Here is a 107905-nt window from a genome sequence, read left to right as displayed (position 1 = left end):
CGTTGACGACCTCACGCAGGTCGGTGGTGGGTTCCCGGCCCTCGGCGCGGGCTGCCCGCCACTCCAGCAGTAACGGCTCGATCAACTCCCACTGGTCATCCTTCAAGTCCGAGGGATACGCGCGTCGTTCAGCCACGACATAGTCAATACAACCCCGCCGCGACGCCCGCTACGAGATCATGAAGAAGCGTTCGTCTGGCCTCAAAACAGATCGGATGGATAGGGGGATACCACTACCGAACACCCCCTTAGGCGGTGGACCTGTCGTGGGCGGTGGAGGACTCCTCCAGCACGACCGCAGTGTGCTCCGCGGAAGCCTGGGCCCACTTACCGGTCGCCAGCACGCCAAGCAGCAGCACCCCGAGTCCGCAGCACGCCACGGTCCACCAGCCTGCGCGGGCCGCGTCGATGAAGACGGGTATGGGCTCCGTGGTGTGCCATCCCCCCGCGGCCAGGAGAGTTCCCATGACCGCCACTCCGAGGGTGAAGCCCACACGGCGGAATGTGAGCAGTAGAGCGGAGGCGACTCCTGCCCGGTCGCGCGGCATCCCCGCCACCACGGTCATCGTCGTGGGGGTGTTGGACAGCCCGATATTCGCGCCGAACAAGGCGTAACCGACCAGAAGCAGAACGTCGTGATTCTCGGCGTCGGCGAGAGCGAAGAGCAAGCCACCTGTCGCGGTCGCCGCCCCGGCAAGCAGGAACGACGGCCGTGTCCCGTAGCGGCCCGTGAGGCGGCCGGACAAGGGCCCGCACACACCGGCCATGACCGCCAGAGGCAGCATCCATATCCCGGCGGTCAGAGCCGAGAATCCCCGCGCGTACTGGAGATAGAGGGTGCTGAGGAACAGTACGCCGGAGAACGCGGCGAAGCAGACGAAGCCAATGGACACGGCGCAGCTGAACGGGACACTCCGGAAGTAGCGCAGGTCGATCAGCGGCTCACGGCACCGACGCTCATAGACAAGGAAGGCGACGAATGCGGCTATGGCCGCCCCGACACAAATCTGGACCGGTACCGAGGTCCATCCCAACTGGGGTGCCTCGATGATCGCGTAGACCAACGGACCGAGGAAGACAATCACCAGCAGCTGCCCCACGAGGTCCAGATGACGGAAACGGGTGGAACGGAACTCGGGCGTGTAGCGCGCGGTGAGAGCCAGAACAACGATCCCGATGGGAACATTGATCAAAAAGATGGAGCGCCAGCCGACGCTGTCCACCAGGGCGCCCCCCGCCACCGGACCTAGGGCCATCCCGAGCGCGTACGCGGCAGTGAACATGCCCATCGCATGCGGTCGTTCATCCCTTCCGGGAAAGACATGCGCTATCACCGACATGCCCATGGGGACGATCAGGGAGGCCCCGACTGCCTGCAGCACCCGGAAGACGATCAGTAGCTGATGGGTGGACGCGGTGGCGCACAGGGCCGACGCGACGATGAACACCCCGACCCCGACACAGAGCGCCCGTCGATACCCCAACCGGTCACCGATGGTCCCAGCGGCCAACAAGAGGGCGGCCCCCACAAGGGTGTAGGAGGCGACAACCCATTGCATCCCGTTTATCGCGACATGCAATTCCTTCGCCATACTGGGAAGGGCCAGATTCACCGCGGTGACGTCCAAACCAACCAGCAGGACGCTGATACAGCATGCCGTGAGGATGGTGCGCTTCCGCATGAGGAAACCCCTAAACGGTCCCATCAACTATGCCATGACCCGCCCCATTCGGCGCGCTAAGGAGAGGCTTCACCGAGGTCCGAAGTCTGAGGGCGCAGCGGCCAGACGCCCATGCCATCCGTGCTGATCGGCGTCGGACGCGGTCGAAGCACGCCCCCTCGTCAGGCTCGATGGCCAGGTACGCAGGTCGATCGCACGGGAGCCGGGTGTCGAGGCCGCCGGCGATGGCATCGAAGACGCCCTGGCGGGCGTCCGCCGCACCCTTCCGAGAGGGGACCGCCGAGACAATCGCCTGTGCTCCCGAGGCTGGCCGCCCGGAATACCGGCCTCCTCGGTCGGCCAGGGGGCACCTCCCAGGGCCCGGTCCCACGGCGATGCCCGCCAACCACCGATCGGGCCGCACGACCCACCCGTGCGCCATCGCGGGCCCGCTCGCATACCGTTGAACAGGGCAGACGTGTAGCCACGCGCCCCACAGGTCAGCCGGAAGCGCTCCTCCCAGACCCTTCTCAGCGATGGCCACGCAGCCGGATCAGATGCCCATGAGCGGCGTGGGGTCCGTCACCGTCCGGCATGCCGGGACGCACCCGATCGTGTCCTCTCGACCGCGAAGGACGCCTCCGCGACCGGTGCGAGCAGCGTGAGCGCATCGCGGATCGGAAGGTCCGACGCGGTCGGCCTCCCGGTGGCTGAGGCGTCGACCTCGTAGAGCCCGTCCCCAGAAGCCGGGCGCCGAGCAGACGCCAGGGATGGCCCGGCGCCTGACAAGCCCGCCCCAGATGAGGCGGCAGGTGTACGTCAACCTGCTTGCCATAGCGAGAGCGGTGGCGCTGATGCCGCCGGACCGCACCGGGGTGTCGCCCGCTGCGGTGTCGCGGCCTGGGCGCCCGCACCGGCGCGGAGGCCTTCGGCCTCCCTCATCTGGCAGGCTGATTGGGGGATGAGATTTGGGGAGGGCACTGGCAGCGTGAAGACCGTGAGCTGCTGGCAACCTTCCCCGGATCCTGTTGGCGCTCCAACTGGCCACCCCGGACAGGTCACGACTTCGGGGTGGCCGGTGCTTCCGGGGACCGGTTGTCATTGGCCCGCGTGCGTGATCTTGCCTGCGGAATCGTCGAACTGGCATTGCGCGGAGTGGTAAACCGGTGGGGCGGTTGGGAGCGGAATCGGTGTTCTACCACGTGTTGAAGTACGTCGTCCTGGGACCGCTGCTGCGGCTGCTGTTCCGGCCCAGGATCGAGGGCCTCGAGCACGTCCCGGCGGACGGCGCGGCGATCGTCGCCGGCAATCATCTGTCGTTCTCCGACCACTTCCTGATGCCGGCCATCCTGAAGCAGCGCATCACGTTCCTCGCCAAGGCCGAGTACTTCACCGGGCCGGGTCTCAAAGGCCGGCTGACGGCCGCCTTCTTCCGCAGCGCCGGACAGATCCCGGTGGACCGCTCCGGCAAGGAAGCGGGCCAGGCGGCGATCCGCGAGGGCCTCGGCATGCTGAGCAAGGGCGAGTTGCTCGGCATCTACCCGGAGGGCACGCGGTCGCACGACGGCCGGCTGTACAAGGGCAAGGTCGGCGTCGCGGTCATGGCGCTGACCGCGCGGGTGCCCGTCGTGCCCTGCGCGATGGTCGGGACCTTCGAGATCCAGCCGCCGGGGGCAGGTCCTGCCGAAGATCAAATGGGTGACGATCCGCTTCGGCGAGCCTCTGGACTTCTCCCGCTACGAAGGGATGGAGCACGAGAAGGCGGTACTGCGTGCCGTGACGGACGAGATCATGTACGAGATCCTCGCCCTGTCCGGACAGCAGTACGTCGACGAGTACGCGGTCAAGGTGAAAGCCGCCCAGGGTGGTCAGGACCGCACACCTTGACGCGAAGGTACGGGTCAAGCGGACGCCCGGAGGGCGTGGTCGCCGCCCGGGCGGCGAACCGGGGCGCGGCCCGGTCCTGGCCCGGCAGCAGTCCAGGTACACCCGCGTCGGTCCAGGAACGGGCCGCGGTGTCCACGACTTGACCCGCTGGGGCGCCTGCCGAGGCAGGGTGGTGAACGCCTCATCCTGAAGGCCTCACGGGGCCAGTCGCCGAATGGTAGGGGGATTGGCGTGCATGCGCGTCGCGTCGTTAGTGGATGAGTGCTGCCGATGGTCAAGCCAGGAGAACGGTTCCACCACAGGAAGTTGGGACGCTGCCGCACGGCACGGTGCCGTCTTGGCCTCGCCCAAAGACGTGGACACGAAGCCACACCGCGGCCAGCGCGTCCACACGGACCGCGTCACGGACCCGCAGTGCCACCCGGCGTGACTACCCGGTCAGCACGGCCGTGCGTCCGGGCCGGAGGGCGACGACCGAGACCAGCGCACCGAGCAGGAGCAGGCCGGCCATGACCAGCAGGGTTGTTCCAAAGCCGACAACGAAGGCGCGGTTGACGCTGTCCGCGACCAACCCTTCGACGTCCGCCGGAAGCGAGTTCAGGAAGTCCTGCCCCTCGCTACTGTCCGTCAGAACCGCGTCCATTTTATCCTGGGGAGCAGTCACACCCTGACTACCCAGGCGCGCGTTTCGCTCGCTGTTCTGCGTGGCCGTGAACAGCGCGTACGTCAATGAGAAGCCAATCGTGGCTCCGACCTGACGCGCTTCCACCGTGAGTCCAGCGGCAACCCCGCGTTCTTCGCCGCTGATCGCGGAGAGAGTCATCACACTGGACGTGGTGTAGACGAACCCCGGCGCGAATCCGAAGACGAGGAGCCCCGGGATCATCCAGAGATCCTCATTTCGCGACACTGCAAGGAACAGGGAGAGAAGCCCGAGCGCGCCGGCGACCATCCCACCAGTCACTGCCCAGTGACCCCTGCCGCGGTCGACGATCCGACCACTGTAGGGAGCGCCAACAATGGGCCCGGCACTCGCCGCGAGCAGAATCAAGGCGGCGATGAAGGCTTCGTTGCCCACGACATGCTGCAGGAATAGTTGAGCATTGACCGAAACGGATAGGGAGCAGCACTGCACCAGCGCGAGGGCGGCGAGCGCGGCCATGACTCGTCTGTTCTTCAAGGCCCTGAGATCCAGAAGCGGATCAGGATGCCGGTTCTCCACGTACACGAAAAGGCAGAGCGCGGCAATCGCCACACCAATGGGCAGCGCTGTCGAGTAGCTCGCGATACCCCAGTCGGACCAGCGCTCAAATGCGAAAGCGAGAAGAAAGAGAGCGGAGCCGAGCAGGGCGCACCCCCAGATATCAAGTCGTTTGTTCTCGCGAGGCGCGTCCGGCACCACACGCCTCACTGCGACCGTCACCAAGAGTGCAAGCGGCACATTGATGAAGAACACCAAACGCCAGCCGAAGTGATCGACCATCAAAGCGGTCAACAAGGGGAACACGGTTGTGCCGATCGTCGTGGCCGTGGTCACCAAACCGACCGCCCAGCCCAGGGCTGTCTTGGGGAACGCCTGCGCGAGGTTGCTCAGTGTCAAGGGCACGGCCAACGCGCAGCCGATCCCTTGGAACGCCCGTCCCGCGATCAGCACGACTCCATCCGGAGCCAGTCCGCACACCGCTGAAGCGACACCGAACAGCAGCATGCCGAATATGAGAACCCGTCGACCGCCGATAACGTCGCCGAGTCTGCCGCTGATAATGGACAGCGCGGCCATGGGCAGAAGAGCGGCGGTAACAACCCAATGCAGTTCTGAGTTGCCTATCGCGAGACTCCGCCCAATGGCGGGCAAAGCCACAGTGATGCTGGTGAGGCCGGAAAATAGCAACACGTTGGCCGTTGCGATGGCGACGATGATGGTCCGCCTGTCGACGCCAGAGATACTCATTACTCCGCCGATCCAATCTTCATGGGCTCCCGCGTCATTTTTCCGATGATCCTCCCGATTGGGGACACGGACAACCGGATTGGTAACCGAAAGAATTTTTGCGGGTGCTCTGAGTCAACAAGGGGAGGGGGATCGAAGGACTGCTCCGCGGTGCCGGGACCGTCTGAACCGCTCGCTTGCCAGCCGGACATGCTGAGCAGGGCGTAAGCCAGGCAGAAAAGGTGACCGCCGGCGGCCAAGGCCGGCAGCGGCGCGCGCCCATCGCCCGAACCGACAGCGGGGCGGACATCGCGCGTAGGCCGGCCGCGCCCGGCAGCGCGCCTTGGCACTGCGGCAAGGACCGCGAAGGAAGCCCTGCTAGAGATCCGTCCCCTTCAGGTGCCCGTTCAGGATGGCGTCGTCAGACCGGCCGGCGACAGGCTGAAAGGCCCGTCCTCTCACCGGAAGCCAGGGATTCCATGACCTTCAGAACCGCTCCCCGCCGCACACGGCTCCGCACCACGGCACTGGCCACCGCGCTGATCTCCCTGCCCATGGCTCCGGCCATGTCGGCAGCCAACGCGTACGCCGCCGAAGTCCCGGCCCCGGCGTTCACGCAAAAACTCGACACGGCGCCAAGCGGCAAGGCCCGGTTCACCTTCATCCCCTCAGACCGGGACGGGGTCACCCTCGTCGACGTGCACTACACGGTCAAGGGCGCGCCGGAAGGTCGGCAGAGTCTGCGCATGCAGCGCCAGCCCGATGGCAGCTGGGTCCTGGAAGGGCCTCCGGCAGGCTCCGACTTCGTCTACCACTACACGTTCGGCGACAACCGCCTCGTCAAAGACACCGGCGAGTTCGACCGGGCCGGCAAACCGAAGGACGGCACCCCCACCGACCCCGGCACCCCCACTGACCCGCCCGCCGGCGCCACCTTCCCGCTGAACCTGGTCAACCACTCCGGCAGGCCGGACTCCGAGGTCTATGTCACCGTCGTCGGACAGGCCAGCCCCGGCCACTACTCCTACCTCAGGCCGGACGGGAAGCTCACCCCCGTGGACAAGGCGGACGGCGTGTACCGCAAGGGGGACCGGACCTTCCCCAAGCTGTCCTTCCCTCTGTCCGAGACCACCGAGCAGCGACTGACCGTGCCCGCGCATCTTCAAGGCGCGCGTGTCTATGTCTCGTTCGGCAACCCCATGTACATGGGCGTACCTAACGGCGATAGCGGCTACCAGCAGCCGGACCTCAACAATCCGAGCGACCCGAACAAGGGGACTCGATTCGACTTCTATGAGTTCACCTACGAGCACGGCAAGGTCGCCTTCGGAGGAAACACCACCCAGGTCGACGGGTTCTCCATCCCGCTGACCGCGGAACTCAAGCAGGACCAGCGGAAATACAACCGGACAGTGGGCATCACGCAGCCTGCCGCTCAGGTGATCAACGGATACCAAAAGCAGGTCGGCGCCGCTTTCAAGGGGCTCGCTGCGAACGACCGCATCACCGCACCTCGCTCCTCGGCGGACTTCCGGGCCGGCGGCAAGTACAGCACGTACTTCAACAAGGTAGTCGACGAAGCCTGGAACCAGTGGAAGAAGGGATTCCACATCAAGCCCGCCGCGGGCATCGAGTTCAAGGGAAAGGTCCAAAGCGACGGTAAGCTCCACTTCTCCAAGAACAACGGTGCCCCGTCTGTCCTGAACAAGCCCTCCACCGCCGACATCGTGGCATGCGACGGCGCACTCGCGAACTCGGCAATGACCCAGGACGCGAAGGATCTCGGGGCCCACATCTGCGCCGCCTTCAACCGTGGAGTAGCTCTTCGCACCATCGACGGCGGCAAGACCTACAACTGGTCCGAACCCGCCACGTACTACCCCAAGGGCGGAACCTTCAACGATTACGCCGCCTACTTCCACAAGGTCAACCATGATCACCTGGCCTACGGCTTCGCGTACGACGACGTCCACGACCAGAGCTCGGTAACGATCCTTCCCAACTTCGACGCACCCACCAGCCTGACCCTCACCATCGGCAAATAGCAGCCCGAACACACCGGTGACACGTCGTGACGACCTCACCCCGGGGGCGAGGGCTCCTCGCCCGCAGGGCCCTCACCTCGGGGGGTGAAGCCGCCCGACAGGGCCGCGCCGAGTCCAGGCCAAGCGCCGAGACAGCCCCGCATGACAGCCGCATCCGCCGACCGGCACACGATGCCGGATGGCCGGGTCACGGAGAGCCCGCGTCGCCGGGCCGGCATGGGCAGCGGGCCTCGACCATGCATCGGATGGACCCACCCCCGGCGTACGCCAAAAACATGAACTTGCGAGGCCCCACTGCTCAGTCAATACTGAAAGACGGCCGAATACCCACCAGGTAGATCCTCCTGGACGGAAATCATGACAGCCCATACAGATCCGACGGGAATTCTGGCGCGCCTCGACCGTATTCCGGTATGGCCGTACCGCGGGTGGCTGCTATGGGCCGTAGGGGGCGGTACTTTTTTTCCTTCTACGACGCAGTAGCGATCGGTGTCACACTACCCACCATCAAAGAGCAATTCGGGGTGTCGACGAACGCGGTCTCCTGGGCGGTTACGAGCGGACTGATCGGTTACGCTTTCGGTGCCATTGCCGGCAGCCTCTACGGCGACCGGTACGGAAGACGCAGAGCTCTGCTCGCATCTTCTCTCGCATTCTCGACAGGAACCCTTCTCTCGGCAGCCAGCCCGGATCTTACCTGGCTTATCATATCAAGATTCATCGCCGGACTTGGACTTGGGGCCGAGATAGCGGGTGTCGCAACATACATTGCCGAGATATCACCCGCCCCTCTCCGGGGCCGTTACTCGGCACGCGCGACTGTACTGGCGTTCGCCGGTTTTTCGGTGGTTCCTGTCATGGCCCGCCTTCTCGTCCCTGAATCGCCCTATGGATGGCGTCTGCTCTTCTTGATAGGTGCGACTGGCGGTCTCATCGTGTGCTATGTCCGGAGAAAACTCCCAGAATCCGCTCGATGGCTCCTCGCGCATCATCGATTGGAAGCGGCGAGAGCGGAGGTTTCAGCCGCGGAAAGCGAAGCCCTCAGAAGGACTGGAATCCCCCTTCCGAACGTAACGACCTCTCGCCCGGAATGGTTGCCGGAGCAGCATTTTGCAATGGCGTCGATCACCAAACGACACCTTCGCCGCCGACTCGCGCTCTTCACCACCATGTGGTTCGTCTACTACATAGGCAACTACAGCTGGCTGACCCTCGCTCCCACCCTTTTCGTCGAACGCGGATTCAGTGTCGAATCCAGTCTGGAATTTTCGGCGATCACGGGACCAGGGTTCCTTGTCGGAGCTATAATCGCTGTAGCTTTGTCCGATCGATTCGAGCGGCGTACTCTATCGATCATCATTGCCGCAATTTGGTCCTGTAGCCTCGGGCTGATAGGCTATATAGGTTCGCCTGGCGTTATTCTCGTATTCGGGTTTGTGGCCTCGGTAACGGTAGGCTGCCTGGTTTCCATTCTGTACGCCTACACGGCAGAGCAATTTCCCACAGTCGTGCGGGCCACGTGCGTGGCAGTATCCGACGGATTGGGGCACACCGGCGGTGCAGTCGCTCCCCTCATTCTGCTCCCGGTCAATTCAGCCTTGCTATTCAGCGGTCCATTTTACGTGATGGCAGCAACCGGATTGGGAACAGCGATTCTTCTGTCCTGTGGAAGGAAAACCAAGCACACCACTCTCCATTGAGCCTCTTTCATCCCGAATAGTCATAGGTCAGGAGGGTGTGGACGGCTTGGACGACGGTACCGATCCGGCGGGTGGAGCATCTGGCTCGCCGAAGCAGTCGCCAGGACTTCAGCTGCGCGAAGGCGCGTTCCCCTGGCGCTCTCAGCCTGGCGTGGTCGCAGTTGAACTGCTGGCAGTGCTCGGGCTGTTCGCTGTGGTGGTAGCAGGGGGTGCGGAAGGTGGCGCCGGCGCCCTGGTAGGCATGGTCCGCGAGGACGAGGATCTGCCGGGTGAGGCAGGGTTGGACGATGCCGTGGGCGCGGGCGGCGGTCAGGTCGTGGGTGCGGCCCGGTATGGCGCGGGAGAACCAGAGCGGTGTGCGCGCAGATGGACCAGCGTGAGCAGTGCCTGCTTGAAGCAACCGAGCTTGCGCCATCGGGTGTTGCGGTTCCGGCGGTGCTCGTACAGCTGCCGGGCAACATGCTCGAAGAGCTCGTGCGGGACTTCGAGCATGGCAGTATACGGAACCAACAGGGCCCCTTCGGTCGCCGGTGTGTTGAGTGGAATCACCATGCCAACGACGAGGGGCCCTGCCTCGTCACCATGCCCACTGACCAGCCTGCTTCACCCTCCAGCACAGGATGAAAGAGGCTCACTAAACCCTTTTCATCCCTCATGGCTGCAAGCTAGGGGTGCAGGGGGTGAGGGCGGTTTGCATGAGGCTGGTGTTGCGGGGTGGTGGAGCGTCGTAGCCTGCGCAGGAGCCGTCAGGATTCGAGGGTGGCCATGGTCCACTCAACGAGCGCGTGAATCTTCGAGAGTGGGCGGCTGGCAGCCTGCTCTCTCAGGGAAGGCCGCTCCCAACGCCCCAACAGGACAGCCGTTCTGGCCTAGCGGAGGCACAGCAGCTGATGCACAGGGTCGGTGCTCACCTGCACGCGCCGTCCTTCTTACGCTTCCCGGAACAGAAGGGCCGGGTGGCTGCAATCTGGTCGATCGGCATTAGCGTGGTTCCCACACATGACCGTTCACCTGCTCTTTTTGAACGAGGCGGGCGCTACACCACCGACCAAGGCAGGCGCCCGCCTCCCACGAGCCACGCCAGACTCCCGTGCCGTCACCTGGCAGGCTCATGGACGGAGTACCGGCATGCCCCGCAGATAGACCGCCAGCTGTCCGTGCGCTCACAGTGCCCTTGCCAGTAGCGATCTTCCATCGTCTCATCGGCTGAGAACAACGGCCCTTCTCCGCCCACCAGTTGTACGAGGACAAGAGGACCGCGGTCCGCCTCGATGGAGTGGAGGCGGATGTGGGTGAGGAGCTCGGTGTGCCCTTCATCGAGGTGGACCCGGCCTGCACCTCGCAGCGCTGCCCGCGCTGTGGCCACACAGGGCGCGCCAACCGGCGCATTCGGGGCCACTTCGGCTGCGTCGGTGCGGCCTCGCTGGGCCTGCCGACCATGTCGCCGGGGCCATCGTTACGCGAGGGGTCGCGGCGTGGACATTCGTCAACTTGTCGGCCCCGGCCCCGCCGGAGCGGGGATCGGTAGATGTCCCCGTGACCGCCCTGACGTAGGTCAGTCGAGATCATAAACAAGGCCGCATCGAACCGGTTCAACAAGCTCGGTCGTTGGCGGCCGGCTGGTTGACGACCCGGCTCAGCAGCCGGTGCGCCCACAGCAGCATGTCCGGCTTCCTCCGACAGCCGAGCTGATGTTCGCGGTTCTTGATGGGGGGAGTACGTGCGGCTTCTTCGACCCCTTGGCGGTGGTGTGGACGCGGACCGCAGGGTCGTCGATGAGCACGGTGTCCTTGGCGTACCGCTTACGGGCTTGGGGAGCGGGCATCGGCCCGAGGCGGTCGAGGGTCCCGGTCGGCTGCCGACTGCGACACCCTGAACAGTGGGGCAAGCTGCCGCATGGTCAGGCTCGTGCGCCAGGCACGTCGCGTGTGGCCGGGCCCGGTCGTCCAGCGGAAGGCTTCTGGGCCAGCCCCGTGCGGACGCACTCCGCACGCACGCGGGCTCAGCACGGTGAATGGGGCTGTGGAGGACGGTACGGCGCCGTGATCACGCCACAAAAAGATCATCTCACTGTCCAGCAAGTCCCTTTCGGGTGGCCTCGGTTTCTCGGGAGGTCTCAGACGCGATTTCGTGAACTCGCTCGTCGCCCAGCGAGAGGAGCGCGATCGGCCACCGTGCCCGCCGGATTGGTGAACTTTTGTCCGCCCGAATCTCCGCCCTTTGGGGAGCGATCACCAGGTGTTGCGGATATAGCCTCGGGATGGAATTTACAGCACTCATGCGAGGCGAACGTGATACCCGATACGATGCCGGAAAATCTCTGCACAGCGAGCGAGTGGGCTGACCTCTACACGGAGGAATCCCATAATCTCCTGACGGCCGCAAATAGCGGAGGAGTGACAGCCCTCAATGGCCATCTGCTCAATCATTTTCTGCACTATTGTGTCGCAGTGCTGAACTGGAGGGAGGATCAGAGTTTTAATGTGGAGACCTTCTGTGAGGAGAGTGCGTCAAATGTAGCGGGAGACGATTCTCCTGCGAGGATCATGCTCGAAGCCCACAACCTGGACCTCAATGAAGTCTTCCACGCTTACGCGCATCAATTCCGCGTTCACCGCCGCACCCTTCTCACCTGGGAGGCCGTGCAGCTCGTGCCCAGTTCCGGCCAAGCGCATCTTGCGAAAGGCTTCTTCACACAACCCAATTTTGACGGGACGCTGATCAAGGAAATCGTGGAGCAGATGAGAACCATCTGTAAGGGAAATCAGGTCACGACTGTAGATGCGGCCTCCGCCTGGGCGTGGCATTTCGCGAACGAACTGGGTGAGGGTGCGCTGGAATTCGCGGACTGGCTGGATCGCGTATCGATCAACGATAAAGAGATCCGTCGTGTGCGCGCGACAATCCGGGCGCTTGCGTAAGAAGGCAAAGGAAAGCGATCGCACAAATTCATGCGGCTTCGCTCTGGGGCCGTGAGGAACTCGCGCATTTTCGGCTGCGAGGAGACTTCCTCAGTGACGCCTTCTAGTCTCGCTGGGGGGCGGGGCCAGAGAGCTTTCCTCGGAGCCTGCACAGGTCGCCGATCCGATTTCAGCCCCGCTCTCGAACTCTTGGGAGAATCGGGCGAGAACCCCAACGTGCGGGCAAGGCGGGGCTTCCTCATGAGACGGCCAACCGGAGTGATCACAGCATGCCCCGATCTCGCTCCCGGTGATTACTCGATCCCATGGTGGTCTCGCGGTCACCGATGGCCGGGCGTCTCGTGTCACACATACGGCTTGCGTTCGATAAGTTAGGTATGTGCTGCGTGGGCCATGAGGGCGCGCCGCTGACTTGGTTCGGCCTGCCTGCTCCACGCTGTCGACGCCAGACGCCAAGGGCGGATCAGCATGACGCCGTACAGTCCCATTTCCCCCGACATTGATGACCTGTGGGAGCACCGTGGAGCGCTCACACGGGCCGACCGGGGCGCTCGCGCCGTGGTCGTCGCGGCGGTGGACCTGCTGGACAGCGGGGATGCTCGCGTCGCGGTGGTGGACGAGCAATCCGACGAGGTGGTGGTCGATGAGCGGGCGAGACGGGCCATTCTGCTCTCCTTCCAGGTGATGGAGATGACCGAGGGCACCGCCGGATTCCGTCGTCGCGGCTGGATCCCGTTGAAGGAGCGTTTGGAGGGAGTGCGTGTAGTTCCGGGCGCGATCGCCGTATGGGGCAGTTACCTGGCCCCGGGAGTGATGCTCCTTCCGTCGTTCGTGAGTATCGGCAGTTACGTGGGCTCCCGGTCGCTGGTGGACACCTGGGCCACGGTCGGGTCCGGTGCACAGGTGGGCCGTGACGTTCATGTGGCCGGCGGGGTGGGGATTGGCGGCATCGTGGAGCCGCCGAGCGCCTTCCCCGTGGTCATCGAGGATGACGTGTTCATCGGGTCCCGATCGGTGATCGTCGAGGGTGCCCGCGTTCGCCGGGGAGCCAAACTCGGTGCTGGCGTGATTCTCACAAGGTCAACCCACGTTTTCGATGCAGAGACCGGTGACGAACTACCACGTGGTGAGGCTCCGGCCTGGTCGGTATGCGTCAGTTCGACCAGGATGAAGAAATTCCCCGGCGGAGAGTTCGGGATGCCATGCCTGTTGGTCCTCAGACACCTTCCCGAGGGGAGCATCCACGACAAGTTGGCGCTGAACGAAATCATCCGGGACTACGGCGTCGCCCGATGAGATGAGGCTTCGTCGGTGGAGCGCGCTGTTGCCTCGCGCCCGGCACCGCTAGGCCACGGAAACCGGCATAGCGGCGTCCAGGGGCGAGGAACTCACTGACCAGACGTCAGGTCGCCTGCCCTGTCGACACACGCGAGGACAGCTGCCCACGACATGCGATGAGTGTGACGCGTTGTCGAGGACCCCACGGCGGGTACCGGAGATGCTCCAGCGCCGCGTTCTGCTGCGCAGACCGTGCCAGCGCCCCAATGCCAGGGCTTCGCGGTCCCCCAGCCGGGCAGGCGGATCGGTGGATGGTCGGCCGCCTCATCCCTGCGATGATCACTGACGGGCATGAGCCGAAGCCCTGATGTGCCGTGGAGTCCTTGAGGCCAGGAGGTCCGCCGTGCGAAGCGCAGTACGCGTGAGCATCACTGCCCGTCAATGTCCAGCCCCGGTCTCGCACGCCACCGCGTGAGGGCTGAGCGGGTACGCCGAGGAAGCGACCTGTATCGCATTTACCCACCCGCGCGAGCGCTCCCTCGGCTCGTCCGCAAGTCCCTTGTCGGTGTGCGCCGGCCTCCTCGCCTCCCGACTCCGACGGCACGGTCGAGCTGCGGCACACCTCGGTGTCCTGGCGTTCTTGAGCACGCCCCTGAAGGACTGTCCGGGGTTGCGGCGCTCGAGCGTCCGGAGGCGACGGCTCCGCGCGTCCGGTGGCACCACGGGGCGAGGGCAAAGACGATCCGCTTACCTGACCTCTGTCCTCGGTCAGCGCTGCCGCGCTGGGTTGGCTCGGTCTACCAGTCGCCTTGGGGGTGCAGAAACGGACAACGCGGACGGCATCAGCGCGTGGGTGAGAGAGCTTGTGAGGTGGGCCCCACCGCTGCATATCCGTGTATGCACACGGACGCGCAGCGAAAGCGCGCGATGGCACGGCGCGGCCGGGTCGGTGAAGGCCGTCCCCTCGGCCTGAGACATCCCGGAAGCGCTCGACACGCTTGCCCCAGGCAGCAAACAGCCGGTCGTGGACACTGCGCCGGTCCGTTAGATGCGGATCGGCCTCGGAGCTCTCCCACGACCAGACAGCGCAGGAGCCGCCAGTGGATCCCCGCGTACCTTTCCGGCCCGCGACGCGCGTTCCTCAGTGATGGGGACGGTCCGTAGCGCCCGCCCCAACACCGCTCGGTGTCGCATCAGCCGGCGCACAAAGACCTCGTGGCTCGTCAGCCACAAGCCATCGCCGCCTGCGACACCTGCAGAACTGTGACCGACCTCAGAACGGAGCACCCAGAGAAAATGGAACAATTCGCCGTATCGATATCAATAGAGGAAATCTTGGAGAAGGAAACTGAGGGGAGATATACCCGTGAGTTTCGCTGGAAACTCGATGACTCATGCATGACCGGGTGGATCATTCAGGAGACCCAATTCAGGCGCTGGGATTACTACTCCATCTGGGAAGCATGGAAAGTCCTGGAGGGAACTGTTGTCGACGTCCATGGAAGCCCGGCAGAAGCCCCGCACTGCATCTGGTCGACCTTATGGACCATGCCCTGGCAGATGCGCGGAGCAGTTTACTGGGCAAACAGCCAAATCTTCAATCCCGAATCCTTCGGATTCGAAGCTAGGTTCCCTCAAGGGCAAATATCCCACTGGTCCTCAGGTTCGACAACGGCAATTCCGTTGGAATTCTTGACCATTGTTCCCGTCTCCAATGAAAGAGCGGGAGGAATCACCCTCGACGAGATTCAGTGGCGCAGGCGGTCTGCCTTCGAGGGTGATACTCGCTCACTCCCCGCGCTGCGCTGTGAGCCCTACGAATCACTGAACGCCCTCGCTCGCGAGGTCGAGATCAAAGGGTCGTCCGTCATGGGGGAAGCGCCTGTCGCGATGGCCCTCCAATGCGTGCACGGTTTCCTATGGGAAATCGAGGCTTCCGCAAGGGAGGGGTGCGGGATCAGATGGAATCACCTTGCAAATCTCCGAGGATGCATCCTGTATCAGATAGTCCGAATCGGTAAGATGCAGAGGAGGTTGATGTCTGCCAGTCCTACGGGGGGTAGTGTCGCTGCCGCGCTCGAAGAGACCAATCAGCTCCTGCGCCAAGCCTCGTGGCAAATGGAAGAGTTCCTGTCGCTGGGCAAGGGGGGCGCTAAGACCGTTCTGCTCTGACTCGTGCGCGGAGTGGGGGATGAGGCCCGGACTGCTCGCTCGTGGACTGTCCGGGCCACGGTCCCTCTTTGATAACCGCGTGCCGTGGCGCCGGGACATCGCCGCCCGCCGCGGCGTTCCACGAGATCACCAATCCTCCCCGCTGGCCGAGTACGTGACAGGCGCCCTGCACCATGGACACACGTCATCGACCATACGGACAACGCATCGCATGCAAACCAGCTTGAAATCATCTTTTGTCGTGCAATCGAGAACCAGAAAAGTGTTCTCCCCCTCCAGACAGATCGGGCACTGCCGTACGTTCCAGTCGACACTGCGCACGTGTGCTACCGCGTTCACCCACATGTCTCCTATCGGTCGATGATCCCCTGAAGACAAAATGCCCCTTCTTTCCCTAGCGTCGGGAAAATTCGCGAAAACCAAGCTTTCAGAACTCCCGTCACCGGTCGTGACAGGGACACCAGATAAAAGCTGGAAAAACTATTCGCCAACCATTGCTGTTCTGGATGAGTCCTGCTGACCGACCACCCCCGTTCGGCGAAGCAATCGGTGCCGTGCCGGCAGGATCGCCGCGCTACCTGGATGTACTCGCGCCTGACCGCAGCTCGGACCGTCTCATCTCGATGAGGAGAGACACGTCGCAGGGAACGGACAGGGGATCTTGTCCCCGATCGTGGTCAGAGGTGGCAGGCTGAAAGAGGCAGCGTTCGACGTTGCCGTCGCCCGGTCGTCTTCGTCTCCCGGAGCTCTCGCGAGATCGGTTTCCGGCGATGCTGCCTTGCCCAGCAGTTCAGCGTGAACGGGGCGAGCGAGCGGTGAACGCCCAAGCCACCTGTCAAAGACGGTGGCGATCAGGTTCCTCGAACCGAAGGCGCGGAGGTGATCGACGAGCGTCTCGCGCGGTGTGGTCACGCTCGGCCGGTCGGTGTCACATATCCGCTGACCTTGCACAACCGCGTGCCCACGTAGGGCACCTGCGCCAGGCAGGGGAGGGGCCCACGCTGTACCGGCGACGTAGTAGCCGATCACCTCCCGAGCTGGGTTCAGGATGGTCACGAGGATCTGCACAGCGCCTGACCAATGACCTACCAGCGTGGCGACTTCACGCCCGCATGAACGCGAGGCCTTCTCGCTGTGGCGGACGGCACGGCTCCACGAGACGCTCTGTTCGTATCTCGATGCAGTCGCAGAAATGAAGGAAAGCGATTCTTGCGAATGGTTGGTCCAACTCGATCCGAGAAAAGGTCGGGAGGGGATGTCAGAAAGCCGGAATCCCGGCCGAGTTGTTATGCAACGCGGCCTCAGGTGGCGGTCGGCGCGATGCGGCTAAGGTGGATCCCTCGCGGCCCCCTCCAACACCCGTTCCCTGCGCCGCACAGGCAGAGTCGACGTGCTCAGGCGGCTACTTCGCCTGCCGCGAGGATGGCTGGCTGGGAAGTAGCCTCCCAGATGCTTCCCTCGGTTCACGATCCGCCTTCACCGTCACAGGGCGCAGAAGCTGACAGGTGGAACGATGTTGGAAACCGGACACGCGGGGGAACCGCGTGTCCGGTATGAGTGGAAGACCGGACACGGAAGCTCCAGGCGCCGGGCCGGCCTCCCGAGCGAGCGCAGAGCCCGGGGGGCGGCTTCGCCAGGAGCGCTACGAGCTTTGCTGACGGGCGACCGGACCGGTTAGCGGTGGGGTGCCTCAGTAACTTCCGACTCGCGCCACCACTCGGGCGTTGGAGGGGTCGTCAATATTCCCGTGTCGCACCTCCAGCGGGAACTCATGCGGGTAGAACTTCGCGAACCCCACGTATTCTTCCTTCTGCGGAAAGGTACCAATGCCGCTGTTGAAGTGATAATCGGTGTTACCGGTTTGGGGATTGTAAAGAAAGTAGTCGCCCTCGGTCGTATTTTCCAGCGGGTCGCCAACTACCTCGAGTACCCATGCCTGCTGCATGTGATGGCCGGTCACCACCGTGGTCCATTGAAGATTCTCCAGGACCAGCTGCATGTTCTGAGGATCAGTTATCTCCATGACTCGAAACCTTAGGGGCGCCCATGTAAAGATCATATAAGAAAAGCGTGTTGAGAGCCCGTCAGAGATCTCTATGTACTTTCGGTTGCCTAAAAGGGAAGCGGCGGGACCCGTGAAGTGATGATTCGGGATAGAGAGTCCATGTCGAAAACAGGTCCTACCGTCGACGTCACGGGTGCAGACGCGGGTTCGGGTCCCGATCGTCGTCGAGTTGGACAGTCGTCTCCGAGGCCGTGCGTCGCCGTGTTGCTCCGCCAAGTCCTGACCGATACCGAAAGGACTGCATTGGTGACACCCTGCCAGTTCCGGAGCGGACGAACGCAGCGGGCTGAGGACTCCTGCGGCCGCAGCGTTGGTCCGCCTCGCGAACACGGCCCCGGAGCCCCCGGCTTGAACAAGTGCACCGGGAGTTCGGCTGTGTACCGGGTAGGCGGGCAGGCACCGGTCCACTCGACACTGACGTTCGCGGAGGAGAGCCAGGCTTCACCACGTGCTTGCTTCAGCCCGATCGCAGCTCATGGTTGTTGCGGAGGTACGACGGCCTGACGTCTGCCTCGCGGGTGACGGCGGGCCGGGCAAGCAGATGTACGCGCCGCGCTCGTTCAGATGTTGCAGTCAGCCGTTCTGGCGGTGCCGATACCGGGCGGATACCGCGCCGCTTCACTCGCGGCACGCCAACCTGCGCCGCGCTCGATGAGCGGCCTGCGCGCGTGGTTCACAAGGGCATGCCGTCGCTCCTCCCAGCGCGAACCCGCGGGCCGGTTGGCCATCTGCGGCTGTCTTCCCGGGCCGAGCCCCGCTGGGAGGGGCGAGGGTGCTCAGAACATGGTGTTGTCGTTCTTCGAGGTGGGAGGTATGACCTGGAGGACGTCCCAGTGTTCGACGATCCGTCCGTCCGTGTCGAAGCGGAAGATGTCCATACCCGCGTACTCCTCAGCGGGCCAGGTCTGGTGGCAGTGCAGGATGACGTAGTCACCCTCGGCGAAGACGCGTTGGAACTCCACCCGCTTTCCCGGGTACTCGGAGGCCATGCGCTCGAAGTAGTCGATGAATGCCTCCTTGCCGTCGCCGACGTGCGGATTGTGTTGGATGTAGGTGTCGCCGACGTACTTGTCGATGGCCTCGGCCGGCCGGCACTCGTTGAACATCAGCTCGTAGAACGCGGTGGCCGTCGCCTTGTTCCGCTCAAGATCGCTCATGCTGGTCACCGTAGTCGCCATGCCGGTCCAGTCGGCGCTCGACCGTGCCTTGGTCGGCTGACTGCCCTGGAGGGGGACAGGCGCGGAAGACCTCTTGTGATATCGCTGATCTGACATCCGACGCGATGGGTGTGTCGAAGGAGCTCCGTACCGAGGGACGAGGCGCTCGCTTCCTGGCGGAGCCGCTTCCGCCCCTCTGTGGACGCTCCCTCGCACTCCTCATCCCGGAAGGTCGACGGATCGGGCTTCACACTCGCGTGGGCCGCTACGTGTGGTCGCTGGTCCTGTGGCGAACATTGACCCTGCCGACATGGGCCGGACAGGGCGATACCTGTGTGTTGGTTTGACATACTTTGCGGCATGCAGTCGGGTATGGGTTTGGACAGTTCGATTTCATTGCTTGGTGGGTGAGGTGTTCCGCCATGGCGGGTGACAGCTCGCTCAGACGGCTTCTGGAGGGTCCCGGCATTGTGCTGGCGCCGGGAGCAGCTGATTCGATCACCGCTCGAATCGTGGAGTCGGTGGGCTTTCCCGCCGTGTATATGACGGGGTTTGGGGCCACGGCCAGTCGGCTGGGCATGCCGGACATCGGCCTGCTCAGTCAGACGGAGATGACCGAGCACGCGCGGAATATGACGCGCGCGGTGTCGATCCCCGTCGTCGCGGACGCGGATACGGGGTATGGGGGGCCGAGCAACATCGACCGCACGGTTCGCGAGTACCTGCAGGCGGGTGTGGCGGCGATCCATCTGGAGGACCAGGTCTCACCGAAGCGGTGCGGTCAGATGAGCGGGGTGCGGCTGATGGACGCCGACAGCAGTGTCAAGCGCCTGCGGTGTGCCATGCAGGCACGGGGCACAGCCGACCTATTGATCATCGGGCGGACGGATGCCCTGCCCGCGGCAGGGATGGCCGAGGCGATTCGCAGGGCTCGGCTGTACCAGGACGCCGGCGTCGACATGGTCTTCGTCGACGGAGTCAAGAAGGTCGAAGAGGTCGAGGCGGTGGCTCGCGCGATCGACGGCCCCAAGGTGGTGTCCGTGGTGGACGGCAACGAGACGACCAGGCTGACCGCCACCGACCTTCAAGACCTGGGGTTCGGCCTGGCCCTCTATGCCGTGACAGCGCTTTTCACCGCGACCCGCGCGATCACCGGGGCGCTGACCCATCTGAAGGCCGCCGGAACCCCAGCCGGCGGCCCGGCCCGGCACACCTACGAGGAATTCTCCCGACTGGCCGGGGTCGATGTGCACAACGACCTCGACGACAGGTTCGGAGGCTGAAGGACGACCGACCCTCCGGGCGGGAATGGGGCTGCCATCGACCGGACAGTAGGGGCGAACGGAACGAATGATCACGCCGAGGCCCCGCGCACGCGATGTCACGGCCGCCCTTACCCCCGGCCGAACGTCAGGGGCTACACGAAGTCCACGGTGAATCGAAATCGGCGCTGTCCGTGAAACTCATCTTCCTCGTCGTCCGATCCGTACCCCGAGGCACTTTCCTCCGACTCGACCGAATAGGCGATCGTGTGTCGGGTGATACTGGACGGCGCCCCGAGAGCATCGTTCAGCCCTGTCGCGATCAGCTGTCCCAGGGAGAGCGAATCGTACGATCCGTCCACGACCATGCGCTCCCCGTCGAAATCGATCCAGAACAGCGACGACTTCTCCGCGATGTTCACCCGGAGCATCTCATGGACGGCCTCGATCTCGTCCTCGCACACATCGACGAGACCGCCGTTCTCGTCGATCGACGTGTGAATGACGGAATGGCCACCCCCGGGGAGAAATTCCGGAATCAGGTAGCCGTACAGCCGGGTGTTCAGCTCCCCGTCGAACATGCTGGATATGCTGCTGGCACTCATCCATCTGATGGCCGACCAGTCGATGTCCCGTGCGTCGAGGGAGGGCGACGCGGATTCGGCGATCGGTGGGTCCATGGTGTGAATGCCGTAGCTGTGCAGCCACCCCTTGGATGCCTCATTCATCAGCATTCCGCGTCTCTCGCTCTCGGGAAGCCCGTAGTAGGTCGACGCGACCTCCTCCGCGTTGGAGCAGTGCGCGAACTGCATGAGGGTCCCGGCGTATGCGGCGATGTTGCCGTAGTGAGGGAACGCAGCCCTGTTCACAGCCTTCACTTCGTGCAGACGTGCGATTCCGTCCTCGTCGGCGTGGGGGATGGCCGTGGAGTACTGAGGCGTTGTGGACTCGTCGAGGCTGTGACCGAGGTTGGGCTGAACATTGTTCACTCCGACCCAGCGGCCCCCTGTGTTTTTGAGTTCAACAGCCACGCAAGCTGCCCAATGAATTATGGAGTCCGGGAATTTCTGGAAAACCCAGTCGAGGAAAATTTCGTCGGGAACTCCGTTCTCTCCGGGGATGATTTGGAGATAGAGGTTTCCGTTGTCGCCTTTAATGCCGTCTGGGGGGAGTCGATGAATCGCCAGTTTGAGAGGTGTAGTGAGCTTCAGGTTCGGGTATTTGCGACCTGGATGGATCTCCCGCCGATCCACGCTGGCAAGGACTTCGTCAAAGCTCTCGATGAGCCTACCGTTGCTGTCTGCGGTGGTTTTTCCGAAGGAAGTATAGATATGCAAAAGCGATCCCTCGGGGACGATCTTATCGAATCCAGACTTTTTGGAGAAGGATCCGTGTCCCGAGCAGACAATGTGAGTAGTCATCGTTTTTCCCCGTCATTCTTTATCTGCTGTGTCCATGGATGAGCTCAGCTTCGAAGCGCGGGCAGTTTCGCGTTGACACCTGTCGGCTGGATCTTGAGTCTAGATTCGAGACTCCTCCCGACCGCGAGGGAACGGGTAAACCTGCGGGTAGATCGCCGTCTATCCCGCTTGCCTGAAAGACCGCGCTTCCCGACCACCATGTGCGCAGCCCGGACACGCATCGGTAATGGCACGAGCCCCAGTAAAAGATCAACAGTCCGCGGGTCATGAACAGCGAGACACGAGCCGAGTGTCACGGACACCGCTCACGTAACCGATTCCGGCTCGCCAACCAATCAAAGCCATCGACCATGTCCGCCACGGGCCGTCCGCCAGCCGAGAAGCGACGCCAAGCATGAATCCCGACCCGGTCCCGTTCGCCGGGGACGGCCACAAGCGCCCCCTACCTCGGAGGTGACGTCATTCGAGGCCACGCCCGCGGATCGGGATCCACCAGGCGAGCGCCGGCCTCCCGCTGCGTGCGGCGAACACGCGCGGTGCCCCTCTACCCCGGATGCGCGTGTCTGCGTGCGCCAACCATGACGGACGCCGAGGATGATCTGGGCTGGCGTCCCGTCAGCCTCAGACACGCCATCGAATTCGGCCGCGACCTGAGACCGACCGGGGTTCGGCCAGAGGGCTTTTCCGGGCACGACTGCCGGAGACCGTCCGGCACCGCTGAACCACGCATGTCGAGATGCTTGGAGGCTCCCCGTGACCACATCCGAAGTCCAGCCGCCCAAGGGGCTGGTGACAGAGACCTCCACGACAACCAGCCGACGGAACTCCCGGCGTTGGACACTGAAGGTCACCGCCGCACTATGTGTCGCGTTCGCCCTCCCAGCCCCAGGCTTCCCATCCGCGCACGCCGACCAGGGCAGGAAAACGAACAACGCCTACGTCACCAACTCCGAGGACGACACGGTCTCGGTCATCAGCACGCGTACCAACAGCGTCACCGCCACCATCCCCGTCGGCGACGGCCCGTTCGCAGTCTCCGTCACCCCCGACGGGCGCACCGCCTACGTCACCAACTTCGTCGACGACACGGTCTCGGTCATCAGCACGCGTACCAACAGCGTCACCGCCACCGTCCCTGTCGGCGACGGCCCGTCCGCGGTGGCGGTCGCACCCGACGGCCGCACCGCCTACGTCGTCGACAACGGCGACGGCAGCGTGTCGGTCATCAGCACGCGTACCAACAGCGTCACCGCCACCATCCCCGTCGCATTCGCCCCCCAGGGGGTGGCGGTCTCACCCGACAGTCGCACCGTCTACGTCCCCGCTTCAGGCAACGACACCCTGTCGGTCATCAGCGCGCGCACCAACAGCGTCACCGCCACCATCCCCGTAGGTAACACCCCTCTGGGAGGCGTGGCGGTCACGCCCGACGGCCGCACCGTCTACGTCACCAACTTCGGCGACGAGACCGTGTCGGTCATCAGCACGCGTACCAACACCGTCACCGACACCATCCCTGTCGGCGCCCCCCAGAGCGTGGCCGTCTCACCCGACGGCCGCACCGCATACGTCACCAGCGACTTCGCCCAAGGAGAGGTCTCGGTCGTCAGCACGCGTACCAACACCGTCACCGACACCATCCCCGTCGGAAACGCCCCCCTCGCGGTAACGTTCGCGCCCAACGGGCGCACCGCCTACGTCACAAACGCCAACGACAACACGGTGTCCGTGATCGACACGCGTACCAACACCGTCACCGACACCATCCCCGTCGGAAACGCCCCACGGGGGGTAGCAGTCGCGTCGAAGCACACCAAGTCCTCCCATGACGTCCGACCCGACACGCGTCGACCCCGGCAACGTCTCTGAAACCTGCGTAGGCCCACGATGCGGCAGGCCGGCAGGCCCTCACAAGGCCCGGACCCGACCAACCGGGTCCGGCCTCACGTACACGGCCCTCAACCCGACCCGAGGAACCTTGCGAGACGGGCTCTCCACTGTCCGAACGGCGACCCCGCCCCGACCACCAGCGGGGGAAAGGGGTACGTACCCGGACCCACAGACCTGCCCCGCGAGCCCACGACTGTGAGCACGGCCCCGAGCCGACGGAACTGAAACCCCCAGTACCGCGGCCGTACCCTGACATGTGCCGAGCGGCGGACTCACCGGAGGAGGCAGCGGCGACCGCCACCAGGTCGGCTGTTCCATGCTGGCCGTAGCGTGGCCCGCCGGAGGGACTGCCCCGGAGCCCGCTGCACGAGCCGCCGACACCGTCACCCAGACAGACGGCGCGCCGACCCTCGCGCAAGGGCCGTGGCCGGGGCATCATTTGTGCCAGAGCCATGGTTCCGCTCCCGTTGCCCAGGCCCCCGTCACGGCCTCCTCTCGAGACGGGGGGCGCCTGTGCGCGTCCCAGCCCCAGTTCCTTCTCCCGGCTTGCTCAACCTGGCCAAATAGACGGTGTTCCCGCTCTGCGTACCCGGCGCGCAGCTCACCGAGAACCACTGTCCGTCCCCGTCGAGAGCCACCGTCAGCTGCCCGTATGGGGTTTCGCAAACGACCTGTTTTCGCCCGGGGGCGCGGCTGAGACGGTGAATGCGACCTGGCGTGCGACAGCCTCTGGTCCACCCGCGACTTAGAAGAATCCGGTGCCGTCGGGGAGTCTGGCCACCGGTGCGAGCCTCCCCGGAAGACGCATGTGCCTGATTGCAGCTCCGGCTTCGACATCCCAGACATGCAAGTCAGGCCGCTCCTGGCCACGGCTGGAGGGTTGGAAGGACAGGAGCCGGCCGGACCACGACGGTCTCCACACCTCCAGGACCGTCGACCCGAAGAAGCAGAACGTGACCGGATCGAGCAGAACCCGCCCGGGGCTGGGCTCCGTCGGCGACCATCACCAGAGGCAGCTCCTGCCCGGCCTTCCTGCTCAGAAAGAGCCGACGGTCGCCCGCGGAACACCCGAGGGTGAGGTCACCGGTGACATCACACCGCCCACGTCCACCAGTTCTGTCAGAAATGACGAAAGCACAAACACGTAGACCATTGCCTTCCGCGAAGGCGGACAACGTCTCCAGGCCCGCCAGTCACTCCTTGACCAGCGGCCCCTCCCTCCAGCCACCGGAACGGATTCGCGACCTCGACACCGTCAGCGAGCACATCCACCGGATCCTCCCGACCGGCCGCCGGGGTACACCATCACCGAACACCCATCCACAACGGAAAGCGGTCCTCTCCTACTAGGAAAGGACCGCTTAACCGGTACCGCCACCCGGCACAGACCGGAGACGACTTACTGACTTACTTGCCGTCTCCCTCGGAAAGGGTGGCCTGTCAGTCAGTGACGGCGACGATCTCGTCGGACATGAAACCGAAGTATCCACCAGCGAACTCAAACATGACTTCTTCCTTTCAGGAAAGGTGACGGGCCAACTGCGTCAACCATCCCTCCGTGCCCCCAAAGCGCCAAGCCCCCCATCGGCATAGAAGCCGGACGAACAAGGCTCCCCCGATCAGGCCTCCGCCTCATGTTTCCACGGATGTCAAGGGATGAAGGCGGGGGAGGCATCGATCCATCGGTGGGCCAGGCGACGGTGAGACGAACCATGGCCGATGGTCTGCGTCAAGAGGACATCGTGGAGGCGCAGCCGCCGCCTACCCTTCCTTACAGTGATCGGAAACCGGTCACTGCAAGGGAGCGGGCATATGCCGAGAACCTTCGAGGAATACTTTCCCGAATACGACCGTCACGACTTGTTCGTCGGATTCGAGCAGTTGGTGATCGCCGTCTGCTGTAGCGGACTCCCCGCTCCCGAGGCCGTCGAGGTCTTGGAGAGTTGGTGTGACGACCTACCCCCGTACACGCGTGACGGCAGGTTCGTTGTCGAGCTGCGGAGTGTCTCCGCTGTGATGGGCCACGACGCACACTCCACGGCTGAACTCCGTAAGGCTTTGCTGGCGGAGTGGTCAGCGATCGAGGAGCGGTTCAAGGCCGTACCGTTCGAGACCGCCCTGGCCGACCTTTACGGACTCGCTCTCGTCCAAGACTTGCCGACCGAACCCTCTCGCATGTGGGACGACTGGGTCGCCGAGATCGTCGCCACCGAACAGGGATGGGGCCCTTACCTTGACCGCGTCGGGCTGTTCAGAGGCGGACTGTACCGGCTCGAGAACTTCGATGAATGGCTGCACGCAGCCTGGGCCGGCGCACGTCAGGACAGGGCGCCGGCGAACGCGCGGGCTGTCGCATGGCACGGTGCCGGGCAGACATGCGAGCTCGCACCCGAGTCGTTCGACGGGCATGGCGGGGGCGAGTCCACTAGCGAACTGGACGCGGCCGTGGAGGCCCAGGTCGAGGCAGGGGTCGCGGAGTTCGTAGCGGCGGTCGGTTCCCAACTGGGCACGCTGTTCACAGACGAGTACCTGCTGCCGATCATCGAGGACAATCCCGCTCTCGCGGACGCCGTCCGGAGCCTGCTCCGACAGGAACCCGACTGGCTCGGATCCGCGTTCGAAGAAGTGCTTCGGAAGCAACTCGAGCTCGAGAGTGCCGGGTTCACCGTTACCGGAAACCTTCGATGAATCCCGGATCACCAGGGGAGTGAGGCAGAGACATGGAAACCTCGGAACTGGATCAGGAACTGGCACGGGCACTTGCCCGGAAGCGGACCCTCGACGCCGTCCATGCGTACGTGGAAAGGGTTCGGCAGGAGGGGAATTTCTGGGGACACCTGATGCCGATTCAATCCGGCGGGACATCCTGGCTCATCGCCAGCAAACTCAAGGGCGCCCCAGTCACAGGGATACGCAACTATCTGCACGGCGGTGTGCAGACGGCCGGCGACCGCCTGCGCTACTACAAGTCCACTATCGCGCCAGTTGCCGTCGACTTCGGTTCTGGAAAGACGCTCACAGTCACCGATACAGGCACAGTGATGCGATACCTGAACTGCTGGCCGGACAAGCACGTCTTCGGAACCCACATCCAACTCGTGGAACGCCTGGAAACGGCAGCCCAAGGAAACAGCTGCTTCGTTCTCTACGGCGAACTCGAGAAACACGAGCGCGGGACGACGGGCCTCCCGACCGACGTGGACGAGTTCGACCTCCCGCTCCAGGTCTCCCTGTCCGTCAGCCGCTTCAGCGATGACCACAGATCCGCCTACGCGGATCTGGGCGGCGGTCTTGCCGACATGCTCCTAGCGGGCGCCAAGCAGGCCACACTCTCCTTCGGCTGGATCCCGGGCAGCGGCTACGAGACCGTGGACGGGGCACTCATCGCCTGGGAGCGAGTGCTCAACACCGAGGCCTATCAGGTGGTCAAGAGCACCGTGCTGGACGCCTTGGAAGGCCAGCGGATCCGTACAGGGAGCCGCCTTCTCTGGGACCGGAGCCTGGCCGAGCGGTTCATCCCCCTGGAGATCACGATTGGCTCGAGCAGCCCTGGACGTGGAAACAACTGGCAGAGGGAGGTCCCATGCACCACGGCGGTCACCCTGAACCGTCCGAACGGCCAACGAAAGGCCAGGTGCCCGGTACTCCCCGCAGCCACGCTCCTCACCGTCGTACAGGAGCTGAGCGCGGCCATGTTCGAAGACATGGCTCACGGCCGTGCATGAAGTGAGCCGCGAAGCATGCGGCGAGTTCGAGTGGCCGCCTCATGCACCGCGACACGCAGGTGCCCCGCCCGGGCTGCCTCGGGACAACGCCCCCGCCTGCGGAGGAGGCGCGATTCACCCCGAAACGGCCCATCAGACGGTGCCGAGCTCAACACGCGCACCAGCAGGGCCCGTGATCACGTACTGCACGGGACCCGAAACACCAGCGTTGGAGGGGTAGGGCCTGCAGCGCACTCCGGGCAAAGAGGCGGGGCGACTGGAGACCTGACCGTGCGGACAACCCGGGGTGTCCGCATGGCCGGTGTGGAGGGCTGAGAAGCTCCATGACCGGCCCCAGGCAAATCGAGGCGGACTGTAGTGGTCCCGATCCGGCTCGACCAGGTCCGAAGCACACGGAGGGGAGACGTTCTCCCACGTGGGTGTGCGGCGAGAGCACCAGCGGACCTGGAGACGTGGGGACAACGGGCGGACTGGCGCGCGGAGTACCGGTCGGACGGATACCTCCCGGCGAAACCCACCCCGGGCCCACACGCCTCTCGTGTCCGATTCGCCGGCCCATCGTGTGGGCGGGGCACGGGGCAAGGCTGCGGCGCCATCGCTTTCCCGTGGCTCACTGCGGGGCAATTGTCGATACGGGACGAGCGTCATACTGCTGCGCCGGCTCGCCGGCCAGCCGGGCGGGAGTATCCCAGGTGACGCTTGGGAATTTCGTGCGTGAGATCGCCCAGATGCGCCTGAGGGCGGCCGGACCGGTTGATGAAACCTCATCCGCCGTGCCATCGACCGGCGGATACCCGAAGGCCAGGGCGGTCCGCACGATGAGCGGAGCCACGGGCCAGCGGCAGAGGGGTGGACCGCACCTCCGACTCCGCGAACACCATCTCCGGAAGGGTTCCATGAGCACTGACTTTCGCGGTTTCCGCCGTATTGTTGTCGGCATCGATGGCGCGCCGAGCAGCCTTGCCGCGTTGCGATTCGCGCTGGAGGAGGCATCGCGCGGCGAAGCGGACGTTCTCGCTGTGCTCGCCTGGCAGAGCACAGTGCACGTCCCTGAGGCACTCGCCGCGGAGCGGGAGAAGGCGAAGGAACGTCTGGATGCGATCCTTGCCGAGGCCGCTCCGGGTCCTGCGGTAAGGCTCGACAGCACGACGCCTCTGGGGCCCGCCGGGCCCGTGCTCGTTCGGACCGCCGACCGAGAAGACGACCTGCTGGTGATCGGCACTCCCACGTCACGCCGCCGGATCTTTCCCCGTCGCTCCGTGAGCCGATTCTGCCTCTCGCACGCCGCTTGCCCCGTACTCGCCGTGCCCCCTCGCGCGGCCACGCTCCCTGGCAACGGGACACAACCGGTCAGGCCTTGAGCCGGAGCCTCTGATCCGAGCGTGACCAGAGGTTCTCGCCGCGCCACAGCCACACCGGCCGCATCCGCCGTGTCGGCTTCCTCCATGGCAACCCGCTTGGCCGAGGCCGACAGGCCACGTTTGTTGCGTTGGCGTCGATCTCAGCAATGAATGACTGTGCCGACCATCGCAGTCACGCTCGTTGGCGCGGATCGGGCGACGGCGGCGCCCTCCGGCATGGCCGGGGGTGGACTGTCATCAGTCTCTATGGCCCCTCGTATTCGGGAGTTGCGTTCCCCGTCCCGAAACGGCGCGTTGCTCACCGGACTCCTCATGCCCGTGAGGTGCGGGGTCATGCGTCAAAGGCCGCCTGATGATGCACGTGTCAAATAGGACGCGGCATAAAATTGAATCCAAATGTGATGGAAAAGGGTGACTTGATGGAAACTTCGGAAGCCAGGGCAAGCATGCACCTGTCGGATTTCAACTTAATTGAATCATCGATGGGCTGTCAATTGAACCACAACGGTTCGGCCTTGGTGGTGGACGTCGAGCCGCAGGGTCCCGCTCTTGAGGTTTTGGCTGGAAATGGTGCGGACGGCACGTTCTGCCTGCAGGTTTCCCGTTCGGGACGTGTGTATGACATATGGAGTGGAGGTGCTCCTGTGTCTTTTGGGTGCGAGCTTGTTGTCGCCTTCGTCGAAGGCTCGAATCCTCGCCTCGTCGAGGTGGCGAACGGAGGGATGCTCGAATTCAGGGATTGCGAGGAAGATTGCGTCTCGATGTATGGCGACTATGGAAACTCCGACGTGTATGTCGGTGGCGGTGACATATTTACGGATTCCGACAGTGATGCTGAAGGAGTCATGTGGCCGGCGGTGTTCTCTTGCGAACAATTTGGGCGTGGATTGCTCCACGACGGTCAGCAGGTCGTGGTACGTGTCGATGCCGGGTCGCCTGTAGTCGCGCCCGTGTGGGTGACTCCTTCGCGTGAACAGAACCTACGTTTCCATCATGGCGGAAATGAGTACGAAATTCTTGCCGACGGCGCCCCTCTGACCCTGGCCAGCCGGGCGCTCGTCACCTTTGAAGACGGTGGTGATCCGAGGCCGCGCCTCGTCCGAGTGAACGGAGTCGGCGAATCCATTCCCATCCACGTCAATCTCGTATCGGTATCGGTTGATTCGGGTGATGATAGCGGTCAAACGGAATCGGACGATGAGGGCGGCGATATGAAGTGCCCCATCTGTTTTGAAGGGCTGCCCGTTCTTTACAGTAGTGGAGGATTCAAAAACAAAGTCTACCTTTGTTCCGCCCCGCAGGGTGAATGCGACCAGTCGGCACCCATGGACGAAGAGTGCGCGAGCGCGACGAAGTTCCAGTGCATGGCATGCAGGCAGTACTACATGCAGCCGATCAAGGCTCCCAGCCTACGTCCCGAAGAGAGTCATCCCATTCCTTACGCTATGAACGGGGAGGCGAGCGGATTCAATAGAGAACTTGCCGTGCCACAGGAATCCATGACCTGCTACGCGGCGGCTACCGCGACGGCTTGCGCGTGGGCGACCCAGGGGCAAGTGACGCCGACGCTCCTTGAATGCATGGACCTCTATCTCTTCAGCAAGGGATGCGAGCACCGGTCGAACGAGGATTTGATCGAATATGCGAAGGCATATCAGAAGGCGGCCGTGAGTGGGGTCCCCAAGGCTGATGTTCATGAACAGATTCCGTTTGATTTGCTTCATGGCGTGAAAAGTCTCTTCGGTCGTCCGAAATTTCCGAAGGGAGTCTCTCGTGAATATGTCAAGAATCCTGATGTGCGTAGCGTCGTGCGTTGGGTCGACGAGGGTAAGATTCTGATGATTGGCGGGTCCGATCTCCACTGGCGAGTTATCTATGGATATCTTGGGGGCGAAACGGTTGAATTGCTGAAGTTCTATAATCCGGGGGATGGTGGCGGAAGATTCGAGATCGAAACCGTCGAGAAAATCCTCGACGGTGACCCCGACGTCTACGTCGTCGGGTGAGGCGTCTTCCCACCTGATTATCCGGCGGAGGCGATCCACCAACGAGTACCGCGGCCGGGAGACCTCACGAGCGAGGTCTCCCGGCCGCGGCCAAGGGAGAGTTGGCCGGCTCCGCACCTCGCGGCGCGGCCTGGGGCAGCCCGCCGGTTTCGCGACGGTCACATCCGCGCGGACGCGCCGTCCGCACCCGCTGCCGGTTTGTCAGACGTACCTGGGGTGAGGAGAGACGACGGGGCGGGGGAAGAGGCTGTCCACCGGCGGATCCACTGAACAGCACATGCCCGATAGGGCAGGTATCGGGCACGTTGGTTCGCAGGGTTTCAACGTCTCAAGGATCAGGAGCGGAAATGTCGGCCGTTACGGAGATCGCTCCCTCCGACCCGCGAGGCGTGCCCGAGATCGAAGCGGTGATCGAGCGCCACGGCTGGGGATCACTGATACGCGGCGGCCTCGTGGCTTTCCCAGGCCGTAACGAGAACTGGGACGGGATCACCTCGGGGGGCGTGGGAGTCTTCATCAAGAAGATCGACGGGCCCGATGCGCCAGCGCGGTTCGACCGGGCCCTGTCCTTCACACGGTTGGCACGCAGGGCAACCGATGTCCTCGGCATGGCCCACGGCATCACCGGCCCCCTCGCGGCGCTCTGCTCGGCGCTGAACCACCGCCGCGAAGTCGAAGGCCAGCGCAACGCCATCGAACACATCACGCGATGGCTGCTGGACTGGCTCCTTCACGACGACGCGGGCCCCTACTGGCCCGCCCCGGTCAGCCTGGCCCAGCAGACCGCCCGCCAACGCGATACGTCCGCCTACACACGCAACGCCTGGTGCTATGGCTCCCCCGGCGTCGCAGCCGCCGTCCACCACGTCGGCGTCGCCCTTCGCCTGCCGGACTGGTGCCGGACCGCCATCACCGTCCTCAACGCGGCCCTGGCCCGTGACCAAGACCAGTGGGAACTCGAAGGCCCCACCCCCTACGCCGACAGCCAAGCGGACTTCACCTTCCGCCGCCTCATCACCACCACACCGGCGGGAACACCGACAGAGGGCCCACCCCTCGCCCTCAACGCGCCCGGAATGCTCGAAGGAGCGGCCGGAATCGCGTGCGCGCTCCTCTCCACGACCCGAGCAAGAGACGACCACAGGGCAACCGCCCCTGGGACAGATCCCTCGACTTGGCATAGCGATCGCCTCACCCCATGCCAAAGCCGAGAGACCACCCGCAGCCCTTCACAGCCAACCTGAACCGGAAGAAATGGCGATGACCAGAAACATCATCGAACGCATCCGCTCCATCCTCTCGTGGTATACCCGCGAAGCCGCCGCTCACTGCAGGCGGGGAGAGGACACCCCCCAGTGGGTGCACCAACTGGCCAACGCCAGACTGACAAGAAGTCAATGAACGGGACCACGACGGAGCCGTCAACGACATCCGCGCAGCGCGCGATCACGGCATCGTTGATGCACTCCCTGATGTCGTCTGTCAAGCCGCGAGGGCTGTTGGCGGCGTGAGCTCGTGGCACCGTCCGTCGCGGAGGAGGGCCCAGAGGACGTTGACGTGGCGGCGGGCGAGGGCGAGGAGGGCTTGGGTATGGTGCTGGCCCTCGGCACATTTGCGGTCGTAGAAGCGGCGGGACTCCTCGGACCGTCGGATGCTGAACAATGCGGAGGTATAGAGGACACGCTGGAGCCGTCGGTTGTATCGCTGCGGGCGTCGCAGGTTGCCGCTGATCTTTCCGGAGTCGCGCGGGACCGGGGCGACGTCGCCGAAGCCGGCGAGGCGGTGACGGGTGGCGAAGACGGCCTTGTCGCCTCCGGTGGCGGCCAATCAGTGCGAGCCACAGACGGCAGAGCCTTTTGAACCACCCCCCGGGCACCCCTGGGGGTCAACCAAACGAAGGGCTCACCCGGTCCCACAGCACAACGTAGGGAGCCTTTCCACCCTGGCGTGTGGGCTTGGGGCGAGGGTGATGTCGGCGAGGTCGAGGCGGGACGGCGTTGCCATTTCCACTCGGTTGCCTGAAGCCGCAAGCCGGTCCGCCCACGGCCGCCGTGGCGGTCGTAGCGTATGGCTGTGCAGATCTCTCGACGCCGCCTCACCCGGAAAACCACGGCCCATCCAGTTAAGGCGTCTAGATCGTACAAGCATCTCGCGGGGCGGCTCCTTGGCCTGTTCGGGCTATTGGTGCTGATCGCTTTGGCGCACGATCCGCAGGAGACGATGGCGGATGCCAGAACATGCCGTATTGGCGCCTACGTCACGGATCTATATGATTTCGAAGTATCTCCTCGAACAGTTAACGCCGACTTCTGGCTTTGGGCTGTATGCCCGCACGATGAAATGGATGCCACGCGACGCCTGGATTTCGTCAATGCCACCCAGGTGAGTCAGAGTTCTGCTTCTCTCGAAAAAGTCGGCGACAAATACTGGTCGCAGGTCAAGATCTCGGGAACATTTCGACAGGAATTCGACCTGAGCGAGTACCCTTTCGACAAGCAAAACATCAGAATTCTGGTGGAAGACTCCGAACTCAGTGATTCGGAATTTTCGTACGTCGCAGATGCCGTCAACTCCGGCTACGATCCGGCCGCCATCCAACTCGGCGGATTCGAAATTACAAAATTCCAAGTCAAAGTGGACAGGCATACATACAAGACTTCATTCGGAGATCCTCGGATCACCCAAGGGAAGAGTAGTCGCTATAGTCAATTCGTGATCGAAATCGGCATCGCGCGAGTCGACGTCGCCGGATTCATCAGACAGGCGTGGCCTGTGTATGTCGCATTCCTCATCGCCCTCATTTCCTATTTCATCTGGTCGCCCGAGTTCATGAAGGTCGCGGCTCCGCGGTTCGGAATCCTCGGAGCCGCCTTGTTCGCTGTCGTGGTCAACCTTCGGACATCCGTCTCGGGCGCAGCCCCGTTCGGTGTGACATTGATCGATCAGATCCACCTGATCACCCTCCTCTACTTGTTGATCGGCGTTGCTGTCACGACCTACCTTGTGTGGACCGCCAACGACGAAGCGCGCGCCCGTACCGCTCGGCATGTCAATTACGTTGCTGTTACGGTGACGACAGCTCTCTATCTTGCCGGTAACGCCGTTACCCTGGCCCTCGCCTTTACGTGACGCGAATCGAATTCCGCAGCACAATCAGTTGGGATCCGATCCCTAGGCGACTGAAGGCTGAATTCGAGTCTGCCAGGGCAAGGGGAAGCAGGGTGGGTTGATCTCGAGAAGAGCTCGTTCCGTCTTTGTGCCTAGTGGACGAGTCCCTGGATCCGGACGACTGACACTGCTGTAGATCAATTGCTCTCGCCATCGATGTGGCAATCGAGCTGCAGGTCATCGCTGCGGTGGCTCAATGTGCAGCGAGAGATTCGGATTTGTAAAATATCATGGATGCTCTGCGCTCGTTTGCCGAGAACAAGCTCACCATAGAGGTCTGTAGCAACGCTGAAATCCTGGCACGCTAGCAGGGCTACTGACCATCATTCGGTAGCATCCGGCTCCATTACCGTTGTGGTGTCTGCACCCTCCGGCACAATGGTGCGAAGGGCGATCGGGCGTATGGGGGAGTAGCCTGAAGTCTCGCTGGCGTTGGATCGTCGCTCCGGGGGTGCGATGGCACCTCTCCGCTGGGAAGCGGTAGCCCCGGCCGGGGGCGGCCCTGTACCGCCGATCTTCGACGCGCACCTGCACATCATCGACGAGCGGTTTCCCCTCGTCCCGAATGCTGGCTACCTTCCCCTCCCGTTCACCGTGGAGGATTACTTCGCCTGGGCACGTGATCTAGGCGCCACAGCGGGCGCCGTGGTCTCCGGCTCCTTTCAGGCCTTCGACCAGTCGTACCTCATCGACGCGCTGAACCGACTTGGAGCGGGCTTCGTCGACGTCACGCAACTGCCCTCCACAGCCGCAGACCACGAAATCCGCACCCTTGACGATGCCGGCGTGAGAGCGGTCCGGTTCAATCTCTACCGAGGCGGCTCGGAAACCGTGGAACACCTGGAGAAGACAGCCCTCCGCGTGCACGATCTCGCGGGCTGGCACGTAGAGCTATACGTCGACCTGGCCGACGCGCCCAACTTGCGGGCACGCTCGAAAGGCTCCCCAGAGTCAGCATCGATCACCTTGGGATGTCAACGCGCGGCCTCCCACGCTTGCTGAGCCTGGTGGAGCACGGTGTCCGCGTCAAAGCGACTGGCTTCTCGCGGGGCGACCTCGACGTCCCGCGAGCCCTGCAGGCGATCTGCGACGTCGACCCTCACGCGCTCATGTTCGGCACGGATCTTCCCTCTACCCGAGCCGAACGACCCTTCACCCAGGCTGGCCTCGACCTTGTGAATGCATGCCTTCCAGCAAGCCAAGCACGCCGCGTCCTGTACACCAATGCGGTCCATTGGTACCGGCCGGCGGGCTTTTGATCTGCTCTCCCGGACCGCCGTCCCTCCGGGGCGGTGAGGGACCTGGGAGGTTCCGGGCTGAACCGGTTGGCCACCGTGCGCCCCGTAGCGAAGTCGTCTCGGCGGTACACGTGGTGCGGCTGTCAGCCGCACCACGTCTCCGTTCGCCTGGGACGCTACTTTGCTACGGCCTCATACCATCCGTCCGACTCTCGCGTGGACGCTCAAGCCGTAAGCCACGGTCGTACTCCCCGGAGCGGTTGCCTTATCGCTGAGGATTCTGACGCCGATTCTCCGCTATCCAAGCCAGCTCCTCGGGGGTGAGTGAGGCCTGCTGAGACAGGGCTGGTCCGGGCTCGCCGGTGTAAAGATCTGCCCGGCAGGTCGGGCACCTGGGGTCCGTTTCCAAGAGGTGCAGAACGCAGTCTTGGCAGATCTGCATGTCGATGTCATGCGCGATGACGTCTCCTGTGCCGTCCTTGTTCCCGAACGTCCAGACGCCGGGCCGGACGCAGCATGTGAAGCAGTCTTTCGGGGATTCTTCGGTGCTCAGCGCCCGGATATGGGCGTAACCCGACTGGGGTGCGTCTCTCTCGGCGAGTTCGGAGAGGTAAGCCGCCAAGTGATTCACTTGCACGCGGAGGGCATCGAAATGTGCCATCATGTCGCCCTGGCCGTCAAAGTGCAAGGCATATGTCCCACTCAGCATGTCGTCAAATTCTGCGGCGGTCCCGTTCTCGATGAATTCGCGAGCCGTCTGGATGTGTTCCGCGGTGATCTCGGACTGATCGCCATCGGCCAGAGCCTCAACGGAATCACAAATAGCCTGTGCGCCTTCAAGCAGGAATGTTACGTCAACTGCGTCCTGCTGGTCCATGTCTCTTGTGGCGTCGGCGATGGCGGCGAGCGCCGCTCTGGCCTCGGGTGAAATGAACATGTTTCGCGGATCTTTCGGCGTGATGGGAAGTTTGTCGCCAAGGGTAAGCGTGCCGCGTTCTGGCAGAACGGTGCGGAGAGGCAGTCAAAGCTGTCAAGGGGAAAGCTCCATGGGGCAATCGAAAAATGCCCCTGTGGGAAGATCGCTCAATGCGCCAGTGGTGGCAGGTAACCGAGCTGATGCTCCGGGCACGAGGGGCAACCGAGGGTGAGCGGATATAGGAGCGAAGCATGGTGTGAAGCCCGAGCGGTCCGTAGGCGAGAGACCTCTGGAAGGGCCGAACGCCTCCCGCTGTGCAAGGTCGGCTGGCTACGTCAAATTCGTGACCAATCGACCGTCCTCCCGGCTGGAAACCGATGCCGGGATCGACCTAGGCCCGGTCCACTGTCGCCGACCCGACAGCTGGAGCAGCGGCAGCTCCCGTTCGACGGCGGAAGTTCGACTCGCCCTCACCCACGGCATGGGGGAAGGCCCCGGCCGCACCAGCGCGGTGGCATAGGCGACTTTGAGGCCCCGGCGGCGCTGACGCCAGGGACCGCCCTGTCCTGCCGGAGAGCTCTACGCAGGGTCGTCCGCCACGTCACGTTCGGGCAGCGAGATGAGAACCGTTGCGAGGCACCCGCCCTGGAAGCAGTCGGCGAAGGCGAAGCCTCGCCGGCCGCCGAAACCGCGCAGAGACCGAGACCGTTTCCTCCGCAGCGCTCGGGCGGCGAAGGAAACGGATGACCTTGTGGGAAAGGGCCGCAGTGTCCTCGACAGACGGAGGTGAGGTCACCGGATGTGCGGCGGCCCGGCGGTTGCGCCGTCGCCAGCGGCTCCGACGCCGCCTTCACTGAACAGTGGGGACTTCGGGCGGCCTGGCTTGCCGTGGCTGTCCCTACCGCAGAGGGTGGCGGTGGACGGCTCGAAGGTGTCGTCGCCTAGGAAGTCGGCGGTGTAGCAGATGTGCTCGTTCCGCCTTTCGCGGATCGTGCAGGAGGCTTGGCCTTGCGCGTCGGTCGTCTCGGTGCACAGGGTGACCGGAGGGGTGCGGTCGATGGTGAAGGTGATGTCCTCGCCTTCCAAGGGCGTGCCTTCGGCGGTCAGCCGGGCGGTCAGCGTCAGGGTGTGGCCGGCCCGCGCGTCGTGCTTGCCGTGCCCCTTCTTTGTCTTCTTCGCCGTGAGCGTCAGCGTGGTCGGTGTCCGTACGGGCACCGGTGTGGTGACTCTCGCGACTGCCACCGCCCTGGGTCCTTGGCCGACGGGGACGGTGGCGGTGACGGTGTTGTTGGTGGTGTCGATGACCGAGACGTTGTCCGAACCGGTGTTGGCGACGTAGACGCTGCCGCCGTCGAGAGCGGCGGCAGCTGCGAAGGGCTCACTGCCGACGGGGACGGTGGCGATGACACTGTGGTTGAAGGTATTGATGACCGAGACGTTGTTCGAGAGGGCGTTGGTGACGTAGACGCGGGGGTCGGGAAGGGTCGGGGAGCCCGGGGTCACCGTTACACCTGTCGGGCGGGAGCCGACGCCGACCACGCCGATGACGGTGTTCGCGCCGGTAAGGATTACAGAGACGCTGTTCGACTGTTGGTTGGTGACGTAGACATGCTCGCCGTCCGGGGTCGCCGCGGCGCCCATGGGGTCACTGCCGACGGGGACGGTGGCGATGACGCTATTGTCGCTGGTACGGATGACCGAGACCGAGTCGGAGTCTGCATTGACGACGTAGACGACGGCACCCCCCGCGGTGGCCGCTACTGCCACCGCACTGGGTCCTTGGCCGACGGGGACGGTGGCAGTGACAGTGTTGTTGGTGGTGTCGATGACCGAGACGTTGTCCGAGTCAGCGTTGCTGACGTAGACGAACGGGCCGTTCGGGGTGGCCGCCACAGCGACGCCGATAGGGAGGACGCCGACGTCAATCGTGGCGACGACGGTGTTGTTGGCGGTGTCGATGACCGAGACCGTGTCCGCTTCGCTGTTGGTGACGTAAGCGAAGCGGCCGTCCGGGGTGACCGCGACGCCTCTCGGCGTGTCGCCGACGTCAATCGTGTCGACGACGGTGTTGTTGGCGGTGTCGATGACCGAGACGTTGTCCGAGTTGCCATTGGCGACGTAGGCGAAGGTACCCGGCCCGGGGGGCTGCGCAGTGGCCGGGGCGGCCAGCGCGACCGGGACGGCCAATCCGGCCAGCACAGTCAGGGCAGCGAGCCAGGCCCGCAGCGTCACCCACCACGGACATCCGCCTTTCCTGCGTGGCCCTCTGCTTCCCTGCGCTGTGCCCGGGCGGACCGCGATAGCCGACATGAAGACCTCCTGCAGCGCGTGTACGCGAGCGTCTGGAACGAATCCGGTAATTGATGGCACGTCACAGGCTGTCGTGATCGCGGATCACCAACGACTGCCGCGGTCGACGCTAAGGCTCTGCGATCGGCTCGGCATGGCCAGAGGACGGAGGCAGGGCCGTATGGTCCGCCCTTCCCCCTACCGGAGTCGTTCGCGCTGCGCTTTGCAGGGCCCGGTCCCCCTCCGGCGTTCACCAGACTGGTGCTTCACAGAGGCAGTGGCGTGGGGCGGCCGCGAGATCGAGATCCACCGTCCACACGCGGCAACGCCGCGCGGGGGTCCTGCTTTCCGGGACGCAGAGGTCTCACGCGCCGCGCGACAGGCGTATCGATCAGCGGCGGACGTTCGACATCCAAGGCCACCGCTTCACAGCGGTCTCAATCGAGCTTGGGGTGGTGTCGACCGCGGGGCGGCTGGTCGGGCCACGCTTGACGGTCGTGGGCCGCGATGCGGATCGCTGTTGCACGCCCCGATGCGGAGGGTGTGCCGTTCGCGACCTCGGACCGTGTGAGCCGCTCGCTCGAAATGATCCTGTGGGCTTTGCACGCTGCCGGGCAGCACATGGCGCGCTTTTCCGCTCGGCCTCGAAGGTCGGTCAAGGATTCGGACGTGACGGTAGCGCGTTCGTCATGCGCGAAAGCGCCACGCGTTTAGTACGCGCGGCGACTGGCTGGAAGGGAATCAGTCCGGGAGCGAACCGCTGCACCGTGAGGCCATACGTTCATCGTGCGATTTGTCATCCTAGGAGAAAGACTCGAGAATGCGCGCGAACAGCCCTCATGGAGTGAAAACATGGAAATGCAGTACCCTCGGATTCCCGGCGGCCCCGATGCAATGTGGGCGGGCAGCCTCCGCGAAATGATCATGAATGACTACTACTCGCTCCTGGGCTGCCCTGTTCCTCCGAACCCGCATAAACATTTTGCGAACCGTCTGCGTGAATTCTACTCCGACCTCGAAATCAACACGCATACTCCTTCTGACATTTCTGAGGAGTATCGAGCGGTCTACTGGGCTTTCGTCAATGAAGTATTCCCGGATGACGTGCAGCAAGTCCTTCTCAGCGAAAGCAGCTCCGAAGATCGATCCGCAGAGCAGACCGTCGTCCAGCTACTGAACTTCATCGGTCCCTGGCATCAGGAGCTCACAGGGCAATGGCCGCCTTCCGTGAACTGAGACGATCTCGTGGTGGCTCAGGGATGACCGAGTCGACATCGTAGTCGCCGAGGAACGACACCTGAGCCCACCACCCCGAACAGCCGAGCTTCGGCACGCTTCGCAACGCGTACCCCTCGACCGCTCGCGTCCAGGACTTCGATCGCGACGCATCCCACGGAAGCCCGCACACGAACGAGCAGCGGGCCCGCTGCTCGTTCTCGCGGTGGCCTTTGACGGTGCAGTCGCTTCCAAGAAGGTCCCGACGAGGAGAGGACCGCCCGCCCGGACCGGCGAGGTGTCCGACGGGCGTGGTTCGCGGGTGGTTACGCCGGCGAGCCGGAAAGGGCTGCTAGGCGCCGACTCGCTGAGGCGAGGCAACAGACCGTGCCCCGAGGGGATCGCTCCCAGTACTGCGCCGGTGCTCCATCGCGTCCGGTGCGAGCGGCCCCCTCGGTGGGGCCGGCCACGCTGGTGGGGGTGGAGGGAATCGAACCCTCACGTCCATCGGACACCGGGACTTGAATCCGGCGCGTCTGCCAGTTCCGCCACACCCCCACGGTTTCACTGTACCGCCGTGTGCCGGAGTCCACGCCGGCACACGGGAGCGCTGTGCCCGAAGGGCCCGGACCCTGCCCGAAACGCTCACCAGCGACCTCCCTCGCCGACCGAGTCCATTCGCGCAGGCGAGCTCAAACTTCTCTTCGATCACACGTCGGCCCCGGTTCCACCGTGGGAAATTATCCGGGACTTCGCCGGATCCCGGGCCAAAGCGTCGGAGGGCGTCAAGTGGCCCAAGCCGAGGTCGGAGCCGACGCAGTAACCCCAGCCTGCTGCGGTGGTCGAACGCCTGGCCGAGCTCATGTTCTCGCCCCGTACCGGGAACGGGAAGTGACGCGTTTGGCGTCGCCGCGCAATGAGTCCCGCGTTGCGGGAGGGCGCGGATGGCCGTAATGGTCCGGTGAGCCGCCATCCGCGGGGGCACGCCTTGCCACACACGCCTACGACCGGCGGGTTTCCGCCATCCTGAAAGCGGCAGGTTCGACGCCTTCGAGCTGGAATGCGGGGTTCGCGTGCCGGGCGGGGGCGACGGGATTGCACGCTGGCCCGGGAGCGGTTTCCTCCGGTGTGGGCTGCAGCCAGCCCGCGGTGAATGGGGTTGTCAGTGACGGTGAGGGAAGGACGAATCATGCCTCAGGACATCACGTTTGCGATCCCCTTCAGCTCTCCGGTGAACCCGCATCAGCGGTATGCGCAGGTACGTCATCTCGTTTGGATGAGCGGAGTGGCTTGGTGCGCACTGAGGCTGGCATGCGGGATTACGTGTCCTGGGATCTGCCGCAGGCGGCCGCTCGGACGTACCCGTACGCGTCCGCGGACGATCTCTACTGGTTGACTGACCCTCCCCGAAGGCGACCAGGTGATCCCGGTCATCAACCCGATCGCCCCGGCGTTCCCCAGCACCGTCGTCACACAGGGACTGGCATACCAAGCGCCACTTCATTCGCGTCGGCCCTCAGTCTCGCGACGGACTTCTGCGTGACGTGGTACGCACTCGACGCCCTGCGCGCAGGTTTCCAGGCAGCCGGCATCGAGGATGCGACCCGGGGACCGACGTCGACTGCTCGTTCGCGAAGGCATGGGCCGACATGGCCCGCGCCGGGCAGGATGAATTCGTCCGGCATCGCGACCTGATCGAGCGGCTCATTGCAGTCGCCCGTCGCGACAACTACCTCACCGGCTTCCGACGTTGACGGGGTCGCTTCCTGTCCCCGTTATGTTTTTCGCGGTCCTGCAATGGGGCCGCTGGCCTCCGGGCCCGGTATGACTGTGTCCCTAAGAATGTGAGGCGGTCCGGGAGGACCGGGTGTGGCTGATGACTGTGTGCCGTTGATGGCTCAAGGGGAATGGCCGCCCGGTCCTTCAGGACGCTCCGACCGCCGGCTCGGCACCCATCACCAGAGCCTCCGGCAAGAGCCTGATCGTCCACCACCGCAAGGTGAAGAACCAGCGACTGGCCGCAGTCGGCTACGTCTGGTCCTTCGCCGCTCTGTCCGGATCCCGCGGAGCTCGCGGCCACTACGACCGCCGTCGAAATGTCGGGGACCGGCACACAGCCGCCCCGCGCAACCTCTTCAACCGGCTCCTCGGCCAACTTCACCACTGTCTCATCACACGCCAGAACTACGACGAGAACACCGCCTTCCCCGCCCCGCTACCGGCCGCGGCTTGACGCCATAGACCGATCGGATGTCTCGATGCCGGGAGTCGGGGTCAGGACCGCCGCCGTCCTGCTGGTCACCGTCGGCGACGGAAGCGGCTTCCCCAGCGCCGCCCACCTCGCCTCCTACGCCGGCCTCGCCCCCGCGACAAAGTCATCGGGGACCTCGATCCACGGCGAGCACGCACCGCGCGGCGGAAACCGGCAGCTCAAACGCGCGATGTTCCTCTCCGCCTTCGCCTGCATGAACGCCGACCCCGCCTCCCGCGCCTACTACGACCGGCAACGAGTCCGCGGCAAACGACTCGCCCGCCAACGCATCAGCGTCCTGTTCGCCATGCTCCGCGACGGCACTTCTACGAGTCCCGGACCCCCACCGTCACCCTCGCGGCATGACCATCCCCAACAGCCCCATACCTAGCGCCACGTCCTTGACGAAGGACATAGAGACACCCCCCGGATCTCCGGTCGCCCATGCTCCGTCGGCGGTGAGTCTGCGTTCACTGTTTTTCAGGCTCTTCGCGATGTTCTTGGGCAGCCTTGCAGGCAGTGAACCAGGTCCACCGTCTGCCTCGATGCTTCTGCCTCTTTACTTGAAGGCGAAGTTCACTTCTGCAGTCAGTCACAGTGAGACACCTGCCCAGGGTGTCTCATGCGGCGAGACGTTGTTCGATACCTGGAGAGGCCAAGAATCGCATGGAAACGTCGTACGCAGAAATCAAGGCGGAGATCACGGAAGTTTCTCCAAACCCGTCGACTGGGGACTGTTGGCTCGCCGCCAACTGGCTGGTATACGGGGAGGTAACCGGCTGCGTGGTTCAGTGCACCCGTACGACCGAGCGAGTTTGGAACTCGGACGCACAAGATTGGAACGTCACTGAAAATGAATACTGGCGGGCCTGGCGGGTGGAAGGGGACCAGGTCATGTCGAATGTAAACCCACATGATTACTGGTGGCGTGCTAGCGATGATTCCGCGGCGGGGTCATTCGAGGTCTCGGCTGATGTCTACTGGGTGGACAGTGCCACGCCGGAAGCGATTGGTTTCGTCAACGAGGGAGAGGAATGGGTGTCGCTCCAAGTGCCCAACTCCGGCCTTCTGGGAGAGCCAGTACTCAAGCGGGCGTACGAATGGTGCTGGGGGAGTGGCGAAGGGTTCAAGAGGAAGAGCCATGACGCGAATCGCTACGATGTTACCTCTGGCCAGAGTCGCCGAGCCCGGCAATGGGCGGTTTCCGAAAATCTACGTCACACCACTTTTTACCATGGAACGAACCTCGCGGCTGCGAAGGCGATCGAAGAGCAGGGATTTAAGCTCGGCGTCAAGGAGGGTATCAACGCCCAGGGTGAGGGTATTTACTTGACAAAGAATCTGCAAGATGCGTGGAGCTGGTCAGCCGGTGCAGTTGTGGTCGCGAAATATATAGGCCAGAAGGATATCGTGAAGATGGCGGTCCAGTCGGAATACGGATGCGATGACATCTACGTCGTGACATCCAGCAAGACCACGCATGACACCCTGCCTGCAGACGCGAACCAAAAGCAACTCACCGACTTTGCCGCAGAGAATGGATTTGGTGGAGTCTACATGCTTCGAGCCGAGCGGCAGTGGCTTGTGGTAGTGGACCCCGAGGATGTTCAAGTGGTGGAGGTACTGAAGAAGGAAGAGACTTCTTCCCGGGAGCGCCACGCCAATCTCGAGGACGACGACCTAGCGGCACTGGTGGCTGAATTTAAGGCGCGAGAAAAGGCGAAGATGGAAGCAAAGGCGCGGGAGAAGGAAAGGAAGAGGAACGAGCAGTATTGTAGTGACTCCGACTCCGACAATGGAGGCGGAATCTTCTTCTGATAAGATTGCCGTAGCCCTCGAACGTCGATGCACTGACGTTGGTTATGCCCCGGAAGCACAGTCCGTCTGTGCTTCCGGGCCATTTCGACCAGTGCGGCCTTATGCGCTGTTGTCGCTGAACTGCACGCGGCGCGGATTCCGCCGCAAGGACGGCTGTCTGCACCTGGCGGACGGCATCGTGCTGACCGTGGTTGTGGTTCCGCGAAGCCGTCGGGCCACACATCCTGGGAGAAATCAGCTGAACTCCAGGTCCTGAGGGCCGATGTGTCGATCCCTTGCCTGCAACAGGTCCCTCAGTGGCAGTAGCCCGCCTCGTGCTCGGCATGGGCGCTGGGCTCCAGCTGGAACGTGCAGTGCTCGACGTCGAAGTGCGAGCCGAGGCAGCTCTGCAGATCGTGGAGCATCTTCTCGTGGCCCACCACGTCCAGGAAGTCGGGCGCCACCACCACGTGCGCGGACAGGACCGGCATTCCGGAGGTGATCGTCCAGGCGTGCAGATCGTGGACGTCCACGACGCCCGGCAGGGCCTGGATGTGCTCACGTACCTGGGCCATGTCGACGTTCTTCGGCGCCGCCTCCAGCAGCACGTTCAGTGTCTCCCGCAGCAGCTTGAGCGTCCGTGGCACGATCATCAGGCCGATCACCAGCGAGGCGATCGGGTCGGCCGCCTGCCAGCCGGTGGTCAGGATCACGGCCGAGGAGATCAGCACCGCCACCGAACCGAGTGCGTCGGCGAGGACCTCCAGATACGCGCCGCGCACGTTGAGGCTCTCCTTCTGCCCCCGCTTCAGCAGGAACAGCGACACCGCGTTGGCGGCCAGACCGACGAGGGCGAAGGCGATGGCGACCCCGCCCTTGGTCTCGGCTGGGGTGATGAAGCGCTGGATCGCCTCGTACAGCAGGAAGCCGCCGACGCCGAGGAGCAGTACGCAGTTCGCGAGCGCGGCGAGGATCTCGGCCCTGGCGAGGCCGAAGGTGCGCTTGGCGTCGGCCGGGCGGCCGGCGAAGTGGATCGCGAGCAGCGCCATCGCGAGACCGAGGCCGTCCGTGGCCATGTGCGCGGCGTCGGCGATCAGGGCGAGCGAGTGGGCCAGCACACCGCCGGCGATCTCCAGGAACATCACGCCGAGCGTGATCGCCAGGGTGACGCGCAGCCGTCCCCGGTAGGCGGCGGCCGCGGTCCCCGTCGGCGGGCGGCCGCCGTGCGTGTGTCCGTGGTCGTGCCCTGCTCCCATGCGACAAGCCTCCTGGAACGCGTAGTGGATGGTCCGTCCGGGTCGGTCCGTGTGCACAGGCGGGGAGTGGCCCCACACGCGCGGGTCGGTGTCGTCGTGTGCCTCAGGCCCGTGGTGGCGTCGGCTGGGCAGCGACTCAGCGCATCGTCGTCGCTACGGGCCCCGGAGGCCCATAGCGACGCCCGAGTGTCAGTTGGTGCCTCTGAACCGGGCGACCTGCCAGTCGGGCGGGAGGATGACGTCATCGGCCAGGTGGACGACGGGCGTACAAGCGGAGACCTTCGCCCATGGACCATCCCTCGAGGGCGTTGTGACTTATGCAGGACAATTGTGGTTTCCCGTCGCGAGAAGAACCCTCATCCGACCGGCCTCACGCATGGCTGACGCACTTCCCCGCCGATCAGCCCCGGCCCGTATGCCCGTTGGTTCGGACAGGAAGGTGTTGTCAGGCCGGGACCGAACGGTCCGACTCGGGCGAAGGGCCGGGGGACCGTCCCTCGTACCCGCGGATCAGCCAGGGGTGCCGGCCTCCAGAAGGGGCTTGATCGAGGGATCCTCGGCAAGGATCACCGCGGGATCCTGAGCCCGCGAGGTCACCGCGCCCGGCTTCCAGTCAGGGTGCCCCGGCATCTCCGGCGTGATGGTGCCGTAGAGCCAGTCCTTCAAGAAGGTGCCGGTATCGTCGCCCGCGACCTGCTCGGCCACCCGGATATAGTCGTCCGTGCTTGCGGATTTGTCCTTGTAGTCCTTGATGAATGTCGTCTCGATCTGATGGAACTTCTCCTCGCCCACCTTCTGCTGGAGTGCGTAGAGGGCCAGGGGACCGCCGAGATAGGCCTGGTTGCTGTAGATCGCGGACTCGTCCTTAGGCCGGGCCACAGGCCCATACATCTCACGGTAGGAGTTGCCTGCCTGATAGGCGAGCTTCATGGCCTCCTCCATGGTTTTGGCACCGTTTGCGGACTGCCAGCCCTTCTCGTAGCGGTAGCTCAGCCCGTAGTAGTTGGCGTGACCCTCGCTGAGCCAGTTGTCGGACCATGTCTTCGGCGTGATGCTGTCCCCGAACCAGGCGTGCGCCAGTTCGTGCATCATGTGCGGCGCGATCAACTTTTCGTCGGTCGCGTTGGCCAGGTAGGCGGGGTTGTAAAGAGTGAGGGTCTGGGTCTCCAGCCCCGTGAAATTGAAGGGCTGACTCGCCGAGGTGTCGGCAGCCAGGATGCCGTACGTCTCAAGCGGGAACGGACCCAAGGCGGTCGGGAGCGGAAATCCACTTGAGCTGGCCGGGGGTGAGACCGAGCGCGTAGACGAACTTGCTCCCCGCGTCCCGCGGGACGACGTCCCGGATGGGCACACCATCGACGGCGGGCTGATCGACGATCTTGTAATTGCCGGCGGCGATCTGAACAAGCTCCGTGGGAATGGGATGCTCGCTTTTGTACCGGTACGTTGTGAAGCCGTCCTCGGTCGTCTGTCCTGTCTTCAGGCCGCTCGCCACGCCGATGTCATCACTATTGCTGGGCACCGAGACGCTGAAGGTGAAGTCCGCCTTGTTGCTGGGAACGTCGTTGCAAGGGAAGACGGTGTGCGCACCGTCCGGCTGCGCGGCGACGGCGAAGCCCGCCTTGCTACCCGTCTTGATCCAACCTCGGCCCCCGGCTTGAGGGTCCACGCTGTAGTCGACCTTGACTTCCATGGCGTGGCCCGCTTCGAGTGGTGTCTTGGGGGTCACCGCAAGCTTTTCCTTTGCGGCGTCGAGACTGAAGGCTGCCTCCTGGCCGTCCACGCTCACCGACGTGACGTGAAGGCTCGCCGCGTCGAGGGTGAAGGAACTCAACGCCTCGGATGTCTTGGCCTTGATGACCGTCGTGGCTGAGACCGGAGCCTGCTTGTCCTGCGGCTGATAGCGCATTGCCAGGTCGTAGCTGTCCACCCTGTATCCCTTGTTCCCCAGATTCGGGTAGAGGGGGGAGGGCTCGGCACCGGATGGCTTCTTCCCAGTCTGGTGCGCCAACGCCAACGCACCGGTGGCGGGGGCTATGAGAACGGAAGCGGTTGCGGCAACGGAGACAGCGATACGGAATAGACGGTGCACGGCACTCCTCTGCTCAGGGCCTCGACCCAGAACGAGGCCGTTCCCGCTCCGTGGGAGGCTGTCCACACGAGACTGCCTCCCATGGTCGATATCTCCGGCGGACGAGGTACCCACTGATCGGTGGACGCGCCGGATGACTGAGGGAACGAGAGCGCCGCAGCCTGCCACGCCACTCGACACCGATAGCCGCCCACTCCGCGCCTCCCGTGGTCTCACCTCTTCGCAAGGACGGCCCCGTTTCCCACGCCCTCGTCGCCCCCGGCCAGGAAGCACCTGTCACACCGTCAGGTGGGCCGCGGTGGATCGACCCTTGGCCGTACAGCAACTCCGCGAAGCCGCCCGCGCGACTACCCCAGAACTGCCGCCCCACGCCACCGCCGCTGCCTGGAGCGGGCGCTGCGCGGAACCACCCGCCCTGGGAACGCGCCGGCGTCCTGTACGGACTCGGCTGTTCGGCACTGCTCACCGAACCCGCCACCGCCTACGAGCCGCACTGGACGAGTCCGTCCTCGACTGGGTCCTTTGCGAAGTCATCACCTACCGCCCGGCACAGGCATGCGGCCACTCGGACCGCATGGCCGAGATCACCGAATCAACCGCCCTTTCCCGCGGCCCGACTGACAGCCCGCGGCACCGCGGAACGGTACATCCCTCGGACTCCGCGCCTGGGGCGCCATGGTGCGAGGCGAACCCGCACCCACCGCACGCCACTGGGCCGAAGGAGCGCTCGGCAAGGCCCTCACCCGGAACGGCAAGAACTGAGCTTCGTAGTCCGTCCTGGCCGCCATGTCTTGCGATCAGTCCGGCTGCGCTGAACGACTCTTCGCCGAAGGCATCGCCGAATGCGAGACCAAGGGATCGCATGGCGCCCCCCGTTCTTCGGCTACCTGCTCCTGGCTGCATTCGCTACCGTCGCGGACGCCTAGACGAAGTCGAGACCCTCGTACGCGGCGGACTGCCGGTGGCCGACGGGGTCGGCCACCGGGTGCCGGGCCAGTACTTCGCCATCGGCATCCTCATCGAGATCCTCCTCCCCGCGGTCGCGCCCACGAGGCCGGAGAACTTGCCATCACCTACCGGCAACATCGTGCCCAACGCCGTGGTGTATCCCGACTTCCATACCGTCCACAGCGAACTGCTCCTCGCTCTCGGCCAACACCGCGCCTGAGCCGGGCCGGCCGAGGAAGGCACTGTCCGCGGCGTTGGACGTCAAGGACTGTGCCGCCCACCGCGACGCCATACCGGGCACGAGCGAGGCCCGGGCGGCCACCGCCCGGCACACCCCGCGCAAACAGCGCCTTCAGCCGCTCCGGATTCAACCGTCGGAGTGCCTTGCCGATCGCGGCCGTTGTCGGAACCCGCCAGGGCCTTTCCCGCTGCCGCCCATTCCGGGACCCGCGTCAGCGGCCCGGCCGCCTCGCGAACCTCTCGTTCTTCCGTGTCACCGCACCAACGACGAGGGCTGTCACTTCTCCCCTTGCGAACGGCAGCGACGCATATGTACGGCCCGGATGCCCGTCAAAGGGGCGCGACCTGACGGCGATCTGGGTCTGTCGAGTGTCTGGTGAGCGCCACACACGAGCGGGCCGGTACGAGGTCACAACAAACTCTCAGGATGCTCTCCATGCATCGAATTCTGCTGTGGCAGCGTTCAGCAAGTCCAGTGAATTTTGGAGGGATTCGAAGGTTTTATCGACCACTTGGATCCCCTTGGCCAGATCCTCCAAAATGCTCGCGGGTATGAGATACGTGTCCGAATGGCTTGCTTCAAGCTGTTGCGCATACGCCTGAGAAAGAGTCCAGTCCCCCTCGACGATTCCGGCACTCATGAGAGTGTCCCGGAGGCTCCATAGAATGTGGGAGCATCGACCGAGCATCCCCACGGTAGCGGATCCCTGGTGAAGCCAGTCGGTGGCCCAATTGACGTCGAGTTTGGGTGCCTCCGAAGGTTCTACTTTCTTCCAAGCTGTTGTGCAAGCCAGGATCGAGTCGCGATGACCCAAACCGCCTGCGTTGAATTCTATATTAACCGAGGAGAGGCTGGTTAATGCGCGGGCGGTCCCATCGTGCGCTCGCGTCATCAACCTTGCGAGTTCGTCCAATCGATCATTCCCCCCTTCCTCTGTGAACCCCAGTGCCTTGAGTTCCACCTCGCTCTCTTGTATCTCACCTATTCGCTGCATGGCGAGCTGGAGAGTCGCCGTGAGGGATTTGAGCGCGTCCTCCTCATCGGAAAGCGTCACCCAAGAAAGGCAAAGAGCACTGTCAACCTTTTTCAACAACCCCGGACCCTTCGCCGCCGCCGCCGCCGCGGCAGCTGCATTCTCTCGATTCAGCTCCTTGAGTTGAAACTCGAGTCCGCCTATTATGTCGACGAGTGAACCGTATTCGCTCATGAATTCCTGGGTTCTTGTTGCGTAGGCCCTGAGGTCGGCGATTCGGCGTTCGCCCACGTGGAACAATGCGTAAAGCTGTTTCATGGAATTGCCGGCAACTCGCCCATCGCGCACCGGTGCCACCACGGGATCGATACGAGAAAGTCGATCCCTTGCGGAGTCCAGTAAGGAGTCGAGCGCCTCGGAAGCGTCGGCGAGCATCCTTAGATTCACCTTGTTGAAGAATTCAAAGTCCGGTGCGGTGGTGACGCCGAATTCAAGCTTTCCTCTGATCGGCTCTATTAGCCCCTGCGCATCCTTGAGGACTTTATCTGCGATCTCGGAAGCCTTTCTGAAATCGCCCACGATCCCTTTCGCGTCATTGACGGTTTTCTCCTCGAAGGAGATCAGGAAGGATTTGGTGTCCAGTTTGCCCTTGATTTCCTTTGCTATTTTTTGCATGCCTGGCAGGATGGATTCCTCCATCGCCTTGACGTGCTTGATGAAGTCTGTCAGGGCCTTGTCCGACTGCGCGAAGATCTCGACCTTCTTCGGCTGGCGGCGGGGATTCGCTTCCATTGTTCTCTCCTCGATGTTTGGCGAATACGCGCTCCTGGCTGATTTCAGATGGGTGCGCATGGTTGGCCATGCTGAAATGGGCGGTGTGAAGGAGGGTGAAGTCGGTCAGCTGTTCGTGCACGGTTTCACCGACTTGCTCAGTCTTGCCGCGGATCGGGTAATGGAGCACAGGCCTCGTGTCAGTCAGAGGCTCGGGTGTTGAGCGATGTCTGAAGTCCCCTGTTCGTTACCACGAGGGTCTCGTCTCGTTGGTTCCTTAGGGATACGGAACTTCCTACCGATCGGCGGCGCCTGTGCCGCAGTTAGCACCCGGTTTTCCATCCAGCCGCGCACAGTCGCTGTCCGAGGTACCCGGCCAGCTCATCCAAGCAGCGCGGGAACAGAGGGCACCTCGCCGCCTCTGCCCTAACCGGGGATGTCCCGCGTCGCGGAACGTCCCCGGGGAAGCAGGAGCAACCCCGTTAAGCCGAAGCCGGTTGACGAACAGACAGGAGCCTCTCCCGTCGGGGACTGATGTCCTCTGGCCTACGGGCGGTTCTGGGGCCATCGGTGGCTCCGCAGATCAGCGCGTGTCGCCGCCGCTCTCAATGACATAGTCGTCATTGGCATCGATGTCGATGTCGATTACTCGGTCGTGCTCGTCGTCGCTCTCGTTGATCCAGCGGTCCTGGACCTGCCCGTGGGTGTACTGGGCACCGTTGTCATTCTCAAGAAGAACATCATTCTCCTGGTACCACGCGACGACCTGAGGGTTGACCTGCTGGTCAAGCGCGATCGCCTCCAACTCCTCGGCAGTGAGCGCTTCCTGGTGGTGGAGAGGCGGGGCGGCATCGCCGGTGTGGAGGTCTGCCCGACAGATAGGGCATTTGGGATTCGTCTGCAAGAGGTGTGTAATGCAGTCCTCGCAGATTTGCAGTTCCTCGTGGTCGCCAATACTCCAATATCCGCTATCGTCTCCAAATTTCCAGGACCCGTACAGAGTGCAGCATGTGAAACAGAGTTTTGGGTGATCTATGTGAGCGAGCTTCCTTAGGTGGACGCACTCGCTTGGTAGTGGCATGGTCATGCTTGATTCCTCATCTCGGAGTTCGCGCCGTCGGCCGAGCGTGTTATCGGGCGCCTTGGGTGCGAGAAGTTCCCCTGCCGGGGACAGGTCCGGTGTCGGCGCGGAAAACCACTGCCGAAGTCACTCTCGACCATAAGGGAGAAAAAGTTCCGGTGGCGAGGAGCGGAGGTAGACGGTCGTGCTGATCGTATTGCCCAAAGAGTCCGGTCGGTGAGGGCTTATCGGCTTCGCGATGGTCGGTGGATTCGAGTGCGAGGCTGTCGTGCCCATGCTTGCGGAACAAGCGTCGCTTCCGTTCTCGGGGGTGTGGCCATAGAAAGAACCCAAGTGGGTCGAGCGATCCTGATGGGGCAATTTTGGGAGTTGCCCCGCGTCCGGACCAACACCGGCCCCACCGCTCCCGCCCCGGCGGACGCCGGTTTGGTCAAGCTTTGGGGCGGGGCAGGGCGGAGCCGTAGAAGGCGCCGGCTCGAAGCACCAGTGGCCGAGTCGTCGCGGGATGTCGAGCGGCCAGGTGTCCCTGCCAACGAGAGCGGCGGTCCTAAAGCCACACTCCGCCCCCTGGGCGAGCCAACCCTATGAATCTCGCTCAACCCGACCAAGAAGGTAGGACGGTCTTAGCCGGTTGGCCGCTCGGGGCAGGAGTCCTGGCGCTCGGCGGCGATCCGCCGGACCCGGTTGCGGACCGTGAACCAGCCGCCGACGAGGGCGAGCGCGATCAGGGGCAGGCAGTCAATGGTGGTGCGGCTGATGCCGCCGTCCATCCACATCAGGACGAGGACGGAGGCGAGGAAGACCAGCGTGACGATCTGCGTCCAGGGGGCCCAGGGCAGCCGGTATGCCGGGCGGGTGAGGCGGCCTTCCTTGGCGCGTTTCACGAACAGCAGCGAGCAGACCATGATCATGCCCCAGGTGCCGATGACACCGATGGAGGCGAAGTTTAGGACCAGTTCGAAGGCCTTACCGGGCATCACGTAGTTCAGGACGACGCCGACGATGCCGAAGCCCGCGGTGAGCAGGATGCCGCCGTAGGGGACGCCGCCCTTGTTCATCACGCCGGTGAACTTGGGCGCGGAGCCCGAGATCGACATCGAGCGCAGGATCCGGCCGGTGGAGTAGAGGCCGGAGTTGAGGCTGGAGAGGGCGGCGGTGAGCACGACGAGGTTCATGATGCTCGCGGCGCCGGGGATGCCTAGTTTGTTGAAGACGGTGACGAAGGGGCTCTGGTCGCCGGTGTAGGCCGTGTACGGCAGTAGCAGGGCGAGCAGCACCACGGAGCCGACGTAGAACAGGGCGACGCGCCACATGATCGAGTTGATCGCTTTCGGCATGATCTTCTCGGGGTTCTCGGTCTCACCGGCGGCGACACCGCACAGCTCGACTGCGGCGTAGGCGAAGACGACGCCCTGGATGAGCAGCAGCATCGGCATGACGCCGTTCGGGAAGATGCCGCCGTGGTGAGCGATGGTGGACAGGCCCGGGGTGTGGCCGCCGACGTCGTGCTGGGTGACGACGAGGAAGATGCCGATCAACATGAAGAGCAGCAGCGCGCCGACCTTGATGATCGCGAACCAGAACTCCATCTCGCCGAAGTACTTCACCGAGATCAGGTTGGCGGTGAGGACCACAGCGAGGGCGATCAGCGCGAGGACCCACTGCGGGATATTGCTGAACATGGCCCAGAAATGGGCGTAGGTTGCGGCGGCGGTGATGTCCGCGATGGCGGTGGTCGACCAGTTCAGGAAGTACAGCCAGCCCGCGGTGAAGGCGCCCTTCTCGCCCATGAACTCGCGGGCGTAGGAGACGAAGGCGCCGGAGGAGGGCCGGTGGAGGACCAGCTCGCCGAGCGCGCGGACGACGAAGAAGGCGAAGATGCCGCAGAGGGCGTACGCGATGAAGAGCGAGGGGCCGGCGTTGGCCATCCGGCCGCCCGCTCCGAGGAAGAGGCCCGTACCGATGGCGCCGCCGATGGCGATCATGTTGATGTGCCGCGACTTGAGGTCCTTGCGGTACCCGGCGTCTCCGGCATCGACGTGGGGGGTGCCGGCGACAGGCGTATCGGCCGCAGTCATGGTGCGGTCACTCATAAGGTGTTCGCCTTCGTGAGGGGGCGTGCGGTACCGGGTCTACGTCTGGCAGGCCCGTGCCGGGGGAGAGGAAGCCTCGCGGCTCGGGACTCAATGGAGCGGGCGCTTCCCGCACAGGCAGACAGTCGGCTCCTGACGGATGCTCGGTGTGCTGCACATTGCGGTTCGAGCCAGCGCTTCCAGAGTGCCGAGCGGACGCCCCCAGTACTGTCAGCCGATCGGCCCCTGGCGGGGGGGAACGGCTCTAGCCAGAGAGGCTGACGGGCCCGATAGCCGTGCCGGCAGTGCGTCGGGGGATGGGGACCCAAGGCGCACAGCTGTGGGGCAGAACAGGAACGGAGAGCCTGTGTAGAGGGGCGGGGTATCGAGCTGGCCGCCGTCACGTGGTTTCACACCCGGGCGAGTCATACGAGGCTGCCCTGCGGCGTCGTACTCCAACACACGCTCTGTGTTGGGAGGGCGGCGCGACGAGTGTCACCGTCAGTGTTGAGGGTCGAACCGCTTCTTCCAGTGGATGATTCTCCAGGTCCCGATGAGGATCATGGGAATGACGGGGAGGAAGGCGAGGTGCGGACCGGCGAGGCCGAGCGTGAGCCCGATGGCGAAGAGGGAGACGGCACAGGCTCCGCAGCCTCCGAGGACGACAAGGCCAGCGGTACCGACGCGTTCGAGGGACCACCGCCCTGCGTCTGGGCATCGCCCGAGGCCGAGCAGGTCCTACAGCGCTTCACCCGCGGCGGTCCCAAGCACCCCACCTACCAAGCGATCGGGGAAATGGGCCGGGCGGTGCGCACGGCGTTCGTATCAGTTACGTGGAATCTGGCCGCAGCGGAGATTGTCTCCCTGCGGTACGACCACGGACTGAGGAGATGTGTTGGGCACGGTGGTGCTGGAGGAGAAGTGGCCAGTGCTCGCCCCGTCGGCCGACGTGAAGTCGGGCGATGCCGTTCCGGTGAAAGTGGTGGTCCAACCGAAGGCATGGAGCGCCGACGACAGAGGCACCGTGCCGAGGATGCTTCCAGCCATACCGAGGGTGCCGGTCAGCTGTCTGAGCATGGGCACGCGGGCAGGCGACTGCCAGGCCACGATCAGTCGAATGGCGCTGATGAAGACGATGCTGTCTCGCCTTCCGCGCCAGACAGAGCCGCGACCGAGCGGCCCTGGGGCGATTCCCGATGAAGTGCCCGCCCCGGACAGTCAACAGCCCTCCGTATACCTCAGCCGGCGAAGGAAAGCACGGATTCCCTCACGTACCTGTACGGGAGGGGAGGGATGGAGAGGGGGTTCTTCTGAAGGAGAAGCGACTCTGCGTGCCTGCGTCGAAACGCGTCGACACCTCCCTCGCCCTCTGCCTTCACGATCAAGGTGTCCACTCCTGCCAGGTCCACGCTGTGCCCGACTTCGAACCCCAAATCGGCATACCGAGGAGCCAGCCGCTTGTGCACACCTTGCAACGTCCCCGCGAAAAGGTCGGGATGAAACCGCTCACAGGTTTCGACGATTACCGCCGAGAGAAGCTGCTCCGTTATCTGTCGACCACGGAATTCCCTGTCTTCGGCTCTCCTGCCAAGGTGTACCGCGAGACGACTTCCATTAAATCCAAGTCGGGAAATCCAAGGGTTACCCTGGGGATATATGTACGCAGAGATCGCAGCTACAGGGCGCTCCCCGTAGTAGGCGAGCAAGTGCAGTCCGGAGATATCTCTGTGATCCTCGATTATCTGCTCCGGGAAGTTCTGCTCTCGTACGAAGATCTTGCGCCGCAACTCCTTTATGTCACGCCCGCAGTATTTCCAATCGGCCCACCTGGCATGCAGGGCTTCGTTCTTGGCGGAATGTGAGCGCATGATCCCTCCGAAGTGACATCTTCGATACCGGCGTCAACAGAGAAAGCGGTAGATCAACCGTAATGGAGTGCCCCCTCTGCCTGATCGGCCAGGCGACTGCTTCACTGGCCCACACCCAGAGCGCCAAAAGGGGCATCCGTTCGTCCAAGCGTCCTGAATTCCATCCCCCCGATGAACCACCGATCGACCTACGCCAACCTCTTGCCTTCCGGCCTCCGCCAGGGGAACGAGCACGTCCTCGGCCCGGAGCCGTTAAGCGCGGTGGCGTGTCGGCGCGGTTCGATCGCCGCGGCGTTCAGGCTCAAGGCCTCCCCGGCCCGGGGAGCTGGCGCTGAGTGTGACGGCATGTCCCCAGAGTTGAGAACCAGCGGGCAGCGGCCCGCCAGTGCGCGTTCGTGCCGCTGCCCGCCCAGCGGCCAGCACATGTGCCATGGGTGCCGGTAGGACCGCCGACCCCAGTCCCCCGCCGTGCCCGTGGCCCGCGCCATTCAACGTCGGCCAGCAGCAGGGTGAACCCGGCACCGTGAGCGAGCGCTCCGGCCGGCGTTGCCGTGACCGAACGGCATGGGTTGCCGAGCGCCGGGGCGAGGAGCACTTACGGTACGGGTGGGCGCATACAGGACGCCTCCTGAGGCGGCCCGTGTCAGTTGTTCACGGGGCCGCCGCCCAAGCCCGGAACCCGTCGAGGGCCGTTGATCCGTCGCCAGCGGGTGATCGCCGGGCGAGGAGCTCAGGTGGGTGCAGACGACGATGATGTCGACGGGCTGCGGTCAGGTTGTGGATGCGTCCGGGCAGACTCGGAGATCCCTACGAAGCTTGCCTATGAGACCGATGATGAGGTGCATCATGTTCGCTCTGTGATGGCGGTGTTCGTTGTTGTAGTCGGCCCGGCCCGCCCGACTCGGTCGCGCTCGGCGAGGGTGCCGCTGAGCAGCGTGCACTCGCCCACTTGCTTTGCGGGTGCTCTGCAGGCGAGCAGGGCGGTGATCGTAGGGATGAAGGCGTGAGGGGGCGCTCGCACTGATGCCGAAGCCAGAGGTGATCCGGGTCAGCGCAGTGTGATGGTGCACGTAGATCAGTGCGACGATCACGCGCCGGGACGGGCGGAGATCGTATCTGCGGTCACCCTCCCGGTGGCGATCGGTGGCGCCATTCCGCGAGTGCGCGCGGCAGGTCCAGTACTGCAGGATGGATAATCAACGGGGCGCTCTGGGCGAGGAGTTGGCGTATGAAGCGCCGCTCTCAAACACCCCGAAGGTCATTGGGGATTCCTCGTGTCCTCTGACGAAGCGCCCACAGTTTCTATTCAAGTAGATCCCTGAAAAGGATCGTTGTTCCTCACGGTCACCCAACTCGTCGCTTGCGTCGGCGGCTTGACACGGCATGGGTATATGGGAGTGGTGTGATCGTGGCTGCTCGCGGCAGGCGGAGCGTAGCCGGGAAGCGTAGAGTGGGGATTCGGTCCTCACGGAAGGAAAAGATCATGCGCAAGCATGTTACCGAGGGTGATCCTGACAAGCGGAAGGGGCAGCGTTCCCGGAAGGACGCGGCACTGGATTCCGGAGACCTTGGTCGGCCGGCGGAGAGGGCCGCGTCGAACAGAGAAGAGAAGAAGGACTCGACCGAACGCAGCGAGGGAGGATCCGAGTAACGGGACATTCGAGAGCGCAGGATACTCACTCTTCTCGGAGCGTGTTTCACCTGCGGTGAGAGCGTCGAGGGGGAGACACCGAACAGTTCACCGGATAGGTGATTCTGATGAAAGTGCTTCTTGCCAACATGCCATGGGCCCCTGTTGACCTGCCCTCTCTGGCGCTCGGTATTCTGAAGACGTCCGTCAATGAGTATGGTCCAGGCAGTGAGGCCCAGGTGTTGCATGCCAATCTGGACTATATCGACTGGATCTGCTCGAAAACGGACTTCGATTCAAATGACTACGAGTATTACTCCTTCTACTCCTACTTCCTCGGGATTGGTGACTGGGTATTCTCCTCCGCGCTCTATGGGGATCCGGGATGGCGAGTTGAAGAATTCAAGAAGGAGATGGCGGGCGAGCTCGAGGCCGGCCTGGTCGAGAAGACTCTGCAGCTGCACGCCCTCGCACCCGAATTTGTTCGGCACATTTCCGAGAAGATAGTTGCCTCTCAGCCTGACGTGGTGGGGCTGACGGCGATGTTTCAGCAGGTCACCGCGGCACTGGCGGTCGCCAGGTATGTCAAGGAAATCGATCCTCGTATCCGAACGGTGCTGGGCGGTCCCAGTTTTGATGCCGAGCAGGGCGCGGCGACGCACCGGAACTTCCCGTTCGTGGACTATGTAGTTCGCGGGGAAGGTGAGGTGGCCTTTCCGCAGCTCCTCGACGTGGTAGCCGGAAATCGTTCACCAGAAGTCATAGGATCTCTCTGCTGGAGAGACTCGTCCGGCCGTTCCATAGCGAACAGCATACCTGTGGGTCCGTTGCCGCCGAGCGCTCTCCTGCCGCCCGATTTCGATGGCTATACGGATCGCCTCGATGCGTCCGCTGCGCGATCCTGGGGATCACCCTGCCTTGTTCTGGAGGGATCACGCGGGTGTTGGTGGGGCGAGAAGCATCAGTGCACCTTCTGCGGCCTGAACGGGTCGTTCATGCAATTCCGCAGCAAGGCCGGTGAAACCTTCTATACGCAGATCGTGGACCAGTTGAGGCGCCATCGGATCCTCGACGTGTCAATTGTCGACAACATCCTGGATATGCAGTACTTCGGTTCCCTCCTCCCGTTGATAATCGATAGTGAATATGATGTTCGATTCCATGTTGAAGTGAAATCGAATCTGCGCAGTCACCAGCTTCGCCTTTTGTCGGATGCAGGGATGACTTTTGTGCAGCCCGGGATCGAGAGTCTCAGCAGCCGTGTTTTGCGTCTGATGGACAAGGGGGTGACCGGATGTCAGAACGTCAGGACACTCCGCGATGGGCAGACGGCGGGACTCTCCATAGCGTGGAACTACCTGCACGGTTTCGCGGGTGAGGAATCTCTGGACTATGACAGCGTCGTAGACCAGCTCCCGGTCCTGCATCATCTCGAGCCGCCTATGGGCCAGTCGGGGCGGATCACTATCGAGCGGTTCAGCCCTTATTTCGAGAAGCCTGAACTTGGGTTCTTCCCGCTGAGGCCCGCCAAGTCCTATCGAGCCACCTACGACTTGCCGGAGAATGAGCTCTTCGATCTCGCCTATGTATTCGACGCGCCGAATCGAGGAATCGGATCCGACGTGGTGGACAGGCTCAATGCCGGACTCCAGGAATGGATAGACGCCTATCCTTCGAGTCGCCTCGTGTCCGTGGACTTCGGAGACCGTATTGTTCTGATAAACGGCCGTCGGTCATTCCCGTGGAGTGAATACGAAGTCAAAGATCCACTGGAACTTGCCGTATTCCGACTGCTTGAGCAGCCGCGGACCATCGAAGTGCTGAAAAGGAAAGCCAGGGAAGAGCTTCCCTCGATGGAACTCGTAGACGCACGAGTGCGGTCTTGTATAGCCCGATGGCAGGAACTCGGGATCATCTTCGAAGACGATGGAATGTACATACATGTGGTTCCCGAGGCCAACAACCAAGAACTGCTCAAGCTGAACTGCCTGGAGCGGGAGAGCGCCGCTAGTGAAACGAGTCGTACAGAAAGCAGAAACCATCGTCCGACCCGGAACGCGGCCAAGCCTGTGAAGGAGAGAACCGGCGCAGGCTCGCCCATGACCGTCAGCTGCTGGAGAGACTACTCCGTAGTGAGCCGTTCTCTGAAGGGAATGAGCCTGGGCGATGTCGAGATCTCCGGGCCCTCGGCGGCAAGTGCGGTGTTCCTGTGGGAGAAGGGTGCCCGATGTGTTCGGATGCCGGAGCCGATCTCGTTCACCCCGGAAGAAGGTGCACCTGACTCCGTCTATGCACTGGACCTCGTAAGGGACTTCACGTCTTTGGGTATGTGCGTCGAATGGGAAGTGAGCCTAGGTGAAGAGGCGCCGCCATGGCAGACTCTGAGCCATCTTTACCCGCCCGGCGCAATGGAAGGAATCGAAAACGCTGAAGAAACGCTTGAGGTGTGGCGATCTGAATACTACCTCGGTAGATGTGCCTGGATGAAAGGCCCCGGGTTCATTCAGATACGGGACCGAAGGTGGGGCGGTCTCAACCGCTTCATTCTCACTGATCCGCATGAGGTAGGGGCGATCGAAACGTTCGACGTACAGGACACCGCGGTAGAAGTCCCGCAGTCCTTCACCGAATCCCTCACTGCGGAACACCTGGTGATCAAGATCGCGGACCGGGCGTGGTTCGCCCCCTACAGAATGCGCAGACGGCCGCAACACGCTTGGTAGCGACGTCACGGGCCGTTGACGCCACGAACAATGGCGTAGCCGCGGCTACGGCACGGTGCCGTCGACAGGCGAGCCAGTGCGGGACGTGGTCGCGATCCGGCTACGGGGGATCGACAAACCAGGGCCTTGACCTCGCCTACTGCTCGCCCCTGCGGCACGCTCTCGGTCGTCCTCCGCCACCTGGCCGGCACAGAGGAAACCACGCCCATCCGGCCGGTCGACCCACCGCTCGTTCAGGGACCTGACGGGATGGTGCGGTTGCCTCAAGTGCCTCTTGCCACCAGGCGTCGTTCGGCAGGCCGTGGAGCGCCGGCGTCGACGCTCAGTTCGTGTCGCGGGAGGAAGAACGTGCGTGAATCGAGCGGTCGTTGCCCACGCCGACCGCACCCTTACCGTGGACCGCTGGTGAGGGCGAGGTGGGGTGGCCCGCGGGGTATGCGTCACGCGTCCTGCCCGGGCGTGAGAGCGTCTGGACGCAGTGCGGCCCACACGCTGTAGTGGGCCGGTGCCCCTTCCCGGTTGGGCAAGTGGACACCGGCCCTGTGGACCGTGCCGTTAGGGCACGGTCATGTCTTGTCGGGGCGTTCGGTCACCCGAAGGGTGTTGAGCAACGGTTTTCCGAAGCCCGTGTGGCTGACGAATCTGACGTTGAGTGTTCCGTCGGTGACGGTGACGGTGTAGGTGCGGTTCAAGGCCGTGTAGGTTCCGGCCTCCAGCGCGATGTCCAGGGCCGGGAGCACTTCGGTGCCCTCAGCGAGAACGTCGAATACGCGCTTGTTTGGTTTGGTGGAGGACAGCTCCGCGAAGCCGAGCTCTACGGTGTATGTACCGTTGGGCACGTTGTCGAACCGGTACTCGTACATGCCCTGGCGGGCATCGCGGAACAGTCGTTGGTCCTGTGTGCCCGCAATGGCGCGGCTGGTGGACTTCACCGAGGTGCTGCCTTGGTATCCGTACGAGCCCGGAGTGTACTTGCGGTCCGGGGACCAGGCGTCGGAGAGGGAATCGACGCCGGCCTTGTCGGATCCGGCGTCCAGGGCGACCTGGTAGCGCGGAACGACGACCTTGATGGGAACGGCCAGCTCCGGGCTTCGGCCACTCGCGGAGGTGATGCGCAGGCCGGTGGTCAGGACGGTGCCGGGGGCGACACCGGTGGTGTCGACGGCGAGGGTGAGGGCGCTGCGGCCGTCGGTGGGCAGGTCACCGGCGGCGGGGGTGACAGTCAGCCAGGGAGCCTCTTCGGTGGCGGTGTAGCTCGTGTCGAGGCCGGGATTGGTGAGGTCGACGGTACGCGTACGTTTCTGGTTCGGGGGCACCACCAACTCGACAGTGGACCTGGCCGCCGTCACCTTGCCGGTGCGCAGGGAACTGGTGAAGGCGGTGACGCCACCGGGCCGGATGTCCAGGGCGTTCTGCGCGGTCTGATAGGCGGGGGCGGTGACGCTCACGGTCGACGGGCCGGAGGGGGCCTGAACGACGTATCCACCATCGACGGCGCTGGTGGCGGTGACCGCTGTGTCGCCGGTCTTGACCGTGACGGTCGCTCCGGCGACGCCGTTGCCGTCGTTGGCGTCGAGGACCCGGCCGGAAAGAACACCGCTACGGGTGGTGCGGAAGGCCACAGACAGGCCGTCGGTGATCACCGGTGTGTTGAAGGAGTAGGCGAAAGCGTCGGTGCCGGTGGCGTTCTCGACACCGATCGTGGCGGAAGAGCCGCCCTTCAGGCCGGTTCCGCCGGTTCCGCGGTAGTGGTAGGAGACGGTTCCGTCCTCTCCGATGGCAGCGGAGAACGAGAACGTGTCGGCCTGAGCGGACCAGTGCGCGACATCGCGCCACTCAACCACCCAGGTGCGGTGCGGGGCATTCCCGGTGACCGACGTGAAGACGCCGGAGCTGGTGTCGGCGTCACCGACGATCAGATCGTCCCAGAACGCGTACAGTGCGGCGTTCGGGGTCGCTGTGCTGGGCAGGCCGCTGTTGATGTCGCCGCCGTGAGCACCACCGAAGCTGATCGTGCCGTTCGTGGAGATCCACGCCTGCTCGAATGTCTTGCCGTACAACGGCAGCGGGAAGGGAAGGGCCACCCGTTCGGTGGAGTTGTCACCTGTCAGGCCGATGCGCTGGTCGCCGCCCCGGTAGGGGCGGTCACTGGCCATGGCACAGGCGTATCCATAGGCGTCTGTGCGATCCGGCAGGGTGATCGCCGCGTGAGTGTCATCGGCGACGGTGACCCTGCTGGAGCCACTGGTCAGGCACCGGGACGGGTGCGCGGCCCGGACCTCGTACTCGCCGTGCGGGAGGGGCACCTCGAAGCGACCCTCGGCATCGGTGGTGGCGGTGACCGGCGTACCGACAACGGTCACTGCCGCGCCGGCAGCCGGCCCCGCAGAAGAGGACACGACACCGGTCAACCGGCCGGAAGGCGCCTGGGTAAGGGTGAAGTCGGCCGTCGCGGCCGCCCCTTCGACGACATCGACGGTGCCCGTTTCGCGGCTGTACCCGAACTTGGCTGCGGACAGGGCGTACGTGCCCACGGAGAGAGCGGGGAAACGGTAACTGCCGTCATCCTCCGTGGTCGTCGTACGGTCGATGGGACCGTCGGCGGTAACCGTTGCGCCGGCCACCGGCTCGCCACCGGAGCGAACGACACCAGTGGCCGACCCGACGGCGCCGCGCGGACTGGCCAGAACGGCCGCGAGAGCGTCCAGACGGCCCTCCCCGAAAACATTGTTGTCGGCGGCGGTTCCGCCACACGTGGTGTCATCGGTGTCGACGGCACTGCTGTCGAGCAGAGCCTCGGTCTGGGCGACGTCCCCCTCCAGGACGGGCGCTGCGGACCACATCAGGGCGACAGTGGCCGCGGTGTGCGGGGAGGCCATGGAGGTGCCGGAGAAGGATTCGTAACCGCCAGGAACGGAGGAGCGGACGTTCACCCCAGGAGCGGCGATGTTGGGCTTGATACCGCCCTGAGCCGCGCCGCGCGAGGAGAACGAGGCGATGGCGTTGTTGATGTCGAAGGCGCCGGAGCTGTAAGAAACCGGGTAGTCGCCGGGCGATCCACTGGTGGCGCAGCTCGGGCCGGCGTTGCCATTGGAGAACGCAGGGAAAATGCCGGCGGCACGCCAGGTGTCGACGACCTCGCGGTACCAGCCATTGCCTCCAGCACTGCCCCAGGAGTTGTTCACGATATGGGGAGCGAGGTCGGGACGCGGGTTCTGGCCGCCGGCATCGGTGGGAGCCACGATCCACTGACCGGAGGCGAGCAGGGACGCCTCGGAGCAGGAGTTTGACTCACAGCCCTTGGCAGCGATCCACCTTGCGCCAGGCGCCACACCGATCTTGTTGGTGCCTCCGTCGTCGCCGACCATCGTCCCCATGGTGTGCGTGCCATGGTCGTTGTTGTCACATGGGGTAGCGCCCGGACAAATCCCGGCGGGATCGAACCAGTTGTAGCCGTGACTGTAGGAGCCGTCGGCACTACGACCTCGGTAGGAGCCCACGAGGGCGGGGTGCTGGAAGTCGACGCCACTGTCGATATTGGCGATGGTGATGCCCTCACCGCGCACCCCCACGTCCTGCCAGACCCGGTCAGCCTTCACACGGTCGATGTTCCATTCGACGGCGTCGGTAGCCGGTTCCCGCTTCCCCTCCGCCGGCTCGGGGAGAAGGAGCCGATCGTCGGCATCGATCCGGGCGACGTCGGAGCGCTCGGCGAGACTACCGGCGAGCTTCTCGCCACCGGTGACACGCACCGCGTTAACGATCCAGAAGGAGGTGTACTCGGCGCCCGCAGCGTCCAGGACCTTCAACAAGGCCGCCTGATCGCGCTCGGCGTGATCCTTCTTGGCCCGGTAGACCGCTTCGGCCCTGGCCGCCCGAGTCTTCTGGCGCGCAGCCGCGCCCAGATCAGCGGTTTCATCGAGATAGACCCAGAACACGGCCTTGCCGGAGTCGTCGAACTGCGCCCGAAGTTCGGGCTCGATCTTGCGCTCGGCGGCAGTGACGGTCGATTCGGAGGGCTCCGCCGCCGACGCGACGCCGATGCCGGCCGGGAAGAGGAGGAGCGAGGTCAGCGCCGCGAGCGTTGCGCGTAACGGTCTGTTGCGTAAAGCCATGCAAGAAACTCCTTGTGAGGTTCTCGTGCACAAAGCGTGTGTGACAGGTGCGCGTCATCGTGATCGATGAGTGCGCCATGTACAAGAGGGCCTCCCTCGCGGCATCGACCTCACCGGCACACCGCCCCCCACGAGACGGGCACGAACAAGGCCCGCTCACGACACTCACCCGGCCCCACAAAAGCGGAACGGGAACAGCCCACGCTGCGATCGGCCATACTTTGGACCTAGTCCTACGCGATACCGCCCACGCGGCGGGCACGCGGAGTCGGACGATTCCGCAGGACCAGGCGCCGAACGGTCACGGAACGCAGAACGCGCTGATGAGCCCGCGGTTCGCGGCAAGCAGCCACGCACCAGGCAGCCGCTACGACAACGCGATGGCTGAGGCCCTGAACGGCACCTTCAAGGCCGAGCTGATCGAGATGCAGGGCCCCTGGAAGGACGCCGATCAGGTCGAGCGGGCGATCTTCCAGTGGGTCACGTGGCACAACGAAGAGCGCCTGCACTCCGCGCTCGACTACGTACCGCCCGCCGAGTACGAGGAAGCCTTCTGGCGGAGCCAGGAGCAAACCCCGCAGTCCGCCTGAAACAAGATCGCCGGACTCTACGAAACTCGGGGCAGCTCACGCCTCTCGATTCGGCCCCACGAGGCCTCGACAGGCTTCGTCGAGCGGTGGAGCGAGTCACCTGATCCTGACAGCGCCGTATCTGAGCATGGCGAAGCGCACCTCGAATACACCGACGGACGAGAGCACGCCGCGGCATGAAGCTCCCCTCACGGAGCTTCACGTCGTCGCAGCTCCGTGACTCTTGTCGTGAGAGCGAGGCGATCCGAGGCGTAGAAAAGCCAGATCGAGCCGGCCTATCGCATCGCATGAGCTCCTACCCCTGGAGCGCAACCGGTCCCCGTGCCAACCCAGAGGTCTACACCGGAGCCGGCGGGAGGCTCGTCGTTCCCACCTGGGCGCACCATAGGTTGCCCAATTAGGCATTGCGGCCACCGCGGGAGTGGGCGATAAATTGGTAATTGACCGTCACTACCCCTCTCAATGCGACGGTCGGCCGGCTCGTGTGAAGCTTGAAGAGCAGAGCACTGGCTGGTTCGGGGGTCAGTAGCAGTCTGGAGTATTACATGTCGGAACAGAATGTCGAGCGGGACGTGCTCGGCGCGGTGAAGTGGTTCAACGCCGAGAAGGGCTTCGGGTTTATCGCGCGTCAGGAGAAGAGTGCACCTGACGTGTTTGTGCACTACTCCGCGATTGCTGCGCAGGGCTTTCGATCACTGGAAGAGGGCGAGGAAGTTCTTTTCAACGTGATGCAGGGTCCGAAGGGCCCCCAGGCTGACAACGTTCGCCGGCAAGCCCCCAGCCGGTAATCGCTCAGCCGCATCGCTGCTGAACCGCCCCATAGTGTGCGGGCGGTGACGGGCGACGACGCCGCTTGCGAACAGCAGTGCCGTGTGGGTCAAGGGTCCGCACGCCGGCATGGGCCACCACCCGCAAACCACAGGTGACACGGGCGGAAACACGTCGAGCGAGGCCCTCGGAACGCCGAGCTGGAAAGGGTATGTCCCATCCCAGCTCGCCAGTCCGAGGGCCTCTTCGCCTGTCTGTCATCGGACAGTGAGCGAGGAGACCCGACACACACCGTGCCATCGCTCAGACAGGGCCGAATCAGACACACGTGACGATCGTGGGCAGTCATGTGATCCCGGAAGACTCACCCGACGAAATCGGAACGGTCTTTGCCTCCTGGCTTCGGGATCTTCCGCCAACTGGACTCAGGTCAGACTCAGTTTCCAGTGAGGCTTCGAATGCTTGCACGGCTCGTTCACCCCGGGTCAAGGGCTCAAGTCTGTCATCACCCCTCATTAGTCAAAGCCACGCTAAAGCCGACGCTTACGGGGGAGCGGGGCCCGCACCATCCGGCACGGTCCGTGGAACGGAAGGTATTCGATGTCCGAGCTGCTCAACGAGCTGATCGTGTACCGCCCCATGCCACCACTGCCGGAAGAGCGCGAGGCGAGCCCAGCCGAACGGAGGTACGTTTAGTCGTACCGGCTGCGTGACCCCTATCTCTCAAGAGACGCCCGGTCCGCAGTCCGCCGCAGCGGAAAGGGGCCACATGACAGCGCAGCAGGCACCCTGCCGTATCAAGAGGCGGAAAAGGCCAACATGGCCTGTCCCTGTGTTGACGCTCTCGTTGACGGCGATGTGTCTCGGCGGCGCGTATACCTCGCACGCCGAGGTCACAGAGGAACCCGCCTCGGCGAGTAGAGCCACGACCGGGAGCTGCGTCGACAGGGTTCTCGACGGGATGACGGGGCCTCAACGAGTAGGTCAGCTCTTCATGGGCGGAGTCGCGGCCTCAAAGCCCGACCAGGAGCGGATCCAGGTTCTGCGCCAGTACCACGTCGGGTCGGTCTTTCTCGCCGGCCGGAGCACGTCGGGCACGACGGCGACCAAGGCCCTGGTCGATGGGCTTCAGACCGACGCAGACACCGGTTCGCGCCATCGCGTGGGCCTGCTGGTCTCCACCGACCAGGAAGGTGGCCAAGTCCAGGTGTTGTCCGGTCCTGGGTTCTCGACCATCCCGAGTGGACTGGTGCAGGGAAGCTGGCCGACCGCGAAGCTTCGCAGCGCGGCCACGGTGTGGGCGAAGCAGCTCAAGTCCGCCGGAGTGAATTTGAACCTCGCGCCTGTAGCCGATGTCGTTCCGGCCGGCCTGGGCACGAACAATGGTCCGATCGGCCGGTACGACCGCGAGTTCGGCCATACAGCTACGACAGTGACCACGCACAGCAACGCGTTCGCCGCAGGTTTCGCCCAGGCCGACGTACTGGCCACGCTCAAGCACTTTCCGGGGCTCGGCAACGTCCGCGGCAACACCGACACCACGCCGAATGTGGTGGACTCGGTGACGACAAGCCAGAGTTCGAGCATCGTCCCCTTCACATCCGGGATCAAAGCGGGCGTGCCCTTCGTCATGGTCTCGCTGGCCACGTACACCAAGATCGACCCGCGGCATCAGGCGGTGTTCTCCTCGGCGGTGATCCAAGGGCTGCTCCGCAAGACGCTCGGGTTCAAAGGCGTGGTGATCTCGGACGACCTCGGAAACGCGGTGGCGGTAAAGGCGGTTCCCCCGACCGACCGTGCCTTGAACTTCTTGTCGGCTGGCGGAGATCTGGTTCTGACAGTCGAACCGAAAGTGATCCCGTCAATGGCCAAGGCCGTTCAGGACCGGATGGCGCGGGACGCGGCCTTCCGTACGCAGGTGGACCAAAGCGTCCGTCGCATCCTGACCGCAAAGCAGCGCGCGGGGGCGTTGTCCTGCGGCTGACCCAGGAGGGCCGCCCGCGCGCAAGCGACGACCAGCGACCAACCCTGCGTGCCTCGCTTGAGTGGACCTGCTCGTCTCTCGAGAAAGGGCCGACGCTGTCACAGAGTCGGCCCCCGTGGTGCGTGCGGAGCCGCATCGTAGGCCGCCGCTCCCGACACAGCCCAGGGTTGCAAGCCCCCGTTCGGAGCGGCCGTGATCGCGAGCCATGCCCCGGCTGAGCTCCTCTGCCGACAAAGCCGTGTTCACGCGGGGACCGCCGCTTCTCCGCGGCATCCAAGGCCGTCGGACAAGACGCCACTGCGGTCGTACGCGTGTGGAGCCGGCGATCGGCTCGGCAGTCGCACCCCCGGCTGTCTGTGTACGTAGGGGCCGCGGGCCGTGGCGTCGCTACGCCTCCACGTTCATGTCACGGTGCATTCACTCCGACCTCAGAAACAATGATTTGAGCGTCTTCGCAGAGGTCGAGTTCCTCTAGTGACAATTTTTGGAGCAACTTCTTGCATGCGTCGTCCTTCTCCAGCGCGTATAGCCCCAAAGCTATGTTCCACATGATTTCCTTCTTGCCGTACCCACCCTCGCCCTCGTCCTGAAATTCCTGCATCAGGTTCGGATCGGCCAGGATCTCTTTCCAGCAATTGACCGCACTGGAAAAATCTTCATTTTGCAGGAATGTGTGCGCCTTGGCGTCCAGGGCGAGGCCCTGCCTTGCTTCCATACTTCACTCCTTGGCAGTTTGATCGACGCTATTCGAATGAGGGTTCGGATAATCAATCTATATTGAAGGCCCTGCATGCCGTAACGTACCACTCGTCGTAGAATTCGTGATCGTCAGCTATGTCGCTCTGCAGGACTGGTCGAGTCAGGTTCTGATTTCCCCTCAAGTCCCGCTCCAGCTTGACAAGCCCCTTGTCGAGGAAAGGGTTCGCTCCAGTTATTGGGTTTTCCAGAATTCGAGGATAGAAGTATCGGAGGGGGAATATCGTCGGCACGCCACTGTTGCTCAGCTGCTCATGAATGTACTCGAAATGGATTCCCGCATCCTTATGGATGGAGACCCGCACCTCATCTTCCCACGACATCGGCTCCAGATGGATACTCTTGTCGTATTCGACAGAGACGTGACGCGTTATTCTTGCAGTCATCAAACCCCGCACGGTATTTGACTCGGCGTCGTATTCGCAATCCTTCCACGTCCCCGAGATCGCATCGAATTGAATGCAAGAATTGTAAACATCACCGAATGCGTCATAGACGAGTTCGTTGGCCACCAGTTGCGTCGCTCCCCTTCCCGATGTGTCTGCCCACTCGTCAAAGAACTGAGCAAAAGTATCCTCGGATGCGGAGTCTGAAAAGGAAAGACTGGTACTGGCGTCGAATACCGATTTCCGGTCATTGACCAGCAGGTCGTACGTATTTCCCGTGTCGCTACGAGAAGAAATATTGACGGAACTGCTGCCGATGTCGTGATCGCCTCTTCCAGTGTGGCCAACGTGTCCGTAGACGTTGTGGAAGTCCGTTGCCTCCCCGTCGGAGATCGGCCGTTCGACGGTTTCATTGGCACGAAGAGCCCGCATAGTCAGGGGAATCGTGGAGCCGAACGGTGTGATACCGGACAAGGCGCATGATGTCGCGACGCCGCTAATTGCCTCCACTACCTGGCCGGCCCCCTCTGACCACGGCGACACGGTGGTAATGGAATTGGTCACGTAACCAAACGCATCATTGGCGTAAGCGAACTCATCAGCCACCTTGCCGCTGAAATGCTCCACCTTCTGCCGCCCGGACGACTTCACTGCCTTCTTGACGAGCACGGAACGCGTAAGAGCACGCTCGACATTCTTGCCACTGCGAGCGAAATCGTTGGCCGCTTTCATGGAAACCAGGTGTTCCGCGATCGCGGAAACCCCTTGGATTGCGATGGGGATGACTGCCAAGGGAGGGAAGATGACGCAAAGCGACGCTGTCGCCGTCGATAGAATGCTGGCGCTCGTCACCCCCAGGTCAATCTTTCCCTGCAGTTCCGGGTCGTAATGGCGCAAGTTCTTCGCATAGCACTGCTTGGCGATCTTGGTGCAGTGCTTGTCGAGGGCGAGAGCTGCTTTCTCCAGCTCGCCGCTGAATCTCTCTATTGATACTCGAAGATCAGATACGGCCTTCTCGGTTTCGTCCACGAGAGCGGGCGCGGCGTTCTTCATGGCATCGCGTAGCTGCACGTCCAGGTATCGCACATATTGCTTAAGACTTCCTTTGCGTTCTCCCATTTCTGCGAAGGCGCTGTTGAGCGAACGCAAATCACCCTTCCATTCAACGGCAACTGCCAGTGTCCGGAGATCGTCCAAGCAGCCCGCTATCTTCTTGATGTCTGAATCCAGCTTGGCGATCAGTTCAATGCTATCGCTGAGTAATTTCGATTCCCGGCTCTGCTGAGCTTTCCTGCTCCCCTGGCGAGCCTTGTACAGAGCCCTGTGACAGCTTTGATAGGGAAACTCTTCCTGTTCGTACTGCCGTAGGGTGGTCACAAACTTGGCGAGCGCGGCGCCCAGCGCCTCATCCATGTCCCTACCGGAAAGGCCCGAACCATTGCCCGATCGCAAGTCGGCGTACTGGCCACGGAGAATTCCAGTGCCGTCGATGTGGTCAAGGTACTTGAAGGCGAGATCCACGAAAGGGCGCACACTTTTCCCGGTGCTGGAGAGGACTTCGATGCTCACATGAAGCTTGGCAAGCTTTTCGTAGTCCGCCTCCGTGAGATGTTGCATCCAGGGGGCAAGCGCGGTCGTGGGTTCCATGGGAAAATCCTCGTCTAGGTTTACCGAAGGCTGTGAGCTCCAGGGCTGCGGGTATCGCCTATCACTACTAACAAGAGCCTCGGTAGTGATTCCAGAGCTTTTGAGGCAGCTGCGAGACATTTCGGGCCGGGCCGATGCCTATAGAGGATGCCCGAATGGAAACAGGTCAGGCCGCGACAAAGATCGTCCCGGCCTGGAATTCTTGATCATTCCACCTCTCCCGTGACGGCCGCCGCGCGTCAACCTCAACGGATGTGGCTCCCCGAGCCCTCTGACCCCGCCGGTGACAGCTCCGTCTACCCGGGCGCTCAGAGGTCGTTTTCGCCCGATGTTTCATCCCGAGATGAGGGGTTTGCTGGTTTCTTTCGGGTCGCGCCAGGAGATGGTGTTCTCGCCGGTGAGGCGGCGGCCATGAGGTCGGTCATGGCGATGTGGATCACGGCTTCGGAGCGGGCGGGCAGGGTCTCGTAGCCGCGGGCGAGGCGCCGGTGGAGCATGAGCCAGCCGTAAGTCCGCTCGACGGCCCAGCGTTTCGGGATCGGGGTGAAGCCCCTGGTCCCGGGCTTGCGGGCGGTGATTCCCATGTCGATGCCGAGGGTCGCGGTGTGCTCGACGAGATGCTGTCGGTATCCGCCGCCGCCCCATACCTTTCGGATGCCGGGATGGCCGGCGGCGACCTGATCGAGGAGCCGGGCACCAGCGATGGAATCCTGCACGCTCGCCGCGGTGACGAACACGGCGAGGAGGAGTCCGAGCGTGTCGGTGACAATGCTCCGCTTGCGTCCGACGATCCTCTTCCCTGTGTCGACGCCCTGGCCGGCGGCCGGGACGCTGGTGGAAGTCTTGACGCTCTGCGCGTCGATCACGAAGGCCGACGGCTCGGCATTCCGCCCCCCTCCTTCTCCCGTAAGAGCTGCCTGAGCAGGCCGTTGAGCTGGGTGAATACGCCCTCGTCCGCCCATTTGGCGAAGTAGCCGTAGACGGTGTTCCTATCAGTTACGTGGAATCACGGGCCGCAGGATGGATCTCGTATCCTGCGGCCTCCCCATGAGCTGAGGAGGCGTGTTGGACAACGCGGTGGTGCTGGAGGAGAAGTGGCCGGTCCTGCGCCGGCATGAGCTGGCGGCTGAATGGCTGAGGGTCTGGACGGACCTGGGACGGGCACCGCGGACGATCGACGCCTGCGCCCGGGGCCTGGCCGAGTACCTGCTGATCTGCGAGCGAGACGGCGTCGACCCGGCGACCGCGGGCCGACTGCACGTGGCCGCGTTCGTGAAGGACCTCTCCACGCGGCCGAGCCAGCGGGGAAACAACGTGGTCGCACTGGACTCTGGGGCGGGTCTGGCGAACGCGACACTGCAGCAGCGACTGGTGCCGGTGCGGCTGTTCTACGACTACCTGATCGAGGAGGGGCTGAGGGAGTCAAACCCGGTCGGCCGCGGCCGCTACACACCGGGTCGGAGGTTCGGGAGCCACGAGCGCGGCCTGGTCCCGCGCCTGGTGAAGCTGCCCTGGATCCCCAGCGAACAGCAGTGGCTCGACCTGCTGGACGTTATGCGCCAGGAGCCGGTACGAAACCGGGTGATGCTCGCCCTCGCCTACGACGCCGCATTGCGGCGCGAGGAGCTGTGCTCGCTGCGGACCGACGATATCGATCAAGCCCACCGGACGCTTCGGATCAGGGCGGAGACGTTCCCTACTCGTCGCAGCGGAGAACCGGCCCACCCAGGAGACGTTTCACTGCGTCTCGTGCGACCACCAGGCGCACGCAGACACGGTCGGCGCCCTGAACGTTCTACGGGCCGGGCTGGTCCGTCGCGAAGCCCAACCGGCATAGCGAGAACCCCCTCATTCACGAAGGGGGGAGCCACGGCTGCAGTCGGCAAGGGGTACCTCACGATCGCCGACGGTGGCTTGCCGGGTACCGGACTCGTCATCCCGTACGGCCGCGGACGCGGACAGAGCGAACTCCCGCACCGGAAAGGGGAACACAACAAGTCCCACAAGCGGGTCCGCGTCCGCGTGAAGAGCTGGAAGATCCTCCGCGACTGCCGCCTCACAGGCGAGGGCGTCGTCCACCACGCCACGCTAGGCATCGCCCCACTGCACAGCCGCGCGCTCGTCGGAGGGAGTAGCGGGCCGTAGGGCAGCCGCCGCCCAAGGCGGCTCAAACACCGACAGGAGAAGCCCCGGATTCATACGGGGACGAGTGACGATGAGGGCCACCGGAATGCGCCGACGGTGCCGCTTCCCGAACGAGGATGAACGCTGCCGCTGTTTTGGACGGCCCCGCCGGTGAACCAGCTGCCCCAGCAGCAATGACGCATCGGCAGGACCGCAGAGCCGCCGGCAGAGGGACACATCCTGAAGTCCGGCGGCTCATGTGCGAACTCTCCCATTCACGATGTCATGACGCCGTCCCCGTACGGGTGGACAGAACGAATGATCTTCACATCCCCCTACTCGATCGGCTCAGCGGTTTGTCCACGGGAGGCATCGACGGAGGCGGAGTGGCCGCTGCCCAACGCACCTGCCAGGCCTGCGGCGAGAACGGAAGCCTTCGCCCGACGATGTGTATCGCGGTGTGTTCGGCAGAGTTGAGGTGTGGTCCTTCGACCTCGTCAGAAGTCCGAGGGCACTGTGGCTGAGTTCCTGGCTGGCACGTCGGATGCCGGCCACCCGCTATGAAGTTCATCCCGGGATCGTGACAGTGGGCTCTCCGGAAGCCATGCCGTCCTTCTCCATCTGCTCGGCGATCTTCAGCGCCTCCTCGATGAGGGTCTCGACGATCTTCGATTCGGGGACGGTCTTGATGACCTCGCCCTTGACGAAGATCTGGCCCTTGCCGTTGCCGGAGGCGACGCCTAGGTCGGCCTCACGGGCCTCACCGGGTCCGTTGACGACGCAGCCCATGACGGCGACGCGCAGCGGCACCTCCATGCCGTCCAGACCCGCGGACACCTCGTCGGCCAGCTTGTAGACGTCGACCTGGGCGCGGCCGCAGGACGGGCAGGAGACGATCTCCAGACGGCGCTGGCGCAGGTTCAGCGACTCCAGGATCTGGATGCCGACCTTGACCTCCTCGGCCGGCGGCGCGGACAGCGAGACCCGGATGGTGTCGCCGATGCCCTCGCTCAGCAGCGCGCCGAAGGCGACGGCGGACTTGATGGTGCCCTGGAAGGCCGGTCCCGCCTCGGTCACACCGAGGTGCAGCGGGTAGTCGCACTGGGCGGCGAGCTGGCGGTAGGCGTTGACCATGACGACCGGGTCGTTGTGCTTGACCGAGATCTTGATGTCGCGGAAGCCGTGCTCCTCGAAGAGCGACGCCTCCCACAGCGCGGACTCGACGAGCGCCTCGGGGGTGGCCTTGCCGTACTTCTTCAGCAGCCGGGCGTCGAGCGAGCCCGCGTTCACACCGATACGGATGGGAGTGCCGGCGTCGTTGGCCGCCTTGGCGATCTCCTTGACCTTGTCGTCGAACTGCTTGATGTTGCCGGGGTTGACGCGGACGGCGGCACAGCCCGCGTCGATGGCCGCGAACACGTACTTCGGCTGGAAGTGGATGTCGGCGATCACGGGGATCTGCGACTTCCTGGCGATGGTGGACAGCGCGTCGGCGTCGTCCTGCGTGGGGCAGGCGATCCGGACGATCTGGCAGCCCGAGGCGGTGAGCTCGGCGATCTGCTGCAGCGTGGCGCCGATGTCGGAGGTCCGCGTCGTCGTCATCGACTGCACCGAGACGGGTGCGTCGCCACCGACGGCGACCGAGCCGACCTGGATCTTGCGGCTGACCCTCCGGTCGGCGAGCTTGGTCGGAACGGCCGGCATTCCAAGAGAGATGGTCGTCATGAGCTGTGCCGTCCTAAGGGCTTTTCCGTGGAGACAGCCTGCGGAGACATCCGCCAGGCACTCGACTGTCCGCCTACCGTAGGTCGTGTCGCCCCGGTTGCGGGCAGATGCGACAGGCAGCGGTTCGGGCACTCCGTCGATGGCAGGTCTTCTGGGAACCCACGAGCCCTTGGCTGCTTGCTCCACGCCGACCCGTTCCCGGACCGCGATCCGTGACGAGGTGCATAGGGAGATGCGGTCGTCCAACGATTGCTCGCCCCGTGCATCGGGCGCGTCACCGACGACTGCCGCGACATCCTCGGACCGTCCGACATGACGAAGACGCAGGGTGCCGGCACACCGACCTCCTTCCCCAAGCGGTCACCGACGCCGTGCGGCACAACGTCCACAGGGGGCTGCCATGGCCGACCTGAAGCCGGCTCCTCCAGCCCCGATCCACTCATGACGAATCCACCCCTGGTCCTGAGTCGTTCCGCAACGGCTCGTAGTGCGGGGAGTCCACGTTGGCCATCGATCACGAAGTGGCCGCTCGGCCGGCGCGGGCCACAACCGAGCGGCTACTTTTCGAAACATGTGTCGACTCTGCCCGAACCGGGCGGAACATCAAGCAGCCGCGACTGCGTTACGGCTTGGGCGGTTCCGGGCAAGTTGACCAGGTTCCACCGTAGTTGGAGTTAGGGTCATTGAGCCAGGCCCATCCTTGGCTGGTCCGGATCCAGCTGTCGGAGTGCTCCCGGTCGACGTAGTACGTATTGGGAGCGAAGCGCTCCTTTAGTACCTTCCCGCCGATCTTGTCATACGCAGTGGCGCCCTTGTCTCCGGTCAGAAAGCACGGCGCATTTCCCGTAGCGTTATGGGGCGAAGTGGATGACGCGGCAAGTGCGGGGACGGCCGCGTAGCCGATAGCGGCAGCGAGGGTCGCACCGACGATTGCGTATTTCGCCTTGCGGTGATTCTTCATAGTCACTTCCGTTAATCACTCTCGGTGTCGACGAGGGAATTGCGCGACCCGGCCGGGTTGCGTACTCGGATCCCGAATCGGGATGGCTTGGCCGTCTGGTCGCGACGTTGCCAGGCTATCCCGCTCAGGGGTAGGAAGGATGACCTTTCGGGCTATTTGGAGGGCATGCCTGCTACCCATCCGCTACAAGTGGCGATCGGGCAGACAGCCGGCTGAGCTGCGCTCAAGGGGTGTCTGGAAGCGGCGAGGATCATCCGCTGTTTGAGTGCCGCCGCAACTGCATTTCGAAGTGTCCGTCCCGCTGGTCACGGCTCACCGTGCTGACGTCGCGGGGTTCGTCACCGCCCGTCGCTCGACATGAGCGTAGCCAGTGATGCCGGGTGTACGCGCCGCCCCCAGTGATTCCGCCTCCCGTCCCGTCAGACAGGAATGTAATTCATCCGGAACTTCGCCTTGTCGAGATTGTTGGTGCAGGTGAGGGTTATTGTCACCGAGCCGTCGTGGATGTTCCAGTTGTGATAAGTTCCACGCACCGCCTTGTAGGTCCCGTATAAAACTCCACCCATTATGTAATGGGATTTGTAGAAAGTTTGACTCGGAGGGGCGGTTATATGGTTCGATGTGGCGATGCGGAAATTCTGCCCGTTCTCTGAATTTACCAGGTAGGGGTGCCTGGCGGGACAGTGAACTTCGTAAGATCTGGTTTGCCACCAAGGTGCATGCTGCGAGTGACAATATTGGACAACGTCACTGGAAGCTTGCGCAGTCTGCTGCGTCGTGCGGACTGAGGAAGGTGAGGATTTCGCGGCGGCCGCACTAGCGGGAAACGCCATCAAGACCGCCAATGCGGCGGTGATTGTCGCTGTGAATCTTCGACGAATTCGCTTGTTCATTAAAAGCCTTTCGAGCTTGGACATACCTCGTTCGGGCCTCGTCGCGCCACTGAAGATCATCTCCCGATAGCTTTTTGCACGGCGCATCATGCGGCTGCGACTTGACCAATACTTTACGCTTCATGTGATTGTTATGAGATCTTGCGCGGCCAACCCATCGAGCACTCCTGATGGGCCTCTCGCCCTCTCGGATGGAAAAATATTTCACACTCTGCACATGTGTTGGTGCGGGCAATGCGTGAGGTGCGTGCGGTTTGGTGCCTCATGAGGCAGGAAAACGGGAAGATCCTTCAGGGCGAGGCCTGCAGTGCGAAGAGCCTATATGTTTCCAGGCGTGGAGAGTGCACATTGAATTGTGCTGCCTCGTGCATCTGGCCACGTCGCCGCACGCCCATCCAGTGAGTGGAAATTCATGATTCCCGTCCGTTGTTTGCGCTCTTTCGATGCGGCGATGTGCATAAGTTTTGTGCGAAATGTCTCCTGAGTCTGGCGTGGTCCTGGTTCAGTCCGACGAATGCGGGCTCGGGAGAGATGGAAGGCTTAGTCGGCTCCTACTCGCAGCCTATGTGCCCGCTGTGTCGCGCGGGTCTCGACAATGTCAGTTCTGCTACTGTCCAGAATATCTCTGAGGAAATATCGGGTATAGAGCTGGGCGACATTATGATGCCAGAGGAATGCGGGGTGAGCTTCGGGGAGCTTCTCGAAGCCGCACCCATGATTGACAGGACGCAACTCGTTGACATGGCCGACCCCGGCCTCGTTCCAACCCGATTGCTGATCCTGCGAACCGTGCTCGGATATGCCCCGATCGGCCCGGGTGCAGATTTCTCCACCGCGCTCAGTGGCATTTCGCAAAATCCCACCGGGCGTAGAGTATGGGCATGGAACAGTTGGCTTCCCGAGGTACACGTTCGATTGAACGAGGTGGCCTTGGTCCGACGAGACGACGATGGCGGATATTTTCTTGTAAGGGCACCTATTTGTCTCGAAAACGGTTACTCGTATCAGGCATTGTGTCGAATGGAATGGCATAGTTCTGAACATTTCTGGTACCTCAACCAGGATATATATGGATCGTGGCCCCTGTAGGGCGGGGGTCGGCTCGGGGACACCCTTGGAAGCGACTGCTAGGGTCCGGCCCGGTTCAGGAGTTCGGTGGCGACCGGGGTGTTTTCGACATGTTGCTCAGGGTCAGCCGACCGCACACGCCTCCACCGCCAGTCCTCTTCACGTGGTGACGTGCTAAGGGCTTGCAGGGAAGCAACACCTTGATTCCCTGCAAGCCCTTAGGCGGGCCGGCGACCGCTCCAGCACCCAAAAAGCGCGCGAGACTTCCCTGTGCTCGGTGCCTTCAGCGGCCTGTGCCCGACTGGTCACACTTGCAGCGGAGAGTTGTTCGAGGGCGATGGCCAGGTCGGCGCGCACGGTCATGCGGTTGCTCTCGTCCAGCTCGGTGACGAGGGAGGTGGCTTCCTCATCAGCCGATCGCAGCGAGGTCGGGACGCCTGGTTGGCTGCTTGGCCCGCCGCGCGGACGCGCATCGAGGGCGTTCGCGAGTGGCTGAATGGGCAGATGGTCCTTCGTTTCGACCGGCAGGAGCGAATCGAGCACGCCGCGGCCGGCCGAACGGTGACCTCGCTGGCCGGATCACCAATGCCTCATGACGTGGCCGCCGTCCGCGCCCACCTTCCGGGGGGCGTGAACGCGACCGCCGTCACGCGCGACCTGTGGGGCTGTAGTGGGCCCGGCCCTTGAGTGGTCCTGAACGCCAACCGACTGCTCGAAAATCAAGATCAGGAGTTGAGTGGACCTCGTGCGGCCCACCTCGACGCGATCGCTCCTCTATTTTTCCGTCAGTTTGCTGGAGAGGTCATCGAAGACGTCTTTAAGGATGTTTCCAAAGTTTGAGAATCCACTCCTGAATGCTTGCTCGGCCGTATCTGCTTGAGCGCCTACTTGATTGCGCAGTGTTTGCAGTGCGGACCTGGCGTCGCCAATGACTTTATCGACTTCGGTGCCTGCTTGTTCGGCTTTTGTGCCGACTGTGCGGCTGAACTGGGCTACTGTCAATTCAATTTTTGCCCGAGTTCGCCCCGACCCGTCAACGGTGAGGGACTCGAGCCCCGCACTTCTGACCATGACGTTGTATTCCGAGTCCGACATCTTCTCGCCCAGGATGTGTTCGGCGAGGAACTTGAGGGCGTATTTATCATCCGGATCCAAGGGGTGGGCTGACACCTGGGAGGGCTTTTGCAGAGAGGCGCTCGTGGGCAGCTTCTCCATCATCTGCCGGAATCCGTTCTCGAGCTCGTCAGTTGCCTGCTTGGCCTCGTTGACCAATTTGTCCCATCGGGATTCTTCCGGAATGATTTCCTGTCTTATGGTGGTGAGCGTGTCGGCTACAAGTGGCAAAATGGATGGTGGAACCTCGCCAGTTTCGATCAGGGCGCGTGCATCCTGGAATCGTTGAAGGCTTTCCTCGAGTGCGGTGAGGTGGAGTAGGAGCTCATTCTGGGTCACCTGATCGGGACCGAACCATCCCCCGGCGAGGAGGGACCGCATGTCCTGTGCAGTGGCGTACCCCACCTGACATGCTTTCCGAATATATTTCCCCTTGGTCTTCGGGTCCGGCCCCAGCCTGATGATGGCATCCAGAACTCTTTCTGTAGCACGAGCCCTGGAAAGAATGCGTGTGACGTTGGTTGCTCCGGCGCGAGTCGCATAGTAGTTCAGAATCACCTGTGCGGTGTCGACGATATCCTGCGCCAGCGCGAGTTGTTCGCCGGCCTCTGCAATCCGGTAACGGAGGTCCTGCTCTTCTTCCTGGATTTGGGCGAGTTCCCACAATCGGCGGGTCAGCTCTTCCGAGAACTGATGCGGTGGAACTGATTCGTGATGCTCCGGCCCATGTGTGGCTTCGCCACTCGATGCTTCCGCTTCTGCGACTAGCTGTTCGGCCTGATGGAGACTTTCCAGTAGCCTCTGCTCCTCGTCCCAAATGGTCGCTTGGAGATCTTCACCGGCTTTTCGAAGCTGGTGAACGGTGCTGTTGACCAGCTGCGGAATTTCTTCCGTCTGCCATGCCTCAAGCTCCTGGATCATTCGCACTGTCGCGCTTAGTTCCGTCGTCTTTTGCTGTGCGGAAACCGCCCATTCGACCCTTTCCTCGGAAAGTGTGAGTGCTTCCAGTTCGGTGGCCGGTGAGACAGGGGGTGGTGTGGTCATAATTTCTGTCGCCTCTCGTGAGGGTGGGCAAAATATGTGCGGCAGGTGAACGAGGGCGACGGCGCTTCCGGTCCTCGAAGGGGACTCCTGACGTGGCTCATGATCTCTACCCGGGGCGGTACGAGTGCCACAGCCCGAAAGGGGAGCCGAAGGGGAAGGAGAGACTTCCTGTAGGGGCGTTGCTTCGGTCGTGTCGTGCAACGGAGACCAGCGGTGCCTCGGAGCCTCGAGTGGAGCAACGGTCATCGACAGCGCTGTCGTCGGCTCTTGGGCGCGTCCGATGCGGATGGCCGCAGGGCGGTCAACAGCTCAATGCGGTAGTCGGTGTGGGGTGTCGCCGTTCGGCAAGCCGACCGGGCAAAGAGCGGCGACCAAGAGGCGGTCCGTGCGGCTTCTGGTCCGCTTCGACACCAGGAGCGCGAAGTTGAACGACATCGGGCTCGATCAACGGCTTGTCGAGACCGGTTAGTGGCGAGCCCGCCGCGACGCGGGCCATGGCGGCCGGCTGTGCTTCGCTGACCGCTCCCCGCGGTTTGCTCGGCGTACCATGAGCGCCGCCACGCTTAACGTGATCGAGCGGCCGCCGTCGGTGAGTTCCGACGCCGCGCAGATGTCATTGGCTGAGGTCGTTCAGCGGGCCGGTTTCGCCCCGCTGGGCGGATCCGTGAGAGCAGGACGCACCGTCTTCGACGGTCAGCATCGCCGAGAAGGCCGACATCGGCACCGTCTTCGACATCCGCACCAGCATGACGGAACGCCACCTCTCCCCGCGGCAGCTCACCGCAGTGGGCATCGCCAAACAGACGATGAGCGACGTCTTGAACGCGTCCTCGCTGCTTGTGGATCGCCGAGGTCGACAGGACCGCCAATCCTCGCGGAAGGCGTCGACATCCCCGCCGTCGAGGCGGTGTCATTACCGCTTCCGAGACCGTCATCGCGGTCCCGTGGAGAGTCGTCCAGCGGACCTGGGTGTGCCCGTGGTCAGAACCCGTCCGGGTAGCGGTAGTCGTAGTAGTGCTCGTCGCCGACGAGGACTGATGTGAAGTACAGGGGCAGCCCGTTGCGGTCGCGGGGCGTCTCTTGGGAGGTTTCGCGGGTGAAACCGAGTGAGACCGCGGGGATGACGGGCCGCTCGGCTTCTGACCGGTCCACATGCCAGGCCCGCTCTTCGGCGTGCCGGAGGATGTCCTCGGCGGGGGTACTGAATACGTCCCGTCCTTCGAGCAGGCCACGGGTCGTCGTTGTCTTTCCCTCGCCCGGCCACCACAGCTCGATCGCCGAGACCGCGTCTTCGTCCTCCTCGAAGAGAGTCTGGACAGTGATCTTGGCGCAGGCTGCGGTGACGAGCGACGAGGTCGAGCGACGTACCACCTCGGGCTCTTCGAAGGTGCTCAGGGCGGACACGGCTTCGTCGATCGTCATGCCCAGGAGCACGGGTGCCACTCCGCGAGGATGATCGAGCACCAAGTCCACGTTCATCACTCCTTGTCTACTTCAGGACTTCGTAGTCAATCGTCCAGCCGCGCTTGGTGAGCATCGCCTGGAACTTCCGGTTGTGCTGGAGGCTGTCGATCATATCGGCGATGTGGGTGTCGTACTTGCTGCCGTAAAGCTCCCTGATCTCGTCTATGTCCATCTTCATGGCCAGGTCCCAGCGGCCTTGGTCGATGAGAGCGCGCTGCCGCGCGCGCCGCTGTTCACTCGCTTTGCCGGAGCCGGTGCTCGTCAGGTTGCGGTGGTCCGGTTCGTCCATGCCAATGAATGGCCCCATCCCCGCGCCCTTGCCCTTCCGCTTTCCGGTTTGGATGACCTTGAAGCCGGGCTCGTTCAGGTGGGAGTAAGAAGCTTTCGCGGGGATGTGGTTGACCTCCATGTCGACGTTCGTGCGACGGCTGCCGTCGTCGTTCTTGAGGTTGGCCGGCATCAGTCCGCTGTACCAGCCGCCGAGCTCGGTACATCCCTTGGCGATGAGCCCTTCGGGTCCATTTGTCGTTGCGGGTTGGTGACGTAGACGACGGGGTTGGGCGCCGGGTCGAGTCCGAGGGATCGGGGCTGGCGTATCGGGCTGTCTCGGGGTCGTAGTGACGGAAGCAGTTGTAGTGGAGTGAGGTTTCCGCGGTGGCGTCCCGGTTCCAACTGGTGGTGCCCCAGACCGTGGTGCGGGTGTGCCAGGCGATCTCCCTGTCCTTGGAGACGAGTTCACTGGGGGAGCCGATCAGTCGGTGACAATGGCGAAGAAGCGTGTGTCGGTGACGGATTGGGGCCGGGAGTCGAGGGCGCCGCGGCGCTCGAGTGCAAGAGAGGGCGGCGGCCGTCGTAGTCCCAGGTGAGCGTGGTTCCGTTCGAGGTGTCCGTCTCCTCCACCAGTCGGGTGCCGTCCCAGGTGAAGTAGACGGAGTGCACGGTGGTGAGGCCGTCGGCGGCCATCCGGTGTTTGGCGGTGCGGCGGCCGAGACAGTCGTAGGTGTATCGCCACAGGGTGCCGTCGGGGGTGCGGCAGGCCACCAGACGGTCCGCCTTCGCAAGGTCCTTGTGCTTGCCCTGGACCTTCGACCAGTGCTTGTCCAGGGCGGTTAGCGATTCACTCTGACCGCTGGAAATGAGCTTCTGAACGTGGCCGTAGGCGACTCCGGCGTCGTCGTCCGCGTTGTCGTCGAACTCCAACAGCGAGTTCGTCATCCGTTGATCTTGCGTGGGTATCCCGGCTTCAGCCGGGGAGGGAAACGCATCCTTGGCCCGGAGGCGCGCAGCGCCGGAGTTCGCTCTGCCTCGGGCGTGAGGGTCATACGGGCCGCTTTTGGCCCTCGATGTACTGCCGGATGACGGTCAGCGGTGCACCACCGCAGGAACCCGCGAAGTAGGAGCGGGACCAGAACACCGACCCCCATCCCGATGCGGTTGATCCTGCCGGTGTACTCGGCCCGCAGGTACCGGGAGCTGACGCCCTTGAGGGAGTTGATCAGCTTCGACAGGGCAATCTTCGGCGGGTAGTGCACGCCGTCTGGAAAAGGCGTTCGCCGCGTTCTTCCGCCGGGTCAAGGTCGGCGAGACGCCCGGCTTCCCCGCTTTCGGAGGCAGAGCTGGTTCGACACCGTTGAGTTGCCCAAGGACGGTGACGGCTGCCGCTGGAATTCCACACCACACGACCCGGTCACCCGCGTCCGTCTCCAGGGCGTGGGTCACGTCAGGGTGCACAGCACCGGCCGGTAGTCGGCAAGGTCAAGACGGTGTCGGTCAAGCGGGAGGGCACGCGCTGGTATGTGGTGCTGACCGCCGACCAGGGCGGGCCCGAACCGCTGCTCAAAACCGGCAGCGTGGTCGGCATCGACATGGGGATCGCTTCTTTCCTCACCACCTCCCACGGCGAGCTGATCGCCAACCCTCGCCACGGCCGCAAGGCCGCCGCGAAGCTCGAAGCCGCACAGCGAGCCCTGGCCCGGTTTCCCCGCGTCCGGTGTGAGGGGCGCACCAAGAACCACCAGCGGGCTGTGGAGAAGGTCGCCAAGCTGCACGCCAAGGTCCGGCGTCAGCGCCTGGACCACGCGCACAAGACCGCACTGGGCCTGGTCCGTGAGTACGACCTGATCGCGCACGAAGACCTCAAGATCCGCAACATGAGCCGGGCGCCTGAACCACAGCCCGACCCCGACCAGCCGGGCAGCTTCCTGCCCAACGGGGCGGCGTACAAGGCCGGGTTGAACCGTTCGATCGCCGATGCCGGATGAGGGGTGTTCCTCGCGATCCTTAACGCCAAGGCTGAAAGCGCCGGACGGGAAATAATCGCCGTGGACCCCCGCAACACATCCCGGCGGTGCCCCGAATGCGGGCACACCGCCAAGGAGAACCGGCCCACACAGGAGAAGTTCCACTGCGTCTCGTGCGGCCACACCGCGCACGCGGACACGGTGGGCGCCCTGAACGTTCTACGGGCCGGGCTGGTCCGCCGCGAAGCCCCACCGGCATAGCGAGAAGCCCCCCTCATTTATGAGGGGGAGGAGTCACCCCACTCCGACGACGTCCAGCATCGTGTCGACACCTTCAGGAATCGTGTAACCCACGACTCGCCCCCGATTCACCAGCCCTGCAATAAAGATCCACACGATGCCACGCGCCGCCGACCTCGGCCCAGGCGGTTCTCAGCCACCGCTGCAACCGCGCGAAAATGCCTGGCAGGTGCACCAGGGGAAGCCACCCGCATCCCAAAGCCGAAGGCGCGTAAATGGGCGGGTGTTACCGGCGGTTGCAGGACTCCTGCAACACTGCGCGGCAGCTTCGGGGTAGGGATTGGTCTCGTTGCGGCAGCGGCGCCAAGCTGCGGCCCCGACCCAGGTCGCTTGCCGGCCGTGCCTGTCCTGCGGCCCGGCCTTGTCGCTCCGGACTCAGGCGCCGATGGCCTGAAGGGTTGGCCGGTGGGGCGTTCCGGGTGGGCCTCGTGTCGTGGAGTGTTGCTTGCTGCCATGGAGAAGTCGTGCTGGCCCGCGGGATGGTGACGGGCCGGTGGTGGGAACGTTTGGGGTTGTGATGGACGGGTTTGTCGATGCTCCGGTATCCGTGATGGTGGGGAAGGCTCCGGAGGTGTTGGACGATCCGGCCAGGTTGGCGGGGGTGATGGCATATTCGCTGGGTGATCCTGTTCTGGTGTGGGCGGGGTTGTGGGGCTTGATGCATCCTCAGGTGGGTCATCCGCAGGCGACCGTCGGGCAAGTCGCGGCGGTGGTGGCAGAGCTGGCCATGTCGTATCCGGGGGTGGGCCGCGAGGTGTTCGAGTTGGTGGTGACACAGGCGCCGGAGGTGGGGGTGTTGGCGGCCACCTATGAGGGGACGGGGGCGTGGTTGGCTGCGATGGCGGAGGTGGACCCGAGGCCCGTGGTCGCTGTGCTGGCCGGAATGGACCCGGCCGCGGCCGGTTGGGTGTTGGCCGGGATGGCGGGGGCGTGTCCGGGCGCACTGTTGGCCGTGTTGCCGGGGTACGCCGTCTGCCCGGGCGCGGTGGAGGCGGTGACCAAGGCGGTTGGTTGGGAGCCGGTCGGGATGACCAAGGCGTTGACGGAGTTGTTGGACAGTGGGCCGGGGTGGACGCGTTGGGCAGCTGGGTTGTTGACGGGGGTGGGCACCGGCACGGCGGCGTGGGTGTTGGCACGGATGGCTCGTGGACAGGGCGGCACGCTCACGGCCGCGGCGGTGCTGGCCGAACTGCGCAGTGCAGGTGGGGCGGGAGTCGTGGCGGCGACGGTCGTCCACAATCGAACAGAGATGGTGCCAGTGATCGCTGCCGCGATCGGCGGCGGGATGCCGGCCGTCGAGATACTGGCGGCTCTGGATGCCCCGACGGCCGCAGCGGTGTTGGCGGGCCTACCCGCCGAGCGGGCGGTCGGTGTCCTGCGGGAGCTGGAGGACGCCGACGACAGTGCGGCCGTGGCGGTTTTGGTGGCGGCGGTCGGTTCTCATCCGGACCTTGCGGCCGAAGTAGCCGCCGCGTTGCTGGTTCAGGGGCGCTGCGATGACGTCGCCGCGCTCCTCACCGCCGGCGGGGAGATCTCCGCTCACAGCGCCGCAGCGGTGTTTGGCGCGATCGCCTGGCCTGACCCGGCCACTGCCCTAAGGACGTTCACCGCGATGAACACCCAATGCGGTCCCGGCGATGGCCCCAGCGCGTTCACCGTCCTGACCACCGCCGACGGCGGCGACGGCGACGATGACGGTGGGGCGTTGGACGGGTTCTGCCGTGCCCTGGCCGGCGGCAGGAAGTGGGCGCACCTGCTGAGGGCCCTGGACCAGGCCGGCGATGTCCAGACCGCGGCTCTGGTGCTGGCCGGGGTCGCCAACCATGACCCGGCCGGGGCGGCGGAGATGCTCGACCTGCTGGGACGAGGGCCTCAGGTGTTTCCCGCCTTCTCGGCACTGGGGCTGCTGGTGGCTGCATTGGAGGCCCGGCCTCGGGCGATGACCGGCGTCGCCGGTCATCTGGCCGCCCAGGGCGCGGGCAGGATCCAGCTGATCGCCGAGGCCTTGGCCGATCCAGGCATGCCCGAGGCCACGGCCGTCACGGTCTACGCCGGTGTGGCCGCGGCCGCGGCAGGCGGGGCGGGGGGCGCAGCGGCGGCAGGAGCGCTGGAGAGTCCAGCCGCCCTGCTGACCGCCCTCCATGGCACCGACCCTGCTCGTGCCGGCCACATTCTCACCCGCCTGCTGGCCGACCCGGCCCACACCTCACTGGCCGTGAATCTGTGTGTATGGCTAGTCGAACACGGCGCCCAGAGCGCCAGCACGCTCGCGGCTGTCCTGACCCTCTCCCCACCGACAGCCCTCGGCGATGTCCTGGCCGCCTTGGCCAAACACGACCCCGACGGGAACCTGCTCACCCGGCTGAGTGGGGCCTTGCCTCCCGCCATATTCACTACCGCCTTGACCACCCTGGTCGTCAACCGGCCCAAGGTCTCCCTTCGGATGCTGAAGGTCCTGCGTCTGACCGGCCACACCCTCCCGGCCGCCACGACGCTGACCGCCCTGATCGCAGCCGACCCCATCGCAGCCGGCACCGTCATCCGACTCCTGGGTCGCGCCGCCCTAAGAGAGATTGCGGCCGTGGTGCCGGATGGGGAGCTCACCGGCGGGGTCACTGCCGTAGCCGCCACCGGCGACCACACCGCGGCTGTCAGCCTGCTGCTTGCCCTGCACCACGCTGACCGCACCGACCAGGCCGCCGCCGCCCTGACCACCATGACCACCACCATCAGCCCCGAAGGGGCCTACCAAGTCCTTGCGCTGACCAAAGACATCACGCAGATCGTGATCGAGATGCCGCAGCGGGAGGTCATCGAATGGATCCTCGCCCTGGGAGCCAGACGCGCCTTCGACGCCATCGCCGGCCTGCTGAACGCCCTGCATCACGATGGCCACGCCGACACGGCCGCGGGCCTGCTTAGTGAACTGGTCGATGCCGCCCCCGAGTCCACTGCCGAGATCATTCGCCACCTGGACCACAGAGCCGTCGCCGAGCTGCTGGACGATCTGTACCGCCTTGGCCACACTGCCGCGGCCGCCGCACTGCTGAGCTCACTGATCACCGCCCCCTCCACCACCATCGCCCAGATCCTGGGGTACATGGACAGCACCGCCCTGGCAGACATCGTGGCCGAAGTGCCGCAAAAGAACCTCACCGCCCTGGCCGCCACCAGCGCCCGTGCCTCCGCCCTCCTGCGACCCTGGCTCTCGGCAACCGTACCGACCGAATGAGTACGTTCACCGCGCCGTCCGCCCGGAGACCTCGAGGGCGGAACCGATGGACGCACCTCCCACTACCAACAAGGAATAGTGCTCCCGCGAGGGCTCACGGACCACGAGCCCGCCCGGAGTAGGGAAGGCGGCGCAGGTGTCGCGTTCCACGGAGCGACGTGGACCTGCGCGACCGCGTACGGAAAGCCGAGGCAATCGCTCCGCGGGTCGTTTCGGGCGGGAGCTTGGCTGCGTGCAGGGGGTGTCGAACGAATGGTCGTCGCGCCCCCTGTGCGCAGTCGAGGAATCGGTTGCGCTTGGACTGGTCCATCAGGTCATGGCGTGAGTTTCCCCAAGTCGAGATCCATCCGTTGATCTTGCGTGGGTATCCCCGGCTTCAGCCGGGGATACCCACGCAAGATCAACGGATGGAGCCAGAGATCAGGGCAGACCGAGCTGGGCAGACAGGACCAAGCTTCCAGCCTGGCCTACGCGGCAGACATGAGGCCCACTCCAACGGCTGTCGTCGGCTCGGCCGGGGGACGGCGGGCCGTCAGTGCCCAGCGCTCCCCGAGAGGATTTTTGCGATCTCGTTGTTCCTGGCTTGGCTGTCCTGGGAGTCCTTGGCTGCCGGCGGGGTGACCTTCCAGTCCGGGTGGTGCGGCATAGGAGGCGTCTTCGTCCCCTTCAGCCACGCATCGAGGAAGGCCTTCATACCTTGTCCAGGGGCCACACGGCTGGCGACAGCGATGTAATCGTCGGTCGTGGCCGACTTGTCCTTGTACGTTTCGAGGAAGGTACGTTCGATGCGCCGGAAGGCCGTCTCGCCCACCTTTTCCCGAAGTGCGTAGAGTGCGAGGGGGCCGCCGAGGTAGGCCTGGTTGCTGCTGAGGGACTCCTGCGTCGGAGCGGCGACCGGACCGTACTCCTGACGGTAGAGGTCTCCGTCTTCGTACACGGCTTTCATCGCGGCTTCCATACTGTCGCTCTTGCCGTCGTTGGTCGACCATCCGTTCGCAAACCGGTAGAGCAAGGCGTAGTAGTTGGCGTGGCCCTCGCTGAGCCAGTTGTCCGCCCAAGTCGCGGGCGTGACACTGACTCCGAACCACGAGTGCACCAGTTCGTGCATCATGTGCGACGCCACCATGGGAACCGGCTGCTCGGCAAGGTAGGACGGGTCGTAGATGGTGAGAGTCTGCGTCTCCAGACCGGAGAACCCGAAAGGCTTCGGGCTGTCCGTGGCGAGCGGCATGATCCCGTACGTTTCCACGGGAAACGGCCCCAGCTCCTTCACGGCCCACTTCATCTGCTGCGGGGTCAGCGCGAGGATCTTGAACTTTCCTTTCTCCCCGCGTGGCACGACGTCGCGTATCGGCACACCATCGGTCTTCCCGAGATCTTCTTTCCGATACGGGCCGACTGCGATCTGAGCCAGCTCGGTGGCCATCGGGTGATGGGCCCGGTACGTGTACGTCGTGTACCCGGCACGGGTGACAGGTTTGCCCACGGGCAACCCGTTGGCGATTCCGACGTAGCCGCTCCGGTCGGGCACCGTTACGTGGAAGGTGAACCACGCCTTGTCCGAGGGCACGTCGTTGCAGGGGAAGACCGTGTGAGCCGCAGCGGGCTGTGCCGCCACGGCGAAGCCGTGCGTCGTGTCCGCCCAGCCGGTGACCGTGCCCGCTTCACGCGGATTGACCAGGTAGTGAACGTCCACCGACATGCGCGTACCGGACGCCACCGGGCGGGAAGGCGAAAGGGTGAGCTTTCCGCCGTGCAGACGAAAGCGTGCGGGCTTGCCGTTGACCTTTACGGAGGCCATGTTCATGCCGTAGGCGTCCAAGTCGAAGGTGCGCAGTCGCTCCGATGCGGTGGCAGTGACCAATGTATCCGCGTGGACCGGGGTGCGCTTGTCCTGCGGCGCATAGCGGAAGGACAAGTCGTAACTGTTGACGCGGTACCCGGCGTTTCCGAGGCTCGGGAAGACCGAATCGCTGCTGGACGACTTCACCGACGCCGCCTGGGCGACAGCAGGGGCGGCAAGAGTGGTAGCCAGGACTACGGCCACCGTCGCGGCCATTCTCGAGTGGTGTCGCTTCATGGTGGCTTCTCTTCGAAGGGAGGGCAGGTGCTGCTCGCTGCTCGCTGCTCGCTGCGGAGCCAACGTCACTGATTCCAGCGGAACCTCAGCGTAGGAAGCGGTGACCAGGCTCGACACAGACGATCGGTGGAGCCCAAGGCGGAACACCCCCGGGCCGATCGAGGGTCTCTGCATCACCGATCGGGCAACTTCCCGACGCCGAATCGAGCCGACCGGCTGTCGATAGGTACGGCGGTGCCCGCCGCGCAACCACCGGCGGCGGTAGCTGCAGCCTGCGTTGTCGCGGGCGCCCCGGTCGTCGTCCGGGGCGAGGATGGACCGGCGGAGTGTGATGTCGTGGACCATGTCGTCGGGGTGCTCGGACCCGCCCGGCGCAGACGTTGCGGGCAGGAGCGTCGAGCTGTACCTGTTCGGGCTGTCGAAGGGTCCGGCGGGCGTCGACAGGCCGGTCGGCAGCAGGGTCTGGATGATCCGGACCTGGTCGTCGTGGATGTCATTGGCCCGGTCGGCGCCCACGCCGTACCGGGGATCCGGAGGCGATACCTGCGCAACGGGCGTGAGGAGAGGTTCCGGCGCTGGTAGTCGAGCACGCGTGCTCCACGGCTGGCCTGTCGGCGGATGCTGTGCCTGGCAGTAGCAGACCTGCAAATGACCAGAGGGGGTGCCACCGATCCGGTGGCACCCCCGTCCACGCCGCTGAGCCTCAAGTGGCCCGTTTCGCAGGTATCCCCTCCGGCCCTCGAAGGTGCGGGCATACCGATTTGGGCAGCCAGAACCGAGCTTCCATCTGGCCTACTTGGGGTGTGAGGCCGCCCGCAGAGGTCTGCGGGACCCGGACGTTCTAACCGAGTCGTTCGGCGACCTGCTTGCGCAGGCCGGGGAGCATCTCGTAGAGCTTGCCGCCCGGGCAGGCCGTGACGTTCACGTCCTTGTGGCTGGAGATGACGGGAACAACGAGGACCGTGTCCTTCGGGTGCGGGTTGGTGCCGCCTCCGCCGGTCGAGACGAGCTGCGTGGCCCCTTCCGGGTTCAGCTTGTACTGGCCGACCTTCCAGGCGAGCAGATCGGCGAGGCTCTTGACCATGGCGTCGCTCGGCTTGGGGTCGGGGCCAGTGTCCTCGCCGCCCTCGCTGTTGTTCGGTTCGAAGTTGCCGAGCATCGCGACACCAAAGGTGTTGGTGTTGAAGCCTGCTGCGTGGCCGCCGAGGATGCCGGGAATTACGGTGCCGGGCTGCATTTCGATGGAGCCCTTTCGGCCTTCCCAGATACCCCCAAAGCGGTCGACGATGAAGTGGTACGGAGAATCGCCGTAACCGAGGTTCTTGATGTGGTGGACGTAGATGCCGTTGATGATCTGCGGCACCTGCTCCTGGGTGTAGGAGTTGTTCCCCGTCACGGTGTGGTGCACCAGGGCAGACTTGATGGAAGGCTGCGTCTTGTACCCGGGATCGGCCAGGGTCTCGTCTGCGCCCCAGTCCTTACGCAGCTTCACGTCCGGCTGTCCGGCCTGTGCCGACTGCGGCTGAGGAGCCGGAGAGGAGACGACGGAGCCCTGAGCCGGATTGATGAAGGACAGTCGTAGGTCCTGCGGCAGGCTGCCCGTCGGAGAGATGAAGCGAACCTCCACGCCGTCCGCATCCTCCGTGTAGAAGGCGGGTGCGCCGGCCCGCTTCGCTTCCTCGGCCACGCCCTCGTCAAGCTCAAGAGGAATGTGCCGCCATGACACCCAGGCGCCGTTCCGGTGGATCCGCGCTTCTGCGACGAGCCCCTCGTCGAGGGTGGAGTCCTTCTTCCAGCTGAGTCCGATCGACGAGAATCGCTTCCCGGCGATCTCACCGGTGGAGAACACCTTCTCGGTCTGCGCCGCCGTCTTCGCCGACAGCGCGCCGGAGGGCTTGCCGCTGCCGTCGGTGAGCGTGGCGTCCTCGACCTGAGAGGAGTCCTCTACCTGCACCTCGATCGCCGTTGCCGCAGTGCTGGTACCTGCGGCGGCCAGAGGCGCGGTCAGTGAGATCACGCCGAGTGCGATCGCGGGGAGTTTCTTGCGAATGGTCATGGAATTCCCTGTGCTGCGGCCTTACCCCAAGCCGCAGCCGAGGTGGCGCGCGTCTGGCCCGGTCATCGTCCGCGCCAGGCTCGCATTCCTGAGAGCCTCTCCTCTTCAGATCAGCGGTGGGTTCGGTGGATGAAGTCCTACTCCCCTGATTGGTTCCGCTCGCCTGATCCTCGACCCTCTGAAGCATCCGGCCTGACGATCCAACCCATCGAGGGAGGGAATCTCTCCGTTCTCCGCGCGTCCGGTCGGTCACTGGTTCGATCGCCACGCCTGCCCAGCCCTTCCGGCCTTGCCGGCAGTAAATGCGTTCACCTCGCCCCAGCGGCCGGAGTGGTCCGCCGCAGGTCGCGATGATCACGGTAGAGGCCCTGCCGCAGCAATTCCGGTGTCTACCGTGGCGGGAGTTGTGGGTCGTCAGGGCGTGGCAGTGGTCCGCTAAAAGGAGAAATGGCGCAGTATGTCTCTATGAGGATTGCGAGTCCGTCGTTCCAGGACGGTGGCTGGATCCCTGTCGAGCACTCAGTGGACGGTGCCGAGTCCCAGGTGCCGCTGGAGTTCGACGAGGTGCCGGTGGGGGCGGTGACCCTGGCGCTGGTGGTGCATGATCCGGACGTGCCGCGGGAGAGACGGCCGGACGGGAACTTCGACCACTGGGTGGTGTGGAACGTTCCCGCCGGGCAGCGCCGCCTGTCCGAAGCCGACGAGAAGCTGGGCGTGGTGGGGGTCACCACGAGGGGTACGAACACCTGGATCGGTCCGGCCCCGCCGCCCGGTGACCGCCCGCACCGGTACTTCTTCACCCTCTACGCACTGGACGCCGTCCTGGAACTGCCACCCTCCGCGGGGCGTGCGGAACTCGAAGCGGCCATGGAAGGCCATGTCCTGGAGCGGGCTGTGCTGATGGGCCGGTTCCAGCGGGGTTGAGAAGGCTCCGAGGTCGGACCTGGCTGTCCGGCTTGTTCGCTCCCGCCGAGGGCAGCAAGCCCGCGGCCGGAGCGGGGCTGGTCAACGGGGTGGCCGTGGGCCTGCCCCTGCTGGCGGGTGTGTTGGCCGGTGATCCCGAGGCCGGGTCGCTGGCGTGCCTGGGTGCTTATGTGGGCGCGTTCACCAACAAGGGCGGTCCCCGACGGCAGCGGACGGCGGGACTGGCGGTGGCGGGTGTCGTCAACGCGCTCGCGTTCTGGGCCGGGGAACTGGCTACTGGGCTGTTCCTGCTTGCTCTTGCCCTGCTGATGGTGCTGGTCTTCCTCGCAGCCATGGGCGAGGCGGTGCACGGGACGGTGGCCCGACTGGGCACCATGCCGGCCACCGCCCTGCTGGCCGGAGCCGGCCAGAGCAGCTCCGGGCCGTCGGACGGCACACTGCGCGCCGCGCTTCTCGTACTGGCCGGTGGCCTCTGGTACGCCGCCGCTACCGGCGTGCTCGCCCCCGCCCCACGCCTGCGCAGCGTCCTGGCTGCCGCAGCCGAGCCCTACCGGGAGGCCGGCCGTCGCCTCATCTGGATTGCTGCCGGCTCCGGCCGGGACGGTAGCGGCGCGAGCATGGTTCCCGCGTTGCGCAGGGCAGAGCGGACTGCTCTGACGCTGCGCGGCCCGGGAGGCGATGAAGGCCTGGCGGCCCGGGTCGATCCGTTGCTGCACCAGGCGGTTCTGCTGGCCGACCTCACTGCGGCACTGGCCCAGACCGGCCCTCCGCCGCTGCCCGTCCGGCGGCAGTTCACCGTCGCCGCCCAGGCACTGGCCGACCACCTCTGCCAGACCGCGCGCCGGCTCGCCCGTCCGGGCCACGCGGCCCCTGCGCCGGACACGACCCGGGGGCTGAAGGATCTCGCTCTCGCCTGCGACGCCCTGCGTTCACGGACAGCCCTCGGCCAGGAGCCGTACACGCTGATCGCCAGAGCAGGGCGCCAACGCAGGCTCCTGGAACGCATCCACACCGCTGCCCGCATCGCGCACCGGCGAACCGGAGCTCTGGCAGCGATCGCTTCCACACCGCTCCATCCGGCCCCACCGCGCAAGATCGGCTTCGACGCGGCACGCCTGCGCGCCGCGATGACGCTCAGCTCCTCCGCCTACCGCCACGCCCTGCGCGTCACGGCCGTCTGCGCCGTCGTCTTCGCCCTGGTCACGGCCACGGGCCTTCCGCACGGAGAGTGGGCAACCCTTGCCGTCCTGCGAGTCCTGCGTCCCCAGTACGGCACCACCCTCGAACGAGCCGGACAACGCATCGTCGGCAACCTGATCGGCGGCACCTGTGCCGCACTCCTCATCGCGGGCATCAAAGACCCCGCGGTTCTCGCCGTCCTACTCTTCGCGATCATCAGCGCAGGGTTCGCCCTCAGACCCGTCAACTACGCGTTCTGGGTCGTCTTCGGCACCCCACTGGTGCTGCTGATCGGCGACGTCGCCCAGAGCGGCGACTGGGCATCAGCCCTCGAACGCATCGCCATGACCGTTCTCGGCAGCGCCGCCGCACTCCTGGGCGGCTACCTCCTGTGGCCTGCCTGGGACCACGACCGCCTCACCCAGCACACCACCCAGGCAACACAAACCGCCGCCACCTACCTGGACGCAGCCCTTCACCTGCTCACCGACCCCAAAGCACCCCCCGCAGACCATGTCCGTCGCGCAGCGGAAGACACCCTCGCCAAGGCCCAGGCCACACGGCAACACGCCAACAGGGAACCCGGCCGCAACACCGAAGCCCTCGCCGACGTTTCCACCACCCTCACCACACTGGCCTCACTCATCGAACACATCGGGGCCCTGACCGCACACGCCACACCACGCGCCACGCTCATCCCCGGCCTTGCCGACTACCGCACGCACGCCCGCGCAGCCATGACCGCATCACAGCCCGACGGGCAGGACGCGCACACGCAAGCCCTGACCGACACCCTCGACGCCATGCGCCTCTACCTCGCACAGCTTCACACCCAGCGCCTCGACGAGCTGCCCAGGCACCAGAGGGACGACACCCGGACACGCAGCGCGGTCCGTGACAACGAACCCGTCATCGGACTCCTCACGAACATTGCAGCGTGCATCACGCAGATCACCCACTCCATGCGGTGAGGACGCCGCCCCGCCCCGTAGAAGGCAGCACTCTTCCAGCCGGTGCTACGGCCCGTTCGGCGGAGAACACCAGCCATCAGCGGGACACCGCCACAACGCCGCGATCGCGTGCTGCCCGCTACCCCCTCAAGCGGCCAGCCGCTTATGGCTGCGCCCACAGCCGCAGCACTGGTGGGGGCACAGGCACAGCACGACGGAGGAGGGGCCTCGGACCCACCGGGGCAGGGGTCGACGGCGCTCGGCGTGCTCCTGACCGGGAGCCTGTAGCGCGATGGCCTGGCTGCGCGAAGGTGCGGCAGCGGGCCGGGATGCCCCAGGCCAAGCGGAAGCACGATGCGCTGCTGTCGCTGAACTACACGCGGCGCGGATTCCGGCTCAAGAACGGCCGGCTGCACCTGGCGGCCGGTATCGCCGTGACCGTCGTGTGTGGTCCCGCGAACTGTCTTCGGCTTCTACGCCGGTGCGGACAGGACCACCACCACGTCCGACGTCCACGACCTGCCGTACGCCAAGTACGGGGAGACGGTCGCACGGAATTCGGCGAAGTATCAGCGGATGATGGCCCGGCGTCGACGTCGAAGAATCGGCGCAAGACCACCGGATACCGCAAGTGACACCGGACGCACGGGGGAGGGGCCAAGCGAGTGGTCCACGACGTCGACCACCTCGCGATGGAAGACTTCCACCGCGAGGTTCCTGACACAGACCAGCATGGCCCTGCACAGCCGCCGATGCCGCGATCGCAGCAACCAAGACCGCACTGGTCGAAACGGCCCGCCAGCACGGGCGTGCCGTGCACCTGGTCCATCCCGCGCACACCACGATGGACTGCGCGCAGTGCGGAGCGAGAGCCAAGCACGCACCCCCCGCTCGCCGAGAGGCGTACACGTGTACCGCGTGCGGAGCGGTGTCCCCCAGGAACAAGAACTCCGTGTGATGTCCTCCAGCTATCGCTGGGAGGTACCCCTACGTCCGGGCTGGTCTCAACCTTGGACGGTGCTGATCTTGCAAGGCCCTGCCCGTCGCTGACGATCAGGCCAAGTGAGCGAGAATCCCGTTTCGTTCCTTTCGGGAGGGGAGGCGCCAACCCGATCAGAGGCCAAGTCGAAGAAGTTCAATCAGGCGTCTCTTACGGGCAGCGGTCAGGCCCAAAGTGCATCGCGCCTGCCTGAAATGCTCTGGATTCATTGCCGAAGCTCTTGTTAGTAGTAATGGGCACGAGTCCACTCGCACGAGGATTTCCCATGGAACCCACGACCGCACCTCGCCCTCTGGACCCGATACCCCACACAGGAGGAGATGAAGAGTTTGCCGATCTTGCCGGCACCGAAGTCATCTCCAACACGAGGGAGAGCGGGCACCCTCTTGTGGATCATACCTTCAAGTATCTCGGCTATACCGATGCCGCAGAAAATCTGCTGCACGCCGCCCAAGTGGACACCGCGGTTTCCATGGGTGGAGGTCCCTCGGGCCACTTCGCAACGGCGAGTGACGTGGCACCCGCTCTCCGAATGTCGTCGAGGTGAAGAGGTGAAGGTCGAGAAACAGACGGTTCCTCTACGTCAGTGTCGGTGCAGCGTGAGTTGGGTCAACGGCCGGGCAGCCTGCGAAGAGAGGCTACCGACATGCCGGTCCAACGCGCCTCTGGGGAACCACTCGTGATGGAACGACGCACCATTGAGGTCATTCCGGACGCCGAGCGGTACGGCACGCCGCGCAGCCAGTTCACACTCTGGTTCGGCGCCAACATGCAGGTCACCGCCATCGTCGACGGCGCGCTGGCAGTCGTCTTCGGCGCCGACGCGCTCTGGGCGATACTCGCGCTGCTGATCGGCAACGTGCTCGGTGGCATCGTGATGGCGCTGCACGCCGCCCAAGGGCCGCGGCTTGGCGTACCACAGATGATCTCCAGCCGCGCACAGTTCGGCGTCTACGGTGCAGTTCTGCCCCTGTCGCTGGTGATCCTCATGTACATGGGCTTCGCCGCGACCGGCAGCGTGCTGGCCGGGCAGGCGGTGTCCGAGATGCTGCACCTCGACAACAGCGACGCCGGGATCCTGATCTTCGGCGCGCTGACCGCCGTGATCGCCATTACCGGCTATCGACTCATCCACATCGCCGGCCGCGTCGCCAGCGTCGTCGGTGTGCTTGGACTCGGCTACCTGATGGTGCGGGTGTTCACGCAGTACGACGTCGGCGCGCATGTCGGCAATAGAGGCTTCGAGGCGGCGACGTTCTTGCTCGCTGTTGGCCTGGGCGCCGGATGGCAGCTGACCTTCGGGCCGTACGTCGCCGACTACTCGCGCTACCTGCCACGCAGCGCCAGCACGCGCGCGACGTTCTGGTCGACGTTCGCCGGCTCCGTGGTCGGTTCTCAGTTGGCCATGATGCTCGGCGCGCTCACCGCCGCTGTCGCGGGCAATGCCTTCCTGTCCGACCAAGTTGGCTTCCTTGGGGACTTGGCTGGACCGGCGTTTGCCGCGCTCCTCATCTACCTGGTGATCGCCGTCGGCAAGTTGGCCGTCAACTGCCTCAACGCGTACGGCGGCCTCATGTCGATCCTGACCACCGTCACCGCTTTCGACGGCCGGTCTCGCATCTCGGCCGCAGCCCGCGCCGGCTACATCGTCGGCTTCATCGCGGTGTCGATGGCTATCGCGCTGGCTGCGAGCGACGACTTCCTGACAAACTTCAAGAACTTCGTGCTCCTGCTCCTGATGGTGTTCACCCCCTGGAGCGCGATCAACCTTGTCGACTATTACCTGGTCTCCCGTGAACGCGTCGACATCCCCGCCCTGTACGACCCGGACGGCCGCTACGGTCGTTGGAGCATCCCTGCCCTGACCTGCTATGTCGTCGGCGTCGCCGTGCAGATCCCGTTCCTGGCCACCAAGATGTACACCGGTGCGATCACCAAGCAGCTCGACGGCGCTGACATCTCGTGGATCGTCGGCCTGATCGTCACCGCAGTCCTGTACTGGCTGTGGGCGCGGCGCACCGCCAACCCGCCCGCCCGGACTGTCCACCCGGCTGAGGCCGGGCATGGTGACCTGGCTGCGAAGTCAGCCACTTGAGCAGGTCACGCCACCAGCGCGGCGGCGATGAGACCGGGCGCTGTTCGGTCCGCCTCGGCCCGTGCTTCGTCTAAATGCGAACCGAAGAGCACTCCGGTGAGATCAGAACGAACCATGAGCGCCTCATCGCACATCTCGAGTCTGAAACGGCCCCGGTGTCCGGCCCGTCGTCTCTTCCCTGACTGCGACGACTGAGCAGGCATTAAGTCCATCAATACGCAATCTCCGAGAGGAAAATAGCATGGAGGCCACTCCAATCAAGCCTGTTCGCCACTCCAGCCCTCCCTCCATCGCCGTCGGTGGCCATGAGTGGATAAAGAGTGACTCGTTGAACAAGGCCTGGAGCTTCTATGAAGCCGACGCTTTCCCTGCTTTTCATATTTCGGTTGAGAACAAGTCGGGTCGAGCGCATGCGTCACCGCGCGGGGGAGTCCTCGAAGGGAAAAGTCTCCATGTCTACGAGCTGGGGAATGTAGTCAACTACGTATCGTTTGCTTTGCGTGTACAGGTTGACGAATGGCTGCAGAACGCAGATCAGATGAGAGTGGTTTGCGGTGGATTTCGCACTGCTTGGCCCGGGGCGATGGACGACATGCACGCTCAGTATGCGCAAGAACTCCAAAAGTATCATGAATTGCGTAATGAAAACAGAGAAGATGGCATGTCTGAGGAGGGCTACAAAAAATGGGCTCGAGAAGTAAGGGCCTCGAGAAATAGGTTGGACGAAGCTGCAGCCGGTGATGTCTGTGAAATCCAGGTGGACAGCCCTGGACTCTGGCTGGTCAGCCCCGAGAGGGGGCATCTCTGCTACGCAGTGCCTGCCTCCCATTTCGTCACGGCAAAAATCGGTGACCTATGGACTGATAGCGCTATCGACCTGGCCGGCAGTGGTAATGGATTCTTTCTTGCGACGAAAGGTAAGGTAGTATACGTCTGCTTGGAAAGCAGGTTGAAGAAAAAGGTGAACAAGCGAGACAGGTTGATTCTAAAGCTACCCCAAGCGGATATTTCCTGCGGCCTTCTTCGCACCCCTGGCATCAACTACAGGGTGAGTGCCAGTGAGATCAAGCTTCTCATGACCAGTTCCAGGAATGTGGACGTCGAGAAAAATGGTCACCACTGCTTCAGGGTCGAGATAGGTGGCGAGACGTACGTAGTCCGCCCTGACGGTGGTGGACTTGGACTCACCACCGATGAAGCCTGGCGGGAATCCATCGCAAAGCTGCCTGAAGCAGAAATGGCGAACTCATTCGTCGAAACATCGGAAGGGAAAACCTACCTATGGAAAGGAGCATTTCCTCCCGAACCTGAAGATCTGGCCGCAGCCCACCACAAGGTCATGACATCCGACGGAATGTTTGTTGCCGATCTCGGTGACACGAAATATTTCACCACGGTCAAAGATGTCAGTAGAAAGAGAGATATGTGGCTGCGATCGCTGCCGCGGGCGAAAGGCGAGCTTCTTCCCCATGGAACGCTGGTCCTGAAGCTCAAAGGTGCGGAATATGTCGTGGCGCGAGGATGTAAAGACCAGTTTATAGAAGCGGCGAGTGGCACTGCCACGGGAACTCCGGGGAGCTTCTCCTACGGCATTGGCAGCAACAAGCTGATAGCCATCAATCCTGTACATCTAGCCCGCTATATGATGAAAAAGGAGAAGTGGGAAGGGATCATCAGAAAGCCAGGCCGCAAGGCCACGCTGGTCAAGGGGCACGTAGTCACCCCCGAGGGCGTGAAGTTCAAAGTCATCAAGCTGCCGGAATATGACGTCTCGTATCGCGGCGAATACTACACCCTTGTACAAGGCGAAGAGACACTGATCATCGACCCGTACCAGCAGACGCAACATTTCAAGACCGGCAAGGTGGAACTTCCCGAAGATCGCGGCAGATGGATGCACAGTCTCCCAGTGGGAGTCATTGATTCGACAGCAGCGACGGCGTCCGTAGCAATCGACGGCGTAACCCGAAGATATAAAATGCATCCTAGTTCCTGGAACAGGATAGCTGACGTGGCGGATAAAATTCCGATAGGCACCCCGAACTGCTTCGTGCTGAGATCTCTTTTCGACGTGAAAAGCTTTATTGGGCCAATTCGCTTGGACAGTTCAGAACTATGCTCTGTCGATGAATGGGATAAATGGATAAAGGGCCTCCCTCTGGCCAGGAAGGTTCCAGACATTCCACGCTCTCTCTATATCTACGGCACAGGAGCCGAAGCGATGTGCATCGAAGTCGAGTGGGATGTCTATAAGTCGCCCATGGTCGGCACGGAAAACTGCCTCGTGGTGGAAGATGAAGAACTTTCTCCCCTGGCTGTCGGGAGTGACTACATGCAGGTGTACGACTTAAATGCCGATGAATTTATCGCAGAATTTGGTCCCCAAGTATGGGATAGCATTCGTGAGCTCGCAGGGATGAACACCCCGGTGCCCCAATCCGCGCCACAAGAGTACCGTTTCGACATCCAGTACCTGGCCCTGCACAATTCGTACGTCCTCTCCGGTGCGGAAACCTCCGCACCGCCCCTGCCTGATTTGACGGTGGATTCCCCTCACGGAGAGATCCCGGCATACCGCGCCGGGGATCAATTTGTCATCTCAGGAGACAGTGCCTATTACGACGAGGCGAATCTGGGTGCGCTAGCGTCTGAAAACGGTTGGTGTGATTTCTTCATCCGCAAGATTAATGACGGTGACGGAAAATTCCTGCTTCGGATCAGGAACTACAGTGGTTCTCGGGAACAAGTAGAGGAGTATCTCGCATACTTGGGTCAATTGTTCGACATCGTGCTCAGAGTGGAGTTCGTCGACTGACAGTGATTATGTCCGCGGTGACGCCGCCTGCATTCGGTTGCGTCCTGAGAAGTGGTGTACGGGTTCTCACTCGGTCCAGGCGTTCGTCCCGGCGTTGGAGTGAGAGCCCGGATACAAGGACGGCCACCAGCCGACCCGTGGAAGCCGATGCCCTCTGCAAGCCGAGTACGGGCAGGTCAGCGCCGAACGCGTCATCCACCGCAGCGGCTACTGCCCGCGCCGAGTGGGACACCCGCGCCGGCACCGTCGAACTCGCCGACCCCGAACCCCGGACCGGTAGCCGCTTGCGGCAAGTCTTCCAGGCCACCCCGCTATTGGAGCCTCGGGCCGGCCAGCTCGATGGCAGTGGTGTGGCCGACAACGTGCGAAGACATGCCGTAGCCCTCTCGCCCAGGCCGAAGTGAAGCCTCCTGTTGACAGCGTTGCGAATCAGCCGTCGGAACGGGCGGGCGCCCGCTGGTCACCGGCAACCGCTCCTGTGCGCCGCGACCACATGACGGACCGAGCGCACCGACCACCGTTGTCCCGGAGCCCACCCCTCGGTGCGGAAGCACCTCGCCCCGTCGTGCTGTGGCCTTATTCGTCCTCTTGACGGAGGTGGCTTGCTCGCACGATCTTGCCATAGTAATGGCACGCGGCAGAGCCCATCAGCATGGCAACACACGCCCACCAACGTCACTTCGGGAACCGGCGACGCCGAGCTGTGTCAGTCGACGATGATCCACCCGTATGAAAGGGAGGACACCTACGATGCGCCGTATTGCAACTGCACTCACCACACTCACCCTTCTGGTGCTGTTACCGGCCCAGGCAACTGGTGCCGAGGCCCGCATGGCAGAGCCGACACCCAGGGACCCTGGCAAACATTCCATCGTCTACCGTGAACAGCGCGTCATCAACGCCGACGCTGCCCGTGTTTGGACCTTACTGGTCGACTTGCCCGGCTACGCACGATGGAACCCATGGGTGATCCGCGCGGACGGCTTAGCTTCCCCAGGCGCCACTGTCAACGTGGATGTAGTACTCGGGGGCCACGTCCTGCCCGCTACGCACACAATTCTTGTCACAGACCCCTACACACGCTTCTGCTGGCGCGACGCCGGCTGGAATGCCCTCTTCGTCTACGGACAACGCTGCCGGACTTTGCAGGTCCAGCCGGACGGACGCACTCTCTACACCAGTGAGTTGCTGTTGGATGGAGTACTCACCGCTGTCGCCGATCGCGTTCTTGGACAGGCCATGCGCGATGGCATGGCCGCGGAGGCTACCGCGCTGAAGGACCACGCCGAGACTCCCGTCTCGAACAGCCTGCCGGCGACGGCACCTTAGTCACCTGTGCCGCGACCAGTCGGCAGCTGTCTCGCACAACGCCGGGTCGGTGGTGCGGACGGGGCCGCGATTCGTGCGGTGATCCTGCGGTATGGAGAACTGGATGATCATTCAGGAGTCGTGGCCGCCTGGCAGATTGATCCCAATATTTGCACGACAGAAGCGGCTTGCAACACCAAGTGAAAATGCCCTGCGTTCGTCACCGCCCAGCATCGATGGATACCGACGGACGGTGGAGTCCCAGTGCGGCGCTCGGGTCCGCAGGAGGTGGCTGTTGCCGAGTTGGTCCGCGTCGCCCTCGCGGGGCGGTCGGGGAGTGACTCCCGGCACGCGAAGAACGACTGCGGCCTGTACCGGCACGAAGCCTACGTTGGCTGCCCCTCGACGGATTCGCCTTCGAGGGCTGTTCGACCCCGAACAAACACTGCTGCTCGACAACAACCAGGACCAGCAGTCAAGTTGACCCGTCCGCCGCCGCGATCCGCTGCGCGAGTAGCCGGCGCCTGACCTGGCCGGTGGCTGGCGTACGGGGCAGCTCGTCGACGATGCGGAGCATGCGTGGGTGCTTGTGGCCGGCCAGCCTGCCGTTGAGGTGGCGCCGCAGTTCTCGCAGGCTCGGCGGACGTGCGGGGTCACTTGGCACGACGACCGCACAGACGACCTCGCCCCACGCCGGATCCGGCAGGCCGACGACGGCGGCTTCGGCCACGGCTGGATGGTCCGCGAGCCAGGTCTCCACTTCGCCGGGGAAGACGGTCTCGCCGCCGGTGCGGATCAGCTCACCGAGCCGTCCGGTGAGGGTGATGCGCCCTGCGGTGTCGATCTCCGCTAGGTCGCCGGTGCGATACCAGCCGTTGTCGAAGGCCGCAGCGGTGGCGGCTGGGTCGTCGAAGTAGCCGGTGAAGAGCAGCGGGCCGCGTACCTGCAGTTCCCCGTCGGAGCTCCTGCGTACCTCCATCGACGTACCGGGTACGCCGATGGAGTTCGGGAACTCGCGCAGGTCGTCGCCGTCGAGCGCGGCGACGTTGCCCGTTTCGGTTGAGCCGTAGAAGACGCGCAGGTGGGCGTGTGGTGCGGCGGTCCGGATGGCGTCGAGGAAGGCGGCGGTGACGGCGGACGTCCCCGTGTCGGCGAAACGCAGCGTGGCCAGCGCCGCATGGTCGCCGTCCAGCACCCGCTGCCAGACAGCGGGCACGCAGTAGAGCCGGGTCGCCCGGTGGGCCCGGACGGCCGCTCGGATGGCCTGCCCGTCTGCGCGGTCCAGGTACACCACTGTGTCGCGTGCCTGCCACTGCTGCAGGGAGATCGTCCAGGCCGCCATGTGGAACAGGGGGAAGGAGCAGACTGCGGCGCCGCGCGGTTCGAGCTGTGATCCCGGGTGCGACCTCAGGAAGCTGACGCGGTGGGAGAGCACGGTGGCCTTCGGCCGGCCGGTTGAGCCTGAGGAGAAGAACAGGCAGTGCGGGTCGGTCTCCAGGAGGCCGGCCGCGGCGTGCGGATCCGTGTCCGGCGCTGCGGTCGGTCTGTGTGTCTCTGCCTTTGCTGCGACCACGGCCCTCAGGTCCCGCACGGGGACGCCGATCGCGGCGCGGAGCCGTGCGATGTCGGCCGCTGTCCGTCCGGCTGTGATGATGAGCGCCGGGCGGACCGCGGCGGCGAGTTCGGCGGCCTCGTTGATGCCGAGCGTTCCGGCGACGGGTGCGTAGAGTGCGCCGAGTTTGGCAAGCGCGGCGAAGAGAGGGACTGCGTCGAGGGTGGTGTCTGCCCAGCAGACGACGCGCTCACCGCGCCGCACAGCGAGTCCCCGCAGGGTGCGGGCGACCCTGTCGGCGCCGGTTTCGACCTCGGCGAAGGTGAGCGATCGGTCGCCGAGCACGGCCGCCGTGCGGTGCGGCACGGCCCGTGCGGCGTTGGTGAAGACGTCGCCGATCAGCAACTGGTGCACGGGTACGGGCATGAGAACAGGCCTCCTGCGAGCGGCGTCCGGCGCCTGACGGCCGCGTGGCGGCGGCCTTCGGGCCGCGCGGCTCAGTCCTTCAGCTCGATGATGATCTCGTGGTAGTCGCGCTCCCCGGTGTTCACCGCCGTCTCCACGCCACCGCGGGTGACATAGATCGCGGCGCCGGGCACCACCTGGGCCTCCAGGAAGTCCCGGTAGGGGCCCTCGGTGTCGGGCTCGGGCCGTACCGCGATCCGGTCGCCGGAGATCTGCACCAGGATGTTGTCGAGTTCGTGTCGGTGGACGTCGCTGTGCTCGCCTGCTGCGAGCCGCAACTCCCAGATCCGTACCCGCTCGTTGTCGAACAGGATCTTGCTGCCGATGCGTCCGAGCGCGCGCTTTTCGTCCACAGTCCGCTCCCGTCGTGTCCGTGCCGGTCCCGGTCGCCGGTATCGATCAGTACCCGATCGTCGTGTCAACTTCGTTGATGAGCCTTTCGCCCGCGAGGTACCGGGCAAGGTTCTGGCGCAGGAGTTGGAAGACTCCGGTGAAGTGCGCACCCGCGGCGGAAGCCGAGTGCGCCGAGATGGCCAGGTTCGGCGCGTGCCACAGAGGGCTCGCGGCCGGCAGCGGTTCGAGGCGCGCGACATCGATCGCAGCCCCGCCGAGCTGCCCCGACCGCAAGGCGTCCACCATGGCTTCCTCCACGACGCACGAGCCGCGGCCTACGTTGCAGAAGAACGCTCCCGCCGGCATCGCGGCGAACGCGGCCTCGTCCATCATGTCGATGGTCTGCGGAGTCTCCGGCAGCGCCGCGACCACCGCGTCGCACTCGGCCAGCATCGAGCGCAGCCCGTTGGGGCCGTACAGCGTATCGACGTGCGGCATGGGGCGTTCGGCGCTGCGTCGCACCGCCGACACGCGCATGCCGAAGGCGCGGGCACGCACCGCGACCTCGGTGCCGATCGCGCCGAGGCCGAGCACGCCGATGGCGCGGCCGGCCAACGGCTCGCCGTAGTACGGGGTCCAGCGTTCCTCGCGCTGCGCCCGGTCCAGTTCGGCGAAGCGCTTGAAGTGCCCGAGGACGCGCGCGAAGGCGAACTCTGCGACGGGCACGGCGTTCACTCCGGACGCGGTGGACAGCCGGATGCCGCGGGCGTGGAGATCCGCGGGCAGCAGGTGGCCGACACCTGCGCCGATGGCCTGGACCCAGCGCAGCCGGGGCGCGGTCGACAGGAGATCGGGCGGCAGGTGCAGCCCGACGAGGATGTCGAGGCGGGCCAGCACCCGGGCGGTGGTGGCGCCGGGTGGGCATCGGATCACCTCGATGCGCGGGTCGACCGCCCGAAGTGCAGCGACGTCCCGCTCGATCACGTCGGCGGCCCGCTGATCCCATCGCGACGGGTAGGCAAGACCGAGGATGACCGTGGAGCGCTCCATCACCCCCTCACGCCCTTCCTGCCTGCCGGGTCTTTGAGCACGCCCATGGAGTGCACCGCCGCATGGTGCTCGGCCAGGTAGACGGGGGCCTGCGTCGTCTCCACGAACCAGCCGGTCGGGCACATGGTGAGGATCTCGACGAAGGTGAAGCCGGACTCCTGTGCCCGCAGTGCTCTCAGGACCATCCTCTTGGTGCGGTGCACGTTCACCGCGGTATCGACCGCGCCACGTGCGACATACACGGCCCCTTCCATCTGGGCGATCAGGTTCGCGAGCCGGATCGGATGGCCGTGCCGGGCGCTGTCGCGGCCTTCGAGGGTGTTCTTCGTGCGCTGGCCGAGCACGGTCGTGGCCGTCATATGGCCGCCGGTCTCGCCGAACACGCCGTTGTTGAGCATGAAGCAGGTGATCCGCTCACCGCGGGCGGCCGCGTGCAGTACCTCCTGCAGGCCCTCGTCGGCCATGTCGCCGTCGCCCTGCACCGTCAGTACGGTCAGATCGGGCTGGCTCCGCTTCACGCCGGTGGCCACCGAAGGGGCCCGCCCGTGCAGTGCCTGGACGACCTCGATGTCGAGGTTGTTGGAGAAGGCCGTGGAGCAGCCGATCCCGAACACGGCGACGCAGGAGGCAGTGCGGCCGAGTTCCGCGACGGCTTCCACGACGGCGCGCATCGCGACCGGCTCGCCGCAGCCCGGGCACAGCTGATGGGCCCCGATGTCGACCAGGTCGGGCGTGAAGTCGTGGACGAGTTTCGCGCCGCAGGCCGGGGGAGCGTCCGTGGGGACAATGGGTAGGGCTTTACGTCCGGTCATGGCGTCACCTCCGTGATCCGCTCCCGCAGCACCCGCACGTCCAGATCCGGTGCGACACCGAAGCCCGAGGGGTCCATCGAGAGCCCGCCGATGAATTCGACGGGCAGCGCACCGTTCACCGCGAGCTGCACGTCCTGAACCGCCTGGCCGGTGTTGTTCTCGTACACCGCGACGGCACGCGCGCCCCTCACGAGCCGTGCGATCTCGGCGTACGGGAAGGGAACCAGCGTCATGGGCCGCACGAATCCGATGCGAGCACCTGCGGAACGCAGTTCGCGCACGGCGGCGCGCAGGTACGTGGCCGGGGTGCCGTAGCCGACGACCACGAGGTCGGCGTCGTCGAGGAACATGGACTCCACCCGGGGCGGGAGCGCACGCAGCATCGCCTTGGTCCGCTCGGCGCAGGCACGGTAGTGGACAGCGAGGTCGTAGCCGGCCTGGCCGCCAAGGCCGTCGCGTTGCTTGACCGTGCCGAGCGGGGAGAGCAGCTTCGCGCGGCCGGTGCCCCCGCTGCGGCCGTCCAGCGCCCACTCGGGGCGCGGGAAGCCTCCTTGCGATGCCGGCTCCTGCGGCCCCGGGACCGCCACCGACTGGTGCGTGTGCGCGAGGTAGTAGTCGCCCAGGATCATGACCGGGGTACGCCATGCCTGAGCCCACTCGAAAGCGAGCGAGACATGCGCGACCGCCTCGGCAATGTCTGATGGCGCGAGCACGGGCAGCCGGTAGTCGCCGTGGCCCCCGCCGCGGGTGGTCTGGAAGTAGTCGCCCTGGCCGCGAGCCATGTTCAGCACGACTAGGGGCAGCCGCGCGAGCGTCATTTCCGCCAGTGCCTCCTGCATGAGCGAGAGCCCCTGGCCGGTCGAGCCGGTGGCGGCGCGTGTACCGGTTGCTGCCGCTCCCCAGCACATACCGATCGCCTCGAGCTCGCTCTCCGCGTTCATGCAGACGCCCCCGGCCTCGGGTAGGCGCACTGCCATCGACTCCAGGACTGGCGTGAACGGCGTCATCGGGTAGCCGGCGAAGAACCGGCAGCCCGCGGCGACCATCGCCGACGCTAGTGCGTCGGAGCCGGCCAGCAGCCGAGCGGGCCCGCTCATCGGGAGTCCGCCCGCTGGTCGTAGCGGTACACCTGGAAGACGAAGTCGGGGCAGATCGCCGTGCAGGCTGTGCAGGCGATGCAGCCGGGCAGCAGCTGCGGATACCGGTGTCCCCGGCTGTTCACCTGATCGTCGGTCATCACCAGGACCGACGGCGGGCAGGCGTCGATGCACAGCTCGCAGCCCTTGCACGCCTCGACGTCGATGACGAGCGTGCCGCGGCTCATGCGACCGCCTTCGGCCAAGCCGGCACGTACGCCGCAGTCGTGTGGCCGAAGCCGGCTCGCACGGCCCGCTCGTTCACGGCCAGCAGGCGGCTGCGGTAGGGCGGCAGAACATCGGGCAGGGCGGCCACCATGTCGTCGATCCCGACGATGCCGGTGCCGCGGACATACGCGCCGAGAGCGACGAGAGTCGCTGCAGCCACCGCCCCCAGCTCGTCCGCGATGCCCGTGGCCGGGACCTCCAGCACCCGGATCCCACCAGGCCACGGACGGGCGGTGCAGAGCGTGCTGTTGACCACTGCCAGACCACCGGGCCTGACGCGCTCGACAACCGTTTCGGCATACGCCTCGTGCATGACCAGGCACGACCACGCACGGGAGACCGTCGGCGGGCCCTCAATCGCGCGATCACCCGCGATCAACGTGGCCTCGGTATTACCGCCGCGCATCATTCCGCCGTAGCTGCCGAACATCGAGACAGCGAACCCGGCACTCGTCAGCGCCTGGGCGAGCAGCCTGGCCCCGAGCTGGATGCCCTGCCCGCCGATGCCGGTCATCAGCAGTTCCCGCTCCACCAGTTCCTCCTCCACCCCGTATCAGACACCTGACACTCTGTCAGAACGACGTTCTCAGAATAGGAACGACCGTTCCACAGCACCAGACGCTGTGGCACGATTTCTCACACACGGCAGAGAAGGCGGGAGGACACATGGCCGACAGGACGCCGGATCTCGTGGAACGTGCGGTCGCCCGGCCGCTCGCCAGACGCTACGAGACCTCGGCAGACGAAGTGCAACGGCTGATCGAAGCCACCTACACGGTGATCGAGCGAACCGGATCACTGGACCCCACGGTGCGCGACATCCTCCGCCAGTCCGGACTGTCCAACCAGGTGTTCTACCGGCACTTCCGATCCAAAGACGACCTCCTCATCGCGATGCTCGACCACGGCCGCCGGCAGATGGCGGACCACCTGCGCCACCGAATGTCCCTGGCCGCAAACCCGCTCGACGCGGCCCGAGCCTGGATCGAAGGGGTACTCGCCCAGGCCACCGACCGGCGCGCGGCCGCCAGGACCCGCCCCTTCCTGGCCCACATCGACCGGCTCGCGGCACGCTTCCCCGACGAGCAACGCGCCTCCGAGCAAGCCATGATCCAGCCACTGGCCTCCGCACTCCGCGAGACTGCCGCCACCGGCCTACTCACCAGCCCCGGCGAGGCCGCCGACTACGACCGCGACGCGCGCACCGTCTACCTGCTCACCATCGCGGTCCTCCACGACCACCTGCGCACCGGCACGCGGCCGGACTCGACGCAGACGGACCACCTGGTGCGGTTTACACTCACCGGCCTCGGTGCCAGCCACTGACTGCTCTGACGGTGCGCCGAACAGCCTCGGCCTGAAGCCGCTCGCGCGCGGCACTCCGCCCATCCGCTCCCGCCACAGCCCCGCCGTCGGCACCCTGCCCTGCTTGGCAAACGGTTACCCAAGGTCAAGGCCACGCCCTCAAGGCAAACGAAGACCTCACTGCGTGACACACGCTGCCGCCGCCCGCGTGCGGCGTCCTTGCGGAACTCCACCCGGGTACGGACCGCCCCCTCACCTCGCCCCACTCCCCAGCCAGTTTGACGACCCCGCTTGATCGCTCCCGCCAAACGCTGGAGGACTGTCGCCCGGGAGGGAGCCTCAGGACGGGTGTCACCTGTTCGCGCAGGCGTCACTGTGAGAGGCGGCGCTAGGGGGTGCAGAGAATCGGACGGGACGCAGGACACCCCGGGCACGAGGTGCAGCGGTGGCGCGCTGTGCTGTCGTCCGGTGCGCCGTGTCCGCCTTGAGCGGGCGGATGTCGTGTGACGACCTGTCGTGGCGCCGCCCCCGACTTCGTCTTGGAGGAATGTGTGACTACCTGTCATGTCCAGACACGCACGAGATCCGGAGATACCGTCTCCCGACCCCTGAAGCGGCACCTGCGAGGGCCGTGGTGCTGGGCCGGACTCCGTGCCGTGGTCGCCGGCCTCGTCCTCGTGGCTGGGCTCGCCTTGCCGGTACTCGCCCCGCAGCCCGCACACGCAGTCCCGCCCGGCACCTACGCCTACGTCACTAACAACAATGGTGATTCGGTGTCGGTGATCGATACCTCGACGAATACCGTCACCGCCACCATTCCTGTCGGCGACGGCCCAAACGGGGTGGCAGTGACCCCGGACGGCGCCTTCGCCTACGTCCCCAACTTCAATGGTGATTCGGTGTCGGTGATCGACACCTCCACCGACACCGTCACCGCCACCGTCCCCGTCGGCGACGGCCCATTCTGGGCGGCGGTGACCCCGGACGGCGCCTTCGTCTACGTCACCAACTTCAACGGCGGGACGGTGTCGGTGATCGATACCTCGACGAATACCGTCACCGCCACCGTCCCCGTCGGAAACGGCCCAAACGGGGTGGCGGTGACCCCGGACGGCGCCTTCGTCTACGTCACCAACTTCAACGGCGGGACGGTGTCGGTGATCGATACCTCGACGAATACCGTCACCGCCACCGTCC

At 64.4% G+C, this 107905-nt stretch carries 65 protein-coding genes, 1 tRNA gene and 13 pseudogenes; 40 read left to right on the top strand and 39 right to left on the bottom strand.

Annotated elements, in window-relative coordinates:
* Positions 1-248: 248 nt before the first annotated feature.
* Complete coding sequence (locus ACIQMR_RS31865; RefSeq protein WP_401394637.1) at positions 249-1682, bottom strand: MFS transporter; 1434 nt, start codon at positions 1680-1682, stop codon at positions 249-251.
* A 1169-nt stretch (positions 1683-2851) separates the two neighbouring features.
* Between ACIQMR_RS31865 and ACIQMR_RS31860 the strand changes: the two are divergent.
* A pseudogene (locus ACIQMR_RS31860) lies at positions 2852-3548 on the top strand (lysophospholipid acyltransferase family protein).
* Positions 3549-3978: 430 nt separating this feature from the next.
* Here the strand turns inward: ACIQMR_RS31860 and ACIQMR_RS31855 are convergent.
* Positions 3979-5499 (bottom strand): MFS transporter, encoded by a 1521-nt coding sequence (locus ACIQMR_RS31855; RefSeq protein WP_401394635.1) that lies wholly within the window; start codon positions 5497-5499, stop codon positions 3979-3981.
* Between the two features lie 458 nt (positions 5500-5957).
* Here ACIQMR_RS31855 and ACIQMR_RS31850 point away from each other — a divergent pair, with 458 nt between their 5' ends.
* Positions 5958-7523 carry a glycoside hydrolase family 64 protein gene (locus ACIQMR_RS31850; protein ID WP_401394632.1) on the top strand — a complete coding sequence of 522 codons (1566 nt, stop codon included), beginning with the start codon at positions 5958-5960 and terminating at the stop codon, positions 7521-7523.
* 437 nt (positions 7524-7960) lie between these two features.
* Positions 7961-9223, top strand: a complete 1263-nt coding sequence (locus ACIQMR_RS31845) for an MFS transporter (RefSeq protein ID WP_401394652.1) — start codon at positions 7961-7963, stop codon at positions 9221-9223.
* A 7-nt stretch (positions 9224-9230) separates the two neighbouring features.
* Here ACIQMR_RS31845 and ACIQMR_RS31840 read toward each other — a convergent pair.
* Positions 9231-9775, bottom strand: a pseudogene (locus ACIQMR_RS31840) (transposase family protein).
* Positions 9776-10499: 724 nt separating this feature from the next.
* Here ACIQMR_RS31840 and ACIQMR_RS31835 point away from each other — a divergent pair.
* A complete protein-coding gene (locus ACIQMR_RS31835) occupies positions 10500-10751 on the top strand; it encodes a zinc ribbon domain-containing protein (protein ID WP_401394649.1) in 252 nt (83 codons plus the stop codon).
* Positions 10752-10952: 201 nt separating this feature from the next.
* On the opposite strand, the pseudogene ACIQMR_RS31830 reads toward ACIQMR_RS31835, so the two are convergent.
* Positions 10953-11273, bottom strand: a pseudogene (locus ACIQMR_RS31830) (IS5/IS1182 family transposase); the annotation flags it as partial.
* A gap of 256 nt (positions 11274-11529) precedes the next feature.
* On the opposite strand from ACIQMR_RS31830, the gene ACIQMR_RS31825 reads away from it, so the two are divergent.
* The 3 genes from ACIQMR_RS31825 (at position 11530) to ACIQMR_RS31815 (ending at position 15594) form a co-directional block, all read left to right on the top strand.
* The gene (locus ACIQMR_RS31825) at positions 11530-12144 is read left to right on the top strand and encodes a hypothetical protein (protein WP_401394629.1); all 615 of its coding nucleotides are present in this window, start codon (positions 11530-11532) and stop codon (positions 12142-12144) included.
* A gap of 468 nt (positions 12145-12612) precedes the next feature.
* The gene (locus tag ACIQMR_RS31820) at positions 12613-13440 is read left to right on the top strand and encodes a 2,3,4,5-tetrahydropyridine-2,6-dicarboxylate N-succinyltransferase (RefSeq protein WP_401394627.1); all 828 of its coding nucleotides are present in this window, start codon (positions 12613-12615) and stop codon (positions 13438-13440) included.
* 1197 nt (positions 13441-14637) lie between these two features.
* Positions 14638-15594 (top strand): hypothetical protein, encoded by a 957-nt coding sequence (locus ACIQMR_RS31815; protein WP_401394624.1) that lies wholly within the window; start codon positions 14638-14640, stop codon positions 15592-15594.
* 1690 nt (positions 15595-17284) lie between these two features.
* Here ACIQMR_RS31815 and ACIQMR_RS31810 read toward each other — a convergent pair.
* A complete protein-coding gene (locus tag ACIQMR_RS31810) occupies positions 17285-17593 on the bottom strand; it encodes a hypothetical protein (RefSeq protein ID WP_401394621.1) in 309 nt (102 codons plus the stop codon).
* A gap of 842 nt (positions 17594-18435) precedes the next feature.
* Complete coding sequence (locus ACIQMR_RS31805; protein ID WP_401394618.1) at positions 18436-18816, bottom strand: nuclear transport factor 2 family protein; 381 nt, start codon at positions 18814-18816, stop codon at positions 18436-18438.
* Between the two features lie 422 nt (positions 18817-19238).
* Here ACIQMR_RS31805 and ACIQMR_RS31800 point away from each other — a divergent pair, with 422 nt between their 5' ends.
* Complete coding sequence (locus tag ACIQMR_RS31800; RefSeq protein WP_401394615.1) at positions 19239-20099, top strand: oxaloacetate decarboxylase; 861 nt, start codon at positions 19239-19241, stop codon at positions 20097-20099.
* A 134-nt stretch (positions 20100-20233) separates the two neighbouring features.
* Here ACIQMR_RS31800 and ACIQMR_RS31795 read toward each other — a convergent pair whose 3' ends face one another.
* Entirely contained in the window at positions 20234-21499 is a 1266-nt protein-coding gene (locus tag ACIQMR_RS31795) for a putative adhesin (protein WP_401394612.1), read from the bottom strand.
* 753 nt (positions 21500-22252) lie between these two features.
* Here ACIQMR_RS31795 and ACIQMR_RS31790 point away from each other — a divergent pair.
* From ACIQMR_RS31790 to ACIQMR_RS31760, 7 genes and pseudogenes are all read left to right on the top strand, one after another.
* Entirely contained in the window at positions 22253-23368 is a 1116-nt protein-coding gene (locus ACIQMR_RS31790; RefSeq protein WP_401394609.1) for a beta-propeller fold lactonase family protein, read from the top strand.
* 1833 nt (positions 23369-25201) lie between these two features.
* Positions 25202-26077, top strand: a complete 876-nt coding sequence (locus ACIQMR_RS31785) for a hypothetical protein (protein ID WP_401394606.1) — start codon at positions 25202-25204, stop codon at positions 26075-26077.
* A 32-nt stretch (positions 26078-26109) separates the two neighbouring features.
* A complete protein-coding gene (locus tag ACIQMR_RS31780) occupies positions 26110-27114 on the top strand; it encodes a hypothetical protein (protein ID WP_401394603.1) in 1005 nt (334 codons plus the stop codon).
* A 323-nt stretch (positions 27115-27437) separates the two neighbouring features.
* Complete coding sequence (locus ACIQMR_RS31775) at positions 27438-28475, top strand: universal stress protein (protein WP_401394600.1); 1038 nt, start codon at positions 27438-27440, stop codon at positions 28473-28475.
* 419 nt (positions 28476-28894) lie between these two features.
* On the top strand, positions 28895-30481 hold the full coding sequence (locus tag ACIQMR_RS31770; protein ID WP_401394597.1) for a hypothetical protein: 1587 nt from the start codon (positions 28895-28897) through the stop codon (positions 30479-30481).
* 389 nt (positions 30482-30870) lie between these two features.
* Positions 30871-31725 (top strand): lanthionine synthetase LanC family protein, encoded by an 855-nt coding sequence (locus ACIQMR_RS31765; RefSeq protein ID WP_401394595.1) that lies wholly within the window; start codon positions 30871-30873, stop codon positions 31723-31725.
* A gap of 170 nt (positions 31726-31895) precedes the next feature.
* Positions 31896-31988 (top strand): annotated as a pseudogene (locus tag ACIQMR_RS31760) (IS5/IS1182 family transposase); the annotation flags it as partial.
* Here the strand turns inward: ACIQMR_RS31760 and ACIQMR_RS31755 are convergent.
* A pseudogene (locus ACIQMR_RS31755) lies at positions 31964-32308 on the bottom strand (transposase); the annotation flags it as partial. The pseudogenes ACIQMR_RS31760 and ACIQMR_RS31755 overlap by 25 nt on opposite strands.
* 246 nt (positions 32309-32554) lie before the next feature.
* Between ACIQMR_RS31755 and ACIQMR_RS31750 the strand changes: the two are divergent.
* Both ACIQMR_RS31750 and ACIQMR_RS31745 read left to right on the top strand, forming a co-directional pair.
* A complete protein-coding gene (locus ACIQMR_RS31750) occupies positions 32555-33610 on the top strand; it encodes a hypothetical protein (RefSeq protein WP_401394592.1) in 1056 nt (351 codons plus the stop codon).
* Positions 33611-34105: 495 nt separating this feature from the next.
* Positions 34106-34908: pseudogene (locus ACIQMR_RS31745) on the top strand (amidohydrolase family protein).
* A 244-nt stretch (positions 34909-35152) separates the two neighbouring features.
* Here the strand turns inward: ACIQMR_RS31745 and ACIQMR_RS31740 are convergent.
* Both ACIQMR_RS31740 and ACIQMR_RS31735 read right to left on the bottom strand, forming a co-directional pair.
* Positions 35153-35824, bottom strand: a complete 672-nt coding sequence (locus tag ACIQMR_RS31740; RefSeq protein WP_401394589.1) for a hypothetical protein — start codon at positions 35822-35824, stop codon at positions 35153-35155.
* Positions 35825-36595: 771 nt separating this feature from the next.
* Entirely contained in the window at positions 36596-38035 is a 1440-nt protein-coding gene (locus ACIQMR_RS31735; RefSeq protein ID WP_401394586.1) for a YncE family protein, read from the bottom strand.
* Positions 38036-38944: 909 nt separating this feature from the next.
* Here ACIQMR_RS31735 and ACIQMR_RS31730 point away from each other — a divergent pair.
* Positions 38945-39328 (top strand): hypothetical protein, encoded by a 384-nt coding sequence (locus ACIQMR_RS31730; protein ID WP_401394583.1) that lies wholly within the window; start codon positions 38945-38947, stop codon positions 39326-39328.
* A gap of 451 nt (positions 39329-39779) precedes the next feature.
* On the opposite strand, the gene ACIQMR_RS31725 is transcribed toward ACIQMR_RS31730, so the two are convergent.
* A tRNA-Leu gene (locus ACIQMR_RS31725) sits at positions 39780-39865 on the bottom strand.
* Positions 39866-41246: 1381 nt separating this feature from the next.
* Here ACIQMR_RS31725 and ACIQMR_RS31720 point away from each other — a divergent pair.
* The 3 genes and pseudogenes from ACIQMR_RS31720 to ACIQMR_RS31710 all read left to right on the top strand — a co-directional run.
* A pseudogene (locus ACIQMR_RS31720) lies at positions 41247-41540 on the top strand (IS110 family transposase); the annotation flags it as partial.
* 22 nt (positions 41541-41562) lie between these two features.
* Positions 41563-41949 (top strand): annotated as a pseudogene (locus tag ACIQMR_RS31715) (transposase); the annotation flags it as partial.
* Positions 41950-42224: 275 nt separating this feature from the next.
* Entirely contained in the window at positions 42225-43376 is a 1152-nt protein-coding gene (locus tag ACIQMR_RS31710; protein WP_401394580.1) for a hypothetical protein, read from the top strand.
* A 293-nt stretch (positions 43377-43669) separates the two neighbouring features.
* Here ACIQMR_RS31710 and ACIQMR_RS31705 read toward each other — a convergent pair whose 3' ends face one another.
* The 3 genes from ACIQMR_RS31705 to ACIQMR_RS31695 all read right to left on the bottom strand — a co-directional run bounded on the left by ACIQMR_RS31705 (position 43670) and on the right by ACIQMR_RS31695 (position 46541).
* Positions 43670-44611, bottom strand: coding sequence for a cation diffusion facilitator family transporter (locus ACIQMR_RS31705; RefSeq protein WP_401394577.1), 942 nt, complete (start codon positions 44609-44611; stop codon positions 43670-43672).
* Between the two features lie 510 nt (positions 44612-45121).
* Complete coding sequence (locus ACIQMR_RS31700; RefSeq protein WP_401394574.1) at positions 45122-45859, bottom strand: M1 family aminopeptidase; 738 nt, start codon at positions 45857-45859, stop codon at positions 45122-45124.
* Positions 45840-46541, bottom strand: coding sequence for a hypothetical protein (locus tag ACIQMR_RS31695; protein ID WP_401394571.1), 702 nt, complete (start codon positions 46539-46541; stop codon positions 45840-45842). The genes ACIQMR_RS31700 and ACIQMR_RS31695 overlap by 20 nt, the downstream gene beginning before the upstream one ends.
* A 1123-nt stretch (positions 46542-47664) precedes the next feature.
* Between ACIQMR_RS31695 and ACIQMR_RS31690 the strand changes: the two genes are divergently transcribed.
* Entirely contained in the window at positions 47665-47871 is a 207-nt protein-coding gene (locus tag ACIQMR_RS31690; RefSeq protein WP_401394568.1) for a hypothetical protein, read from the top strand.
* Between the two features lie 442 nt (positions 47872-48313).
* On the opposite strand, the gene ACIQMR_RS31685 is transcribed toward ACIQMR_RS31690, so the two are convergent.
* From ACIQMR_RS31685 to ACIQMR_RS31670, 4 genes are all read right to left on the bottom strand, one after another.
* Complete coding sequence (locus ACIQMR_RS31685) at positions 48314-49717, bottom strand: hypothetical protein (RefSeq protein WP_401394565.1); 1404 nt, start codon at positions 49715-49717, stop codon at positions 48314-48316.
* Positions 49718-50219: 502 nt separating this feature from the next.
* Positions 50220-50723: a hypothetical protein gene (locus ACIQMR_RS31680; RefSeq protein WP_401394562.1), complete on the bottom strand. Its 504-nt coding sequence runs from the start codon at positions 50721-50723 to the stop codon at positions 50220-50222.
* A gap of 617 nt (positions 50724-51340) precedes the next feature.
* On the bottom strand, positions 51341-52810 hold the full coding sequence (locus ACIQMR_RS31675; protein WP_401394559.1) for an amino acid permease: 1470 nt from the start codon (positions 52808-52810) through the stop codon (positions 51341-51343).
* Positions 52811-54027: 1217 nt separating this feature from the next.
* On the bottom strand, positions 54028-54657 hold the full coding sequence (locus ACIQMR_RS31670; protein ID WP_401394556.1) for a hypothetical protein: 630 nt from the start codon (positions 54655-54657) through the stop codon (positions 54028-54030).
* 1758 nt (positions 54658-56415) lie between these two features.
* Between ACIQMR_RS31670 and ACIQMR_RS31665 the strand changes: the two genes are divergently transcribed.
* Positions 56416-59010, top strand: a complete 2595-nt coding sequence (locus ACIQMR_RS31665) for a RiPP maturation radical SAM C-methyltransferase (RefSeq protein WP_401394554.1) — start codon at positions 56416-56418, stop codon at positions 59008-59010.
* A 566-nt stretch (positions 59011-59576) separates the two neighbouring features.
* Here ACIQMR_RS31665 and ACIQMR_RS31660 read toward each other — a convergent pair.
* Positions 59577-63125 carry a S8 family serine peptidase gene (locus tag ACIQMR_RS31660; RefSeq protein ID WP_401394551.1) on the bottom strand — a complete coding sequence of 1183 codons (3549 nt, stop codon included), beginning with the start codon at positions 63123-63125 and terminating at the stop codon, positions 59577-59579.
* Positions 63126-63202: 77 nt separating this feature from the next.
* Here ACIQMR_RS31660 and ACIQMR_RS31655 point away from each other — a divergent pair, with 77 nt between their 5' ends.
* From ACIQMR_RS31655 to ACIQMR_RS31645, 3 genes are all read left to right on the top strand, one after another.
* Positions 63203-63715: an integrase core domain-containing protein gene (locus ACIQMR_RS31655; protein WP_401394646.1), complete on the top strand. Its 513-nt coding sequence runs from the start codon at positions 63203-63205 to the stop codon at positions 63713-63715.
* Between the two features lie 545 nt (positions 63716-64260).
* Positions 64261-64503 carry a cold shock domain-containing protein gene (locus ACIQMR_RS31650; protein ID WP_401394548.1) on the top strand — a complete coding sequence of 81 codons (243 nt, stop codon included), beginning with the start codon at positions 64261-64263 and terminating at the stop codon, positions 64501-64503.
* A 749-nt stretch (positions 64504-65252) separates the two neighbouring features.
* Positions 65253-66467 (top strand): glycoside hydrolase family 3 N-terminal domain-containing protein, encoded by a 1215-nt coding sequence (locus tag ACIQMR_RS31645; protein ID WP_401394545.1) that lies wholly within the window; start codon positions 65253-65255, stop codon positions 66465-66467.
* Positions 66468-66873: 406 nt separating this feature from the next.
* On the opposite strand, the gene ACIQMR_RS31640 is transcribed toward ACIQMR_RS31645, so the two are convergent.
* From ACIQMR_RS31640 to ACIQMR_RS31630, 3 genes and pseudogenes are all read right to left on the bottom strand, one after another.
* Entirely contained in the window at positions 66874-67182 is a 309-nt protein-coding gene (locus ACIQMR_RS31640) for a hypothetical protein (protein ID WP_401394542.1), read from the bottom strand.
* Between the two features lie 52 nt (positions 67183-67234).
* Entirely contained in the window at positions 67235-69256 is a 2022-nt protein-coding gene (locus tag ACIQMR_RS31635; protein ID WP_401394539.1) for a hypothetical protein, read from the bottom strand.
* Positions 69257-69589: 333 nt separating this feature from the next.
* Positions 69590-70244: pseudogene (locus tag ACIQMR_RS31630) on the bottom strand (IS5 family transposase); the annotation flags it as partial.
* 566 nt (positions 70245-70810) lie between these two features.
* Between ACIQMR_RS31630 and ACIQMR_RS31625 the strand changes: the two are divergent.
* The 3 genes and pseudogenes from ACIQMR_RS31625 to ACIQMR_RS31615 all read left to right on the top strand — a co-directional run.
* Positions 70811-70876 (top strand): annotated as a pseudogene (locus ACIQMR_RS31625) (hypothetical protein); the annotation flags it as partial.
* A gap of 28 nt (positions 70877-70904) precedes the next feature.
* The gene (locus ACIQMR_RS31620) at positions 70905-71093 is read left to right on the top strand and encodes a zinc ribbon domain-containing protein (protein ID WP_401394643.1); all 189 of its coding nucleotides are present in this window, start codon (positions 70905-70907) and stop codon (positions 71091-71093) included.
* A gap of 20 nt (positions 71094-71113) precedes the next feature.
* Positions 71114-71401, top strand: a pseudogene (locus ACIQMR_RS31615) (IS5/IS1182 family transposase); the annotation flags it as partial.
* Between the two features lie 546 nt (positions 71402-71947).
* On the opposite strand, the gene ispG reads toward ACIQMR_RS31615, so the two are convergent.
* The 8 genes and pseudogenes from ispG to tnpA all read right to left on the bottom strand — a co-directional run.
* Positions 71948-73105: a flavodoxin-dependent (E)-4-hydroxy-3-methylbut-2-enyl-diphosphate synthase gene (ispG, locus tag ACIQMR_RS31610; protein ID WP_401394538.1), complete on the bottom strand. Its 1158-nt coding sequence runs from the start codon at positions 73103-73105 to the stop codon at positions 71948-71950.
* A 1380-nt stretch (positions 73106-74485) separates the two neighbouring features.
* Complete coding sequence (locus ACIQMR_RS31605; RefSeq protein WP_401394535.1) at positions 74486-74983, bottom strand: hypothetical protein; 498 nt, start codon at positions 74981-74983, stop codon at positions 74486-74488.
* Between the two features lie 1818 nt (positions 74984-76801).
* A complete protein-coding gene (locus ACIQMR_RS31600; RefSeq protein WP_401394533.1) occupies positions 76802-78184 on the bottom strand; it encodes a hypothetical protein in 1383 nt (460 codons plus the stop codon).
* Positions 78185-78797: 613 nt separating this feature from the next.
* Entirely contained in the window at positions 78798-78920 is a 123-nt protein-coding gene (locus tag ACIQMR_RS31595; protein ID WP_401394530.1) for a hypothetical protein, read from the bottom strand.
* A 245-nt stretch (positions 78921-79165) separates the two neighbouring features.
* Positions 79166-79663: a hypothetical protein gene (locus ACIQMR_RS31590; protein ID WP_401394527.1), complete on the bottom strand. Its 498-nt coding sequence runs from the start codon at positions 79661-79663 to the stop codon at positions 79166-79168.
* Between the two features lie 10 nt (positions 79664-79673).
* Complete coding sequence (locus ACIQMR_RS31585) at positions 79674-80108, bottom strand: hypothetical protein (RefSeq protein ID WP_401394524.1); 435 nt, start codon at positions 80106-80108, stop codon at positions 79674-79676.
* A 275-nt stretch (positions 80109-80383) separates the two neighbouring features.
* The gene (locus ACIQMR_RS31580; RefSeq protein WP_401394521.1) at positions 80384-80863 is read right to left on the bottom strand and encodes an RHS repeat domain-containing protein; all 480 of its coding nucleotides are present in this window, start codon (positions 80861-80863) and stop codon (positions 80384-80386) included.
* A gap of 103 nt (positions 80864-80966) precedes the next feature.
* Positions 80967-81180 (bottom strand): annotated as a pseudogene (gene tnpA, locus ACIQMR_RS31575) (IS200/IS605 family transposase); the annotation flags it as partial.
* Between the two features lie 5 nt (positions 81181-81185).
* Between tnpA and ACIQMR_RS31570 the strand changes: the two are divergent.
* Positions 81186-82149 (top strand): annotated as a pseudogene (locus tag ACIQMR_RS31570) (RNA-guided endonuclease InsQ/TnpB family protein).
* 556 nt (positions 82150-82705) lie between these two features.
* Positions 82706-85420 carry a hypothetical protein gene (locus ACIQMR_RS31565; RefSeq protein WP_401394518.1) on the top strand — a complete coding sequence of 905 codons (2715 nt, stop codon included), beginning with the start codon at positions 82706-82708 and terminating at the stop codon, positions 85418-85420.
* Between the two features lie 532 nt (positions 85421-85952).
* Here ACIQMR_RS31565 and ACIQMR_RS31560 read toward each other — a convergent pair.
* Positions 85953-88016, bottom strand: coding sequence for a M1 family metallopeptidase (locus ACIQMR_RS31560; protein WP_401394515.1), 2064 nt, complete (start codon positions 88014-88016; stop codon positions 85953-85955).
* 325 nt (positions 88017-88341) lie between these two features.
* A complete protein-coding gene (locus ACIQMR_RS31555; RefSeq protein WP_401394512.1) occupies positions 88342-89556 on the bottom strand; it encodes an N-acetylmuramoyl-L-alanine amidase in 1215 nt (404 codons plus the stop codon).
* A gap of 465 nt (positions 89557-90021) precedes the next feature.
* On the opposite strand from ACIQMR_RS31555, the gene ACIQMR_RS31550 reads away from it, so the two are divergent.
* From ACIQMR_RS31550 to ACIQMR_RS31520, 7 genes are all read left to right on the top strand, one after another.
* On the top strand, positions 90022-90480 hold the full coding sequence (locus ACIQMR_RS31550) for a YbhB/YbcL family Raf kinase inhibitor-like protein (RefSeq protein ID WP_401394509.1): 459 nt from the start codon (positions 90022-90024) through the stop codon (positions 90478-90480).
* Between the two features lie 32 nt (positions 90481-90512).
* Positions 90513-92630 (top strand): FUSC family protein, encoded by a 2118-nt coding sequence (locus ACIQMR_RS31545; RefSeq protein WP_401394506.1) that lies wholly within the window; start codon positions 90513-90515, stop codon positions 92628-92630.
* Positions 92631-93423: 793 nt separating this feature from the next.
* The gene (locus ACIQMR_RS31540) at positions 93424-93567 is read left to right on the top strand and encodes a zinc ribbon domain-containing protein (RefSeq protein ID WP_401394503.1); all 144 of its coding nucleotides are present in this window, start codon (positions 93424-93426) and stop codon (positions 93565-93567) included.
* 307 nt (positions 93568-93874) lie between these two features.
* Positions 93875-94156, top strand: a complete 282-nt coding sequence (locus ACIQMR_RS31535) for a hypothetical protein (RefSeq protein WP_401394500.1) — start codon at positions 93875-93877, stop codon at positions 94154-94156.
* Positions 94157-94291: 135 nt separating this feature from the next.
* Positions 94292-95704, top strand: a complete 1413-nt coding sequence (locus ACIQMR_RS31530; RefSeq protein ID WP_401394497.1) for a purine-cytosine permease family protein — start codon at positions 94292-94294, stop codon at positions 95702-95704.
* Between the two features lie 241 nt (positions 95705-95945).
* Positions 95946-98519 carry a hypothetical protein gene (locus tag ACIQMR_RS31525; RefSeq protein ID WP_401394494.1) on the top strand — a complete coding sequence of 858 codons (2574 nt, stop codon included), beginning with the start codon at positions 95946-95948 and terminating at the stop codon, positions 98517-98519.
* Between the two features lie 750 nt (positions 98520-99269).
* Complete coding sequence (locus ACIQMR_RS31520; protein ID WP_401394491.1) at positions 99270-99848, top strand: SRPBCC domain-containing protein; 579 nt, start codon at positions 99270-99272, stop codon at positions 99846-99848.
* A gap of 454 nt (positions 99849-100302) precedes the next feature.
* Here ACIQMR_RS31520 and ACIQMR_RS31515 read toward each other — a convergent pair whose 3' ends face one another.
* The 7 genes from ACIQMR_RS31515 to ACIQMR_RS31485 form a co-directional block, all read right to left on the bottom strand.
* Complete coding sequence (locus ACIQMR_RS31515; RefSeq protein ID WP_401394488.1) at positions 100303-101805, bottom strand: class I adenylate-forming enzyme family protein; 1503 nt, start codon at positions 101803-101805, stop codon at positions 100303-100305.
* 71 nt (positions 101806-101876) lie between these two features.
* Positions 101877-102197, bottom strand: a complete 321-nt coding sequence (locus ACIQMR_RS31510; RefSeq protein WP_401394485.1) for a hypothetical protein — start codon at positions 102195-102197, stop codon at positions 101877-101879.
* Between the two features lie 46 nt (positions 102198-102243).
* Positions 102244-103227 carry a D-2-hydroxyacid dehydrogenase gene (locus ACIQMR_RS31505; RefSeq protein ID WP_401394482.1) on the bottom strand — a complete coding sequence of 328 codons (984 nt, stop codon included), beginning with the start codon at positions 103225-103227 and terminating at the stop codon, positions 102244-102246.
* Entirely contained in the window at positions 103227-104039 is an 813-nt protein-coding gene (locus ACIQMR_RS31500) for a thiamine pyrophosphate-dependent enzyme (protein ID WP_401394480.1), read from the bottom strand. The genes ACIQMR_RS31505 and ACIQMR_RS31500 overlap by 1 nt, the downstream gene beginning before the upstream one ends.
* On the bottom strand, positions 104036-105136 hold the full coding sequence (locus tag ACIQMR_RS31495; RefSeq protein ID WP_401394477.1) for a hypothetical protein: 1101 nt from the start codon (positions 105134-105136) through the stop codon (positions 104036-104038). The genes ACIQMR_RS31500 and ACIQMR_RS31495 overlap by 4 nt, the downstream gene beginning before the upstream one ends.
* Positions 105133-105363, bottom strand: coding sequence for a 4Fe-4S dicluster domain-containing protein (locus ACIQMR_RS31490; RefSeq protein WP_401394474.1), 231 nt, complete (start codon positions 105361-105363; stop codon positions 105133-105135). The genes ACIQMR_RS31495 and ACIQMR_RS31490 overlap by 4 nt, the downstream gene beginning before the upstream one ends.
* Positions 105360-105950: a 2-oxoacid:acceptor oxidoreductase family protein gene (locus ACIQMR_RS31485; protein ID WP_401394471.1), complete on the bottom strand. Its 591-nt coding sequence runs from the start codon at positions 105948-105950 to the stop codon at positions 105360-105362. Before ACIQMR_RS31485 ends, ACIQMR_RS31490 begins: the two co-directional genes overlap by 4 nt.
* 119 nt (positions 105951-106069) lie before the next feature.
* On the opposite strand from ACIQMR_RS31485, the gene ACIQMR_RS31480 reads away from it, so the two are divergent.
* Positions 106070-106729 carry a TetR/AcrR family transcriptional regulator gene (locus ACIQMR_RS31480; RefSeq protein ID WP_401394468.1) on the top strand — a complete coding sequence of 220 codons (660 nt, stop codon included), beginning with the start codon at positions 106070-106072 and terminating at the stop codon, positions 106727-106729.
* A 635-nt stretch (positions 106730-107364) separates the two neighbouring features.
* Positions 107365-107905, top strand: a 541-nt coding sequence (locus tag ACIQMR_RS31475; RefSeq protein WP_401394465.1) for a beta-propeller fold lactonase family protein, incomplete at its 3' end; no start/stop codon positions are given.

It is taken from the genome of Streptomyces sp. NPDC091376, assembly GCF_044757085.1.
In the GTDB taxonomy this organism is placed as follows: Bacteria; Actinomycetota; Actinomycetes; order Streptomycetales; family Streptomycetaceae; genus Streptomyces; species Streptomyces pratisoli.
Note: the sequence above shows the minus strand (reverse complement) of the source record. Positions and strands in the feature narration are given on the sequence as shown.

Bases quoted from the DNA above. Each gene is read 5' to 3' on its own strand.
- ACIQMR_RS31865 (WP_401394637.1), bottom strand. From the start codon at position 1,682: ATGCGGAAGCGCACCATCCTCACGGCATGCTGTATCAGCGTCCTGCTG.
- ACIQMR_RS31855 (WP_401394635.1), bottom strand. From the start codon at position 5,499: ATGAGTATCTCTGGCGTCGACAGGCGGACCATCATCGTCGCCATCGCA.
- ACIQMR_RS31850 (WP_401394632.1), top strand. From the start codon at position 5,958: ATGACCTTCAGAACCGCTCCCCGCCGCACACGGCTCCGCACCACGGCA.
- ACIQMR_RS31845 (WP_401394652.1), top strand. From the start codon at position 7,961: ATGGGCCGTAGGGGGCGGTACTTTTTTTCCTTCTACGACGCAGTAGCG.
- ACIQMR_RS31825 (WP_401394629.1), top strand. From the start codon at position 11,530: ATGCCGGAAAATCTCTGCACAGCGAGCGAGTGGGCTGACCTCTACACG.
- ACIQMR_RS31820 (WP_401394627.1), top strand. From the start codon at position 12,613: ATGACGCCGTACAGTCCCATTTCCCCCGACATTGATGACCTGTGGGAG.
- ACIQMR_RS31810 (WP_401394621.1), bottom strand. From the start codon at position 17,593: ATGCAGCTGGTCCTGGAGAATCTTCAATGGACCACGGTGGTGACCGGC.
- ACIQMR_RS31805 (WP_401394618.1), bottom strand. From the start codon at position 18,816: ATGAGCGATCTTGAGCGGAACAAGGCGACGGCCACCGCGTTCTACGAG.
- ACIQMR_RS31800 (WP_401394615.1), top strand. From the start codon at position 19,239: ATGGCGGGTGACAGCTCGCTCAGACGGCTTCTGGAGGGTCCCGGCATT.
- ACIQMR_RS31795 (WP_401394612.1), bottom strand. From the start codon at position 21,499: ATGACTACTCACATTGTCTGCTCGGGACACGGATCCTTCTCCAAAAAG.
- ACIQMR_RS31785 (WP_401394606.1), top strand. From the start codon at position 25,202: ATGCCGAGAACCTTCGAGGAATACTTTCCCGAATACGACCGTCACGAC.
- ACIQMR_RS31780 (WP_401394603.1), top strand. From the start codon at position 26,110: ATGGAAACCTCGGAACTGGATCAGGAACTGGCACGGGCACTTGCCCGG.
- ACIQMR_RS31775 (WP_401394600.1), top strand. From the start codon at position 27,438: ATGACCGGCCCCAGGCAAATCGAGGCGGACTGTAGTGGTCCCGATCCG.
- ACIQMR_RS31770 (WP_401394597.1), top strand. From the start codon at position 28,895: ATGGAAACTTCGGAAGCCAGGGCAAGCATGCACCTGTCGGATTTCAAC.
- ACIQMR_RS31740 (WP_401394589.1), bottom strand. From the start codon at position 35,824: ATGTTCATTTCACCCGAGGCCAGAGCGGCGCTCGCCGCCATCGCCGAC.
- ACIQMR_RS31730 (WP_401394583.1), top strand. From the start codon at position 38,945: ATGGAAATGCAGTACCCTCGGATTCCCGGCGGCCCCGATGCAATGTGG.
- ACIQMR_RS31710 (WP_401394580.1), top strand. From the start codon at position 42,225: ATGGAAACGTCGTACGCAGAAATCAAGGCGGAGATCACGGAAGTTTCT.
- ACIQMR_RS31705 (WP_401394577.1), bottom strand. From the start codon at position 44,611: ATGGGAGCAGGGCACGACCACGGACACACGCACGGCGGCCGCCCGCCG.
- ACIQMR_RS31685 (WP_401394565.1), bottom strand. From the start codon at position 49,717: ATGCGCACCCATCTGAAATCAGCCAGGAGCGCGTATTCGCCAAACATC.
- ACIQMR_RS31680 (WP_401394562.1), bottom strand. From the start codon at position 50,723: ATGACCATGCCACTACCAAGCGAGTGCGTCCACCTAAGGAAGCTCGCT.
- ACIQMR_RS31675 (WP_401394559.1), bottom strand. From the start codon at position 52,810: ATGAGTGACCGCACCATGACTGCGGCCGATACGCCTGTCGCCGGCACC.
- ACIQMR_RS31670 (WP_401394556.1), bottom strand. From the start codon at position 54,657: ATGCGCTCACATTCCGCCAAGAACGAAGCCCTGCATGCCAGGTGGGCC.
- ACIQMR_RS31665 (WP_401394554.1), top strand. From the start codon at position 56,416: ATGAAAGTGCTTCTTGCCAACATGCCATGGGCCCCTGTTGACCTGCCC.
- ACIQMR_RS31660 (WP_401394551.1), bottom strand. From the start codon at position 63,125: ATGGCTTTACGCAACAGACCGTTACGCGCAACGCTCGCGGCGCTGACC.
- ACIQMR_RS31655 (WP_401394646.1), top strand. From the start codon at position 63,203: ATGTACAAGAGGGCCTCCCTCGCGGCATCGACCTCACCGGCACACCGC.
- ACIQMR_RS31650 (WP_401394548.1), top strand. From the start codon at position 64,261: ATGTCGGAACAGAATGTCGAGCGGGACGTGCTCGGCGCGGTGAAGTGG.
- ACIQMR_RS31645 (WP_401394545.1), top strand. From the start codon at position 65,253: ATGACAGCGCAGCAGGCACCCTGCCGTATCAAGAGGCGGAAAAGGCCA.
- ACIQMR_RS31640 (WP_401394542.1), bottom strand. From the start codon at position 67,182: ATGGAAGCAAGGCAGGGCCTCGCCCTGGACGCCAAGGCGCACACATTC.
- ACIQMR_RS31635 (WP_401394539.1), bottom strand. From the start codon at position 69,256: ATGGAACCCACGACCGCGCTTGCCCCCTGGATGCAACATCTCACGGAG.
- ispG (WP_401394538.1), bottom strand. From the start codon at position 73,105: ATGACGACCATCTCTCTTGGAATGCCGGCCGTTCCGACCAAGCTCGCC.
- ACIQMR_RS31605 (WP_401394535.1), bottom strand. From the start codon at position 74,983: ATGTCCAAGCTCGAAAGGCTTTTAATGAACAAGCGAATTCGTCGAAGA.
- ACIQMR_RS31600 (WP_401394533.1), bottom strand. From the start codon at position 78,184: ATGACCACACCACCCCCTGTCTCACCGGCCACCGAACTGGAAGCACTC.
- ACIQMR_RS31595 (WP_401394530.1), bottom strand. From the start codon at position 78,920: ATGTCGAAGACGGTGCCGATGTCGGCCTTCTCGGCGATGCTGACCGTC.
- ACIQMR_RS31590 (WP_401394527.1), bottom strand. From the start codon at position 79,663: ATGAACGTGGACTTGGTGCTCGATCATCCTCGCGGAGTGGCACCCGTG.
- ACIQMR_RS31585 (WP_401394524.1), bottom strand. From the start codon at position 80,108: ATGCCGGCCAACCTCAAGAACGACGACGGCAGCCGTCGCACGAACGTC.
- ACIQMR_RS31580 (WP_401394521.1), bottom strand. From the start codon at position 80,863: ATGACGAACTCGCTGTTGGAGTTCGACGACAACGCGGACGACGACGCC.
- ACIQMR_RS31565 (WP_401394518.1), top strand. From the start codon at position 82,706: ATGGACGGGTTTGTCGATGCTCCGGTATCCGTGATGGTGGGGAAGGCT.
- ACIQMR_RS31555 (WP_401394512.1), bottom strand. From the start codon at position 89,556: ATGACCATTCGCAAGAAACTCCCCGCGATCGCACTCGGCGTGATCTCA.
- ACIQMR_RS31550 (WP_401394509.1), top strand. From the start codon at position 90,022: ATGAGGATTGCGAGTCCGTCGTTCCAGGACGGTGGCTGGATCCCTGTC.
- ACIQMR_RS31535 (WP_401394500.1), top strand. From the start codon at position 93,875: ATGGAACCCACGACCGCACCTCGCCCTCTGGACCCGATACCCCACACA.
- ACIQMR_RS31530 (WP_401394497.1), top strand. From the start codon at position 94,292: ATGGAACGACGCACCATTGAGGTCATTCCGGACGCCGAGCGGTACGGC.
- ACIQMR_RS31525 (WP_401394494.1), top strand. From the start codon at position 95,946: ATGGAGGCCACTCCAATCAAGCCTGTTCGCCACTCCAGCCCTCCCTCC.
- ACIQMR_RS31520 (WP_401394491.1), top strand. From the start codon at position 99,270: ATGCGCCGTATTGCAACTGCACTCACCACACTCACCCTTCTGGTGCTG.
- ACIQMR_RS31515 (WP_401394488.1), bottom strand. From the start codon at position 101,805: ATGCCCGTACCCGTGCACCAGTTGCTGATCGGCGACGTCTTCACCAAC.
- ACIQMR_RS31505 (WP_401394482.1), bottom strand. From the start codon at position 103,227: ATGGAGCGCTCCACGGTCATCCTCGGTCTTGCCTACCCGTCGCGATGG.
- ACIQMR_RS31500 (WP_401394480.1), bottom strand. From the start codon at position 104,039: ATGACCGGACGTAAAGCCCTACCCATTGTCCCCACGGACGCTCCCCCG.
- ACIQMR_RS31495 (WP_401394477.1), bottom strand. From the start codon at position 105,136: ATGAGCGGGCCCGCTCGGCTGCTGGCCGGCTCCGACGCACTAGCGTCG.
- ACIQMR_RS31490 (WP_401394474.1), bottom strand. From the start codon at position 105,363: ATGAGCCGCGGCACGCTCGTCATCGACGTCGAGGCGTGCAAGGGCTGC.
- ACIQMR_RS31480 (WP_401394468.1), top strand. From the start codon at position 106,070: ATGGCCGACAGGACGCCGGATCTCGTGGAACGTGCGGTCGCCCGGCCG.